Raw genomic sequence first — 112,782 nt, 5'->3', positions numbered from 1 at the left:
AAAGATCCAAGTGAAAGTGAAATTTATTTGGTTGAGGGTGATAGTGCGGGAGGTTCTGCAAAACAAGGTAGAGAAAGAACTTTCCAGGCGATTTTACCTTTAAGAGGTAAAATACTCAATGTTGAAAAAGCAAGACTTGATAAAATTTTAAAAAGTGAACAAATTCAAAATATGATCACAGCTTTTGGTTGTGGGATCGGTGATGAGTTTGATATAGAAAAACTAAGATATCATAAAATCATTATCATGACCGATGCTGATGTGGATGGTTCTCACATACAAACTTTACTTTTGACATTTTTCTTCCGCTTTATGAATGATCTTGTAACAAATGGACATATTTATTTAGCTCAACCACCTTTATACCGCTATAAAAAAGGCCAGAAAAAAGAAATTTATCTAAAAGATGAAAAAGCTTTAAATGATTATTTGATCGAAACAGGTATAGAAAGTTCTACTTATGAGGGCATAGGATTAAATGATTTAAAAGATTTTCTAAAAATCGTTGCAGCTTATAGAAGTGTTTTAAAAGAATTAGAAAAAAGATTTAATGTAATTTCAGTGATTAGGTATTTGATAGAAAATCCTGATTTAATAAAAGCTTCTAATGAAGAATTATTTAAAGTCATAAAAGAATTTTTAGAAAAACAAAATCACAATATCTTAAATTCATACATCAATGAAAATGAAATTCGTGTATATGTACAAACTGAAAATGGTTTAGAAGAGCTTATCATCAATGATGATTTATTTGCTAATCCTTTATATGAAGAGGCAAATTATATTTATCAAAAAATCAAAGATAGAGATTTAAAATTTGATAAAGACATTTTAGAAATTTTAGATGAAGTTGAAAAAAATGCTAAAAAAGGTGCTTATATACAACGCTATAAAGGTCTTGGTGAGATGAATCCTGAACAACTTTGGGAAACAACTATGGATCCAAGTAATCGTCGTTTATTAAAAATTACCATAGAAGATGCTCAAAGAGCAAATGATACTTTCAACCTTTTCATGGGTGATGATGTAGAACCACGCCGTGAGTACATACAAGCTCATGCTAAAGATGTTAAACATTTAGATGTTTGATTTTTAAAATGAAAACTTTTTTACAAAATGTCCCAAAAGTAGAATTACACTTACACATTGAAGGCTCATTAGAGCCTAAAATGATGTTTGAATTAGCTAAAAGAAATAACATTGTTTTAAAATATAAAAGCGAAGATGAGATAAAAAAAGCTTATGATTTTTCAAATTTACAAGATTTTTTAGATATATATTATCAAGGTGCAAATGTCTTACAAACCAAGCAAGATTTTTATGATTTAACCTTTGCTTATATGAAAAAGTGTAAAGAACAAAATGTAGTTCATACTGAAATTTTCTTTGATCCTCAAACTCATACTACTAGAAATATACCTTTAAAAGATGTTATAGAAGGAATTTGGCAGGCTTTACAAAAAGCAAAAGAAGAATTTGGAATTTCAAGTTTTTTAATTGCTTGTATTTTAAGGCATTTAAGTGAGAATGAGGGTTTAAAAACTTTAGATGAGCTTTGTTTATATAAAGATAAAATCAAAGCCATAGGACTTGATAGTTCTGAACTTAATAATCCTCCTTTTAAATTTAAAAATTTATTTCAAAAAGCTAAAGAAGAAGGTTTTTTGTTAGTTATGCATGCGGGTGAAGAAGGAAGTAGTGAGTATATCAAACAAGCTTTAGAGCTTGGTGTAAGTAGAATAGATCATGGAATAAGATGTGAAGAAGATTTAGAGCTTGTAAAACAATTATCAAAAAGTCAAATTCCACTAACAATGTGTCCTTTATCAAATATAAAATTAAAAGTTTTTCAAAATATGCAAGAACATAATATTTTAAAACTTTTAAGACAAAATCTTTGTGTTTGTGTAAATTCAGATGATCCAGCGTATTTTGGTGGATATATCTTAGAAAATTTTATAGCCTTAGATGAAACTTTTAAGTTTAGTAAAGATGAGGTTAAAAAACTTTGTATTAATGCTGTAAATGCTTCTTTTTTACAAGAAAATGGAAAAGAAAATTTAAGAAAGCTAATTTTTAATTTTCAAGAATGATTTTTTTAATTAGCGGAGAAAGTCATACAGGTAAGACCTTGCTTGCTCAAAAACTTCTTGAAAAATTTTCTTATCCTTATTTGAGTTTAGATCATCTAAAAATGGGTTTGATTAAAGGAATGAAAGATTTTCCTTTTAAAGTAGATGAGGATGAAAAAATAGCTGAGTTTTTATTTCCTATTGTAGATGGTATAATTCAAACTTGTATAGAAAATAAACAAAATTTAATCATTGAGGGAATTTATCTTACTTCTAAAAGAGTTCAAAAATTTAAAAATAATTCTTTAATAAAGATATTTTATATTATTTTTTCAAAAGAATATATCCTACAAAATTATAAATTAATATATCAAAAAGAAAATATTATAGAAACTCGTTTAACCAGTGAAAAAGAAAATATAAATATTTTAATATCAAATCATCAGTATTTAAAATCACAATGTGAAAATTTTAATTTACCTTTTTTAGAAATCAAAAAAGACTATGAAATTGAAATTCAAAAAGCTTTTGAATTTTTTGTATAATTTTAATTTTAAATAGGAGAAATTGTATGAGATATGGTGAAAAAGAAATCAAAGAATTTAGTGTAGAAAATATGGAAGTTTGGCCAAATGATGCTAAAAATGATTATGTGATTAAAATCACTTTGCCTGAATTTATGTGTTGTTGTCCACGTAGTGGATATCCTGATTTTGCTACAATTTACTTAGAATACATTCCAAATAAATTAGTAGTAGAACTTAAAGCAATCAAACTTTATATTAATACCTTTATGTATAGAAATGTTTCACATGAAGCAAGTATTAATGAAATTTACAATACTTTAAAAGATAAACTTGATCCAAAATGGATAAAAGTAGTAGGTGATTTTAACCCTCGTGGTAATGTGCATACTGTGATTGAATGCAGATCTGATTTAGTAGTACCACAAAATTAAATTTTTATTAAAATTAAAAAGATATATTTAATCTTATTTTAAGGAGCAAAATATGAGATTAAAATTATTTAGTCTAGTTGCAAGTGTTGCTTTGGTTTCAAATTTAGCTTTAGCAGATGAAAATTCAGGTTTACTTTTAGGTATTGATGCGGGATGGTTTCATACTAAGGTAAAATCTGATCTTGATAATACTAAAAATAACAAAAAATTTAATGGTGATTTAGAAGGTGATGTTCCTGTTTTTGGTTTAAGAGTTGGTTATCGTTTTAGTGAAAATCATAGAATTTATGGTGCTTATAATTATTCAAGCGAATTTAGTGATGTAATCAATACACCAAGATTAAAAATTGATGGAGAATTTACCACACATAAGTTTTTACTTGGTTATGATTTTACTCCAAAAATTTTTGAAAAAACAAGAGCAGTTTTAGGTGTATATGGTGGTTATGCAAGAACGGATATGACTTTAAAAACAAACTTTTTATCTTTATCTCAAGACTTTGATGGTTATACTTATGGAGCAAAAATCGGTGCTTTATATGAGTTAAATCAAGCAAACGAAATTGAGTTTGGTTTTAAAGCTGAACAAAGTCATTATAATACAAGAAATTTTAGTACTGCTAATTCATCAAACTTTTACGATCCTAAACAAACAAATTATGGTTTATATCTAGGATATACTTATAAATTTTAAGGAGAATATATGCCAAAAGATGCAAATGGAACTGAGCTTAATGCAGGTGATAGTGTAAGTGTTGTGAAAGATTTAAAGGTTAAAGGTGCAAGCACTACTTTAAAGCGTGGCACGACTATAAAAAATATTAAACTTACAAACAAAGACACCGAAATTGAAGCTAAAGTAGATAAATTTGGTGTGATTGTTTTAAAAACTGAATTTCTTAAAAAAATATAGTAAAAATTCCCAATCAATCTTGGGAATTTTCTTCTTGATAAACACAATGTTTAAAAATAAATTGATGTTCCTCAGGCAAATTTTCAAATAAAGCATTTGCGAGTTGTCTTATCTCCCAAAGGGCTGATTTTGAGCTTCTTAGAGTAATAAAATTTTGCAAACTTCTTGCATTAATCGTTAAAGTTAATTCTGTTTTATAGCTTTCTGGTAAGCAGTATTTTGCTATGTCTAAACTAATGCTATTTTGCAAAATCAAACGCAAATTTTCTAAAGCTTTAATACTTGCATTATCTACTACTTCATTTCCAGTTAATACCAAGTATTTTTTAGCATTTTCAAAGTCATTTTCTTTAAATTCACTTTCATTTCTTAGTTCTTTTAAAGTATATCTTGTGCTTTTTACACTAGGACTAGTATGGCGGTGTCTTGCAACTTCTTGTAAGCATGCTCTTGAAATACCTTGTATATAAAAAGTATAGTTTAAATGCTCTAAGGTTGAAGCATGTTTGAATTTATTTCCCACACGATCTATTAATTCTTTATCTTTTTCGCCACCACAATCGCCTTTGTCAAAACTTTGCCAACATGTTCTTGTCGCATGAGAGCATACAGAAAGTGGAGTATGGTTTAATAATGTGATTTTCATCGAAAAATTCCTTCAAAAATAATTGAATTTTACACAAATGTTTATAAAAATAAAATTTTTTATTCGTTATAATTTCAAAAAAAAGAAATTAAGGTTATTTTATGAAATTAAAACAAACTAAGTATATTTTTGTAACCGGTGGTGTTTTAAGCTCATTAGGAAAAGGTATAGCAGCAGCTTCTATAGCTACGATTTTAAAAAATTCAGGTTTAAAAGTAAGTATTTTAAAAGCAGATCCTTATATCAACGTAGATCCTGGTACTATGAGTCCTTTAGAGCATGGAGAAGTATTTGTTACAGATGATGGAGCTGAGACAGATTTAGACTTAGGACATTATGAGAGATTTTTAAATGAGAGCTTATCTCAAGATAATAACTTCACAACAGGTAGAGTTTATCAAAGTGTTATAGAAAAAGAAAGAAGAGGAGATTACTTAGGAAAAACCATACAAGTAATCCCTCATATAGTTGATGAGATAAAAGATCGCATTAAAAAAGCCGGAGTTGATAAAGATATTTTAATCGTTGAAATAGGTGGCACAGTAGGAGATATAGAAGGCTTACCATTTTTAGAAGCTATTAGAGCTTTAAAGCTTGAAGTGGGTAAATATAACGCTATTAATATTCACTTAACTTTAGTGCCATTTATCAAAGCAGCAGGAGAACTTAAAACAAAACCAACTCAACATAGCGTGGGAGAATTACGCCGTATAGGTATAAGCCCTGATATGATCATTTGTAGAAGTGAAAAATCTTTAGATAGAGAGTTAAAAGACAAAATAGCAATTTCATGTGGGGTTGAAAAAAACTGTGTTATAGAAAGTGTGGACGCAGCTAGTATTTATCAAATTCCACTAAATTTCTTAAAACAAGATATTTTAAATTCTATTGCAAGTTTATTAGATCTTCAAAATTTAAAGCCAAATATGAATGAATGGGATTCTTTAGTAAAAAGAGTCATCGCTCCAAGTAATGAACTTAGCATTGCTTTTGTAGGAAAATATGTAGATTTAAAAGAAAGCTATAAAAGTTTAACAGAAGCCATTATTCATGCAGGTGCAGCACTTGATGCGAGAGTAAATTTAAAATGGATCGATAGTGAAAAATTAGAAAATGCAAATATCGAAGAAAGTTTTAAAGATGTAAGTGGGATTTTAGTAGCAGGTGGTTTTGGTTACCGCGGGGTAGAAGGAAAAATCAAAGCCATACAATATGCAAGAGAAAATAAAATTCCATTTTTAGGAATTTGTTTGGGTATGCAACTTTCTTTAGTGGAATTTGCACGCAATGTTTTAAAACTAGAAGATGCAAATTCTCATGAGTTTAATCCAAATTGTAAAAATCCTATCATCTTTTTGATTGATGAATTTATTGACGCAAGTGGGGAAAAGCAAATTAGAACAAGTAAAACTCCACTTGGTGGAACTATGCGTCTTGGGGCTTATGAGTGTCATATCAAGCCAAATACACTTTTAAGTAAGGTTTATGATAATCAAAAAAGCGTAAAAGAACGCCACCGCCACCGTTATGAAGCCAATCCAAAATACAAAGAAATGTTTGAGAAAAATGGGCTTATTATAAGTGGGGAAAATGAAGGTTTAGTTGAGGCTGTGGAACTTAAAGATCATCCATTTTTCTTAGCAGTGCAGTTTCACCCTGAATTTACTTCACGCTTAGTTAGGGTTAATCCGGCTATTTTTTCTTTTATCAAGGCATCTTTAACAAATCATGCTAAATAAAGCCAAAATAAAAGAAATTTTACACCAGCGTTTTATCAATGATACACATGTAAAGCTTTGTGATTTACCTATGCCATCTTGTTTAAAAGATGTCTATAAGGGTGCTTTACGTATTAAAGAAGCGATTGAAAAAAATCAAAAGCTTGCTATTGTTGGAGATTATGATGTAGATGGGGTGATTTCTTGTGTGATTTTATCTGAATTTTTTGATGATATCGGATATGACTATGTGGTAAAAATTCCAAATCGTTTTAAAGATGGATATGGTCTAAATGAAGAAATCATCAATGAACTTAATGGGGTAGATTTAATCATCACTGTAGATAATGGTATAGCAGCTTTTGATGCAGCAGAGCTTTGTTTGCAAAAAGGAATTGATTTAATCATTACCGATCATCATATGCCTCCAGCTACTTTACCAAAAGCTTATGCGATTATTAATCCTAAACAACAAGATTGTGAATTTCCTGATATTGAAATTTGTGGTGCTCAAGTGGCTTGGTATTTAGTTGCTGCTATAAAAGAAGTATGTAAAATTAATTATAATATGTGTAAATTTATAGAGCTTTTATCTATCGCAATTATCGCAGATATGATGGAGCTTAGAGATTTAAATAGAGCCTTAGTCAGAAAAGGCATAGAATGTATTAATGATTCAAAACGAGTTGCATTTAAAGCTATCAAGCAGTATTTTGGTAAGGATAAATTTGAGCTTGATAATATTAGTTTTTTAATTGCACCTTTAATTAATAGTGCAGGAAGAATGGATGATGCGATTATTTCTTATAAATTTTTACATTCTAAAAATATTGATGAGGTTATGGGTTATTTAGAACAAATCATTACTTATAATAATAGCCGTAAAGATGAAGAACGTGAGCTTTTTAAGCAGTGTTTAGAACAAGTTGATGAAAATGATCCTGTGATTATTGTCAATGGCCAAAATTGGCATGAGGGTGTTTTGGGTATAGTTGCAAGTCGTTTAGCAAAGCATTTTAACAAGCCTGCCTTTGTTTTTTCAGAATGTGAGCAAAAGGCTAAAGCTAGCGTTAGAAGCGTGGGTAGGATAGATATTTTAAATGTTATAGAACAAGCTAAAGAATTTGTTTTAAGCTATGGCGGGCATAAAGGTGCAGCTGGAGTTTTAGTAGAGCTTGAAAAATTTGGTGTTTTTAAAAGCAGGCTTTATGAAATTTGTCAAAATATCCCTAAAGATGACTTTTATAATGCTGATGAGGTTTTAGGTAGTATTGATCCAAATGAAGTTGATTTTGAACTTTTAGAGATATTAGAATTTTTTGAGCCTTTTGGGCATAAAAATCCAAGGCCATATTTTAAATTTGATAAGCTTTTTGTAAAAAATAAAAGAAAGCTAGGTAAAGATGAAAATCATATGAAGCTTATTTTAACTCAAGGAAATAAAACTCTAGAAGCTTTATTTTTTAATTTTGACTATGAGCCAGAGCTTGGAGAAAGCATTGATCTTATAGCTAGTGTTTCTAAAAATAATTTTAGAGGATTAATCACCCCACAACTTACTATAAAAGAAATTCTTAGATAATTCATTAACTTAGCTACATAGTTTTTATTTATAAATTTGCTATAGTATAAGTAATATAAAGGAGTAAAATGTTAAAAAATTTTTTATTATTAGTAGTATTTTTTAATTTTACTTTTGCTTTTGATACAAAAATTTTTATAGGCGATACTTATATACCTGAAGATTTTTATAAGTACGATAAAGACTTTAAAACTGCAGCTAGAAAGTACAATATACCGACGGCTTTACTCAAAGCCATAGCTTTAACAGAAAATGCAGCTTATAAGCATAATATCACTAGCAAAAATAAAAATCAAACAAGAGATTATGGCTTAATGCAAATCAATAGCATTCATTTAAAACGCTATGGGATTAGTGAGAGTGAGATTGTAAAAGCTAGTGTAAATATTGACATAGCAGCGAGATTACTTCATGAGATTATACAAAAACATGGCTTTAGTTGGAATGCTATTGGAAGGTATCATTCAGCAAATGATAAATATAAAAATATTTGGCTTGATAAAGTGATGAAAAATTTAGTTGCTATAGTTTTAAAAGATAGTAAAGATCTTTTTATAATGGAAAAATTCAGAGCTTTTAAACTTGCTTCTCTTTTGATAAATGTGGATAAAAAACAATATAGAATTTTATTAGCAAGTAATAATTAAAACAAGAAATTATAAATTTTCTTGTTTTAAAGCTTCTGCTTGGTAATAAGCGATTAATGGCTCGATGATCTCATCAAAAAGACCACCTTCCAAAATCGCATCAAGTCTATATAAAGTAAGATTTATTCTATGATCGCTAATTCTATTTTGAGGGAAATTATAAGTGCGTATGCGTTCGCTTCTATCACCGCTTCCAACTTGAGATTTTCTTGCCTGGCTTTCTTTTGCTAAGCGTTCTTGTTCTTGCATTTCAAAAAGTCTTGCTTTTAAGACTTTCATAGCACTTTCTTTGTTTTTATGCTGGCTTTTGCCATCTTGATTTACCACAACTATACCTGTTGGAATATGAGTAATTCTTACAGCACTATCTGTGGTATTAACACTTTGTCCACCATGACCGCTACTACGCATTACATCGATTTTTAAATCATTTGGATTGATTTGAATTTCAACATCATCAACTTCTGGCATAATAGCCACTGTAATAGCTGAAGTATGAACTCTACCTTGAGATTCTGTTTCAGGTACTCTTTGAACTCTGTGCGTTCCACCTTCGTATTTTAGCCTTGAATAAGCTCCATTTCCTTTGATGAGAATGATAATTTCTTTAAATCCCCCTACACTACCCTCGCTAGAACTTACGATTTCGTATTTGTAATCACGATTTTCAGCATAGCGTATGTAGGCTTTTACTAAGTCTCCAACAAATAAAGAAGCTTCATCTCCTCCTGTTCCAGCACGAATTTCTAAAAATATATTTTTATCATCGTTTGGATCTTTAGGCAATAAAAGAATTTTTAATTCTTCTTCAAGTTGTGGCTTTAAGACTTCGAGATTTTTAAGCTCTTCTTTTGCAAGCTCCCCTAGTTCTGCATCAGATAAAAGAATTTTATTTTCTTCGATTTCATCTAAAGTTTTAAGGTATTCTTTTGCTTTTTCTACTATGGGTTCTAAATTCTTTTGCTCTTTAGATAGAGCTGTCATTTTAGAAATATCATTAGAGATATTAACATCGCTAAGAAGAGTATTTAGCTCATCAAAGCGTGTTAAAAAAGGTTTGAGTTTATCAGCTAACATTAAAAATTATGCTAATTTATTTACCAATAATGCTAATCTACTCACACGGCGTGATGCAGTTTGTTTTTTCAAAAATCCACGGCTTACCATAGCGTGAATGCTTTTATTAGCTACTTTTAGTGCATTTTGTGCAGCTTCTTTGTCATTGTTTGCTGCTGCTTCGCGAACCGCTTTTGTAATGTTTTTTAATCTTGTTCTATAAAATCTATTTCTTTCAGTTCTTTTGATAGTTTGTCTTGCTCTTTTTTCAGCAGATTTATGGTTTGCCATAATTTTCCTTTTTTATATAAATTAAATTGCTAATTATACAAGATTAAAATTAAAATTTAATTAATTTAAGTAATTTTAAAGTATCAATTAATCATATTCATGGCTTTTACTATGCAAGATTTTTGATCTTGACATTGATTTTCTAATTTTTCCGCAAGAGTTTCTTCATGTGTGACTGCAATAAAAACAATAATTACACTAAAAAGAGTAGTTAGAATTTTCATTAATTTTTCCTTTTTTAAATATTTTGAAAAATTATAAAAATTCTTTGTGGAAATAATGTGAATTTAATATTTTATATTATTTGTCTTTAAAAAATCGCGCAGTTTTTCGTACTCGCCATTTTCCAAATAACGATATTTTCCTGCTTTTAACATACCAAGATCTAATGCTCCAAAAGCTACTCTTTTAAGATCCATCACTTCTAAATCAAAATGCCCAAAAAAGCGTCTTAGTTCTCTATTTTTACCTTCATTAATGATTACTTTTAGCTTTGTATAGCCACCACTTGAGCCAAAAATTTCAAAGCCTAAAAATGGAGCAAAACTCATTGAGGTTATTTTGGTTTTAGCATGAGCTCCTTTTTTTTCATTTTGAATTTCTAAGCCATTTTGCATTGCTTCGATGACATTTTTATCTATATTACCTTTTACTTTTAGGTAATATTCTCTTTCTAAATCACTATGCATAAGCGCATCTGCTATCACAGGTGAATCAGTTAACAAAAGCAATCCCTCGCTTGCAAAGTCAAGCCTTCCCACGCTAAGCCAAGTGCTAAATTGTTTTGGCAGGGTATGATAGATGGTTTTTCTACCTCTATCATCTTTTTTACTAACTATTTCACCTTTTTGTTTATGATAAATGATGACTGAAAATTGTGTTTTTTTATGGAGTTTTTTACCATTGATAAAAACTTTATCTTCAGCATTTACACTATCACTTAGTAAGGCTGTTTTTTTATTGATTTTTACTAAGCCTTGCTTGATTAGCTCATCAGCCTCACGGCGAGAGTATTTGCTATTATGTGAGATGAATTTATTAATTCTCATAATTTTTCTTTACATCACAAAAATAGTTGGTACTATGGTTGGATATTTTTTGATTTTTCTAAAAATATGTTTTCTTAGTACTTGTCTAATTTGAGCTTCTAAAACTTTTGGATTATCTAAAATTTCATCTTTTACATTTGGGAAAAATTGACTTAAAACATCACTCATTTCTTTTGAGAATGCTCCGTCTTGTTTATCAGCTACCAAGCCATAACTAAATACTCTTGGTTTATTAATCAGTGTTTTACTTGCTTTATCAAGCTGGGCGATGATGACAACTATACCGCTATCTGCTAGTTTTTGTCTATCAATTACCACATCATCTGCGATTTGTTTGTTGATTTGATTATCTACAAAGACTTTTCCTGTTTTAACTGTTTTAACGCGTTTGATGTATTTTTGACAAAGCTCTACTTGATCCCCATCGCTCATTAAGTAGATGTTTCTTTCAGGTATACCACATTTTAGAGCAGTTTCTTTGTGTTTATTGATATGATTATACTCTCCATGCACTGGTAAGAAAAATTTAGGTTTTACCAAAGTTAGCATGAGTTTTTGCTCTTCTATACTAGCATGTCCGCTTACATGGATTTCGCTAAATTCTTGATAGGCTACTTTGGCCCCTGCTTTTAAAAGAAAATCAAGCACAGCAGAAACATTTGCTTCATTGCCTGGTATTGCTTTAGCTGAAATGATAACTTGATCGCTAGGTTTGATTTTGATAAATTTATGCTCATCTGTAGCCATTCTATATAAAGCACTCATGGTCTCACCTTGACTTCCTGTGGTAACAATTAGCACTTCGTTGTCTTTGTATTTGCTTACTTCATCAGCGTCAATGAAAATTTTTCTATCAAGTTTGATATAGCCAAGTTCCATAGTGGTATAGAGATTTCTTTCCATAGAACGCCCTATAACGCACACTTTTCTACCGTATTTTAAACCATAACTAATAGCTTGATATACACGGTGGATATTAGAGCTAAAGGTGCTCATGATTACTCTGCCTTTAGTTTTGGCAAAAATTTGATCAAAAGTAGGTCCTACGGAGCTTTCACTTTTTGTATAACCCTCTTTATATGAATTTGTGCTATCACTTAAAAGACAAAGCACGCCTTCTTCACCATATTGAGCTAAACGACTTAAATCCGTTGGATAGCCATCAATTGGTGTTTGATCTATTTTAAAATCGCCAGTGTGTATGATGGTTCCTGCTTTAGTTTTAATAGCCAAAGCACAAGCGTCGATGATAGAGTGGGTTATGTGAATCCATTCTAAGTTAAATTCACCTATTTCATAAATTTGTCTTTTTGTTATAGGTCTAAACCATTTACGCTCAGCTTTTAAACCATGTTCTTCAAATTTATTTGAAATCATACCTAGTGCTAAAGGTGTTGCGTAGATAGGAAATTGAAATTCTTTGAAAAAATACGGCACAGCACCAATGTGATCTTCATGGGCATGAGTGATGATGATAGCGCGAATTTTATTTTTAATTTTTCTTACATAGTCAAAATCAGGTATGATAATATCTACTCCATGCATGGTTCCATCTGGAAAACTCATACCTATATCAACGATAATCGCATCGTTGTTGGTTTCAAAGACAGTGATATTTCCACCGATTTCTCCAAGTCCACCCAAAGGTGTAATACGAATTTTATGTTCGCTTGAGTTGTTGTGTTTTAAAGGGTGAAGTCTTAGCTCGTGCATGATTTTATTAGCTTCTATGCTTTTAGCAAGTTCTATTTGCCATTCTTCATTACCACTTAATTTAGAAGGTAAATTTCTATTTTTTTTCTTTTTCTTTTTTTCTTCGCTAGCTTCAGTTTGAGTATTTTCTACTTTTGTTCCGTTTTTATTTTCGCTATTTTGATCTTGATTTTGTGAATCTTTTTTTCTTTTGTTTCTAAATTTATTAAATCTCTTAGTTTTGTTTTGCTCTTGAGTTTTGTTTTCTTCGCTCATAGTCATCCTTTAAATAGTCATAAATTTTAAGGTATGAATCAACGCTAATTTCATGAGCTCTTGAGGTAGAAGAGAGATTTAGTGCTTCAAATGCTTTTAAAATTTTTTCTTTTTTATTTTTAAAATTAGATAAGAGTTGTTTTCTAGGATTTTGAAAACAAGCTCTAAGAAATTCTTTAAAAGCTTCTATATTTTCACATTTTTGCTGATAATGAGTAGTTTTTATTAACTTCATTACAGCTGAAGTAACTTTTGGTGGAGGATTAAAGCTTTGTGGTTGTATATCAAAAAGCATTTGTCTTTGGCATATCAATGCACAAAGCACCCCTAAAGCCGAAAAATTACTTTCTTTTTCATTTGCACAAAATTTCTGTGCCACTTCTTTTTGCACCATTACTATAAGCCCAAGACAATTTTGATCTTCTAGGGCTTTTAAAATCAAATTTGTAGCAATATAATATGGTAAATTTGCTACCAAAAAGTACTCTTTATCGCTTAAACTTCCTTGATCAAAAGCATCACTTGCATTTTGATGGATAAGCTCAAAATTTCCACCTTCAATCTCATTTTGAAATTTTTTATTTAAAATAGGAATCAAATCTTTATCAATCTCATAAGCTCTAATATGAGCTTGTGGGATTTTCAAAAGTTCTTGCGTTAAATCACCTAAGCCAGGCCCAATCTCAACTATATTTTTAGTATCTTTGGGTATGGCTTGGATGATTTTATCTACCACGCTTTTATCACATAAAAAATTTTGCCCAAAATGTTTTTTTGCTTTTATCATAAATTTATTTTATCTAAAAAATATTAATTATAGCATTATTTTAAGCGCTAATTAGATAAAATTTGAATTATTTTTTTATAAAGGTTAATTTTTGAAAAATCTTATAGTATGTGCAGGAGGAAATGAGGATTTTAAATTTGCACAAAGTATTGGCATAGGTTTGGTTAATTCTGCTTTTTCTTTAGGTAAAATTTTAAGTCAAGTAAAAGTAGATAGAGTGATTTTTATAGGTACATGTGGAATTTACCAAGAAGGAAAAATTTTAGATATTTATGAAAGTTCTAACGCAGCGAATTTAGAATACGCAGATTTATTTGATAGTTTTTATACGCCTATAGCAAATGAGATTAGATTAAATGTTTCACATGAAACTATGATTAATTCTTCAAATTATATTTGTAAAGATGAAAATATCGCCCAAGAATTTTTTAAAAGGGGTGTACATATAGAAAATATGGAAGCATACGCAGTGCTTTCTTGTGCAAAAATGCAAGAGATAGAAGGAATTTGTTATTTATGTGCGACAAATTTTTGTAATGAATTTGCACATGAGGATTTTTTAAAAAACCATCAAAATGCAAAAGAATTATTAAAAGATTTTTTGTTAGATAAAAAACTTATATAGGAAAAAAATTGAGTGAATTAAAAAATATATTAGATTTTACTAAAGAAGAATTAGAAAATTTAGTCCAACCAAAATTTAGAGCAAAGCAAATTTTTGAATGGGTATATAAAAAATATGCAGATGATTTTTTACAAATGTCGTCTTTGCCAAAAGATTTTAGAGTGTACTTGCAAGAAAATTTTCATTTTTCACCTCTAAAATGTGTGAAAGATGAAAAAAGCAAAGATGGTAGTATAAAATATCTTTTTGAGCTTTTAGATGGTAAAAAAATAGAAGCTGTTTTGCTACCAATGAAAGAAGAACTTGTAGATGAAAATGGAAAAATCATCAAACATGCAAGATATACTATTTGTGTTTCCTCTCAAGTGGGATGTAAAAGTGGGTGTAGTTTTTGTCTTACTGCTAAAGGTGGTTTGAAAAGAAATTTGACTGCAGGAGAAATAGTAGGACAAATTTTATGGATTAAAAAACACAACAACATACCTTATGAAAGAAGGGTTAATATAGTCTATATGGGTATGGGAGAGCCTTTGGATAATCTTAAAAATGTTTCTAAGGCAGTTAAAATTTTAGCCGATAATGATGCCTTAGCGATAAGCCCTAGAAGACAAACTATAAGTACAAGTGGTTTGGCAAAGCAAATTAAAGAGCTTGGAGAAATGAATTTAGGTGTACTTTTGGCTATTTCACTTCATGCTGTAAATGATGAGCTTAGAAGTGAATTAATGCCTATTAATAAAGCTTATAATATAGCAAGCATTATGGAAGCGGTGAGAAATTTTCCTATAGATCAGCGTAAAAGAGTGATGTTTGAATACCTTTTAATTGATGGGATAAATGATAAAATAGAACATGCAAAAGAACTAGTCAAGCTCTTAAATGGTATAAAAGCTAAAGTGAATTTAATACTTTTTAATCCACACGAAGGAAGTTTATATAAAAGACCAAGTGTTGAAAATGCGGTTAAATTTCAAGATTATTTAAGTGCAAAAGGTGTTACTTGTACGATAAGAGAAAGTAAAGGACTTGATATTTCAGCTGCATGCGGACAGCTTAAAGAAAGGCAGAGTAAACAATGACTTTTTTAGATATAGCTCAGCTTATTTTTATAAGTATAGTAGTGATCATAGGACTTGGTGGAATTATTTATGTATTAAAAAATGAAGATAAATGATTGATATATCATATTGTTTACTATAATTTTATCTATATCATTATGAATAGGTTATCTTTAATGATATAGAGAATTTTAAACTATAATTTCTTTCAAAAATTCACCTTTTATATCTTTTTGAGATTGTATCAAAAATTTTTGATTTTTATATGTAAATTCTAAGCTAAAAGAGTGTAAAAGCAGTCTTTTAGCACCTGTGATGTGAGCTCTTTCGATATCGCTCATTTTTCCATCTAATATTTGCTCTATTTGTGTTTTTTCTAAACTATATAAAGGTTCACCTAAAATTTTATGTTTCACATGAAACAAATGTAGTCTTATTTGATGTTGTCTGCCTGTTAGAGGTTTAGCTAAAACTAAACTAGCATCTAAATTTTCAAAATATTCTAAAGTGTAAAATTGTGTTAAAGCTTCTTTGCCATTTTCACAAATATGCATCCTAGTTTTGACTGCATCATAGTCTTTAGCTAAATCCATGCTTTTATCTACTATAAACTCTTTTTTAGTTTTTCCTTTTACTAGCGCAAGATAGCTTTTTTGAACTAATCTTTTTTCAAACATGGTTTTTAACTCAATTTGTGCATTTTTATGTTTAGCTATGAGTAAAAGTCCGCTTGTTTCTTTATCTAATCTATGAGCCACGCAAGCTTTTTCACCCCATAAATGCCAAATTTCATCACAAAGACTATAAGCACAATTGCGTCCATTAGGATGAGTTAGCACCCCACTTGGTTTTTCTACGATGGCAAAATCACCATTTTCAAAAACTATTTCCAATCCTTTAGGGTTATTTTCATATACGATTAATTCCACTAAGCCATCTAAAAATTTGTTTTTTTCTTCTACCAAATTTCCATTACAAAATAGTCTTTTTTTATCAATGAGTTTTTGTGCTTCACGCATAGAGATTTTTAACTCATCCATAAGTAGTCTAAATGCCTTTTTTTCATTATTTGATAGTTTCTTTTTTATATATGCCATTTAATAACTTTCTTAGGTAATTTATAATAAAATTCAAGCTATTTTTTCATAAAAAATTATATAAAAAAAGGTCTTGAAAATGGTTGAAAGATATAGTAGAGAAATCATGGCTAAAAAATGGGACATGCAAGCAAAATATGACGCATGGTTAAAAGTAGAATTAGCTGCTGTGAAAGCATGGAATAAACTTGGTCTTATTAAAGATGATGATTGTGAAAAAATTATAAAAAATGCAAAATTTGATATAGCAAGAATAGATGAGATAGAAAAAACTACCAAACATGATGTTATCGCTTTTTTAACTAGTGTAAGTGAAAGTTTAGGCGAGGAAAGTCGTTTTGTGCATTATGCGATGACAAGTTCAGATTGTATTGATACTGCAGTTGCTTTGCAGATTAAAGATAGTTTAGAACTAATCTTGCAAGATTTAGATCAAGTTTTAGCAGCGATTAAAACAAGAGCGTATGAGCATAAAAACACCTTAATGGTAGGAAGAAGTCATGGAATTCATGGAGAGCCTATAACTTTTGGCTTAGTTTTGGCTATTTGGTATGATTCGCTAGTTCATGCAAAAGATTTAATCATTCATGCAAAAGAAGTGATTAGCTATGGAAAAATTAGCGGTGCCATGGGAAATTTTGCTCATGCTCCGCTTGAATTTGAAGAAGAAGTTTGTAAAAATTTAGATCTTAAGCCAGCGCCAGTTTCAAACCAAGTTATACAAAGAGATCGTTACGCACAGGTTATCTCGGCTTTAGCTATTTTAGCTTCAAGTTGTGAGCAAATCGCTGTTGCTATCCGCCATTTTCAAAGAACAGAAGTATATGAAGCTGAAGAATATTTTTCTCAAGGACAAAAAGGAAGCTCAGCTATGCCTCATAAAAGAAATCCTGTTTTGAGTGAAAATATCACCGGTCTTTGCAGGATGATAAGAGCTTATGTAACACCTGCTTTAGAAAATGTAGCATTGTGGCACGAAAGAGATATATCACATTCTAGTGTAGAAAGATTTATATTACCTGATGCTTTTATCACGACTGATTTTATGCTTTCAAGATTATGCGGTGTGATAGAAAAGCTTTTGGTGTATCCAGAAAATATGATGAAAAATTTAAATTTAACCGGAGGGCTTGTATTTTCTCAAAGAGTGTTGCTTGAACTTCCTTTTAAAGGTATAAGTAGAGAAGAAGCTTACAAGATTGTTCAAAGAAATGCTATGAAAGTTTGGGCTGATTTACAAAATGGCAAGCCTGCGTTAAATGAAAAAGGTGAGAGTTTGTTTTTGCTAGCTTTATTAGCTGATGAGGATTTGAAAAAGTCTTTAAGTGAAGCAGATATTAGAAATTGCTTTGACTATAACTACTACACAAAAAATGTAGACAAAATATTTGCAAGAACTTTTAAATAATAAACTAGGGGTTGTGAGTGAAAGTATTAAAAAGAAATGGTAGAACTGAAGAATTAGATGTTTCTAAGATTAAAAAATATACCACCGATGCGGTGGCAAATTTAGAAAATGTTAGCCAAAGTGAGCTTGAAGTAGATGCAAAAATTCAATTTCGTGATGGCATAACAACAGAAGAAATCCAACAAACTCTTATAAAAACAGCAGTAGATAAAATAGATATTGATAGACCTAATTGGACCTTTGTTGCTGCAAGATTATTTTTATATGATTTGTATAAAAAAGTAAGTGGTTATAGTGGTTATAAACATTTAAGAGAATACCTTGAAAAAGGTGAAAAAGAAGGTAGGATTTTAATTGGTTTAAAAGAAAAATATGATTTAGATGATCTTAATGCTTATATCAAGCCAGAGCGCGATTTACAATTTACTTATCTTGGTATAAAAACTTTGTATGATAGATATTTGATTAAAGATTCTAAAGGCATGCCTATAGAATTACCACAGCAAATGTTTATGGCTATTGCGATGTTTTTAGCGCAAAATGAGTTAGATTCTCAAACTTGGGCTAAGAAATTTTATGATTTAATCTCAACTTTTGAAGTAATGCTTGCAACCCCAACCCTTTCAAATGCAAGAACCACAAGACATCAATTAAGTTCATGTTATATAGGAAGCACACCTGATAATATAGAAGGGATTTTTGATTCTTATCAAGAAATGGCACTTTTATCTAAATTTGGTGGTGGTATAGGCTGGGATTGGTCTAAGGTGCGTGCTATGGGTGGAAGTATAGATGGGCATAAAAATGCAGCAGGTGGGATCATACCATTTTTAAAAATCACCAATGATATAGCAGTAGCTGTTGATCAACTTGGTACTAGAAAAGGTGCAATTGCTGTATATATTGAACCTTGGCATATGGATATTAATGACTTTTTAGATTTGCGTAAAAACTCAGGCGAAGAAAGAAGAAGAGCGCATGAGCTTTTCCCTGCTTTGTGGATTAATGATTTGTTCATGAAAAGAGTAAGAGCAAATGACAAATGGACGCTTTTTGATCCTGCTGATACAGCAAGTTTGTGTGATTTATACGGTGAAGAATTTGAGAAAAAATATGAAGAATTTGAAAAAGATGAAAGCATAGTCAAAGAAATTGTTGATGCTAAAGAGCTTTGGAAAAAAATACTTTTATCTTATTTTGAAAGTGGCTTGCCGTTTTTATGTTTTAAAGATAGTGCAAATAGAACAAATCCAAATTCCCATGCAGGAATTATAAGAAGTTCAAATTTATGTACAGAAATTTTTCAAAATACAGAACCAAATTATTATCAAATCAAAATCGTATTTGATGATAAAACAGAACTTCATTTAGATGAGGATGAAGAGCTTACAATAGATGGAGGATATAAAAAGCTTGCTAAAAAAGTTTCTACTTTAGATAGTATTAATGGTAAAAAAGTCTATATAGTAGAAAAATACAAAAACGAAGGAAAAACTGCAGTTTGTAATCTTGCAAGTATAAATTTAAGTAAAATCAACACCAAAGAAGACATCCAAAGAGTAGTGCCAACGGCAATAAGAATGCTTGATAATGTGATTGATTTAAATTTTTATCCTCATGTAAAGGTTAAAAATACCAACTTAAAATCACGCGCTATAGGACTTGGTGTGATGGGTGAAGCACAAATGCTAGCTGAAGCTCAAATTTATTGGGGTTCTAATGAACATTTTGAAAAAATTGATCGCATTATGGAAATGATTAGCTATGAGGCTATTTTAGCTAGCTCAAATTTAGCTTTAGAAAAAGGAAGTTATCCTGACTTTGAAGGATCAAACTGGAGTAAAGGTATAGTGCCAATTGATGTAGCAAACGAAAATGCCAAAAAGCTTACCGCAAGTGAAGGTTTATTTGATCAAAGTGAGTGTGATTGGGAAAAATTAAGAGAAAAACTAAAAAGAGATGGTATAAGAAATGGTTATTTAATGGCTATAGCACCAACTTCTTCTATTTCTATTTTAGTAGGTACAACTCAAACAATTGAGCCTGTATATAAAAGAAAATGGTTTGAGCAAAACTTAAGCGGTATGATACCAACCGTGGTGCCAAATCTAAGTGCTAATACTTGGCAGTATTATACTCCTGCTTATGAGCTTGATCAAAAAATCTTAGTAAAAGCAGCAGCGATTCGTGGTAAATGGATTGATCAAGGTCAGTCTTTAAATATCTTTGTTTCTTTAGATAAAGCAAGCGGTGGATATTTAAATGAAATTTATCAACTTGCTTGGGAATTAGGTGTTAAATCAACTTATTATCTAAGAAGCGAAAGCCCTGATAGTCAAAAAGTAAATGATGATGTGGTTGATAGAACTATAGAATGTGAAGGTTGTCAATAAAAATGGAGAAACAAAATGCATACAAAAAACTCACTACCGGAGCTTACGCTTAGGGGTATAATACTAGGAAGTATTTTAACGATTATTTTTACTGCCTCAAATGTATATTTGGGGCTTAAAGTTGGTCTTACTTTTTCTACTTCTATTCCTGCTGTTGTGATTGCAATGGCCGTTTTAAAAATCTTTAAAGACTCTAATATTTTAGAAAATAATATGGTTCAAACTCAAGTTTCAGCCGCAGGTACGCTTTCGGCTGTGATTTTTGTTATACCAGGTCTTTTTATGTGTGGATATTGGTTTGAATTTCCACTTTGGCTTACTTTTATGCTCTGTCTTTGTGGGGGTGGATTGGGCGTGCTTTTTACCATACCTTTGCGTAGAGCTATGGTGGTAGAGAGTAAATTAGCTTATCCTGAAGGAAGAGCTGCTGCTGAAATTTTAAAAGTAGCTAATAAAGATCAAGCCGATAAAAAAGGAAAAGTAGGCTTAAAAGAAATCACACTTGGCGTGGCTTTTGCTTCTGTGATAAGTCTTTTTTCAAGTGGTTTTAAACTACTTTCAAGTGGAAGTAGTTTTGCGTTCATCTGGCAAAAAATGACTTTTGGCTTTTCTATGGGTTATTCAGTGGCGCTTTTGGGTGCTGGATACTTAGTGGGTATAGCTGGGGGTGTTGCATTGCTTGCGGGTATGGTACTTGCTTGGATGGTTTTTGTTCCATATTTTTCTGCTAAAGAAAGTTTTGACGCGAGTTTAAGTGCACTTGATATAGCTAATCAAATTTGGGCTCAAAAAGTACGTTTAATAGGCACAGGAGCTATTGCCATAGCAGCATTATGGACTTTAATAGAACTTGCAAAACCTGTATATGATGGCATGAAAAATATGCTTAAAAAAACCTCGTTAAATCTTTCACAAGATCCTAAAGATATGGATTTATCTTTAAAAGCTATGCTAGGTTTATTTGTACTTATGTGTATAGGTTTGTTTGTCTCATTTTACGCTTTTGTGGCTGATTCAAATTTAGCAAGTGGCTATCAAATTCTTTTTGCCTTAGTAGGAACTTTAGTAGCTATTTTCATAGGCTTTTTTGTAGCTTCTGCTTGTGGATATATGGCAGGTTTGGTGGGTTCATCATCTTCTCCTATTTCGGGTATAGGGCTTATTGGGATTATGATTTCTTCTTTGATTATTTTACTTTTGGGTTATCAAGTAGATTTATTTAGCGATCCTTTAATGTCTAAATTTGCCATCGCTTTTGCTATTTTTACTACTAGTGTTATTTTAGCAACTGCTGCTATTTCTAACGATAATTTACAAGATTTAAAAACTGGCTATTTAGTGGGCGCAACTCCTTGGAAGCAGCAAGTTTCTTTGATTATAGGTTGTGTGTTTGGAGCTTTGGCTATTGCTCCTGTGTTAAATTTATTATACCAAGCTTATGGTTTTGTGGGTGCAATGCCAAGAGAAGGAATGGATGAGGCAAATGCACTTGCTGCACCACAAGCAAATTTGATGAGTACTATAGCACAAGGCATTTTTAACGCTAATATCGATTGGAGTTATATTATAGCGGGAGCTTTTGTGGGCGTTGGTATAATTATCGTCGATCGTTTATTAAGAAAGAAAAACATGTCTTTGCCGCCTTTAGCTGTGGGTATAGGTATATATTTACCACCTGCTGTTAATATGCCTTTGTTTATAGGTGGATTATTAGCGTATTTAATCAAAAAGCGTTTAGAGCAAAGATATGCTAAAAATGCACATAAAAAAGAACTCATTCAAGAGCATGAGCAAAAAGGAACCTTATTTGCCTCAGGTTTGATAGTAGGTGAGAGTTTATTTGGAGTGCTAATAGCTGGTTTAACTGTGCTTTCTATTAGTAGAGGTGGGGCTGAAGATCCACTTGCTATTGCAACTTCATTTAAAGACGATGGGATTATAGGTTTTGTAGTTTTTGTAGCGATTATGCTAATTTTTGCAAGAAGAGTACTTAAAAAATGAATTTAGATTATTATTATGCTTTGATTTTAGGGATTATCGAAGGTTTGACAGAATTTTTACCTGTTTCATCTACAGGGCATATGATCTTGGGTGCTGAAATTTTGGGTTTAAATATAGATGATTTTTGGAGAAGTTTTTTTATCATTATTCAACTTGGTTCTATACTAGCGGTAATTTTTATTTTCAAAGATAAACTAACTCAAAAACTTGATATTTGGTTAAAACTTGCTGTGGGCTTTTTGCCCGCAGGTGGAGTGGGTTTTATAGCATATAAATTTTTAAAAGAGATATTTAATGGCTATACCGTGGCTTCTATGTTAATCATTGGTGGGATTGTTTTTATCATCATAGAGCTTAAACATAGAAAAAAAGACTATGATATACATTCTTTAGACGAGGTAAGTTATAAACAAGCTTTTTTGATAGGTTTGACCCAAGCTCTTGCTATCATACCAGGTACTTCAAGAAGTGGAGCAAGTATTATAGGTGGCTTATTGCTTGGACTTGATCGTAAAGTGGCTTCTGAATTTTCATTTTTACTTGCAATTCCTACCATGATTATAGCAACAGCTTATAGCATTTATAAAGAACCACAGGTTTTAAGTAATATGAATAATTTCATTCCTTTAGCCATAGGTTTTGTAACAGCTTTTATAGTGGCTTTTGTGGTAATTAAAATATTTTTAAAATTAATCAGCAAGATAAACTTTATACCTTTTGGAATTTATAGGATAATTTTAGGTTTTATATTTTTATACCTTTTTATGAGTGGTGCTTTAGATATATCAAGAACGGGTGTTTGAAATATAAAAATATCCTTTATTTAAAAAAAGTTTAAGTTTTTCATAGCTAAAATTAGTCTTATATTTTAATTTAAGCTCACAAGGTTAGTGAGTGTTAAGGGTAGAAATGACAAAAGATATAATTGCATATGCAAATAATGAAACTTTGGTAGATACTCAAAGTTTTAACAATGATACAAATTTAACTCCGATTTATTTTGATAACTCTAAAGAAAGTTTAGAAGTTATCCGCCACTCTTGTGCGCATTTAATGGCTCAAGCGATTAAAAGTCTATATCCAGAGGCTAAATTTTTCGTAGGGCCTGTGATAGAAGATGGGTTTTATTATGATTTTAGGGTTGATAGTAAGATTTCAGAAGAAGACTTAAGCAAAATCGAAAAGAAAATGAAAGAACTAGCAGAAGCAAAGCTAGACATCATAAAATACGAACTTTCAAAGACTGAGGTTAAAGAAAAATTTGCTAATGATGATTTAAAACAAGAAGTTTTACTAAGAATTCCTGATGGAAAAGTAAGTATTTATAAGCAAGGCGAATTTGAAGATTTATGCCGCGGGCCTCATGCGCCAAATACTAGATATTTAAGATTTTTCAAGCTTACTCGTGTAGCGGGAGCGTATTTGGGTGGCGATGAAAAAAGAGAAATGCTCACAAGAATTTATGGTACTGCTTTTGCAGATAAAGAAAGTTTAAATGAATACTTAAAAATCATTGAAGAAGCTAAAAAAAGAGATCATAGAAAACTTGGTAATGAAATGAAGCTTTTTGCCTTTGATGATGAAATAGGCGGTGGGCTTCCTATATGGCTTAGTAATGGTGCAAAATTAAGAAGCAAATTAGAGCATTTGCTATATAAAGCACATAGATTAAGAGGCTATGAGCCCGTACGTGGGCCTGAACTTTTAAAAGCTGATGCGTGGAAAATTAGTGGGCATTATGCAAACTATAAAGAAAATATGTATTTTACGCAAATTGATGAGCAAGAATATGGCATTAAGCCGATGAATTGTGTGGGGCATATTAAAATTTATCAAAGTGATGTTAGAAGCTATCGTGATTTACCTTTGAAATTTTTTGAATACGGCGTGGTGCACCGCCATGAAAAAAGTGGAGTTTTACACGGGCTTTTTAGGGTAAGAGAATTTACTCAAGATGATGCACATATTTTTTGTATGCCAAGTCAGATAAAAGAACAAGTTTTAGAAATTTTAAGCTTTGTTGATACTTTGATGAAGGCTTTTGAGTTTGATTATGAAATGGAAATTTCAACACGCCCAGCAAAAGCAATAGGCGATGATGAAATTTGGGATATAGCTACAAAGGCTTTAAAAGAAGCTTTAGATGAGCAAGGTTTAAAATATGGCATTGATGAGGGTGGTGGAGCTTTCTATGGTCCAAAAATCGATATTAAAATTACCGATGCGCTAAAAAGAAAATGGCAGTGTGGTACTATACAAGTAGATTTTAACTTACCAAGCCGTTTTAAACTCGAATACACAGATGCAGATAATGAGAAAAAACAACCTGTAATGCTTCACCGTGCTATTTTGGGTTCTTTTGAAAGATTTATAGGAATTTTAGTAGAGCATTGTGCGGGTGAGTTGCCATTTTTTATAGCACCAACTCAAGTAGCTATAGTGCCTATTTCACAAAATCATCATGATTATGCAAAAGAAATAGCAAGAAAACTTTTAGAACTTGGCATTGATAGTGAAGTGTATAATAAAAATGAAAGCTTAAATAAAAAAATCCGCACCGCTGAAAAAGCACATGTGCCTATGATACTTGTTTTAGGTGATGAAGAAGTAGCAAACAAAAGTGTGGCTTTAAGAGATAGAAGAGCAAAAGAACAAAAAACAATGACTTTAGATGAATTTATAACCCTAACAAAGGAGAAATTAAGTGAGGTACGCTTTTGAGTAAAGAAAAAGAAGTATTGCTAAATGAAGAAATTCAAGCAGATGAGATCAGATGTATAGGTGATGATGGCAAGGTTTATGGCATTATTAGTAGTGATGAAGCGCTAGATATAGCAAATAGACTAGGGCTTGATTTGGTGATGATAGCCCCCGAAGCCAAACCACCTGTATGTAAGATAATGGATTATGGAAAATTCCGTTATCAACAAGAAAAGAAACAAAAAGAAGCAAAGAAAAAACAAAAAGTTATTGATATAAAAGAAATCAAACTTTCTGTGAAAATCGCTCAAAATGACATTAATTATAAGGTCAAACATGCAAGTGAGTTTTTAGAGCAAGGTAAGCATGTTAAATTTAGAGTGTTTTTAAAAGGTCGTGAGATGGGCTCTCCTGAAGCAGGAGTGGCGTTGCTTGAAAAAATTTGGCAAATGGTTGAAGATATAGCAGATAGAGACAAAGAGCCTTTACTCGAAGGACGCTATGTAAATATGCTAGTAACTCCTAAAAAGAAAAAATAATCACAAGCCTTTCTAAGGCTTGTATTTTAAACTTATGCTAGAAGAAAATCCACAATTTTTAAAAGAACAAATCATAACTTATCTTGGCAATAAAAGATCCTTGCTTGAGTTTTTAAATCAAGGCTTTAAATTCGCACAAAATGAGCTTAAAAAAGACAAATTTAGTTTTTGTGATGTATTCAGTGGCTCTGGGGTAGTTTCACGTTTTGTGAGGCCTTATGCGAGTTTTATTATGGCAAATGATTTGGAAGATTATTCTAAAATCATCAATGAGTGTTATTTAAGCAATCAAAATGCACAATTTTTACAAGAATTACAAAAATATTACGCTTTTTTAACTTCTGATTTAAAACTCAAAAAAGGCTTTATAAGCAAGCTTTATGCACCAAATGATGATGAGTATATCCAAAAGAATGAAAGAGTTTTTTACACGCTTAAAAATGCGATGTATTTAGACTCTATGCGAGAAAAAATTTCAAGCTTGCCAAGTAATATACAAAAATACTTCATCGCACCACTTATTTATGAAGCAAGTGTGCATGCAAACACAAGTGGGGTTTTTAAAGGTTTTTATAAAGATAAAAATGGCATTGGTAAATTTGGAGGAAATGGGGCAAATGCGCTTAGTCGTATAAAAGGCGATATAGCTTTAAAAATGCCTATTTTTTCAAATTTTACTTGTGAATATGAGGTTTTTCAAAAAGATGCAAATATTTTAGCTAAAGAGCTTGATAGCTTTGATGTGGCGTATTTAGATCCACCTTATAATCAGCATCCTTATGGATCAAATTATTTTATGTTAAATTTAATCGCTAATTATAAAAAGCCAAAGGAAATTTCAAAGGTTTCTGGCATACCAAAAGACTGGAACCGCAGTGCTTTTAACAAAGAAAAAAAAGCCGAAGATGCTTTGTTTGATTTGATAAATGATTTAAAAGCCAAGATTGTATTGCTTTCTTATAATTGTGAGGGTTTTGTAAAAAAAGAAAATTTCACAAAAAGACTTCAAAGTCTTGGAGAATGCTTTGTGCTTGAGCAAAAATATAATGCCTTTAGAGCTAGTAGAAACCTTTCTAAGCGCTCTATGCATATACAAGAACAACTTTATGTATTAAAAAAGAAGAATTAGAATTTAATTTTTCTAAAGCATAGTTGTAGTAAAATGATAGCTTTCTTTTATGAAAAAATTGATCCAAAGGATACACATGCCAAAAATGAAAAGCGTTAAAAGTGCTGTTAAACGCTTCAAAGTAGGTAAAAATAAAATCAAAAGAGGTGCTGCTTATAGAAGCCACATTTTGACCAAAAAACCTGCTAAAAGAATGCGTGATCTTCGCACTTCTAAGTATGTTCACTCAACCAATGTTAAAGCGGTTGAAAAAATGTTAGGAATTTAAGCGAGCTTAAATTTTAGTTTTTGACGAAAGTCATTCAAACTCCCCTTATTTAAAGGGCAAGATTCGTTTAACGAACGCCAATTTGTGAAAGGATAAATATGGCAAGAGTAAAAACTGGTGTTGTAAGACGCCGCAGACATAAAAAAGTTTTAAAACTTGCGCGTGGTTTTTATAGTGGTCGCCGCAAACACTTTAGAAAAGCTAAAGAACAATTAGAAAGAAGTTTGGTTTATGCGTATCGTGATAGACGCCGCAAAAAACGTGATTTCCGTCGTCTTTGGATAGTACGTATCAATGCAGCTTGCAGACTAAATGATATTAGTTATTCAAGATTTATAAATGGTCTTAAAAAAGCAGGCATTGAGCTTGATAGAAAAATCTTAGCTGATTTAGCGATGAACGACGCAGCTGCTTTTGCTAAAATAGCAGATGCTGCTAAAAAAGCACTTTAATCTTACTGCAAGGCTTTTTATAAGCCTTGTTTTTCTCTTTACTTTCTTTTTAAATCCTCTTTTTGCAAAAGATATTTTACTTTTTAAAGTTTATGATGAAAAAGCATTTAAAGATGTAAATTTAAGCTACTATCTCATGAGCGAAAAGCTCGATGGCGTAAGAGGACTTTGGAGTGGTAAGTCTATGCAAACAAGAGCAGGAAATGCTATAAAACTCCCTTCATTTTTCACAATAAACTTTCCTAAATTTGAGTTAGATGGAGAACTTTGGATAAAAAGAGCTTCTTTTGAAGAAATTTCGTCTTTAATACGCCAAGAAAATCCTGATGAAAAGCTTTGGCAAAAAGTAAGTTTTAATGTCTTTGATGTGCCAAATGCTTGCGAGGAATTTAAACTTGATCCTTGTACTTTAGAAGCAAGATTAGAAGTTTTAAAAAAGTATTTAGCTAAAAATCCAAATGATTTTATAAAAATCATCCCACAAATTCGCATTAAAGATAAAAATCATTTAAAGTAATTTTACCAAGATATCATTTCGCATAAAGGTGAGGGCGTGATCATAAGATTAAACAACGCACCTTATGAAAAGAAAAGATCAAACAATGCTTTTAAACTAAAACCTTTTGATGATACAGAATGTGTTGTAAAAAAGCATTTAGAAGGTAAAGGAAAATTTGAAGGTAAAATGGGATCTTTGCTTTGTGAAGCAGTGATTGAGAGTAAAAAAGTAAGTTTTAAGATAGTCTCGGGCTTTAAAGAAAGTGATCGCTTAAACCCTCCGCCAGTTGGTGTCATCATCACTTTTAAATACAATGGCTTAACCAAAAATGGCAAGCCAAAATTTGCTAGTTTTTTAAGAGTACATGAAAGTAGTACTTTGCGATAAGCCCGCAAAGTATGTTAAATTTTCTTTATAAAAACTCTAAAACAAAGATAAAACACAAAAGCTATACAAGCGCTAGCTATGATACAAGCTCCACTTGCAAGGTTATAATAAAAACTCACAAAAAGCCCTGTCACACAAAAACTTATGCTCAAAAGTGTAGAGATAATCATCATTTGCCCAAGCTTTTTAGAAAAGCTCTCAGCGATAAATGCAGGTATGCTAAGCAAAGCTATCACAAGTATAAGTCCTACTACTTTGATACTTATAACGATACAAAAAGCCATCATTGCGATTAAAAGATAGTGAAAAAGATTGGTTTTAATCCCTCTTAAGCTTGCAAATTCTTTATCAAAGCTTAGAATTTCAAATTGACGATAAAAAAGCAATACTAAAATGATAAAAATCACATCAATCACTGCAAATAAAACTATATCTTGCGTAGGTACAGACAAAATACTACCAAATAAATACCCCATTAAATCACCATTATAACCAGGGGTTAAGTCTATGAGTATGATACCAACAGCCATTCCAAAAGCCCATATAACACCGACTATATTGTCACTTCTAAAAGGATATTTTTGTACTAAAAACGCTACAAGCAAGGCTAAAAAAAGAGTAAATAAACTCGTGCTAACAAGTACTGGCAAACCAAAATAAAATGCTATACCTATACCCCCAAAAGCCCCATGCGTAATGCCTCCTGCCATAGAACTTAAGCGGTTGATCATGATCAAAGTTCCCATAATCCCACAAGCAATGCTAGTTAAAAATGCAGCCAAAAAAGCATTTTGTATAAAAGAGCTAGATAAAAGTTCAAGCATGGTTTTTTCCTTCACAGCAACACTGCTCCAAGCTAAGCTCCACATCACAAAAATGCGTGTGATTTTGGCTTAAATGCGCTAGTAAATGTGCCTTTTTTTCAGGGGTGTTTTCATGTAAGAATAATTCTTTGTTTAAATATGCGATTTTATTTGCATAAGCTAAGCTTACATTTAAATCATGGCATATTACTATCACGCCAACCCCACTTTCGTGTAATTTTTTCAAAAGCTCAAAAATCTGCACCGAGCCTTTGGTATCTATACTTGCAGTAGGCTCATCAAGGATCAAAAGCTTGCATTCACTTGCTAGAGCTCTTGCAATGTAAACTCTTTGTCTTTGACCTCCGCTTAGTTCGTTGATTTTTTTATCCCAAAAATTTTTCATACCTACTTTTTCTAAGGCTAGCAAGGCTTGCTCTTGATCTTTTTTGGTATAAAAACCAAAGAATTTTTTATCCACTCTTCCCATCATCACCACTTCTAGCACGCGCACTGGAAAGTTTGGATTAGCTAAAGTATTTTGTGGGACATAACCTATATCTTTTAAACTTAAGTTTTCAAAGTTTATGTTTTTATGGCTATTTAGTAAGCCTAGTATGAGTTTTAAAAGTGTAGATTTACCCCCGCCATTTGGCCCTACTATGGCTAAAAAGTCTTTGCTTTCATAGTTTAGGTTGATATTTTTTAAAACCTCATCTTGGTTATATGAAAAGTTTAAATTTTTAATATTGATTTTTATCATTGTAAAACGCTTGCTATATTTTTTGCATCTTTTAAAAGCTCGTTTTTATAATCACTTGGCAAATGATCAAGTTCTATGATTTTAAGATTATAATTACTCGCCATAGCTTTAATGGTGTTGTTATTAGCTCCTTTTGGCACGAAAATAGCTTTGATTTGCTCTTTTTGTATGAGTTTTGCAAGCTTGGCTAAGTCTTTTGGCTTAGGTTCTTTGCCTTCTATTTCAATAGGAATTTGACTTAGATGATATCTTTTTGCAAAATACCCCCAAGATGGATGATAGACTAAAAAGTGCTTGTTTTTTGCATTTTTAAATAAAGCTTGTATTTGTAAATTTAATGCATCCATTTCTTTTAAGAAATTTTCTAAATTTTGCTCATAAAATGCTTTATTTTGCGGGTATTGTTCTATAAGTGCTAAAGTGATATTTTTAGCATGAGTTTTTGCTAAAAGTGGATCAAGCCATGTGTGAGGGTCATCTCCATGATGATGGTGTCCTTCATGTGCATGCTCTTGCAAAGGTATAAAATCAATACCATTTTGAGTAGAGATGATTTTGGTATTTTTGAGATTATCTTTAAGTTTTAAAATCCAAATTTTTTCAAATTCTAAATTTGCTGTGAAGTAAATATCGCTTTTTTCAAGTTTTAAAATACCACTTGGTTTAAATTCGAAAGTATGCTCATTTGCATTAGGTGGTATGACTATATTAATATCTAAAGTATCTTTGGCAATTTGCTTTACAAAGTAAGCTTGTGGAGCTATACTAACACTTACCAAATCTTTGGCATATATACTTAAAAATGAAATCAAACACAAAAACAATACACGCATAATTTTCCTTTCTAAAAACAAAAAAATATTATACTATATTAGAAAAAATAAGGAGTGAAGATGAATTTATGGAATAAAAAAGCAAAAAGCTACGCAAGGTATAATCCTAGTTTAAACGAAATTCAAAAAGCTACTTTCTCAAGACTTGGATCTTTACAAGATAAAAGCGTGGTAGATATAGGCTGTGGGAGTGGTGTTTGGACTTTGCATTTAGCACAAAAAGCAAAAAGTGTTTTGGGTGTAGACAGCTCTAGTGCTATGCTTGAAATTTTACAAGAAGATGCAAAAACTCATGCCATATCAAATATAAAAACTTTAAATTTAGACTTTGAAAACTTTTATAAAAACAATAACACAAAATTTGACTTAGCCTTTTTAAGTATGTCGCCTGCTTTGCAAAATGAAAAAGACTATCAAGCTTTTTTAAGCTTAGCTTCTAAAAAGGTGTATTTAGGCTGGGCAAGTAGGCGTAAAAGTAGCTTTTTAGACCCTATATTTGAGCATTTTAACACGCATTTTAAAGGTTTTTGCGAAGAGGATTTGCAAGGTTTTTTAAATGCACAAAATATCCCTTATGAGTATGAAATTTTTAATGAAACTAGAGTGGTAAAAAGAGATAAGGAAAGTGCGATAGAAAATGCTTTGTGGCATTTGAGTATGAATGGTGTTAATGCAAACAAACAAGAGTTAGAAAGCTTTGTAAAAGATGAGGTAGAAGAGATTATAGAAGCTAAGATAAAACTTCTGATTATTAATTAAATTTCAAGGTTAAATAACCTTGAAATTTAAAGTTTTTCCTGCCATAAATGGCACTACATCACCGTATTTTTGCGCTACTTGCCATTCTTGTTTTTCTAAAGTGATGATTTTATCTTTTTCAAATTTAAGATTATGAATTTTACAAGCATTATCTGAAATAAATTTTTGTAAATTTGCTTCATTTGAGTGTTTTTCAAAAAGTTCAGCCAATACAGGTAAAATCACTGGCGCACTAAATACACCAGCTGCGCACCCACAGCATTCTTTAGTGTGTAATGGATGAGGTGCGCTATCGCTTCCAAACATAGCCTTTTCATAGCCGCTAAAAGCAAGCTCACATAAAGCGTCTTTGTCTTCATAGCGTTTTGCAATAGGTTTGCAAAATAAATGTGGATCCATCTTGCCACCCACTACATCATCAAGCGTTATTATCAAATGGTGTAAAGTGATGGTTGCGTATAAATTTTCATAATCTTTTAGTAAATCACACAAAATTTTAGTGGTAATATGCTCCATTACGATTTTTAATTTTGGAAAGTTTTTTGCCAGTTTTTCATAAATTTTAGCAAAATTTGCTTCTCTATCCATTACAAAATCATTTGTTTCTCCATGCACTAGCAAAGGTATGTTTAATTCACTCATAGCATTTAGTGTAGGTTTTAACTTTTCTATATCAAAGCTTGAAATTCCATTATCTGAGTTGGTAGTGATACCTGCAGGATAAAGCTTGATAGCAAAAAGCTCATCTTTAGCTTTTTCTAAAAATTTCTCATCATAGTCTTTAAAAAATAAAGTCATTAAAGGCGTAAAATCTTCATTTTTACATGCTTTTAAAATGCGTTCTTTGTAAGCTTTTAATGCGTTTGTTTCAGTAAGCGGAGCGATTAAATTTGGCATGATAACCCCTGCTTTAAAGTCTTTTGCACTAAATGGAGCTACAAGTTCAAGCATGCTTTCATCGCGTAAATGTAAATGCATATCCAAAGGGTTTTTAAGTGTCATTTTATCTCCTATTTGAGTTTATATAAGCCGTTTTTGAGTTTTTCAAGCAAAGCTTTTTCTTCTAAAAATTTAAAAGTAGAAATGATGGTAGGTTTGCTGATGTTTAGTTGTTTAGAAAGCTCTTCTATGTTTGCAAAGACAAAACCATCATCATCAGCATGAAGGGCTAAAAATTCTAAAATTTCAAAGCGTTTTTTACCAAAGATTTTTATGCATAGTGTTTTTACTTTATCATCCATTCTCTAACCAAATCAAAAAGAATAAAACTCCAAGTAATTATAGCTAAAACCACGCTAAAAAACACCCCAGCACTCGCACAATCTTTTGCTTTTTTAGCTAAGATGTGAAATTCGCTCGTGCAAAGATCTACACAAGCTTCTATGGCAGAATTTAGTGCTTCTACGATTAAAATTAGTACCAAAACAAATACAAGCACAAAATGCTCTAAAAAACTCACAGGTAAAAATAAGCTTGCAAAAATCAAAGGTAAAATAATGGCAAATTCTATCCTAAAAGCCATTTCATCTTGGAGTAAAAATTTAATTCCACTAAAGGCATAGCTTGCATTTTTAAATAAAGAATATTTCGGCTTCATTAAGGATTTTCCTTTAAATTTTTGCTAAATATATCATAATTTGCCTCATATTCTTTGCTATTTGCACCAAAATACCCCAGTAAGCTTGAAAAAAGATTATCTTGAGAAAGTTTATAGTCTTTTTTGCTTTGTAAATCTTGGCTTAATTTGTTATCTTTACTCCAAAATATCATCGGTATGTGTTTTTGATCTTTTGGTGCTATTAAATAAGGCATACCATGAAGATAAATTCCATTTTCACCTAAACTCTCCCCATGATCTGATAAATAAAGTAAAGAAGCTTCTTTGGTAGGATTTTGCTTAAGCATATCTATAAGGCTTTTTATAATAAAGTCTGTATAAAGTAAAGTATTATCATAGGTGTTGATGATTTGTTCGTGTGAGCAGGTATTTAGCTCGTTTGTATCACATGTTGGCATAAATTTTTTAAATGCATTTGGATAACGTTTGTAGTAAGTTGGCCCATGTGAGCCTTGTAAATGTACAACGATGATTTTATTTGAATTTGTATTTTCAAGTTCTTGTTTTACAAGTTCAAGTAAGCTCTCATCATAGTCTTTTGCAATGAGTTTGTGTTTTATACGATCGCAATTTCCTTTACAGCCCCCTGAGTTATTACCAAACCAAACACCTTGTATTCCAACCTTTTGCAAGATATCTAAAACATTTTCTTCGTATAATCCATCTTCAAAATTTACTCTTTTGTGTCTTGAAAACATACAAGGTAAACTTCTTGCAGTAGCAGTCCCACATGAGCTTATATTGTTAAAATACACTAAATTTGGTTCATTTTTGGTATAAAAATTCGTATCATTTGTGCTATATCCACCTAAAGAATAATTACTCGCTCTAGCAGTTTCACCTATGACTAAAATCATAAGCTTAGTTGTATTGGTGTCTTTTAAACTTGCATCATTTGAAATGATAGTTAGTTCTTTTTTACCTGCTAGCTTTTTCTTTGTAAATTCTATGCTTGAGTATATTGGGTAAAATGGCAAATTATACATTCTAACGATATTGTGTGATCTTAAAAAAGGCAAAAGTGTTTTTGAGCTAAGAGCTACTAAAGCAAAGCAAAACACCAAAGAAGTCAAAAATAATACACTTTTTTTGAAAAAATATCTTTGATAATCAATCTCAGTAAAAATCACAAGCAAACTAGGAAAAATCACAAAGGCTAAAATATACAAAGCAAAGGAAAAATTAAAATAAGAAAAAAACTCTCTATTGTCTGTTTCAACGACATTTTGTATCATATGATCATCGATTAAAACCCCATAATTACTAACAAAATAACTACAAATAGCACAAGTGCTAAGTAAAAATATGCTTAAAATTTTGGTGATATAGGGAAAATATGCCAAAGATAAAACACTCAAAACCAAGAAAAAATAAATTCCAAAAAACACACTAAAAAGCATAGTGTTTTGATCTATCTTTTCATATACAAACTCAAACAACGGGAAATTAAACGCCATGATAAAAATCGTATTAAGCAGGGTAAATTTTGTCCATGAAAGTTTTAGGTGCATTTTTTTCCTTTGGAATAAAATAAAAACTTAGTCTATTTGAATAAAATTAATAAATCACATATAAAATAGCAACAAAAGAAGATTGGTAAAGGTATTTTATGAAATTATTATCATGGAATGTAAATGGCCTAAGGGCAATTTGTGATAAAAACGCACTGGATTGGATTGAAAAAGAAGAAATCGATTTTATAGGTTTTCAAGAAATCAAAGCACACGAGGATAAATTTCCAAAAAGAATTTATGAATATCCTTTTAAACATATGTATTCAAATAGTGCTAAAAGAGCAGGGTATTCTGGTGTAATGAGTTTGTGTAATTTTGATAGTGAAGTCAAAAAATGTGAATTTTTTGATGATGATGAGGGTAGGGTTTTAGAACATAGCTTTAAAAATGTAGTTTTGTTTAATATTTACTTTCCAAATGGTCAAAAAGATGAAGAGCGTTTAAACTTTAAAATGAAATTTTATAATGATTTTTTAGTGTATTTAGATAAGCTTTTAAAAGAAGGAAAAGAAATTATAATATGTGGAGATGTAAATACTGCTCACCGTGAGATAGATTTAACTCATCCAAAAGCTAATGAAAAGACTTCAGGCTTTTTGCCGATTGAGCGTGCTTGGATAGATGATTTATTAAAATTAGGCTTTATAGATACTTTTAGACATATAAATGGCGATGTTAAAGAAAAGTATTCGTGGTGGAGCTATAGAATGAAGGCAAGAGAAAGAAATGTGGGCTGGAGGATTGATTATTTTTTCATTTCTAATGGCTTAAAAGATAAGCTCAAAAATGCCTTTATAAGAGATGATATTTTTGGTTCAGATCATGCTCCTGTAGGGATAGAAATAGATATTTAAGGCATTTTTTGATGTCTTAAATAATTATTAAGTAAAAATTGCTATAATTTTGTCTCCAAACTGTAAATTGGCCCATTCGTCTAGCGGTTAGGACATCGCCCTTTCACGGCGGTAACACGAGTTCGAGTCTCGTATGGGTCACCACTCTATATTTTTCTCCACAGTATTATTTTTTATTAAAATTCATCTATTTATTTATAATTATTTATTATTTTGTAAATATATATTTATATTAAGTTAATTTTAAATTAATAATTATTAATATTCCAAATCTTTTGTTTAATTTCATTAAATTTATATTGACTTCACACTTGTTTTTTAAAATATACAAAAAGGAGGGACAAAATGTATAAAGTTAAAAACAAAAATGAGTTGATGAATTTGGTGCACAATGAAAGAATTTCTCTAAGAGATATTGATGTTTCTTTGATAGAAGATTTTTCATTCGTTTTTTATTGTTCTACTAGAAAAGATTTTTTGGGTATTGAGTGTTGGGATGTATCTAAGGCTAAAGATATGTCTTATATGTTTTATTGTTGTGAAAGTTTTAATGCAGACTTATCACGCTGGGATGTTTCAAATGTCGAAAATATGGCAAGTATGTTTTTTAACTGCAAAAATTTCAACAAAGACTTATCAAAGTGGAATACACAAAATTTAAAAGATATGTCTTATATGTTTTTTAATTGTGTTAAATTTAATCATTCTTTATTGCACTGGAAAACCTCTAATGTAATCAGAATGGCACATTGTTTTGAAAACTGCCATGCGTATGAGCATAATGTGGCAAGCTGGGATGTACAAAATGTAATTACCATGGCCTATCTTTTCCATAATTGTAAAAATTTTCACCACGAGCTAGATGAGTGGAATATCCAAAGAGATTGTAATACTGATAAAATGTTTGGAAATCGTGGTATTGATAAACTTTATGCTGTAAAAGGCGTGGAGTTAAAATAATCAAATTCACACATTTTTTGTGTGAATTTTTCTTTTATTTCTTTAAGTTTTTCATCAAGTTTTTGTACTAAACTTATCTTTTAAAAGTGCTATTTTATAGTGCTTAGAGATTATTTTTTAGGAAAATTTCCATGAGAATAAAATTTATTATAAAAAGAGATGAAAGCCAAGTTGCATTTGATATTTTTAAAATCAAAAATGCCATTTTTAAAGCCAATATAAATTCCACAGATGAAAAATTAAATAATGATTTTTTAGATAAACTTTGCGATGAGGTTGTAGCTTTACTGGATGAAAAACACATACAAGTAGAACAAATTCAAGATAAAGTTGAAGAAGTTTTAATCAAAAATGCCTTAGTCAATACTGCAAAATCTTATATTTTATACCGTCAAAAAAGAGCACAAATTCGCAATGGTAGCCATGATTTGCTAAGTTTGTATGATGATTTAACTTTTAAAGATTCTAAAGAAGCTGACTTAAAAAGAGAAAATGCAAATATTAATTCAGATAGCGCTATGGGTATGATGTTAAAATATGGCTCAGAAGGCGCAAAATACTATGTAGATGAGTGTATTTTGCCAAAACATATCGCAAATGCACACAAAAACGGCGATATACACATACACGATAAAGACTTTTATATGCTAACACAAACTTGCTGTCAAATAGACTTATTAAAGCTTTTTGAAAATGGTTTTAGCACAGGACATGGAAGCTTGCGTGAGCCAAATGATATCAGATCTTATGCTTCTTTAGCTTGCATTGCCTTGCAGGCTAATCAAAATGAAATGCATGGAGGCCAGTCTATACCCAATTTTGATTTTGCTATGGCAAAAGGCGTGGCAAAGACTTTTCAAAAAGAGTATAAAAAGGCTATAAATGCTTTTTTTGAAATAAAATTAGAACAAAGTTTAGATGAGCAATGCTTTAAAAATGCTAATTTTCAAGCTTTTAGCGAAACAGAATGCTTCAAAGAGCTTTTAAGGCTTGATTTAAATAGTGATGAGAATTTTTTAAAGCAAGCAAATGCTTATGCTTATAAAAGAGCATTAAAGCAAACCCAAGATGCGACTTTTCAAGCTATGGAGGCTTTAGTGCATAATCTTAATACTATGAACTCAAGAGCAGGAGCTCAAGTGCCTTTTAGCACGCTAAATTATGGCACCGATATATCTTTTGAAGGGCAAATGGTGATAGAAAATTTACTAAAAGCCACGATGAAAGGCTTAGGAAATGGCGAAACACCGATTTTCCCTGTGCAAATTTTTAAAGTAAAAGAGGGTGTTAATTATAATGAAAAAGACCCAAACTATAAGCTTTTTAAACTTGCTATAGAATGTGCTTCTAAAAGACTTTTTCCAAATTTTAGCTTTTTAGATGCAAGTTTTAACGCAAAATACTATAAAAAGGGCGATTATAATAGTGAAGTGGCTTATATGGGTTGTAGAACTAGGGTTATGGCAAATGTTTATGATGAGAGCAAAGAAATCACAAGTGGCAGAGGAAATTTAAGCTTTACAAGTATAAACCTTGTGCGTTTAGCTATAGAAGCTAAAGGAAATTTAGAGCTTTTTTACTCACTTTTAAAAGAAAAATTAGAGCTTGTGTACGAGCAATTACTTCATAGATATAAAATTCAAAGTCTAAAAAAGGTTAAGAATTTCCCATTTTTAATGGGCGAGGGAATTTGGATAGATTCAGATTCTTTAAAAGAAAATGATAGCGTAGAAAAAATCATAGCACATGGGACTTTGGCTATAGGTTATATAGGACTTTGTGAGAGTTTAATAGCTTTGATAGGTTCTCATCATGGACAAAGCCAAGAAGCAAGAGAACTTGGCTTACAAATAGTGCGTTTTATGCGTGAATTTGTCGATGAAAAAGCACTCAAAGATAAGCTTAATTTTTCACTCATAGCTACCCCAGCTGAGGGTTTAAGTGGAAGATTTTTAAAACTAGATCAAAAAAAATACGGCATTTTAAAAGGCATAACCGATAAAGATTTTTATACCAATTCTTTTCATATTCCTGTAGATTTTCCTATTAGCATATATGAAAAAATTCAAATAGAAGCCCCATATCATGAGCTAAATAATGGCGGGCATATTACTTATGTAGAATTAAATGGCGATGTGAGTAAGAATTTAGAAAGTTTTGAACGCATTATAAAATGTATGAAAGAAAACAATATAGGCTATGGCTCGATTAATTTCCCACTAGATAGGGATCCAGTGTGTGGTTATAGTGGTGTGATAGATGAGTTTTGTCCAAAGTGCCATAGAAAAGAAGATGATATTAAATTCGAACGCATAAGAAGAATCACAGGCTATTTAGTAGGAACGCTTGATCGTTTTAATGACGCTAAAAAAGCTGAAGTTCATGCAAGAATTAAACACGATTTTTCTTAGATTAGCTGGTGTTATAAAAGAATCCATAGTCGATGGCTATGGTTTGCGTTATGTGATTTTTACTCAAGGTTGCCCCCATCATTGCAAAGGCTGTCATAACCCACAAACGCACGATTTTAACAAAGGATATTTGCAAGATTTAGCGAGTTTATATGATGAGATTTGTAAAAATCCTTTGCTTCAAGGTGTTACTTTTAGTGGTGGAGAGCCTTTTATGCAAGCAAAAAATTTAAGCATTCTAGCAAAACACATTAAGGCTTTAGGGCTTGATCTTACCATATATACAGGCTTTACTTATGAAGAGTTGTTGCAAGAAAAATCAAAAAAAGAATTACTTATCTTAGCCGATGTTTTGATAGATGGGAAGTTTATTTTAGAGCAAAAAGACTTATCTTTAAAATTTAAAGGTAGTAAAAATCAACGCATTATCGATGTAGCAAAAAGCTTAGAGCAAGGCAAAGTAATACTTTTTGAAAAATAAAGACTCATTTAGTCTTTTTTAATTTAACTATGTTAGAATATCCATAAATTTAAAAAAGGAGAACAATATGTTTGAATTAAGAAAACTACCTTATGAAGCAGACGCTTTTGGAGACTTTTTAAGTGCAGAAACTTTTGCATTTCATCATGGCAAACACCACCAAACTTATGTAAACAACCTAAACAATCTTATCAAAGATACTGAATTTGTAGGAAAAGATTTAGTTTATATCATACAAAATTCAAATGGTGGAGTTTTTAACAACGCTGCTCAAGTGTATAATCATGACTTTTATTTTGATTGCATTAAGCCAAAAACATGCTGTGGCTGTGGCTGTTCTTTGAGTGATGAGTTTAAAGCAGCAGTTGAAAAAGACTTTGGCTCTATGGAAAATTTAAAAGAAGAATTTATCAAAGGAGCTACAGGGGTATTTGGTTCTGGTTGGTTTTGGTTAGTTTATAACACTCAAAATCAAAAATTAGAACTAGTAGCTACAAGCAATGCTGCTACACCTATCACTGAAGGTAAAGTTCCGCTTTTAGTAGTTGATGTATGGGAGCATGCTTACTATGTAGATCACCGCAATGCGCGCCCTGCGTATTTAGAAAAATTCTACGCGCACATTAACTGGGAATTTGTAGCAAAAGCTTATGAATGGGCTATTAAAGAAGGTATGAACTCAGTAAGCTTCTATGCAAACGAACTTCACCCTGTAAAATAATCAAGTTTTTTTAAGAAAAACCCCGTAAAATAGACTAAATACAAAAATTAGGAGGTTTTATGGAGGTTTTTCTTTCTGTCGTGGCTACTTTATTTTGTGTATTTTTAGTAGCCTATTTTATTCTTAAAAAATACAACCCTATCTTTACTTTTTTTCTCTCGGGTATTATTATCTTAATCATCATTTCTTTAGCAACTGGTGAGTCTGTGCTAAAACAAAGCTTGGGAAATCCTGTTTTTGATGTCTTTGGTTTTGTAACTCAAACTTTTAAGACAAATTTAGCTGGTGTGGGGCTTATTATAATGTCTGTTGCAGGTTTTGCGGCTTATATGAAGCATATTAATGCTTCGGCAAAGTTAGCTTTTGTAGCAAATAAACCACTAGGCAAGATTAAAAATAAATACCTAGTTTTAAGTGGAACTTTTGTAGTGGGTATGGCTTTAAAAATAGTTATTTCAAGTTACACAGGATTGTTACTTTTGTTGCTTGCTTCGATTTATCCTGTTTTAATCGCCATTGGAATTCGTCCTATCACTGCTGTATCGGTTTTATCATTAATTGCACTTGATTATGGTCCTAAAGATGGAAATTCTATAAATTTAGCAGATATGGTAGGCATTGAAAATGTTGTTGCTATGTTTTTTGAATACCAAATTTATCCTGTTATAGCTTATGTTGTTGTGATAGCTTTGCTTATTCCGTTTTATTATAGTTATATGGATAAAAAAGACTTAGCAAAAGGCGTTGTGGATAATATCGAACACATGGAAATAAAAAACCCAAATTGTCCTTTATTTTATATTTTCTTGCCTTGGCTTCCTATAGTGTTTTTATTTGGTGCTTATTTTGCAAATTTATATGGATATAAAGTGAAGCTAGATGTGGTGAGCGCCAATTTTTTAAGTATAAGTTTGGTTTTTATTTTAGAGTATGTTAGATATAAAGATGCAAAAAAACTTGCAGATGATTTGATGGTGATACTAAAAGCTATGGCAGAAATTTTTGTAAGTGTTGTTTGTATTATCATTGCAGCTTCTATTTTTGCAGAAGGTATTAAAGCATTAAAGGGTATAGAACATTTAGCCTTAGCAGTTTCTTCTATGGGAGCTTCTGCTGTGTTGCTTACTATTATAGTTTTAAGCTTTATTGTGTATTTTGCAAGTGTGATTATGGGTAGTGGGATTGCTGCTTTTAATGCTTTTGGAAGACTTGCTCCAGATATTGCTCAAAAACTAGGGATTAATCCTATCTCACTAGCTTTGCCACTTGAGATTGCTTCTTGTTTAGGGCGTGCTGCCTCGCCGATATCGGGTGGAATTTTAGCCTTAGCAGGCTTTGCAAAATTAGATCCTATAGCTATTGTTAAAAGATCTACTCCTATGTTGCTTGTAGGAATGGCTTTAAATATCCTAATAGCTTGGTATTTTGCATAAATTTAGAGTGATAGCTTTTAAGCTATCACTCTAAAACAACCCTTTCATTTAATACAACTTCGCCTATTACATAAGCGTCCGAGCTTTCTAAAACTTTTCCTACATTAGATGGATCTACCACCATAACTAAACCCACACCCATATTAAAGCTTCTATACATTTCAGCCTCTTCTACACTTTGGCCTATTTGGTAAAAAATTTCAGGAGTTTTTAGATGATGTTTTCTGATGATTGCACCTATTCCTCTTGGGAAAACTCTAGGTAAATTTTCCACCAATCCACCACCTGTTATATGAGCTAGTGCATTGATGAATGGTTTTAATTTTAAAAAGTCTTTTACGTAAATTCTTGTAGGTTCAAGTAAAATATCGATTAAATTTTTACCCTCTATTTTATCATCAAACTTAAGCTTTTGTGCTTCAAATAATACTTTTCTAGCTAAAGAATATCCATTAGAATGAAGCCCGCTACTAGGTAGAGCTAGTAAAATATCTCCATTTTTTACAAAATTTCTTCTATCGATTTCATCTTTTTCGGCCATACCCACTGAAAAACCTGCTAAGTCAAAATCATTGCTATGATACATTCCAGGCATTTCGGCAGTTTCTCCGCCTATTAAGGCACAATTTGCTTTTTTACAACCATTAGCAATCCCTGCTACGACTTTTTTAGCTACTTCTACATCTAATTTTGCAGTTGCATAATAGTCTAAAAAAAACAAAGGCGTAGCAAAATTACAAATTAAATCATTCACGCACATTGCTACTAAGTCCTCACCTATAGTGTCAAATTTTTGACTATCAATAGCAAGGCGCAACTTCGTGCCCACTCCATCAGTTGCTGCTAGTATAACAGGATTTTTAAAACCACTTGGCATAGCAAAAGCACCCGAAAAAGAGCCTATGCCACCTAAAACATTTTCATTAAAAGTTTCTTTTACTAAAGGCTTGATTGCTTCTACAAAAGCATTGCCATTGTCTATACTTACGCCCGCATCTTCATAGCTTATATTCATTTATCTTCCTTTAAGAATTTAAAAGGTATTTTAACTAAAAATGTTTTAAGGCTAAATTATGCAAAATGCTTATTTTGTAACTTCAAGTATAGCGGGTGGAAAGTCAAGCTTTATAAAAATAGTTCAAAATTTGGGTTTTGATACTTTAAGCGCAGATGTGATAGCTCATGAGCTTTTAAATGAAAATGCAAATTCCATAGCTAAGCTTTTTGATAATGATGATTTAATCATAGCAGGAAAAATAGATAGAAAAAAACTTGGAACTATTGTATTTAACGACTTAAATGCTAAAAAAAAGCTAGAAGATTTTTTACATCCTAAAATCAAAGAAGTTATTTTACAAAAAGCTCAAATTTTAGATAAAAAAAACAAGGCTTTTTTTATAGAACTGCCTTTATTTTTTGAAAATAATCACTATCAAAATTTAGGAAAAAGTATATTAATTTATGCTCCAAAAGAACTTTTGCTTCAAAGATTAATGCAAAGAGATAATTTAGATAAAAACGAAGCCTTAAAAAGAATTAATTTACAACTTGATATAGAAGAAAAACTAAAAAAAGCAGATTTTGTGATAAAAAATACCTCAGGTTATGAAAATTTTGAGAAAAATGTGCTAAATTTTTTAAAACACACTTTAAAGGTTGAAAAATGAAATTTTACAAGTACTGTGCTAGCGGGAATGATTTTGTGGTGTTTGCAGATAGTGAAAAAAAAGATCGTAGCGAATTGGCTAAAATTCTTTGTAATCGTTATGAAGGCATAGGTGCTGATGGGCTTATAGTAGTTGTGCCTCATGATAGATATGATTTTGAATGGGAATTTTATAATTGTGATGGGAGTAAGGCAAGTATGTGCGGTAATGGCTCACGCGCAGCAGCTCATTTTGCTCATCATTATTTAAAAAAGTCTCAATATTTAAATTTCTTAACCGGCGCAGGACTTATAAAATCTTTTGTTGATGATGATATAGTTGAAATCAAACTTAGCGGGGTAAAGGATATTAAAGAAGCTTTTGAGTATAAAGGTAGAATTTGGCAAGGCTGTAATACTGGTGTTCCGCATATAGTAACCTTTGTTGATGATTTAAACAAATTTGATGTAAATTTATGCAAAGAAGTGCGTAAAAGATACAATGCAAATGTTAACTTTGCCAAAGTAGAAGATGATGAATTTATAAGAGTTAGAACTTATGAACGTGGAGTAGAAGATGAGACTTTAGCTTGTGGTACGGGTATGGGGGCTTGTTTTTATCTAGCGTATTTAAATCAAGAGGTAAAAGATGATATTTTGGTAAAGCCAAAAAGTAATGAAAGTTTGTATTTTAGATTAGAAGAGGATCAAATATTTTTTAGAGGAAAGGTAAAGTGCTGTTTTGAAGCTGATTATAATTTTACTTAGTAGTGTTTTATTTTTAAAAGCTGAATTTATAGCAGGTTTTGATGAGCAATATTATGCTTTAAGTATAAAAGAAAAGCGTGAGGTTTTTATCAAAAAAATTAATGCTTTATTGGATGTTTCTTTTAAAGAGATAGAAAAGGAAAAAGAATTTATAGAATTTTTCTTTAAAGAAGCTATAAAGAATAATTTTAGAAAGCTAAATACTAATGCTGTGCAAAAACTATGGTCTTTGAAGGAAAAATACCGTGTTAAAAATTTATACGATCACAAAGAATATCAAATGCGTATCCAAAAGGTGCCAAAGTCTTTAGCCATAGCTCAAGCTATTATTGAAAGTGCAACTGGTACAAGTCGTTTTGCTAAAGAGGCAAATAATTTATTTGGAGAATGGACTTGGGGTGAAAAAGGTTTAGTGCCAAAGGAAAGAGGCGAGGGTAAAACTCACAAAATTCGTATATTTGATAGCTTGCAAGAAAGTGTGGATTCGTACTTGCTTAATTTAAATCGCCACGATGCTTATAAGGAATTTAGAGCTTGGCGGTGGGATGCTATAAATCAAAATGAAAAACTTGATGGTAAAGAAGCGGCAAGCCACTTAGAAAAATATTCAGAGATTAAAAGTAATTACACTAAGCTTATTTTATCTATCATCGAGCAATATAAGCTTGATGAGTTAGATTAATTACCCAAAGCCCACTCATCAAAAGGTAAAATCATCACGCGCACCCCTTCAACGAAAAACTCATCTCTTTGTGAAAGCGTGATGATATAAATAGTCGAAAGTGCAAGTTGATTTTTACTAAGGATTTTTTTGACTTTTAAGCTAAGTAAATCTTTATCTTTAAAGGGTGAGCATAAAAATGCATTTTTAAGACTTGGTAAGTAAAAATCAAAATGCTTAGTATAAAAAATTTCTTGTTTAAATTTAAACAACTCACTTAAAATTAAATTTTCAAACAAAGCGCTAAAGTCTTTTTGTATGCTTAGAGAATTTTTTAGTGAAAAGTCCCAAAAATATACTTTTTTTAAATTCTTTTCAAGATTTTTTACAAAATACAAAGTGTAGTTTGATTCTAGTTTTTCTATGCTTTTATATAAGGTATCTTTGGAAATTTTTATACTGTTTTTTAGAGTTTTTAATAACTCATTAACGCTAAATTCACTCCCAAGTTCTAAGGCAATTTGTTTGAGTATAGTAAGCTCTAATGGGGTATAAAAGCTTTTTAAGTATGATGAGTTTGTGTTAAAGTTGTGATTTAAAATCACATTGCGTCCTGTGTGTAAAAAATAACTTACCATGGTTTTGGTATCAGCATATTTTTTGTTTAGGCTTAAAAATTCTTCAAAGTCTAAATAATCTAAATGAAGTTCTTCAAACTGATCTAAGCAAAAATTACTATCACAAACGCTTATTATGATTTGTAAATTAAGGTGTTTTAAACTAGCAAAGTCAAAATCATGAGTAAAGTTACAAAGTGCTAAAAATTTAATCTGTGGATTATAAGTTAAAAACGAATTTAAATTTATTAAAGCACTTGCTTGAAATTTTAAATCATCACAATCAATAAAGAGTATATTTTCTGCTTTATATAAAGACAAAAAATTTAAAATCAAATTTTTCTTACCACTTGCAAAACCACCTTTTATGATGATGTTTTTATGGGTTTGGATTTGAATTTTTCTTTCATCAAATTTTTGAAATTTTGGGTAATTATCGTAAAAAAATTGTAGTGATTTCATAGATTTCTTTATACTAAATGGTGGAGCATAGCGGGTTCGAACCGCTGACCCCAACGCTGCCAGCGTTGTGCTCTCCCAGCTGAGCTAATGCCCCTTTAGATTTTGAAATCATACTATATTTTTTCTTAGATTTTCTTAATGCATAAAAAATCTGATAAATTTTATAAAATTTAATTTTTATCCTTTTTAAAAGGAAAATAATTAAAAAAAATGCATAAATTTCTTGACATAGCAAAGTATGTTTTTATATAATCTCAACATCATTTTATATGGTGGTTAGATTCTTATGGGTCTAACGAGTTCTTTACAAAGGAAAAAATATGGAAAGAATCAGGCTTAAGCTAAAAGCTTATGACCACAGAGTTCTAGATCGCACAGTTGCAGCAATTGTAGAAGCTGTTAAAAGAACAGGTGCTGACATCAGAGGTCCAGTGCCAATGCCTACAAAAATCAAAAGATACACAGTTTTGAAATCTCCACACATCAATAAAGATTCACGCGAACAATTTGAGATGAGAATTCATGCTCGTATGCTTGATATTGTAGCAGCTACTCCAGATACAGTAGATTCACTCACTAAGCTTGACTTGGCTCCAGAGGTCAATGTTGAAGTAAGAGCTATGGGTAAATAAGGATAGAATATGGAATACATTGTAGAAAAAATTGGTATGAGTAGAACAATCAGCACACCAAGCATTCCTGTAACCTTACTTAAACTTGTTCAAACTAAAGTATGTGAAGTAGAAAATGGAAAAGCTTTGGTTGCTTATGTAAAAGGCAAAGCAAATAATAAATGCATTGCAGGTCAGCAAAAAAAATACAATCTTTCAGCTGAATATAATAGATTTGCTTCTTTAGAAGTAGCAAACACAGAAGCAGGTGATATTGATCTTAATCCTTTAAAAGAAGCTTCTATTTTAAAAGTAAGCTTTAATTCTAAAGGTAGAGGTTATAGTGGGGTTGTTAAAAGACACGGATTTGCCGGAGGTCCTGCAAGTCACGGTTCAAGATTCCACAGACGTCACGGATCAATCGGTAACCGCGAATGGCCAGGTCGTGTTCAACCAGGTATGAAAATGGCAGGTCATTATGGTAATGTAAAAGTTACTGTTAAAAATGAAGTAGTTTCATTTGATGAAGAAAATGGCATCTTAGTAGTAAAAGGTGCAGTACCAGGATTTAATGGTGCTATGGGTAAAATAAGGATTGCAAAATGAGTAAAGTAACTGTTTTAAATGATAAATTTGAAAAAGCTAGTGAACTCGATCTTCCAGCAAAATATGCAGAAGTTAATCCTCACAACCTTTATTTATATGTAAAATCTTATCTTGCTAGCCTTAGAGCAAACACAGCTCATACTAAAGGTAGAAGCGATGTAAGCGGTGGTGGTAAAAAACCATGGAGACAAAAAGGTCGTGGTGGTGCAAGAGCAGGTTCAACAAGAACGAATGTTTGGGTTGGTGGTGCTGTGGCATTTGGTCCTACAAACAATCGTAACTATTTCCAAAAAGTTAATAAAAAACAAAAACGCTTAGCGCTTGAAAGAGCATTGGCTGATAAAGCACAAAACAATGCATTATTCTCAGTAGATAGTTTAAGCATTGAAAGCGGTAAAACAAAAGATGCAAATGCAGTTATTAAAAAGCTTGGTTTAAAAGATGCTTTAATTGTAAAAGATTTACTAGATGAAAAAACACTTCTTGCTTTTAGAAACTTAGCAAATTGCTATGTAGTTGATATTAGCGAAGTAAATGCTTATTTAGTATCTGTATTTAATGCTGTTATCATTGAAAAAGCAGCGCTTGAATCTATCGTAAAAGAGGGTTAAAATGGCAGATATTACTGATATAAAAACAATACTTTACACTGAAAAAAGCTTAAACCTTCAAGAGCAAGGTGTTGTAGTTATTCAAACTTCTCCAAAAATGACTAAAAATGGTCTAAAAGAAGTTTTAAGAGAATATTTTGGTGTAACTCCAGTAAGAATTAATTCTTTAAAAATGGATGGAAAAGTAAAGCGTTTTAGAGGTCGTGAAGGTCAAAGAAATAGCTTTAAAAAATTCTATGTTAAGCTACCAGAAGGTGTGAGCTTAGAAAGTTCGGAGGCATAAGATGGCAATTAAAACTTATAAACCATATACTCCAAGTAGAAGATATATCACAGGTGTAAGCTCTGATGATATCACAGCAAAAGCTAGTGTGCGTTCATTACTTGTAAAACTTCCAGCTCATGCAGGTCGTAACAATAATGGTAGAATCACAAGCCGTCATAAAGAAGCAGGTGCTAAAAAACTTTACAGAATTATAGATTTTAAAAGAAGAAAATTTGGTATTGAAGGTAAAGTTGAAGCAATCGAGTACGATCCATACAGAAATTGTCGTATTGCATTAATCTCTTATAGAGATGGTGAAAAAAGATACATCTTACAACCAAAAGGTTTAAGTGTTGGTGATGTTGTTTGTGCTGCTGAAAGCGGACTTGACATTAAACCAGGTAATGCAATGAAATTAAGAAATATCCCAGTGGGTACTATCGTACACAATATCGAGTTAAAACCAGGCAAAGGCGGTCAAATGATCCGTTCAGCAGGTGCTTATGCTCAATTAATGGGTAAAGAAGAAAAATACGTTATCTTAAGACTTGCAAGTGGTGAAATGAGACAAGTTTTAGCTGAATGTATGGCAAGTATCGGTGAAGTTGGTAATGAAGAATGGTCAAATGTGACTATCGGTAAAGCTGGTAGAAATCGCCATAGAGGTATTCGTCCTCAAACAAGAGGTTCTGCGATGAACCCAGTTGATCACCCGCACGGTGGGGGTGAAGGTAAGAAAAATTCAGGCCGTCATCCAGTTACTCCATGGGGTAAACCAACTAAAGGTGCTAAAACTCGCCGTAAAAAAGCTAGCGATAAGCTAATAATTTCAAGAAGAAAAGGAAAGTAAGATGGCTAGGTCACTAAAAAAAGGTCCTTTTGTTGATGACCATGTAATGAAAAAAGTCATCGCTGCTAAAAAAGCTAACGATGGTAAGCCAATTAAAACTTGGTCAAGACGCAGCACTATTATACCTGATATGATAGGTTTAACTTTTAATGTTCATAATGGAAAAAGCTTTATCCCAGTATATGTTACTGAAAATCATATCGGTTACAAATTAGGTGAATTTGCACCTACTAGAACATTCAAGGGTCACAAAGGCTCTGTTCAGAAAAAAATAGGTAAGTAAGGGAGATTTATGAGTAGAGCGTTAATTAAATTCATAAGATTATCTCCAACTAAAGCGAGATTGATTGCTAGAGAAGTTCAAGGTATGAATGCAGAGCTTGCATTAGCTAGTTTGAAATTTATGCCAAATAAAGGTGCTAAATTTATAGCAAATGCTATTTCAAGTGCTGTAGCAAATGGCGGATTTGAAGCAAATGAAGTTGTTGTTTCAAGTTGTCGTGTTGATGCTGGTGCGGTTTTAAAAAGATTTAGACCAAGAGCTAGAGGAAGTGCTAGTCGTATTAGAAAGCCAACTTCACACATTTTGGTAGAAGTTAGTAAAGTAGAAGCAAGTGCTGAAAAAACTACAAAAGCTAAAAAAGCATCAGTGAAAAAGGAAAGCTAATATGGGACAAAAAGTAAATCCGATTGGTTTAAGACTAGGAATTAATAGAAATTGGGAATCAAGATGGTTTCCTACAAAAGCTAATTTAGCAGAAAATATTGGTGAAGATTATAAAATCAGAACTTTCTTAAAAAGAAAACTTTATTATGCAGGAATTAGCCAAATTCTTGTAGAAAGAACAGCGAAAAAATTAAGAGTAACTGTTGTAGCTGCAAGACCAGGGATTATTATTGGTAAAAAAGGTAGTGATGTTGATATTTTAAGAAAAGAACTTCAAGATTTAATCAAAAAAGAAGTTAATATCAATATCAAAGAAGAAAGAAAAGCAGGTGCTTCAGCTCAGCTTGCAGCTGAAAGTGTTGCTACTCAACTTGAAAAAAGAATTGCTTTTAGAAGAGCAATGAAAAAAGTAATTCAAGGAGCGCAAAAAGCAGGTGCTAAAGGGATTAAAGTTTCAGTTTCAGGCCGTTTAGGTGGTGCTGAAATGGCAAGAACTGAATGGTACTTAGAAGGTCGTGTTCCACTTCACACTTTAAGAGCAAAAATCGATTATGGTTTTGCAGAAGCACATACTACTTATGGAAACATAGGTATTAAAGTATGGATCTTCAAGGGTGAAGTTTTACAAAAGGGTGTTCAACCTGAAAAAACCGAAGAAAACGCTCCAGCTAAAAAAACTAGAAGAGCAAGAAGAGGTAAATAATCATGTTAATGCCAAAAAGAACAAAATATCGTAAAATGATGAAAGGGCGTAACAGAGGTTATGCCAACAGAGGGACTGAATTTACTTTTGGTGATTTTGCCCTAAAAGCAACTGAAGCTGGCCGTATTAATTCACGTCAAATCGAAGCAGCTCGTATTGCTTTAACTCGTTTTGTAAAAAGACAAGGTAAAACTTGGATTAGAGTTTTCCCAGATAAACCTCTAACTAAAAAACCTTTAGAAACTCGTATGGGTAAAGGTAAAGGTGCAGTTGAGGAATGGGTAATGAACATTAAACCAGGTCGTATCATTTATGAAATGGCAGGGGTTAATGAAGAAATGGCAAGACAAGCTTTAACTTTAGCGATGCACAAATTGCCATTTAAAACTAAGTTTGTTACAAGAGAGAGCCAAAATGAAATATACTGAGATTAAAGATAAAACAGCAGGTGAGCTTGCAACAATGCTAAAAGAAAAAAAGGTGCTTTTATTTACTTTAAGACAAAAGCTAAAAACAATGCAGCTAACTAATCCTAAAGAGATTAGCGAAGTTAAAAAAGACATCGCTAGAATCAATACTGCAATTAGCGCTTTAAAATAAGGATAGAAAATGGCATTTAAAAGAGAAATTCAAGGCGTTGTTGTTCAAATTGCTGGAGATAAAACAGCAACAATTTTGGTTGAAAGAAAAGTGGTTCACCCAAAATACAGAAAAATCGTAAAACGCTTTAAAAAATATTTAATTCATGATGAAAGAAATGAACTTAAAGTGGGAAATACTGTAGTTGCTATTGAATGTAGACCACTTTCTAAGAGAAAATCATTTCGCTTAAAAACTATAGTATCAGCAGGAGTTGAGTAATGATTCAAAGTTTTACTAGGCTTGCAGTTGCTGATAATAGCGGTGCAAAAGAATTAATGTGTATTAAGGTTTTAGGTGGTAGTAAAAGAAGATACGCTACTGTTGGTGATGTAATCGTTGCATCTGTAAAAAAAGCTCTACCAAATGGTAAAGTTAAAAAAGGTCAAGTAGTAAAAGCAGTTATCGTTAGAACTAAAAAAGAAATTCATAGAGATAATGGTTCTTTAATTCGTTTTGATGAAAATGCAGCAGTTATTCTTGATGCTAAAAGAGAGCCTATCGGAACGCGTATTTTTGGACCAGTAGGTCGTGAAGTAAGATATGGTGGCTTTATGAAAATTGTTTCACTAGCACCGGAGGTGTTGTAATGAAATTAAAAATTAAAAAGAATGATATGGTAAAAGTTATCGCAGGCGATGACAAAGGCAAAACAGGTAAAGTTTTAGCAGTATTTCCTAAAACAAATAAAGTAATTGTTGAGGGTTGCAAAATCGCTAAAAAAGCTGTTAAGCCAAGTGATAAAAATCCAAACGGCGGTTTTATCAATAAAGAAATGCCAATGGATATTTCAAATGTAGCAAAGGCAGGAGAATAAGATGATGAGATTAAAAGAAAAATATACTCAAAATATCAAACCTGCTTTAGTAAAAGAATTTGATATCAAAAATCCTATGCTTATTCCTTTTATTGAAAAAGTTGTAATCAGCGTAGGTGCTGGGGAATTAGCAAAAGATCAAAAAGTATTACAAAATGTTGCAGATACTATTTCATTGATTGCTGGACAAAAAGCAGTTATCACAAAAGCTAAAAAATCAGTTGCTGGTTTTAAAGTGAGAGAAGGCTTCCCAGTAGGTGTAATGGTAACATTAAGAAAAGACAATATGTATGCTTTCTTAGATAAGCTTATTACTATAGCTCTTCCTCGTGTTAAAGACTTTAGAGGTCTTCCAAGAGATGGTTTTGATGGAAGAGGAAATTATAACTTTGGTTTAGATGAGCAGTTAATGTTCCCAGAAGTTGAATATGATAAAATCTTAAGAACTCATGGTATGAACATTTCTATCGTTACAACAGCAAAATCAGATAAAGAGGCACAAAAATTATTAGAATTATTTGGCGTGCCATTTGCAAAAGGAAAGTAATATGGCTAAAAAATCAATGATTGCAAAAGCTGCCCGCAAACCTAAATTTAGCGTTAGAGGGTATACTAGATGCCAAATTTGTGGAAGACCACATTCAGTTTATAGAGATTTTGGAATTTGTAGAGTTTGCTTAAGAAAAATGGCAAATGAAGGTTTAATTCCTGGTCTTAAAAAAGCAAGTTGGTAAGAGGAAAGAACCATGATAAATGATTTAATTTCAGATTCACTAACAAGAATTAGAAATGCAGGGATGAGAAGATTAGAAACTACTCAACTTTTGCATTCTAAAGTTATCGAAGCTTTACTTGGAATTTTCCAAGCTAAAGGTTATATTGAAAGCTTTAATGTTATTGAAGAGGATAAAAAGAAATTCATCAATGTAGTTTTAAAATACGATGAAAAAGGTAAAAGCGCAATTAACGAAGTTAAGCGTATTTCTAAACCTGGTCGTCGTGTTTATAAAGGCAAAGATGAGATCAAAAGATTTAAAAACGGTTATGGTACTATCGTAGTAAGCACTTCAAAAGGTGTTTTAGCTAACGACGAAGCTTACAAAGCAGGCGTTGGCGGCGAAGTTTTATGTACTATTTGGTAAGAGTTTCTACTTTTTATGGTATTCGGTATCCATTCTTATAAAGTAGTCATATCGTAGACAAGTAAAAAGGAAAAATGAATGTCTCGTATAGGTAAACAACCAGTTGCTATTCCAAGTGGAGTAGAAGTAAAATTAGAAGGTAACTTGCTAAAATTCAAAAAAGGAAATTTAGCAAAAGAGCTTGATACAAAAGCAAATGTTAATGTTGAGATTAAAGAAGGACAAATTCTTTTCTCTCCTAAAGGTGAAGATAGACAAAGTAGAGCTTATTGGGGAACTTATAGAGCTTTAGCTCAAAACATCATCATCGGCTTAACTGATGGTTTTAGCAAAACTTTAGAAATCAACGGTGTTGGTTATAAAGCTGCGTTAAAAGGTAAAGTTCTTGAACTTGCTTTAGGTTTTTCTCATCCTATCAACTATGCTATTCCAGAAGGCATAGAAATTACTGTTGATAAAAACAATGTTATTATCAAAGGTAGTGATAAACAAGTGGTAGGTCAAGTTGCTGCTCAAATTCGTGAATTTAGACCACCTGAGCCTTACAAAGGAAAAGGTGTTAAATATTCAGATGAGCGTATTATCCGCAAAGCTGGTAAGACATCTAAGAAGTAAGGATAGAATATGAGAGCAAATGTATTAAAAAGAAAAATATCTTTAAGAATTAAAAGAAAAAAAAGAATTAGAGCAAAAATTTCAGGAACACAAGCTCTTCCAAGAGTTTCTGTTTTCAAATCAAACAGAACTTTATATATCCAAGCTATCGATGATGTTAAAGCAGTAACTTTAGCAGCAGTAGATGGAAGAAAAATTGGTGTTAAAGCAAATAAAGAAGGCGCTAAAAAAATAGCAGCTGAATTTGCAAAAGTTTTAAAAGCTAAAAACATAGAAGAAGCAGTGTTTGATAGAAATGGTTATTTATACCATGGTGTGATTGCAGCTTTAGCTGAAGCACTAAGAGAAAACGGAATCAAACTATAACCCAAAAGGAAGATCGATGGAAAAATATAATAGAGAAGAATTTGAAGAAGTAATCGTCGATATCGGCAGGGTTACTAAGGTTGTTAAAGGTGGTAGAAGATTTAGATTTACTGCTTTAGTTATCGTTGGAAATAGAAAAGGTTTAGTTGGTGTGGGCTATGGAAAAGCTAAAGAAGTTCCAGATGCTATAAGAAAAGCAGTTGATGATGCTTTTAAAAACATTGTTGAAGTTAAAACAAAAGGTTCAACTATCCCTCATGATGTAGAAGTAAAATACAACGCAAGTAGAATTTTACTTAAACCAGCAAGCGAAGGTACAGGGGTTATTGCAGGTGGTTCAACACGTCCTATCGTGGAACTTGCAGGTATTAAAGACATTTTAACTAAGTCTTTAGGTTCAAATAATTCAGCAAATGTTGTGCGTGCTACTATCAAAGCACTTACAATGCTTAAAGGATAATCAATGAATTTAACAAAAGCACCAGGTTCAACACATAAAACCAAAAGAATAGGCCGTGGTCAAGGTAGTGGTATGGGTAAAACTTCTACTAAAGGTGGAAAAGGCCAAACTGCCAGAAAAGGTTATAATGAAAAAAGAGGTTTTGAAGGGGGTCAACAACCACTTCAAAGACGTTTACCAAAGGTAGGCTTTACTTCTAAATTTGAAAAACCTTATGTGATTAATGTTGAAAAAATCACAGCAATCAAAGAGCTTAGCGAAATTACATTTGAAACAATCAATAGCATTCATAAGCTTTCAAAAAATGTAAATAAAGTTAAGCTTATTGGAGCAAGCGCTAAAGATCTTGCTAGTAAAATTAAAGACGAGAAGATTACTTTTAGCGGACAAAAATAATGAATAAAACATTGACAAATAAAATTCTCATAACATTGGCTTTTTTATTCGCTTATAGAATATTAGCTTATGTTCCAGTTCCGGGGGTTAATGTCAGTGTTATCAAGGAATTTTTTGATTCTAATGCATCTAATGCATTAGGCTTGTTTAATATGTTTAGTGGGGGTGCTGCTGAAAGACTTAGCATCATCTCTCTAGGCATTATGCCTTATATTACTGCTTCGATTATTATGGAGCTTTTAGCGGCAACTTTTCCTAATATAGGAAAAATGAAAAAAGAACGCGATGGTATGCAAAAATATATGCAAATTATCCGTTATGCTACTATAGCTATCACTTTGATACAAAGTATAGGCGTTTCTATAGGCTTACAAAGTCTTCATGGAAAAGCAGGTCAATCAGCCATTATGATTGATATGAATACTTTTATCGCACTTTCTGCTGTTTCTATGCTTGCAGGTACCATGCTTTTGATGTGGATAGGTGAGCAAATCACTCAACGCGGTATAGGAAATGGTATTTCTTTAATTATCTTTGGTGGTATTGTTTCTACAATTCCAGGTGCAATTAGTGGAACAGTAAATTTGGTAAATACAGGTGAGATGAATTTCTTGACTATCATTGCCATTTTAGTTGTAATTTTACTTACTATTTGGGCTATTATAGTAGTAGAACTTGGAGAAAGAAGAATTCCTATTTCTTACTCAAGAAAAGTAATCATGCAAAATCAAAACAAACGTATTATGAATTATATACCTATTAAGATCAACTTAAGTGGTGTTATTCCTCCTATTTTTGCAAGTGCGATTTTGATGTTTCCAAGTACTATTTTACAAACAAGTACAAATGAATATGTGTTAAAAATTTATGACTTTTTAAATCCAAATGGATTTTTCTTTCATATTTTAACATTCTTACTTGTTATTTTCTTTGCGTATTTTTATGCATCAATTGTATTTAATGCAAAAGATATAGCTGAAAATCTTAAAAGACAAGGTGGTTTCATACCAGGTATTAGACCAGGTGAAGGAACTGCGAATTATCTTAATGAAGTAGCGTCAAGACTTACCTTGTCAGGTTCTATTTATTTAGGGCTTGTAGCTACACTACCATGGCTTATTGTGAAGTTGTTTGGTGTGCCTTTTTATTTTGGTGGAACTTCTGTTTTGATTGTAGTTCAAGTAGCACTTGATACAATGAGAAAAATCGAAGCCCAAATTTATATGAATAAATACCAAACTTTAAGTGCAGTAGGCTTATAAGAAAGTAGATTTTCTACTTTCTTCCTTTTTAAAGGATTTTGATGAGACTAGGCGTTTTTGATAGCGGTGTAGGTGGGCTTAGTGTTTTAAAATCTTTACTTCAAGCAAAACTTTTTAAAGAATATATTTACTATGGGGATACTGCAAGAGTGCCTTATGGGGTTAAAGATAAAGAAACCATCATTAAATTTTCCCTAGAAGCTTTAGAATTTTTCAAAGAAAAAAAAGTCGATATGCTTATTATTGCGTGTAATACAGTTAGTGCGCATGCTTTAGAAATTCTAAAAGCAAATGCACCATTTCCGGTTCTTGGAGTTATAGAAGCAGGAGTTTTAGCGGTTAAAAACTCTTTAGAAGATAAAAACTCTAATATATTAGTCATTGCAACACAAGCTACCGTGGATTCTCACGCTTATAAACAAGCTTTAATCAAAGAAGGTTTTTTAAAAGTGGAAGAAAAAGCAACTGGGCTTTTTGTACCTATGGTTGAAGAAGGGATTTTTCAAGGAGATTTTTTAAAAGCTGCTTTTGAGTATTATTTTAATAAGCTCAAATTTCACCCTAATGCTTTAATCTTAGCATGCACACATTTTCCCTTAATCGCTCATTCTTTGGAAGAGTATTTTGGTAAAAACACAAAACTTATTCATTCAGGTGAAGCTATAGCTTTGCAATTACAGCAAGAATTTAACTTAACATCAATCCAAGAAGAAGCTAATATTGAATTTTATGCTTCAAGTGATGTAGAAAAACTAAAAAAAATTGCAAATTTATGGCTTTAAATTAATGGTTGTTTACTAAAGTATTTTTTATATTTATAATTTATTTTTATTTAAACATAGTTGCATTATAATCTTTATCATTTCTAATGAAAGGACTAACATGAAAAAAATGTTAATGTGTGCAGCTATGGCACTAAGTTTAGGAGCAGGAATTTTGGAAGCAAAACCAAAAGTTGCGATTTTAGCTACAGGTGGAACCATCGCTGGTTCGATTGATAGTTCAGTAGCTACTACAGGTTATACAGCTGGAGTTTTGGGGGTTGATGCTTTGATTAAGGCAGTACCTCAAATTCAAGATTTGGCAGTAATTAGCGGAGATCAAATTGCTAATATTGATAGCAAAGATATGACAAATGAAATTTGGCTAAAACTTGCTAAAGAAGTTAATAGACTTTTAAAATCTGATGTAGATGGAGTTGTAATTACTCATGGTACTGATACTATGGAAGAAACTGCATATTTCCTAAATTTAACCGTAAAAAGCGACAAGCCTGTTGTTTTGGTTGGTGCAATGCGCCCATCAACTGCAATTAGTGCAGATGGTCCTAAAAATCTTTACAACGCTGTAGCATTAGCAGCAAATCCTCAAGCAAAAAATAAAGGCGTAATGGTGGCTATGAATGATAGAATTCAAAGTGCTAGAGGCGTTATGAAAACTCATAGTTTAAATGTAAATGCATTTAGCTCACCAGATATGGGTGATATGGGTTATATAGTAGATGGAAAAGCATTTTTCTATAATACTAATACAAAATTACACACCAAAAAATCTCCATTTGATGTTAGCAAACTAAAAGAACTGCCAAAAGTAGATATTCTTTATAGTTATGCAAATGATGGTAGTGGTGTTGCAGCAAAAGCTTTGTTTGAAAATGGAACCAAAGGTATAGTTGTAGCTGGAACAGGTGCTGGTAGTATTCATGATTATCAAAAAGATGTGTTAAAAGAATTGCTTAAAAAAGGTCTTAATGTAGCGGTAAGCTCACGCGTAGTAGCTGGTAGAGTTGCAGTAAGTGATGCTGATGCAAAACTTGGTTTCATTGATACAGGTGATATGAGTCCTCAAAAAGCTAGAGTATTATTAATGCTTGCTCTAACTAAAACAAGCGATCCTAAGAAAATCCAAGAATATTTCTTAAAATACTAAAACCTTTAACACCCAAATGCTAAAATAACATTTGGGTGGATTTTTCAATAAAAATCTTACTTAATTAATCACAAGGATATTAAATGAAACAATATGAAAGTTATAAATGCCAAAAATGTGGCAATGAAGTAGAAGTACAAAATGTAGGTGGTGGAAAGCTTAGTTGCTGTGGTCAAGAAATGGAGTGTATTACTAAAGATTTAACGGCTGTAAATTTAATGAAAGCTTTTGCTGGCGAATCTATGGCAAGAAATAAATATGATTTATTTGCAGATATTGCTCAAGAAGAAGGTTGGCATGCTATTGCAAAACATTTTAGAGAAGCTGCAGAAAATGAAAAATGGCACGCAAGAGCTGAATTTAAAGCTTATCATGAATTAGTAGATGGTAAAGCTTTAGAAGAAACTGCTAAAAATTTAATCTGCGCAGCAGAGGGTGAAAACTATGAGCATACTACTATGTATCCAAATTTTGCAAAAATCGCAGAAGATGAGGGTAAAAGAAATATAGCAAGATTATTTACAGCTATAGGTAAAGTAGAAATTGAACATGAAAGAGAATATTTAGCGCTTAAAAAAATGCTTGAAGAAGAAGATTTCTTTAACTCAGAAGTAGAAGAGTTATGGGTTTGTGAAGTTTGTGGGCATATACACCGTGGTAAAAAAGCACCAAATGCCTGTCCTTTATGCAAAGCTCCAAAAGAATACTTCAAACGCGAATTTTTAGGATAATTTTAAAAACCTTGATAAAAATGATAAAATATTTTATTTTTATCAAGGTTTAATATGCAAATTCTAACTCATCCTTTCAAACCTTTTTTTGATGAAAACTCAAAAGTTTTAATACTAGGTTCTTTCCCATCTATTAAATCAAGAGAAGAAAATTTTTATTATCAACATAGCAAAAATCGTTTTTGGCGTATTTTTGAAATATTATTTGAGTGTGAGTTAAAAACAGTACAAGTTCAAAAAGATTTTTTAAAAGCAAATCATATAGCACTTTGGGATGTTATAGCAAGTTGCAAGATAAAAAATTCAGATGATAAAACTATTTCTTATGCTAAAGCAAATGATATAAATATGATTTTAGATAAGGCAAATATAGAAAAAATTTGTGTATTAGGTAAAGTTGCAAGTAAATATTTTGCTAAATTTTATCCTGAGCAAGAATTTTTTGAACTCCCTTCAAGCTCTCCTGCTAATATGAATTATTCTTTAGAAAATTTAGTAGAAAAATATAGCATTATAAAGGAAAGATAATGGCTTTAGTTGGAGTAGATGAGGCTGGACGTGGGGCTTTGGCTGGAGATATGCACATAGGAGCTTGCAAGCTTTTAAAAAATATTGATGGTTTGGCTGATTCTAAAAAATTAAGCGCAAAAAAAAGAAAAGAATTATATGAGCAAATTCTTTCTAGTTCAAATTTTTTAATCCTTGCTTTTTCGCCTTTGCAGATTGATACTTTGGGGCTTAGTCAGTGTTTGCAACTAGCTTTAAAAATCATAAAAAAACACTTTAATCAAGATGAGATTTTATATGATGGAAATTTAAATTATGGGGTTTTAGGTATAAAAACCATGATTAAAGCTGATATGAAAGTACAAGAAGTTTCGGCAGCTAGTATATTAGCCAAGGTAAGTCGTGATCAAAAAATGTGTTATTTTTCTAAATTATATAATCATTATGATTTTGATAAACACAAAGGTTATGGTACAAAAGCTCATATAGAAAAAATTAAAGCATTTGGTTATTCGCCCTTGCACCGCAAAAGCTTTATGCTAAAGTGTTTTGAGAAAAGCTTATTTGATTAAAATGTGTGGTTTTTACACTTTTTTATTTTAAATTTTCATTTTCTTTGAAAAAAATAGAAAAATTAACATTTGAAATATTATTATTAAGATAAAAAAATATATTCAAAAAATATTTTTTTGATAATTAATTATTAAAATTTACAATATCAATTAAAAATACAATGTATTTTAAGAAAAATTAATTTTTTTCTATTATAGTAATATAAAAATATTTCAAGGGGTATTATGTCTTTACTTTTAAGCGAGCTAAAGATTGGAAATTTTTATGTAAAAAATCGCATTGTAATGCCCCCTATGGATATGTATGAAACACAAGTTTTAGATGGTAAGATTAATCAATTTCACCTGATACATTATGGAGCCAGAGCTTTGGGTGGTGTTGGGCTTATCATAGTTCAAGCTTGTGCGATTAATGAAAATGCAAAAATAGCTGATAATGATATTGGTCTTTGGGGAGATTTTCAAATTCAAGGACATAAAGAGCTTGTTGAGCTTTGTCATCATTTTGGTGCTAAAATTGCCATTCAGCTAAATCACAGTGGCCGTAAAAATTCGTGTAAAGAAGCCATATCAAAAGCCCCAAGCAATATAGCTTTTAGTGAAAAATTTTCCAAACTTCATGTTTTAAGCAAAGATGAAATTTTACAAATTGAGCAAGAATTTATTCAAAGTGCTAAAAGAGCTAAAGAAGCAGGTTATGACGCAGTAGAGCTTCATAGTGCTCATGGATATTTGCTTAGCTCGTTTTTATCGCCTTTATCAAATCAAAGAGGTGATGAATATGGGGGTAGCTTTGAAAATAGAATACGTCTTTTGTGTGATATCATTAAGCGCATAAAAAAAGAAGTTGATATTGCTTTATTTGTAAGAATTTCAGCCACGGAATGGCAAGAAGGTGGTTGGAATTTAGAAGATAGTAAAAAACTTGCCTTGATTTTAGAAAAATTAGGTATTGATATGTTAGATGTTTCAGCAGGAGGAAATATCAATAAACCTTCTTTAGTGCCAAACATAGCACCACTTTATCAAGCTCCTTATGCTAAGGCCTTAAAAGAAGTTGTTAAAATTCCTATATCTTGTGTAGGTCTTATAAATAGTGCTAGTGAAGGTGAGGCTTTGCTTTTGGGTGGGGTGTGTGATTTGGTTTGTTATGGTAGAAAATTACTAAGAAATCCAAATTTTGCAAATGAAGCCGCAGTTGCTTTAAATGAAAGAGAAAAAATTATGCCAAATTACTCCAGAGCGTATTTGTAAAATAATACAAAAAGTTTTTTAGGTAAAAGCTTTTTTTATTATTTTTTACAAGGAGAAAATGTGGATAATCTTAAGTGGAATTCTTTTGATACGCGTTGGATGCTTTCTCTTTTTGGGACTGCAGTTGGTGCGGGGATTTTATTTTTACCTATTAAGGCAGGTGTTGGTGGTTTTTGGCCAGTTGTTGTGATGGCTTTGATTATTTTTCCAATGGTGTATTTAAGCCATAGAGCCTTAAGTCGTTTTGTATGCCAAGCAAATGGTAATGATAAAGACATTACTCATGCGGCTGAAGAGTATTTTGGTAGAAAAGTAAGTATTTTTATTTCTGTGCTTTATTTCTTTGCAATTTTCCCAATTTGTTTAGCGTATTGTGTAGGTATAACTAATACTTTTGAGAGTTTTATTTATAATCAATTCTTGCCACTTTTAGATCCAAATGGTTCTTTTGCAAGTGTAATTAGTGCTATGTATCAAACAAGTGTTAATGAGCAAGGAAAAACTATAGCTAATTTACTTCCTTTTTATAGAGCGCTTTTTGCTTTTGTTTTGGTAAGTATTTTTATGCTTATTATGCTTTTTAGTGAAGAATTAATCACTAAAGTATGCGAATGGCTTGTGTATCCTTTATGTGCTATTTTATTTTTATTTTCTTTATATCTTATTCCACAATGGTCATTTGAAAGTTTTAGTGCTATTCCTGGTACGAAAGAATTTATCACTATAGTGTGGCTAACTTTACCAGTTTTAGTGTTTTCGTTTAATCACTCACCGGCTATTTCTACTTTTTCTCTAAGTGTAAAAAGAGAATATCCTGAAAATTCGGTACAAAAAGCAAATCAAATTTTGCTTAGAACCTCTGTAATGTTGCTTGCTTTTGTTATGTTTTTTGTGGTATCTTGTGTGCTTTCTTTGACTCCAGCTGAACTTGCTGAAGCTAGAGCGCAAAACATACCTGTGCTTTCTTATTTTGCTAATAAGCTTGATAATCCATTTATTTCTTATGGTGGTCCATTAATCGCATTTTTAGCAATTTCTAGTTCATTCTTTGGTCATTATTTTGGTGCTAGAGAAGGTGCTTATGGTATAGTTAGAAAATGCTGCAAATTAGCAGGTAATGAAAACCCTGATTTGAAAAAAATCGCAGTTTATTCTACTTTAGTAATGTATATTGTTATGTTAATTACTGCTTATGTAAATCCAAGCATTTTAGGTTTTATTGAAAGCTTAGGTGGTCCAATTATTGCTGCAATCTTATTCTTAATGCCTATGATTGCAATTTATACTGTATCTAAAATGAAAAAATTCCAAAATAAAGCTTTAGATGCATTTGTATTTATCACAGGTATTTTGACAATCATCACTGTAATCTATACTTTTTAAGGTGTTAATGAATGAGTAGTAATTTAAGTATATTTAAAGTTGGTGTTGGTCCTTCATCTTCTCATACCTTAGGACCAATGCTAGCGGGTAATATGTTTTGTGAAAAGATTAAAGATAAAATCACACAAATTACAAAAATTCAAATCAGACTTTATGGCTCTTTATCACTTACTGGTAAAGGCCATTTAAGTGATAAGGCTATTATATGGGGTTTGAGTGGCTTAAGAGCAAAAGAACTCAACGCTGCTTTGCAAGATCGTGTGTTTAATAAAATTTTACAAGATAAAATTTTGGTTTTAAATGCTCAAAAAGAATTAAATTTTGATTATGATAAAGATTTGATTTTTGAAAAAGACTTTTTACCTTTACATGAAAATGGGTTAAAAGTAAGCGCTTATGATGAAAATGGAGAAATCATTGCTGAAGAAATTTATTATTCAGTGGGTGGTGGTTTTGTTATGAGTGAAGCTGAGCTTCAAAAACACAAAGACGGAGCTTGCGAGCAAAAACATACTAAATTAGAACTTGATGTTAACAATGCAAGTGATGCTTTAAAAATTTGTGAAGAAAGATCATGGGATCTAGCAAAACTTTCTTATGAATACGAGCTTCAATTTCATACTAAAGAAGAAATTAGAGCTTATTGTTTAGAAATTTGGGAAGTAATGCAAGAAGTTTATTATAATGGTATTCATCCAAGTTCAGATTTTCTTCCAGGAAATTTACATTTAAAACGCCGTGCAAAAGGGCTTAATGAGCGTTTGGCTATGACAAGCGATCCTTTGGGGATTATTGATTTTATTTCTTTATATGCTATTGCTATTGCAGAGGAAAATGCAAGTGGAGCTAGAGTAGTAACTGCTCCAACTAATGGAGCTTGCGCTGTTGTACCTGCTGTAATGCTTTATCTTAAAAACCATACGGTTGGTTTTAATGATGAAAAGGCTATTAATTTTTTGCTAACTGCTATGTTAATAGGTTCTTTTTATAAGAAAAATGCAAGCATAAGTGGTGCTGAAGCTGGCTGTCAAGCTGAAATTGGTAGTGCAAGTTCTATGGCAGCAGGAGCTATGGCTACTGTGATGGGTTTTGATGCAAAGATAGCTTGTAATGCTGCTGAAATTGCGATGGAACACCATTTAGGATTAACTTGTGATCCAGTAAGTGGTTTAGTGCAAATTCCTTGCATAGAAAGAAATGCCTTTGGAGCGATTAAAGCTATTTCAGCTGCTAGAATGGCAATGAGTAGAAAATCAACTCCAAAAGTAAGTCTTGATGAGGTTATAAAAACTATGTATGAAACCGGCAAGGATATGAACTCAAAATACAAAGAAACCTCCTTAGGTGGTTTAGCTACCAATCTTACAAGTGTATGTTAAAACCTTAAGTTTTAGAACTTAAGGTTTTTTCCTTAAAGCTTTTAAAAGCGCATAAATGCTAAATTTTTAAAAATTTTAAGGAAAATGTAAATGATAGAAATCAAAAAACCAGCAGAGATAGAAAAACTACGCAAGGCAAATGAGCTTGTAGCTAGAACGCTTGATTATCTAGAGGGTATTATAGTTCCAGGTATGAGTTTAAAAGAAATTGATATTAAAGCGGAAGAATTTATACTTGATCATGGTGCAAAACCATCTTTTAAAGGTTTGTATGGTTTTCCAGGCAGTATTTGTATCTCGCTTAATCAAGCTTGCATTCATGGTGTGGGCGATGAGCGTGTTTTAAAAGAAGGTGATATTTTAGGTCTTGATGTAGGTACTTGCATAGATGGATACTATGGGGATGCAGCAAGGACTATACCTATAGGTAAAATTTCAGCTACTGATGAAGCATTAATTGCTTGTGCTAAAGATGCTTTGTATTATGCTATAGATATTATCAAAGAGGGTATGCGCTTTAAAGAGCTTTCTTATGAACTTGGTGAGTTTATTATTAAAAGAGGTTTTGTGCCTTTGAAGGGTTATTGTGGTCATGGTATAGGTAAAAAACCCCATGGTGAGCCTGAAATTCCAAATTATTTAGAACCAGGCGCTAGTGCAAAAAGCGGACCTAAAATCAAAAATGGTATGGTATTTTGCATAGAGCCTATGGTGTGTCAAAAAGATGGCACGCCGGTACATTTAAAAGGCAATTGGGAAGCAGGAAGCAAAGATGGTTTAAATGCGGCTCATTATGAGCATTGTGTTGCCATAATAAATGGCAAGGCAGATATTTTATCTAAGTAAGAAAGTTTAATCTTTCTTACTCGAATGTTTTTAGTTTTTCTGAAAGTTTAGAAGCATTTTCTAAAACATCTTGTGAAATTTGTGTTAAATCAAGGGAGTAGTTTTTAACACAATTTGCAAGTTCGGTTACTTTTTCTATATTTTGTTCTAGCTCATTCATTTTAGCTTTTGATTCATCGCTTTTTTCTTCCATGATTTTAGTAGAATAAATACTTGTTTTTAATTTTTCTATAGAAGTTCCAACCTCACCTTGTAAGATATTAGCTTTGTTAGAGGTATCATTCATGGATTGATGAATTCCATCCATCAAACTTTTGTTGTCATTGATTTGTTGCACTATAGTTCTTACGGTGGTTTCTATAGCAACTAAAGATTTTGTGGTTTTATCTGCTAGATTTCTAACTTCATCAGCAACCACAGCAAAGCCACGTCCATGCTCGCCTGCACGTGCTGCTTCAATAGCTGCATTTAGCGCAAGTAGGTTGGTTTGGTCGGCTATGTCTTTTATGGTTGTAGTAACTTCTACTATGCTATCAGCACTTTGTACTAACATATCCATAGCACTTAAAACACTTTGTTCTTTTTCACCACTTAACAATATAAGCTCTACTAATTCTTTAAGTGTAAGCTCAACTTTAGCCATTACTTCTTGCATGCCATGCATATCACTTATAGTGTTTTTAGCTAAATTTTGTGTTAAGTCTATATGGCTTTCTAAGATAGAACTTATTTCATGGACATTAGAAATTTGCTCATGTTGTAAAAGTGAGCTTTGCTGTAAAACTTCAGCATTTTGAGAAAGCTTTTGTGAGCTTTTGTGACTTGAATTTGCAGTTTGTATAGCTTCTAAAACCGAATTTTGCACTATTTGTATAAAAGAGTTTATATAGCCAGCACTTGTAGCCAATTCACTTTTTTTATCAATATCTAATCTTGCGCTTAAATTCGCATGCTCACCAGCTAAGTTTGCACTTAGTTTTTCAAGTAAAGATATAGGTATGATTACTTTTTTTAATGTTAAAAGTATGAAGAAAATCAATACAGCTAAGGTGAATAAGAAAATTCCTATAGCGGTGTAAAGATTGTATTTGTTGTTAAGATTAATTTCTTGAGCAATGAAATTTTTATGAGATATGATTTCTTTTTGTAATTCTTGATCAAGAAAACTTTGAGAATTATCTTTTAAAATTTTAATCTGACTTAGTATCATTTTACAATGTGTGCTAAAAAGTTCAAATAATTCTTGTGGAAGCTGTGGATCGTTTGTGTTTAAATTTGCTACTAAACTTTGGAGACGATTTTGTGCTAAAGGCTCTAGTATATCCATAGTTCCTATGATGCTTAATATATCCCCGATAGATTCTATTTGTCTAGCTTCTTGAGTAGTAAGTGCTAGCTTGTTTGTTTGTTTAATGATTTCTTGTTGAATTTCATAAAGATAAAGTTTTGAATTTATAGCAATAGAATTAGCTGATTTAAAATGCTGTAATTGGGCATTTTTTTTCTCAAAAATCGTTTGTATTTTTTTCGTGTCTATTTTATTGGCTTTTAAAATTGCTAAAGTATTTTCAAAATCTTGTATTAAAGCAACACTAGTGTCATAATTTTGCAAATTGAGTTTGTTTTTAAAAATCTCATCTATTTTGGTATCTAGAATTTCTAATTTTTGAAAAGAACCCATGATGAGTGAATTTCTCTTTGTGGTGTTGTAGGTATTAAAGATAAATAAGGTCAAAATTAAAAGTAGTACCAAAACCACTATGGATAAAGTTATGAATTGTTTTAAAAAAGAAAAAGATTTTTTATTTGAGTGGGTCATGGTATTCTCCTGTTAAAGAATTTAAAAAAGCAACTATATCATCAACCACATCTTGTTCTAAAAATTTACCAAGTTGATAATAAGCCATAAATTGCACGCAAGCATCAAGTGTTGGCATGGAGCCATCATGAAAATAAGGAGCAGTTTTAGCTATATTTCTAAGGCTTGGTACTTTTACTACAAATTGATCATGAGGATCTTGGGTGATCTCATAGCGCCCTTTCCAGTTTGTTCCATTATCATAAGGTACAAATACTCCCATTTTTTGATACATATTGCCACCTATATTTTGACCTTGATGGCATGCTATACAACCATTTGACAAAAAAGCATCATAACCTCTTTTTGCTTGCTCGCTTATTGCATTTTTATCACCTTTTAAGTAGCGATCAAAAGGAGAATTTGGAGTGAGTAAGGTTTTTTGAAACTCAGCTAAAGCGTGTGTTATATTTTCAAAGCTAATTCCTCCATAAAGTTTTTTAAATTCTTTTTCATAAATTGGGTTAGCTTTTACAATTTGTACTACTTCACTTTCATCTTTTAAGCCCATTTCTTTGGGATTTAATAAAGGATGTTTGGCTTGATCTTGCAAGTCTTTTGCATTGCCTCTCCAAAATTGAGATAGATTAAAAATAGCATTGAAATTTGTAGGTGTATGAAATGGCTCATCTATTATGCCATTAATACCCGTTGAAAAAGTTTTATTATCTACTCCAAATTTTGTAATATCATGACAAGTGTTACAAGATACTTTTTTATCTTTTGATAAACTTGTATCCATGTAAAGTTTTTTACCTAAAATAGCTTTTTCTTTATCATAAGGAACACTTTCAGGCAAAGGGGTAATCATTTCAAGTGCTAAAAGTGGTAGTAAAGAAAATATTAAAATAATAAAAGTTTTCATAATCATTTTCCTTATTTTTATAAATTTTTAATTAATAATTTTTCTTAATTATAGCACTAAAATCTTAATCTTTTATAAGTAAATATAGTGGTTAGAAGTGTTATAAGTGATAAAAATAAAATATAAATAAAAATTCCATAAACAAAAGGATTCTCAGGTCTTATAGCTAAAGAATGCAACATAAATACAAGCTGAGGTGTAAAACCACCCGCTATAGCATAAGCTATATTATAAGAAAAAGAAATTCCACTAAAGCGAATACTTGGTTTAAAAATTTTACACATTAAAATAGGCGCTAAGGCATTAATGCCGCCAAAAAAACATGCAATAAAATAAAAATATATACTTAAATGTAGAATTTGAGCATAGAAAAAATAAAAATAAAAAAAGCAAGAAAGACTAAAACCTATTGTAAAAATCAAACTAGTGATTAAAAAGCCAAATTTATCTACCCAAATTCCAGCAAGCAAAGTTCCACAAGATAAAATTATTATCGCAATCATTTGTATTAAAATAGCATCTGTTTTATCAAGAACTAAAACCTCAGGTATAAAATTTGGCATAAGTAAAATGAGTATGATCACGCAAGCTGTAAGCATCCATGTTAAAAGCATAGAGGCGACGATGTCTAAAAAAATATTTTTTTCTTTAAAAAGTGTCTTTAGCGGAAATTTTTCTAAATTATTTTCTTGATGCATTTTTTGAAAAATCGGTGTTTCTTCTAGAAATTTTCTAAGATATATAGAAATAATGCCAAAAAATCCACCAATAGCAAAAGGAATACGCCAAGCATAATCATAAATTGATTCTTGCTCAAAACAATGATTAATTACCAATGCAACAGCACATCCTAAAAGAATTCCAAAAGCCATAGAAGCATTAATAGCGCTAACACAAAAACCATCTTTCCCATCAGGCGCATGTTCTTTTACAAATACCCAAGCACCAGGTAGTTCTCCACCTATGGCTACACCTTGAGCTATTCTAACAAGTAATAAAAATACCGGAGCTAGATAACCTATGCTTTCAAAAGTAGGTATAAAAGCTAAAGAAAAAGTTGGAAGCACCATGAGTAATATGCTTAGCATAAACATTTTTTTACGGCCAAATTTATCACCAAAATGCGCCATAACTATACCACCAAGTGGCCTAGCTAAATATCCTGCTGCAAAGGTTCCATAAGTATTTAAAAGTTTCCAAAAATCACTCATATCGCTTGGAAAAAAATTTCTTGAAATATAATTAGCAAAAAAGACAAAAATCACAAAATCATAAAATTCTAAAGCTCCTCCCAAAGAAGATAAGGAAAGTGTTTTATAATCTTTTCTTTTTAAACTTTTTAGCATTTAAATACTTTCTTATATAGTGTTTTGATAATTATAATAAAAAATGCCGTAGTTTGTAAAAAAATATTAAAAATTTAAAAAGAAAAATTGTGATAAAATAATAGTTTTGTATTTTGTAGAAAGGAGAAAAGCATTGGCAAAAGATGATATTATCGAAATTGATGGTAATGTAATCGAAGCTTTACCTAATGCAACTTTTAAAGTTGAATTAGATAATAAACATGTGATACTTTGTCATATTGCAGGTAAGATGCGCATGCATTATATTAGGATTATGCCTGGCGATAGAGTTAAAGTGGAACTAACACCTTATAGCCTTGATAAGGGTCGTATTACATTTAGATACAAATAAGTCTAAGTTGTTTAAAAGCAAAAGTAAAGTATAATTAGCACTTTTGCAGAAATTGCAATAAAACTGTATGAAGAAGTATTTTCAAAATCACCACTTATTTTGAAAATAGTTGGTTGCTCTAAAAACCTGGTGCAGTTGTAAAAAAAGTGGAATTTACAATAACAGGAGTAAAGCATGAAAGTTAGACCATCTGTTAAAAAGATGTGTGACAAATGCAAAGTAGTTCGTCGTAAAGGCGTAGTTCGCATTATTTGCGAAAATCCAAAACACAAACAAAGACAAGGATAATTTATGGCTCGTATTGCAGGTGTGGATTTACCAAAGAAAAAAAGAATTGAATATGGTTTGACTTATATTTATGGTATAGGTTTGCATACTTCAAGAAAAATCTTAGATAAAACAGGAATTTCTTATGATAAAAGAGTTCATGAACTAAGTGAAGATGAAGCAGCGGCTATCCGTAAAGAAATTCAAGAAAACTATATGGTTGAGGGTGATCTTAGAAAACAAGTTGCTATGGATATCAAAGCATTAATGGATCTAGGAAGCTTTAGAGGCTTAAGACATAGAAAAGGCTTACCGGTTCGTGGTCAAAAAACAAAAACAAATGCCAGAACTAGAAAAGGTAAGAGAAAAACCGTTGGTGCAAAATCATAAGGATAGAAAATGGCAAAAAGAAAAGTAGTTAAGAAAAAAGTAGTTAAAAAAAATATAGCTAAAGGTATAGTTTATATCAGTGCAACATTTAATAATACTATGGTTACTGTAACTGATGAAATGGGAAATGCTATCGCTTGGAGTAGTGCAGGTGGTTTAGGATTTAAAGGTTCTAAAAAATCAACTCCTTACGCAGCACAACAAGCAGTAGAAGATGCTTTAAATAAAGCAAAAGAACATGGTATTAAAGAAGTAGGTATTAAAGTACAAGGACCAGGAAGTGGTCGTGAGACAGCGGTTAAGAGTGTAGGTGCTATGGAAGGTATTAAAGTAACTTTCTTAAAAGATATTACCCCATTAGCTCATAATGGTTGTAGACCACCAAAACGTCGTCGTGTCTAAGAATAAGATATAAGATTTAGGAGAATTATAATGGCAAGATATAGAGGACCAGTAGAGAAATTAGAAAGACGACTTGGCGTAAGCTTGGCAATGAAAGGCGAAAGAAGATTAGCAGGTAAAAGTGCTTTAGATAAACGCCCTTACGCACCAGGTCAGCATGGACAAAGAAAAGCTAAAATCAGCGAATACGGACTTCAATTAAGAGAAAAACAAAAAGCTAAATTTATGTATGGAGTTAGCGAAAAACAATTTAGAAGATTATTTAGCGAAGCTGCTAGAAAAGATGGCAACACCGGTGCGCTTTTAATCCAGCTTTTAGAACAAAGACTTGATAATGTTGTTTATAGAATGGGTTTTGCTACAACACGCCGTTTTGCTAGACAACTTGTAACTCATGGACATATTTTAGTAAATGGTAAAAGAGTAGATATTCCTAGTTATAGAGTAGAAGCAGGTCAAAAAATCGAAGTGATTGAAAAAAGCAAAAACAATCCTCAAATTTCAAGAGCGATCGAACTTACTGCTCAAACTGGTATAGTTGCTTGGGTTGATGTAGAAAAAGATAAAAGATTTGGAATTTTTACAAGAAAACCTGAAAGAGAAGAAGTTATCATTCCAGTTGAGGAAAGATATATCGTTGAGTTGTACTCTAAATAATAAAGGTTTTTGATATGAGACATATTACAACTTCTGCTTATACACCGACAGAGTTTAGTATTGAAAATATCAGTGATACAGTAGCAAAAGTAAGTGCATGGCCTTTTGAAATTGGCTATGCTATTACTTTGGCGCATCCTTTGCGTCGTTTGCTTTATTCAAGCACAGTAGGTTTTGCTCCAACAGGAGTTAAAATCAAAGGCGTAGCACATGAATTTGATAGTATGCGTGGTATGCTTGAAGATGTAGCATTGTTTATTATCAATCTAAAAAAATTAAGATTTAAACTAAAAACAGATTCTGAAAAAGAAGTTATAACTTTTAGTTTTAAAGGACCAAAAGAAATTTGCGGAAAAGACTTAGATAACGATGTTGTTGAGGTTGTGAACGCAGATAGCTATCTTGCAACGATCAATGAAGATGCAGATTTAGAATTTACCTTAATCATTGAAAAAGGTATAGGTTATGTACCTTCTGAAGAAGTGCAAAATTTCTTAGATCCTGAATTTATAGCACTTGATGCATTCTTTACTCCAGTAAAACATGCAGTTTATGATATAGAAAAAGTGCTTTTTGAAGATAACCCAGATTATGAAAAAGTTGTTTTTACAATCACAACTGATGGTCAAATTTCACCAAGTGATGCTTTTAAAAATGCTTTAGAAGCAATGTATAAACAATTATCAGTGTTTGATAAAATCACTAATGCTCAAAGCGTTGTAAGAAGCCAAACACAAAATAATGAAGTAGAGCATGTAAAATTACTTCAAAATATAACTGAGTTAAATTTAAGCGCAAGAAGCTTTAATTGCCTAGAAAAAGCAAATGTGGTTTATATCGGTGAGCTTGCTTTAATGAGTGTAGGCGAACTTGCAGATTTAAAAAATCTAGGTAAAAAATCTTTAGATGAGATTAAAAGTGTGATGGAGTCTATAGGTTTTCCTATAGGAAATTCAAAACTCAGTGATAGTGCAAAAGAAACGCTAAAAAGAAAAATTACAGAATTAAAAGCACAAAATGAAGGATAATCAATGAGACATAGACATGGATATAGAAAGTTAGGTCGCACTTCTACTCACCGTGCAGCCTTATTAAAAAACCTTACCATTGCTATTATTAAAGCAGGTAAAATAGAAACAACATTACCTAAAGCAAAAGAATTAAGAGGTTATGTTGAAAGATTAATTACTCGTGCAAGAAAAGGTGATTTCAATGCTCATAGAGCAGTTTTTGCTAGCTTGCAAGATAAAGAAGCTACAAATAAACTTGTAACAGAAATCGCACCTAAATTTGCAGATAGAAACGGTGGTTATACAAGAATTATCAAAACAAGAATCCGCCGTGGCGATGCTGCAGAAATGGCTTTCATCGAATTCGTAGCTTAATTTTTAGCCTTTTTAAAGGCTAAAAACTTCTTATTTTTATTTATTTACTTACTATTTTTTGTATTTTTATCCATTTTTTGCTACTATTAATCTTTTTAACTACAAAAAAGGAAAAAAATGCAAGAAAATTCAAGATTACGCATAGCTATACAAAAATCAGGTCGTTTAAGTAAAGATTCTATGGCCTTGCTTGAATCTATAGGCGTAAAACTTCGCATACACGATCAAAGCTTGATTGCTTTTTCTACAAATTTACCTATTGATTTACTTAGAGTAAGAGATGATGATATACCAGGATTAATTTTTGATGGAGTGGTAGATCTTGGTATAGTTGGAGAAAATGTTTTAGAAGAAAATGAACTAGAAAGAAAATCAAAAAACGAAAATGCAGATTTTATAATGCTTAAAAAACTTGATTTTGGTGGGTGCCGTTTGTCTTTAGCATTGCCAGAAAATAGTGAATATAAAGGTATAGAAAGTTTTAAAAATTTACGCATAGCAACTTCTTATCCACAGCTTTTAAAGCGTTTTATGGAAGAAAATAACATTCCTTATAAAACTTGTATGCTAACAGGCTCAGTTGAAGTAGCACCAAGTGCAAATTTAGCTGATGGAATTTGTGATTTAGTTTCAAGTGGTGCTACTTTAAAAGCAAATGGGCTTAAAGAAGTTATGGTGATTTATAGATCAAAAGCTTGCATAATCCAAAGAAAAGAAAGTTTAGCTTCGCATAAACAAGAATTAATCGATAAATTACTCATTAGGATTAATGGGGTTATGCAAGCAAGAGAGTCAAAATACATCATGTTGCATGCTCCTATTGAAAAGCTAGAAAAAATTACAGCTTTATTACCAGGTGTTGAAAAACCTACGATTTTACCTTTAGAAAATGATAAAGCTAGAGTGGCATTGCATATGGTAAGTCAAGAAAATTTATTTTGGGAAACTATGGAAGCTTTGAAAAAAGAAGGTGCAAGTGCGATTTTAGTTTTACCTATTGAAAAAATGCTCTCTTAAAGGATAAAAATGCAAATACTTGATTTTGAAAAATTAAACCAAAGCGAACAAGAATTAGCACTCAAGCGTCCTGCTATAAGTGCTAATGCACAGGTTAAAACCATAGTAGAACAAATCATTGAAGATGTCAAAATAAATGGCGATGAAGCTTTAAAACAAATGGCTGTAAAATTTGATAAAGTAGAGTTAAATTCCATTAAACTAAGCGATGAAGAGCTTAGTAATTTAGCAGAGCAAATTGATGATGAGTTAAAACAAGCTATTAAAATAGCTTATGAAAATATCTATAAATTCCACAAAGCTCAAGAAAGTAAAACCATAGAAGTTCAAACATTTGAAGGGGTAACTTGTAAGCTGCTAACAAGAGCTATTGAAAAAGTAGGGCTTTATATACCAGGAGGCTTAGCACCACTTTTTTCAACCGCACTCATGCTAGCTATCCCAGCTAAAATTGCAAAATGTAAATTTATAGCCTTAGCTTCCCCAGCACCACTTCATCCTGCCATTGCTTTTGTGGCAAAACTTTGCAAAGTTGATGCAGTGTATCAAATAGGCGGAGCAGGAGCCATAGCAGCACTTGCTTATGGAACGCAAAGTGTGCAAAAGGTAGATAAAATTTTTGGTCCTGGAAATGCTTTTGTAACTGAAGCTAAAAAGCAAGTTAATAATCATGGAGTAGCTATTGATATGCAAGCAGGACCTTCAGAGGTGTTAGTTTTAGCAGATGAGTTTGCTAACGCTAAATTTATAGCTTCAGATTTACTCTCACAAGCTGAGCATGGAGCAGATTCTCAAGCGATTTTAGTTTGTACAAGTGAAAAACTAGCCAAAGAAGTAGATAGTGAAGTTGCTTTACAGCTTGAAAAACTCTCGCGTAAAGAAATTGCTTCCAAATCTTTAGCACACTCTAAAATCATTCTTGCAAAAGATATAAAACATGCTATAAGTATTTCAAATGACTATGCACCCGAACATTTGATCATTCATACACAAAATCCATCTAGCTTGCTTGATGATATTATGCATGCAGGTTCAGTATTTTTAGGTGAGTATTCTCCAGAATCCATGGGAGATTATGCAAGTGGAACAAATCATGTATTACCAACTTATGGTTTTACTAAGTCTTATTCTTCATTAGGGCTTGCTGATTTTATGAAAAGAATGACCGTACAAGAACTTAGTAAAGAAGGCTTTAAAAAGCTTGGGCCTGTGGTAGAAATTTTGTCAGCAGCTGAAGGGCTTGATGGGCATAAAAATGCCGTGAGTTTAAGATTAGAAAGTCTAAAATGAGCGCAAAAATTTTATTTATCGATAGAGATGGAACGCTCATTGATGAACCAAAAGATGATTTTCAAATTGATTCTTTAGAAAAACTTGAGTTTGAAAAAGGTGCCATCAATGCACTTTTAAAGTTAAAAAATTTTGGTTTTAAATTTGTTATGGTGAGTAATCAAGATGGCCTAGGCACAAATTCTTTTCCTAAGGAAAATTTTGACAAAGCTCATGAAAAAATGCTAAATGTTTTTCAAAGTTGTGGTATAGAATTTGAAGATATTTTTATATGCCCACATTTTGAGCATGAAAATTGTGCCTGTAGGAAGCCAAAAACTGCTATGCTTGAAAACTATATCAAAAACAAACTTTATAATAAAAATAAAAGTTTTGTTATAGGCGATAGAGACAGCGATATGCTTTTGGCACAAAATCTTGGAATTCAAGGTTTAAAATATGATAAAAACGATTTTAACTGGGAGCAAATCGCTGATTTTATCTTGCAAAATTACCGCAGTGCCTGCATAGAGCGTAATACCAAAGAAACTCAAATTCAAGTTAAAATAGCTTTTAATGAAAAAGCAAAAGCTGATATAAAAACAAATATCGCATTTTTTGATCATATGTTAGAGCAAATTGCTACGCATGCAAATATATCTTTGGAGATAAAATGCAAAGGGGATTTAGAAGTTGATGAACACCATAGCGTAGAAGATGTCGCACTTGCTTTGGGTGAGGCTATCAAAAGCGCACTTGATCAAAAAATAGGCATTGCAAGATATGGCTTTGTTTTGCCTATGGATGAGTGCTTGGCAAGTTGTGCGATTGACTTTTGTAATAGACCGCATTTAGTTTATAAGGCTAAGTTTAAAAAAGAAAAGCTTGGAGAATTAAGCACAGAAATGATAGAGCATTTTTTCTACTCACTAAGCTATGCTATGGGTGCGAGTTTGCATTTAAAAGTTAAAGGCAAAAACGATCATCACAAAGCCGAAGGACTTTTTAAAGCCTTTGCAAGAGCTTTAAAAATGGCTATAAAAATAGAAAATGAAAACCTAGCAAGCTCTAAAGGAGTGATATGAAACTAGCTATTATAGATACAGGTTGTGCGAATTTAGCTTCTCTTGCTTTTGCAATTGAGCGTTTAGGACAAAAAAGTATCATCACGCATGATTTAAAAGAACTTTCACAAGCAGATAAGCTTTTGCTTCCTGGGGTTGGCACAGCAGCTAAAGCAATGGCTAATCTAAAAGCACTTAATTTAGAAAATTTTATCCAAACTACTACAAAACCACTTTTAGGAATTTGTCTTGGTATGCAAATTTTGGGTAAATTTTCAGAAGAATTACACCAAAAAACACTTGGCATTATGCCTTTTGATACGCAAAAATTCCAAGAAAAAGCAAATTTTACTTTCCCGCATATGGGGTGGAATCAAGTCTTTAGCTCACATGAGCTTTTTAAAGGCTTGGATGGAGCTTATTTTTATTTTGTGCATAGTTATTGTGTGGGCTTAAATGAATACACCATCGCAGAGTGTGAGTACTCTACTAAATTTAGTGCAAGTTTAAATAAAGATAATTTTTATGGCGTGCAGTTTCACCCTGAAAGAAGTGGCGAAGCAGGTGAAGTATTATTAAAAAATTTCATAAATATGTAGGTAAAAATGCAAACTCAAATCATTCCAGCATTAGACTTAATAGATGGTAAAGTAGTAAGGCTTTATAAAGGTGATTATGCTAAAAAGCAAGAATACAGCTTTGATCCTTTAGCTAAATTTCAAGAGTATGAGGCTCAAGACATTGCTTGGCTTCATTTGGTGGATTTAAGCGGTGCAAAAGATCCTAGTAAAAGACAACTAAAACTCATAGAAAACCTAGCTTCTAAAATCAAAGTAAATCTTCAAGTAGGCGGAGGAATTCGCACTAAAGATGAGATTAAAGCTTTGTTTGATAGCGGTGTTAAACGCGTAGTTATAGGCTCTTTAGCGGTTAAAAACAAAGCCTTTACACAAGAGCTTTTAAATGAATTTGGTGTAGAAAGTATAGTCTTAGCACTTGATAGTATTTGCGTTAAAGATGAGTTTTTTGTGGCCATTGATGCATGGAGTAAAACAAGCGATGATAAATTATTTGAGCTTTTAAATTTTTACAAAAATGTAAAGCATATTTTATGCACAGATATTTCTAAAGATGGCACGATGAGTGGGGCAAATATCACTTTATATAAAACTTTGCATGAGAAATTCCCACATTTACAAACCCAAGCAAGCGGAGGTGTGGCAAGCTTAGAAGATTTTAAAAAGTTAAATAGCATAGTAAGTGGTATCATCGTAGGCAAAGCCTTGCTTGATAAAGAATTTAGCATAAAGGAGGCTAAAGAATGCTTGCAAAACGCATAATCGCATGTTTAGATGTAAAAGATGGTAGAGTAGTTAAAGGGGTGCAGTTTAAAAACCATGAAGATATGGGCGATATCATCGAGCTTGCTAAATTTTACTCACAAAATGGCATTGATGAGCTAGTATTTTATGATATAACCGCTTCAGCTAAGAATGAGCGCATTGATAGAACTTGGGTAAGCAAAGTAGCACAAAATATCTCTATACCATTTTGTGTTGCAGGGGGTATAAAAAGCGAAGATGACGCAAAAGAGCTTTTAGCAAATGGTGCTGATAAAATTTCTATTAATTCCCCTGCTTTAAATGATCCTGATTTAATCTCACGTCTTGCAAAAAGCTTTGGAGTGCAATGCGTAGTCGTAGGCATAGATACTTTTAAAGATGAAAACAACGAACTTTTAGTCTATAAATACACTGGAGATGAGAGTAAATCTCATCATAGCGGTAGAAAAACACTAGAGTGGGTAAAGCAAGTATGCGAGCTAGGAGCGGGTGAAATCGTGCTAAATATGATGAATCAAGATGGTATGAGAAAGGGCTATGATCTTGATCAACTTGCTAAAGTTAGACAGATTTGCCCTGTGCCTTTAGTAGCAAGCGGTGGTGCAGGAGCCAAAGAGCATTTTTTAGATGCTTTTAAACTTGGTGTTGATGGAGCTTTAGCAGCTTCAGTATTTCATAAAAAACTTATAGATATTAAAGAATTAAAACTATTTTTAAAAGATCAAGGCATACAAATTCGTATTTAAAGGAAAAGCTATGAAGATAAATGAAGAAGAATTCATAAAAAGCATTAACTGGCAAAAGGTTAATAACCTTGTTCCTGTGATCATTCAAGATTATCATTCTTGTGAAGTTTTAATGCAAGGCTTTATGAATGAACAAGCTCTAAGAGAGAGTTTTAAGCATAAAAAAGTGGTATTTTACTCACGCACTAAAGAGTGTTTGTGGATGAAAGGTGAGCAAAGTGGGAATTTTTTGCATATTATAGATATGGGGCTTGATTGCGATAGAGATTGTATCTTGATTTTAGTTAAACCTAGCGGGGCTACTTGTCATACAGGTGATACTTCTTGCTTTGAAACACTTTCTAAAAAGGCTGATTTTGTATTTTTATCGCGTCTTGAAAGGCTGATTAATTCTCGTAAAAGCACCTGCACAAGTTCTTCTTACACAGCTGAACTTTTTTCAAAAGGCACTAAACGCATAGCACAAAAAGTAGGCGAAGAAGGCGTTGAAACGGCTTTAGCTGCTACTGTTAAAGACAAAGATGAGTTGATAAATGAAGCAGCTGATTTGCTTTATCATTTAGATGTTTTATTAGCTGATGCGGATTTGAGTTTAAATGATGTGATTGCTAAATTAAAAGAAAGAAATAAAAGTTAAGCGTGATTTCTCACGCTTAATTAAGCAATATTTTTGAAAAGATTCACTGACTATATCGAGTAATTTTAAAAAAACTTTACACATTAAAATCTAATTTTTGATTTATTTTCTACTTTTTAATTTCATTTTTTTGTATTTTTGGAACACTTATTGCTTTATATCTGCATAAGCAATAGAAGATTGTGAGATATTCACAAAGCAATATTTTTTAAAGGATTTAATTATGATGAGATCTCTTTGGGCTGGGGTTTCTGGACTCCAAGCACACCAATACGCAATGGATGTAGAAGGTAACAACATAGCCAATGTTAATACATTTGGTTTTAAATATTCTCGTGCGGATTTCTCAACGCTTATGAGTCAAACTTCTAAGATAGCTACAGCTCCAGATGGTAACCTAGGTGGTAAAAATCCTATGCAAGTAGGACTTGGTGCAGGTGTAAATTCTACTACTAGAATTCACTCTCAAGGTAATATCCAAACCACAGATAAAAACACCGATATGGCTATCAATGGTGATGGATTTTTCATCGTTTCAAATGATGGTGGTACTACTCAGTATTATACCCGTGCAGGGGACTTTAAAACAGATGCAGTAGGAAATTTCGTAGATAATAACGGCTATACCGTTCAAGGTTGGAATTATAATCAAGAAACGGGGCAAATTGACTCTTCAACTTCAGTAGGCGATATAGTGATCCCACCTGGTATGAGTATGCCTGCTAGACCAAGTACTTCAGTAAGCCTTACAGCAAATTTAGATAGTGGTAATACTCTAGGTGCTAATGCTTCTGCTAAGCGTCCTATCTATGCATTAGATTCTACTCATGGTAGAAGAGAGGACACTGGAACGGCTGTAGATGAAAATGATACTGGTCATACTGAGTTTTATACTACTTCAAAAAGTGGAGCCCAAGTAACAGAAAAAGGTGTAGATATGGGCGTGGTATTTAATGCTCAAGGCGAGGGCTTAAACCTAAGAGACGGGCAAGGCATATGGGTTAGTTATGCTGATGCTAAGCATCAAAGTAATATAAAAATGGATGGGAATTTACCTACAGATAGATCTCAATTTACTCCAAATACAAATTATACTTTTTGGGGATTTAAAGATGGGGAACAAACATATCCAGCTACATTAGATATTACAATAAATGGTGTAAATATAAAAGCAGAAGGTGTGGGACAAGAAACTTTCATCAATGCTATTAATGCTAAGACAGCTGAAACTGGAGTAGTGGCTTCTATAGTAGATGGTAAAATTACATTTACAAATGATAATAGTACAGGAACTACAGCTAAATCCAAAAATTTAAATATTACTATAAACCCTGATGGTACTACAGCTGGTGCTCAGGTTACTACAAGAGCAGACAATGTATCTTCTGGAGGGGATATAGCAGGGCTTTTAGTTGGAAGAGGTACAGCTGATAGGGCGTGGCTTGGAACTGAAAATGGACAGCCTGACGGTCAAGTTAAAACGAATATTCAAGTTATAACAGCACATGAATATATTTATAGTTCTAGTAGTGTAGATATAGGTGCAAATCCAAATCCTAATGCAGCTACAGAAGCCGAAGCTAATATGCCTCAACCTACTGGTCAGAGAACTTTTCATACAACTGAAGATTTAAGAGAGCTTTTGCAAAGAGATGCTAGATGGGCTGTTGATTATGATGGTAACGGAAGTATAGAGAATTATGTGAATGGAGGAGTTGGTGTTGCTTCAGATGCTAATGCAGGTGTTCAAGTAGTAGTGGAAAGTGATGGTAGATTTAAAATAACAAATCCTGCCGATCCAAATGCTAAGGATATGACTTTTAAAGTTACAGGTTATTCTAATGAAGCTAATAAAATTTCTACTAATGATAAATTCACAGCGATGTTTAGCGCCTTAGATGGAAATTTCAATGCAGGTAATAATGAAAAATACTCTCAAGACATGTATTTATCAGCTCATACTGCTAGTATAGAAATTTTTGACTCATTAGGAACTAGACATGAGCTAACCGTGCAATTTACCAAACAAGCTAAAACAGCAGATGGCGGGGCTGAATGGTCTATCATCATCTCAGTACCTGAGCCTGCAGAGATAAATTTTAGTGGTGATGGAGCTCCAGGAAACATAGTAGTAGGAAATTTAAGATTTGGCAATGATGGCTCTTTACAAAGCTATACGCCAAATGTATTAAACTTTACCGGAAATAACGGCTCAAAACCTGATCAAGTGATCAAACTTGACTTTGGTACAACAGGTGGTTTTGATGGTTTAACAAGCTATGATAAAGACTCAGCTACCACTAAACAAGAAACTGATGGTTACACAGGGGGTAACTTAAAGCCAGATGCATTAAGAACTGATGAGAATGGTTATATCTATGGAGAATTTACAAATGGTAAAACTCTAGCTCTAGCTAAGGTTGCTCTAGCTACTTTCCCAAATAATATGGGTCTTGAAGAAATGGGTAATAATCTTTTCAAAGCGACAGCAAACTCAGGAACACCTACTATAGGTCATGCTGGTGAAGGTGGTAGAGGGGGCTTAAAAGGCTCAGCTATAGAAATGTCAAACGTGGATTTAAGTCGTGCATTAACTGAGCTTATCGTAATTCAAAGGGGTTATCAAGCAAACTCAAAAACGATTACCACAAGTGATCAGCTTTTAAATACTTTGCTTCAATTAAAACAATAATTCTAACCCAAGGTTTTAAAACCTTGGGATCAAGCTTTACAAGGTTATCAAGGTAGCCTTGTAATACTTGATGACCTTGAAGCCTTCAATCTATTGCTAACTCACTTCTTTCTTGCCTTAAGGAGTGAGTAGCATGATTTGCATATCGACAAGTTAAAATAAAAATTTATAAACTTAATTATCTGCTATAGTTTTAATCATTGCAAATTTAAAATATTTTGTTTTGCTATCATGATCAAAAACGCTAAAATTATCAAGAAAAATATAAATATTATTTGTTGATGTAAAGTTTTTTGAAAAAGGTTCGATATAGTCAGTGAATCTTTTCAAAAATATTGCTTAATTAAGCGTGAGAAATCACGCTTAACTTCTTTTTGATTTTACTTAACTTTCTTTTATTAATCAAACTCAGATAAGAAATCAAAGATAAAAACGCGCAAGTTCCTAAAATAAGCGATAAAAATATAGGTGTATTGGCATTTAAAAGACTTACTAAAAATGCCATTATTCCCGCCATAGCAAATTGCGCTGCCCCTAAGAGTGCTGAAGCACTGCCTGCATTTTGTTTTGATCTTGCCATAGCTAAAGTGGTGGTATTTGGCAGGATAAAACCCAAACTTGCTATGATTAAACACAAAGGAATTTCAAAAGCCCAAAAACCTAGATCAAAAGTTGCCCCTAAAATGAGTAAAAAGGTTAAAAAAGTAATCATCATAAGTGCTCTTGGTAAAACATAATAAGGCGAGAGTTTAAGAACTATCCTTGCGTTTATATTAGCACATACAACAAAACTTAAAGCATGGGCTCCAAAAAGGGCTGCGTATTGTTGAGGGCTGAGTTCAAAAACACGCGTAAAAACAAAAGATGAGCCGGTTAAATAAGCAAAAAATCCTGCAAATATTAAATTCCCGCAAAGCAAATACACCACAAAACGACGATCTTTTAAGATTTTTTTGTAACTTTTTGCAACTTCTTTGTGATTAAATTTTTTACCTTGGGTGTTGAGGTTGCTTTCTTTTAAGGAAAAAATAACAAGCATAAATAAAATAAAACCTAAGATAAATAATGTCAAAAATATACTACGCCAAGAAAAAAACTCAAGCAAAATCCCACCAAAAGTAGGAGAGAGCATAGGCGCCAAAGAAGTAAAAACCATCATCAAAGCATAAACCCCTGCTGCTTCTTTAAGCTCAAAAACATCATTTACTATAGCTCTTGCTACAACTACGCCCACACAACCTCCCAAAGCTTCAAAAAAACGCAAAGCTATAAAAGCATGAATGGAATCAACTAAAACACAAGCAATACTTGAAGAAATAAAAAGAAAAAGTCCTATATATAAAGGTTTTTTTCTGCCATATACATCACTTAATGGCCCATAAAAAAGCTGACCCAAAGAAAAGGCTATAAAAAAACTTGCAAGAGAAAGTTGAGTGTAAAAAGAATTTGTTTGAAAGCTTTTTTCTACCTCATTTAAAGCAGGTAAATACATATCAGTTGAAAGTGGTGCTATGGCAGATAAAAAGCCTAGTATGAAAATGAGTTTGAGTTTTTCAAAACCTTTTATTTGAGTGCGTTTTTGCATACAAAATCCTAAAATATTTTTACCATTGTATAGCAAAAAGTCTAAAATAAACAATAATTTACATTTTTTAAAGGCAAATAAGATAAAATTAAATTAAAAAACAATCAAGGAAAAGTTATGAATATGCCTTTTAGTGATGAGGAATTAATCGAACCTGTAAAAGCAAGTTTGGCTAAAACTATGCATATTTTAGAAAATGATGGTGGAGGACTTGATTTTTTAGGGGTTAAAAATGGCGTGGTTTATGTGAAATTAACCGGAGCTTGTCATGGCTGTCCTTCAAGTGGAACGACTTTGAAATATGGTTTAGAAAAACAGCTTAAAATCGACATACACCCAGATATAACTATAGTAAATTTAGCAGGCGGGGAAAGCGAATTTGCAAAATTATAAAAAAATAGCCATAGAATGCTTTTATAAAAAAGATTTTAAAAACGCTAAGATGTATTTTTCTCTTGCTTATGAAAAGCGTAAAAATAAAAGACTTTTAACTTTTATCAACATTTGCGATTTAGCTTTAAAAAGTCCTGAAGAAGCTTTTGTGTTTTTTGAGTTTTTTATGCAAAATTATAAAAATACTAAAGTAGATAAAGATATTGAAAAACTCATTAGTCTTAGTCAAAGTGTGCAGTTTGAAGAAGAAAGTGAAGACTTTGAAGGTTTGAGCTATCAAGATTTTTTACTTAGCGAAGCAAAAGTTGGGTTTAAACAAGCCTTAGAAAATGTTATAATATCAAATAAACTTATCTTCAATGATAAAGAAGATTTTGTGGATTTTTTAGAAAAGCTTTTAGAGCATGGTTATAAAGATATGCTTGTAGCTTATATGGAAGATGTTTCAGTGCATTTTTATTCTAATTATAGATTTATCAAGCTTAGTGAGAAAATCAAGGAATTAAATTATGATAGTAAAGATTGAAAATACTTTCATTTGTGATAATTCTAATGAATGCGAAAAAGATTGTTTTTTCTTAAAAACTGCTCAAAATGAAAAATTTATTCATCAGGCTTTAGAAAAACAAGCAAAAATTATAAATATAACTGAGTGTAAGAGACTTTTAAATATAGATGAAAATATAAAAATCATAGGCATAACAGGCACAAATGGCAAGACAACTACTGCGGGGGCTATTTACTCTATCTTGCTTGATTTAGGTTATAAATGTGCCTTGATGGGAACTAGGGGTAGTTTTATAAATGATAAAAATATCACTCCAAAAGGCTTAACTACTGCTCCTATTTTGCAAACCTTAGAGCTTTTATCTTTAGCAAGTAAGGAAAAATGTGAATTTTTAATTATGGAAGTAAGCTCACATGCTTTGGTACAAAACCGTATCGAAGGGCTTGAGTTTAAGGCTAAAATTTTTACGAATATCACTCAAGATCATTTAGATTTTCATGGAAACTTTCAAAACTATCAAGCAGCAAAAGAAAGTTTTTTTACTGATGAGTGTATGAAATTTATCAATAAAGACGCAAAAGCTATAAATTTTAATGTTAAAGGTGCTTTTACTTATGGAGTAGAAAATCCAAGTTATTATCATATCAAAGCTTATGCTTTAAAAAATGGCATTGAAGCTGTGGTAAATTTTGGCAAAGAAACTTTTATGATTGATTCTTCTTTGGTAGGGCTTTTTAATCTTTATAATCTTTTGGCTGCAAGTGCTTGTGTGAATGAACTTGTCAAGCCAAATTTAAAAGAACTTGAAAAGGCCATTAGTAATTTTGGTGGCATTGAGGGTAGAATGCAAGTAGTTGCAAAAGATGTGATTGTGGATTTTGCTCATACGCCCGATGGTATAGAAAAAGTTTTAGATGCTTTAAAATATCGTGATTTGATTGTGGTTTTTGGAGCGGGGGGAGATAGGGATAAAACTAAGCGTCCATTAATGGCTAAAATCGCCAAACATTATGCTAAAAAACTCATCATCACAAGTGATAATCCACGCTCAGAAGAGCCTATGGATATCATTAATGATATTTTAAGTGGTATAGAAAAAGATGAGAGTGTTTTTATAGAATGCGATAGAAAAGAAGCGATAAAAAAAGCATTAGAGCTTAAAGCGAAAAATGATTTTGTAGTGATTTTGGGTAAGGGTGATGAGACTTATCAAGAGATTAAAGGAGTAAAATATCCTTTTAATGATAAAGAAGTAGTATTAGAGATATTAAAAGAAGGAAAATAAATGTTTGAAAATATGGATTTTTCTAAAATGGGTGAGCTTTTAACTAAGGCTCAAGAAAAAGCAAATGAATTAGAGCAAGAAGCTTTAAAAAAAGAATTTAGTGCAAAAAGTGGTGGTGGTTTAGTAAAAGTTAGTGCTAATGGAAAAGGTGAAATCATCGATATAAATATTGATGATTCTTTGCTTGAAGACAAAGAATCTATGCAAATTTTATTAATCGCAGCGATAAATGATGTAATGAAAATGGTAGAACAAAATAAAAAATCAATGGCTAGTAATTTATTTAGCGGAATGGGAATGCTATGAGAATTTTACTTTGTATTTTGGGTATAACTTGTGTACTTTTTGCTGTGCCAAGACCGACTTTTAATGATTTTTTGGGTTGTTATGAAAAGAATAAAGCTAGTATGTTAATTTATGAGGGTTTGCCTGCTTTTGCTTTAAATGAAAACACCCTAGCAGTAGTTAAAACTAAAAATGCAAAATTAAACAGCTATACTAAATATGATCCTTTTTTAAATTTATATTTAGTAAAAACTGATTTTAGTTTAATCCCAGCACCTATGGGAAATGAAGAAGAATTAACGCGCAATAGCTGGGTGGGAATTTTAGATAATAATCAAAGCTATATAGGGCATTTGAAGTATTTTGGACAAAGTTTAACAGAGCGTGATCAACTTGATTTTACTTCTAAAATCGGAGAGCTTAACTCACCATGTTGTAAAATGCTTGGTATAAGCTTAGAAGATGGCAAACTTATAGGTAATCGCTATTTAAAACACTTTGCAAAATATCCTGATGTTTATTGGGGTGATATAGGTGTGGATTTTGATATGCGTGATGGCAAAATTTATGTTAAAAATGTACGTAAAAATGGGCAATTTTTACTTAATGATGAGCTTGTGAGTGTAGATGGACAAGTTTATGATGATATAAGAAAATTAAATGAGAAAATTTTATTTGCTGATCGTGGTGCAACTTTGTATTTTAATATGCTAAGGGATAATAAAGATGTAAATATTTCTACGACAGTTTTTGATAAAGATTTGGGTATATTTGCTAAACCTAAAAAAGTAGTTCAAGCTAAGCCAACTTCTTTTTATAGCAATCTAGGATTGCGCGTAGATATGAAAATGAATGTTACAGAGGTAACTCCAAATTCTAAAGCGCAAATGGCTGGATTTTTAAAAGGGGATAAAATTTTAAGAATTAATAATCAAAAAATCAATAATTTCAATGAGCTTCAAGCCATATTAACTCAAGCTAATACTTTTGATGTTTTAGTTTCAAGACAAGCAAGTAATATCCCTTCAGCGAAAAATAATGATTTTGAGCATTTTAATAAAGGATATTTTGACTTTTTTATAAGGCTAAATAAGTGATTTTAGAAAAATTCAAACAGCATTTAGAGCAAAATTTTCCAAAAACTCAAAGCTTTCATCCGTTTTTCAATGAGGCTTTAAAATGGATGTTAGAAGCTGGCGGGAAGCATTTTAGAGCTCAACTTCTTTTGAGTATAGTGAATGCTAAAAATCCTGCTTTGTTTGAAAAGGCTTTAAATGCGGCTTTGGCTTTGGAATTTATCCATACTTACTCTTTAATACATGATGATTTACCTGCTATGGATAATGCTTCTTTGCGCAGAGGAAAACAAACTTTACATAAAAAATATGATGAAACTACAGCTATTTTAGTAGGTGATGCTTTAAATACCGAAGCTTTTTTACTACTTTCAAGACTTGATTTAAAAGAAAATATTAGATTAAAACTCATAGAAACTCTAGCTTTTAATGCAGGGCTTAATGGTATGATTATCGGTCAGGCGATTGATTGTTATTTTGAAGATACACCTTTAAATTTAGAACAAGTTGAGTTTTTGCACATTCATAAAACTGCAAGATTAATCGCAGCGGCTTTAAAAATGGGCTGTGAAATTTGTGAGTTAGATGAAAAAGAATGCGAGCAAATTTATGAAATAGGGCTTTTGATAGGATTAGTTTTTCAAATCAAAGATGATATTATCGATGCGACTTTAGATACCCAGGAAGCAGGAAAGCCAACTCATAATGATTTGCATAAAAATTCTTTTGTAAAACTTTTGGGTTTAGAAGGTGCTAAAAAGGCAAAAGATGATAAAATTTCTTTATGCGAAGAAAAAATGAAAAATTTAGACTCTAAGCTTGCTAATGAGCTTCAAATTTTGATTGATAAATATTTAAAAGGTTAAACAATGTTACAAAAACAAGCCAACACTATAAGATTTTTATGTGCGGATATGATACAAAAGGCAAATTCAGGCCATCCAGGTGCACCTATGGGTCTAGCAGATATTATGAGTGTTTTAAGTACTCATTTAGTACATAATCCAAAAGATCCTACATGGTTAAACCGTGATAGATTAGTCTTTTCAGGTGGTCATGCTAGCGCTTTGCTTTATAGCTTTTTGCATTTGAGTGGCTATGATGTAAGTTTAGAGGATTTAAAAAATTTCCGTCAATTACATTCTAAAACCCCGGGTCATCCTGAAATTTTCACTCCGGGTGTTGAAATCGCCACAGGGCCTTTAGGACAAGGCATTGCAAATGCGGTTGGTTTTGCTATGGCGGCTAAAAAGGCGAGTTTACTTTTGGGTGAGGATATTATCAATCACAAAGTATATTGTTTGTGTGGTGATGGGGATTTGCAAGAAGGAATTTCTTATGAAGCTTGTTCTTTAGCAGGACTTCATAAACTTGATAATTTAATCATCATTTATGATAGTAATAATATTTCAATCGAAGGTGATGTGGCTATTGCCTTTAATGAAAATGTAAAAGAGCGTTTTAGAGCGCAAAATTTTGAAGTGCTTGAGATAGATGGGCATGATTTTGAGCAAATTGATTTGGCATTAAAAACAGCTAAAGAAAGTAAAAAGCCTTGTTTAATTATCGCTCATACTACCATAGCCAAAGGGGCTTTGGAGCTTGAAGGAAGTCATCATTCTCACGGAGTGCCTTTGGGTGAAGAGCTTATTAAAAAGGCAAAAGAGGCTTTAGGTTTTGATCCACAAAAAACTTTTGAAATCCCAGAAGAAGTTAAAATTTGCTTTAATGCTGCAATAGAGCTTGGAGATTTAGCACAAGCTAAGTGGAATCAAAAAGTACAAAATTTAAATGCAGAAAAACAAGCATTGCTAAAAGAGCTTTTAGAGCCTGATTTTTCAAAAATACAATTTCCTGATTTTAAAGGAAAAGATCTAGCCACTAGAGATAGCAATGGTATGATTTTAAATGCTATTGCTAAAGCTTTACCAGGGTTTTTAGGTGGTAGTGCAGATTTAGGTCCTTCAAATAAAACCGAGCTTAAAGATATGGGGGATTTTCCAAATGGAAAAAATATCCACTATGGTATAAGAGAGCATGCAATGGCTGCTATATCAAATGCTTTTGCTAGATATGGTTTGTTTTTGCCTTATTGTGCTACATTTTTTATATTTAGCGAGTATTTAAAACCTGCTGCAAGAATAGCAGCTTTGATGAGGGCTAAACACTTTTTCATTTTTACTCATGATAGTATAGGGGTTGGCGAAGATGGCCCAACGCACCAACCTATAGAGCAACTTAGCACTTTTAGAGCTATGCCAAATTCATTGACATTTAGAGTAGCTGATGGGGTTGAAAATGTCAAAGCATGGCAGATTGCACTTAAAACTAATATGCCAAGCGTTTTTGTTTTATCACGCCAAAAATTAAATGCTTTAAGTGAGCCTGTTTTTGGAGATGTGGAAAATGGGGCTTATTTATTAGAAGAAAATGCAAATGTGCAATTTACACTTTTAGCAAGCGGTAGTGAGGTATCATTGTGTTTAAAAGTAGCTAAGATTTTAAAAGAAAAAGGTGTGATTGTTAATGTAGTTTCTATGCCTTGTTATGAATTATTCATCGCTCAAGAAAAATCTTATAAAGAAAGAATTTTACAAGGTAAGGTTATAGGTGTTGAAGCTGCAAATTCAAATGAGCTTTATAGAATTTGTGATGAGCTTTATGGCATAGAAAGTTTTGGTGAGAGTGGTAAAGATAAAGATGTATTTGAGCATTTTGGATTTAGTGAGGAAAAATTAAGCTCATATGTTTTAAGTTTATGTAATGAAAAATAAAATCATCAAAGACATTAAAAACCAAGAATGTGTTTTTAGTGTTTTTGGTATATGGGATAAAACTAGCGTAGGAAAATTAGAAAAATTAGATTTTCCTACTCAAAAAAATATTATTTTTGATTTTGCAAATTTAGATTTTATAGATACTGCTGGGATTAGGTATTTTCTAGCTTTAGAAAATGAACTTAAGCAAAAAGGTTTTGAGTTTAGTAGAGTAAATCTTAAAAGTGAGCATGCTAAGCTTTTTGAACTTTGTCAAAAACACTATAAAAGTTTTCATAATTCTCATGAAAATAAAAAAACAATCAAAGATTTTTTTGAAAATTTAGGAAAAAAGGTTGTTGAATCTTTTGCGCTTTTAGTACAGTTTTTAAATTTTATAGGGCTTATCATTTATACTTGTTTTAAAACACTTTTAAACCCTAAAAAACTTCGTTTTAGGGCATTTTTATATCATGTAGAAAATAGTGCTATTAATGCTTTGCCTATTATTATGCTAACCTCATTACTTGTGGGTGTGGTGCTTGCTTATCAAGCTGCGTATCAACTTGCACAATTTGGAGCTAATATTTATATTGTTGATTTAATGGGAATTTCTGCTACTAGAGAACTTGCGCCATTAATTAGCGCTATTGTTATAGCTGGTAGGAGTGCAAGTTCTTATACAGCTCAAATTGGAGTGATGAAACTTACTGATGAAATTGATGCGATGAAAACTATGGGTTTTAAAGAAAGTGAGTTTATCATTTTACCTAGAGTTTTAGCCTTAGCACTTGCCATGCCTTTAGTGGTAATAGTGGCGGATATTTTAAGTATTATAGGTGGAATTGTAGTTGCTTGGTTTAGTTTAGAAATTAGTGCGAGTGAGTTTATGAGTCGCTTTAAAGAAGCAGTGGAGTTAAAACATATCATCATAGGACTTATAAAAGCGCCCATTTTTGGATTTTTGATTGCTTCTATTGCTTGTTTTAGAGGATTTTTTGTGCAAAAAACCACCGAAAGCATAGGTGTTTATACGACAAAAAGTGTTGTGAACGCTATTTTTTGGGTGATAGCTTTTGATGCGATTTTTTCTGTATTTTTAACAAAGGCTGGATTTTGATTATAAAGGCAAAAAATATCAGCACTTATTTTGGAAGCAAATGTGTGCATGAAGATATTAGTTTTGAAGTACAAGATAATGAAATTTTTGGCATTTTAGGTGGTAGTGGTAGTGGCAAATCTGTACTTTTAAGACAAATGTTAATGCTTGAGCATTTTGATAAGGGCGAGTATGAAATTTTAGGCAAGAGATTAAAAAATATAAGCGATGAAGATGCTTTATTTTTGCAAAAACAATGGGGTGTTGTTTTTCAATATGGAGCATTATTTAGCTTTTTTAATATACTTGAAAACATTAGTATACCTTTAGTTGAATATACAAAACTTAGCAAAAACGATATCATAGAAATAGCCATGATGAAGCTTAAAATGGTAGGGCTTGATGAGAGTGTAGCTAAGCTTTATCCAAGTGAATTAAGTGGGGGTATGAAAAAAAGAGTGGCTATAGCTAGAGCTTTGGCACTTGATTCTAAATTGCTTTTTTTAGATGAGCCAACTTCAGGGCTTGATCCTTATAGTTCAAGAGAATTTGATGAGTTGCTTTTGAGTTTAAAACAAAGCTTTAAATTATGTGTGGTTTTAATTACTCACGATAAAGAAAGTATGAAAAATGTATTAAATCGCTTTTTGATTATAGAGAATAAAAAAGTTGGTTTTTTGGGAAATGTTGAGACTTTACAAGAGCAAAATCCAAGACTTTATGAGAGGTTTATGCAATAATGGAAAATAAAGCAAATTATATTTTGATTGGAATTTTTGTTAGTATATTATTTTTTATTAGCTTGTTTTTTATAGTGTGGTATGGGAATTTAAAAGATGAAAAATCTTTTAAATATTATGAGATTTATATGGAAGAATCAGTTGCAGGGCTTAGCGTCAAAGCTCCGGTTAAATTTTTAGGAGTGGATGTTGGAAGTGTTGAAAATATCAGCATAGATAGTTCAAGTAATCAACTAAGAGTGAAAATTTTAGTTAAGCTTGATTCTAATTTAGCGGTTAAAACAGATACTTATGCAAGCTTACAAATTCAAGGTATAACAGGGTTTAAATTCATTCAGCTTGCAGGTGGAAGTGAGGAAGCTAGTGTTTTAAAAGCAGATGGTGATGTATATCCTATTATAAAATCAAAAGAAAGTTTTTTTGCAAGCATTGATAAACAAACTTCAAATTTATTAGAATTAATTACCAGTTCAAAAGTAAAATTAGAAAGTCTTTTAAGTGATAAAAATTTAAAAAACATAGAGCGTATTTTACAAAATACATCTGAGTTTTCTGCGTATTTAAATACTAAAACACCAGTGTTTTTGGAAAATTTAAATAAAACAAGCTCTAAACTTGGTAAAAGTTCAGATGATTTTTCAAATTTTTTAAATAATGCTAATGGCCAACTTAATGAGCTTAATAAAAGTAGAATGCTTTTAAATGAAAATTTAGATATTTTAAGAGTTTTGTTTTTAGATTTTACACAATTATTAAAAAATTTAAAGCAAAATCCTTCAGATGTGATTTATAAAGATAAAGCCATTCAATATGCTCCAGGAGAATAAAATGAAATTTTTATATATTAGTTTAGTAGCTATTTTTTTTAGTGCTTGTTCTTTGATTAGTCCAAGTCAAACTTTGCCTGCAAATAAATATTTTAGTATTAATTTAGAAAAGCTAGAGCAAAGTCAAAATAAAAAAAACGCAACTATTATAGTTTCTTTACCTAAGGGCTTATCTTATACTAATGAAATTTTTTATAAAAAAAATCATGTTGTTAATGCTTATGCTTATCATTTTTGGAAAGAAAATCCTGCTTTGATGATTAAAACTTTTTTGGAATTTCATTTGCAAGATTTAGGAGTATTTAAAGCGGTTTTAAACCAAGATAGTCTAGCTAGTGCTGATTATGTTTTAGAAAGTAAAGTAGATATATTAGAGCAAGATTTTAGTGATGAGGTGCATTCTAAAATAAAATTAGGCATTAATTTAAATTTGGTGCAAATAAACACTAAAAAACTTATAGCAAGTAAGTATTTTTACTATGAAAAAGAATTAAATGATAATAATCCCCAAAATTTAATCCAAAATTATGATGAGGTTTTTTTGCTTTTTGCTAAAGATTTTAGAGTTTGGATAGATCAAAATTTGGAATAAAAAATGCTTTCCTTGATTATAGCAATAACAAGGAAGGTGTATTATGAGAGATGAATTAGAAATCTTACAAAAGCATTTAGGACAAGTAGGTTCAAGTATAGATGGTGCGAATTTAAAACACCAAACACAAAAGTTTAGTGAAGATATTACTGATGCAAATGATTTTGTCGGTGCTTTGCAAATTTTAGATTCTTCGTTGAAAAAAATTTCAAAACTTTTAGAAGATAAAAATTATGAAGATGTACAAGATAAAGTATTAATTGCAAGTGAAAGTTTAAAGATAGTGGATAATTGCTCATTTTTAGGCAATGCTTTATTTGATAATAATTATAATGTAAATGTAGGCTCAAAGGCTTTTGCTTTTGAAATTTATAACCCTTTAAAAATTTTAGAAACTAGTGATTATGAGGGTATGAAAGCTTATATAATAGATAAAAGAGAAGAAATAGCTTCTATGCTTAGCGAGCTTGCAGTGGCTATTGCTACTTATAGTCCTAGTCAAAGTTTTGGTGGATCAAGCCATGATTTTATGAATGATTTTGATTTTACTAAGCTTTTTAAATAATACTAAAGGCTAAAAAGCCTTTAGTATGTGTTTTATTTAATTACCCCACAAGCCATTCTAGCGCCACCACCGCCAAGTACTGCAGGATGATCGCTATGATTATCTCCTCCAAAATGTATCATTAAAGAGTGATTTTTAAGCTCATTAAGTGTTTTGATTTTTGGTGCTAATACAGGATTAGTTGCTTTACCGTCTTTTTCTACATAAAGTGGTGGTAAATCACCTCTGTGGCCTTTATCATCCCATGGACTTGAGTGTGCGTCAGTTTTTTCAGGATCCCAGTGACCACCAGCTTTCATACCTAAACCTTTATCAGTTGCTCCACAATCAGCGTTTGCATGAACATGAAAACCATGAATTCCACTTTCTAAGCCTTGAAGATTTGGGTAAAACGCTACCCCATAAGGAGTTTGTACTGCTACTACTTCACCTGCATTTTTGTTGGCATTTTTATCAAGAATTTCCATTTTGATAACTAAATGATCTTTTTGTGCTTTTGGATCAAAATTTTCCAAATTTGCCCCAATTAAAAAACTTGATGCTAGTAAAGATCCTAGAATTATTTTTCTCATTTTCTCTCCTTTTGTTAAAAATTATTTTATTGTAGCATATATTATTAATGAAAAATTATTTTTTGTTATTTTTTATAAAATACAATAATCAAAAAACTTATAAAAAAGGTTTTAATGTTAGTTTTTCCAAAAGATTTTGAAAAAGTGAGTCAAAAAGTTTTACATAATTCTTTATTTTCTTTGTGTCATTATCAAAAACAATCACCAAGTAATATAAACCAAGAAGTGGTGTTTAAAGACTATGCTTTGGTTTTTATATTAGAAGGTTCTAAAAGTATTTATACTATTGATAATCATTTTAAAGCAAACAAAGATGAAATTATTTTTTTCACAAAAAATTCTTTTTCTATTAGAGATTATTTAAATGAAGCAAATATATATAAATCTGTTATTTTATGCTTTAAAGAAAGTATTTTAATAGAACTTGTTTTTAAATATCAAGATTTAATTTCTACATTAAACTCTTTAGAATATTCCAAGAGCTTATTTAGTTTAAAATCAGATTTAATAACTAAAAGTATTTTTCAATCTTTTTTACCTTGCATAGGCGCTTCTAAAAACGGTGAATTTTTACTAAGATTAAAATTTGAAGAATTATTTTTGTCTTTATTGTATAGTGAAGACAATGCAGAATTTTTCGCTTTTTTAAAAGCTATTTTAAACGGTTTTAAATTAGAACTTTATCAGATGTTTGCATATTGTCAAAATGATTTTGAAAATGTAGCTTCTATGGCTAAATTTAGTAAAATGGATATAGCAAGCTTTAGTCGTAATTTCAAGCAAAGTTTCGGGATAAGTCCTAAAGAATGGCTTGACAATAAACGTTTTGAGAAGGCTAAATTTCTATTAGAATTTTCCACTAAAAATATTACTCAAATTTGTCATGAGCTTGGATTTAATTCTCCTGCCTGGTTTATAGCAAGATATAAAAAAAGATATGGTATTACTCCAAAACAAGAACAAAAATCAAAAAACTTATATTTTTTATCTTAAAAATGATAGATTTTATTTTAAATTTTTACTAGAATTTTTGAATAAAATTTAAGAAAGGTAACAATATGAAAAAAAGTATCTTAACTTTAGCTTTGTTTGCATTTTGTAGCGCAAATGCTTTAGAGGTGCAAGAATTTAAAGGTTTTGCGCATCCTGAAAGTGTGTATGTAGATGAAAGTGCTGTTTATGTATCTAATGTAGGAAAGGAATTGGCTCCATTAAATAAAGATAATGATGGCTTTATCTCAAAATTAGATAAAAATGGAAAAGTTATAGAACTAGAATTTATCAAAAATCTTAATGCTCCAAAAGGTATGTCTAAAATAGCTGATGTTTTGTATGTTGTTGATATTGATATTTTATATGGCTTTGATGCAAAAAGCAAAAAAGAGATTTTAAAACTTCCTATAAAAAGTGCAGTATTTTTAAATGATATAGCAGTTTTGGATAATAATACATTGCTAGTGAGTGATACAGGCACAGGATATATCCATAAAGTATTTTTAAAAGACAAAAAATATGAAAACTTTATCCATTTAGATTCAAAATATGGTGGTCCAAATGGATTGTTGGTAGAAAAAAACACTTTATTTGTTGCAGGTTATGATCCAAGCGATAAAACAGGTGGAAAAATCATTAGTATTGATTTAAATACAAAAAAAATTAAAGAATTAAGTAACAAAATAGAACAATTTGACGGTATAGTGTTTGATAAAGATAAAAATCTTTTAGTATCAAGCTGGGGTAAAAATCTTCAAGGATATATTTATATTCTAAAAGACAACAAAGAGATAAAGCTAGATCTAAACCCTATAAAAGGCCCTGCAGATATGTTTTTTGATGGTGAGTATTTATGGGTACCAAAAATGGCAGAGAATGCCTTGATTAAAGTAAAATTATAAAAACTTTTAAGCCAAAAGGCTTAAAAGTCAAATAATTCTCCAAGCCAACTTTCTTTTTTCTTGTATTTATAACCATTGTTATGATGATAGTTTGCTTGTTGGTTATAGTTTTGTTGATGAGATTGTTGTGGTGCGCTTTGAGATGTACTTCTTTCTATGATTTTATCAAGTTCACCACGATCAAGCCAAACACCACGGCATTGTGGACAATAATCAATCTCAACTCCATTTCTTTCACTCATTAATAAAGCTGTATTTGCACAAACCGGGCAATTCATATTTATCCTTTTATAAAAATTTTCCTAAAGTATATAGGTTTAAAGTAAATTATGAGTTTAAATCCCAATCAATAGGACTTTTGCCAAGTTTTAATAAAATTTCATTGCTTTTTGAAAAATGTTTGCAACCTAAAAAAGCATTCCTTGCTAAAGGTGATGGATGTGCTGCTTCTAGGATAAAGTGTTTTTGAGGGTTGATTAAAATTTTTTTATTTTTAGCATAATTTCCCCAAAGCAAAAACACTAATCCCTCTTTTTCATCACTAAGTTTTGATATAACTGCATCGGTAAATTTTTGCCAGCCAAAATGCGCGTGCGAAGCAGGTTTGTTTGCTTCTACACTTAAGATAGAGTTTAAAAGTAAAATTCCTTGTTTAGCCCATTTGCTAAGATCTCCATGCCTTGCTATAGGAATGTTTAAATCATCTTGTAATTCTTTGTAGATATTAAGCAAAGATGGAGGAATTCTAACTCCCATTGGTACGCTAAAGCTTAAACCCATAGCTTGATTTGGGTTGTGATAAGGATCTTGTCCTAAAAGTATGATTTTTAAATCCTGTAAAGGAGCTAGGTTAAATGCATTAAAGATTAAATTTGCTGGCGGATATATAGTTTTTCCTTCGCTTAAGGCATTGATATAGTGAGTTTTTATCTCTAAAAAATAAGGTTTTAAAAACTCATCTTTTAAAAATTCTTTCCAAGTTTGTTCTATTTTTATTTTTTCTAAACAAATATCCATTTTTATCCTTACCAAGAAAGTATAAACTCACTTCCCTTATTTTCTTTACTTAAAACTTTAATGTTGATATTGTTTTTATCAGCTATTTGCTTGACTAAGTTTAAACCTATGCCAAAACCACCTTGATCTTGATTAAAGCGTTTGTAGCGTGTAAAAATTTGAGCTATTTCTTTAGTACTCATACCTTGACCCTCATCTTTAATGCTAAGTGTTTTTTCTTTTAAGTAAATATAGATTTTTTTATGAGCATTAGTGTATTTTATGGCATTGCTTAAAAGGTTATCGATTAAAATTTGTATTTCTTCTTTATTAGCATAAAAGTTTTGCTCTAAAAGATTTTTTTCAATGATGAGATTTTTTTGCGTGATTAAAGTTTCAAAGTATTCTAATCTTTGCTCTAAAAGCTCTTTTAAATTGATATCTTCTTTGAAATTTTCTTTTTGCAAGAAAAAATTCAAAGCTATGAGATTTTGATAGATGTGGTTTAAATTTTTACTTGCTAGTTTGATATGATTTAGTTTTTTTATATTATTTGGATTTAAATTTGTATCATCAAATTTTTTAATACTAGCTAAAATCACACTTAAAGGCGTATTAATTTCGTGCGTAGTGTCTTTGATGAAATCATTAAGTGCTTTAAATTGCTCTTTGATATTTTTAAAGACAAGTAAGATGAGTATATAAGCAACCACAGCAAGTAATAAAATGCATATAAGAGTATAAAAAATGGTTTTTAGTTTTAATTTCCAAAGTTCATGGGAAAAATCATTGATATCTAGATTATTATAATTATCTTTGCGGTATTGTTCTTTTTTAAAGCCAAGATCATCAGTTTCTATAATGATATGAATATTTTTATGTCTTATGAAATGAGAATGGTGTTTTGGTTTTTTTAGATTACTTGTGTTTATATAGGTGTTGAGATTTCTAATCCTTGAAAAATCTATAAATAATCTTTTGTTTTCATTGTAAATAAAATCATTTTTTTTAAGTTGTGTTAATATTTTTAAAGCATCAAAAGTTAAATTGCTAAAAATAACTTGGTTATTTGCGATAATGGCAAATTGAGTGTTGAGTCTTTTGGATATATAGGAAAAATCTTCTTGATTTAAATATTTTCTATCGTGTCTTGCTTCGATGATATTTTGCAAAATATAATTATAGTGAGTGTATGAATGTGTTATTTGATTTAATCGTATGTAGTTTGCTTCTTTTTGATAAAAAGTGATAAAAAAAATCGTTAGAAATACGCCACTTGTGATGATATAAAGGGCTAGAATTTTAAAAATAGTATTATTAAAATTTTCACTTTTCATTTTCTAGCCTTATGGCATAGCCTATGTTTCTTTGATTGATAATAATGTCTTTGCCAAGAATTTTTCTTAAATTTTTTACATAAACTCTAAGGCTCATAATTGCTGGTTCTTCATCCAAACTCCAAATTTCATCAAAAATGGTTTCTATGCTTACAAAATGTGGACGTTTTTTTAAAAGTAAGCTTAAGAGCTCTTTTTCTTTGTTGGTAAGATTGATGATTGTTTTATCATGATAAAGAGTTTTATTAAGCGGATCAAAAGAAATATTTTTTGAGAAGTTAAGCAAAATCAGATCTTCTTTTTGGTGGCTAAAATTTCTTTTAATGATATTTTTGACACGGATAATTAATTCATCTATGTCAAAAGGTTTTTTAATATAATCATCACAACCTGCTAAAAATCCTTGTTTTACATCATCAAGCATAGATAAAGAAGTTAAAAATATAGCAGGAGTATTTTTACCACTTTCTCTTAATTCTTTTAAAACTTCAAAACCATTGCCTTTTGGGACTTTAACATCAAAAATCCAAAGATCAAAATTTTCTTCATAAGCTTTTTCTAGTGTCTCTTGTGCATCATATACACAAGAGACTTTAAAACCTTCATCGCTTAAGGCTTCATTTATAATTTCATTTAAACTTAAATCATCTTCTAAGAGCAGAATTTTTGCTGCCATTTTATCTCATCGGGCAATTTGCATGGTGTGATCTTAAACCATGATGATTTTTATGGGAATGGGCGTTATTGTAATGGTGCAAATTTAACTCTCTTATTTCTTTGCCACTCATTTCATCGGTTAGTTTTTGCATATCTTCTTGAACGATAGCTCTTCTTTGGTTTCTTTCTTGAGCAGAAAGTTTAGAGATGTTTTCGTGTAAATTAGCTCTAAATTGTTGATGAAAATCTTTTGCATCTTTGTATTTCATCTCGTTCATTCTTTTTTTCATCTCAATAATCAAATCAGCTTGATCTTGTGCTTTTACGCTTTTTGCAAGATTTAAAATCTCATCATTACTTTTTTTAGAAAAATCGGCTCCTAGAGCAAATGAAGCAGCCAAAGAACCTACGATAAATAAACTTACAATTTTTTTCATTGTTTCTCCTTTAAATTAATGATGAGAAATTATAAAAGTTCAAAATAAAGCCAAAATGAAATTTATTGACAAATAAAAAGTACATTAGCTTTTAAGTTTTGTTTTTCACTTTTAATAATAGGCAATACAACACTATCTGCACTAGCTGCTAAACTTGGGGAGTTGTATTTAATATTGCAACTATCAAAATGAATATTTTTTATCATGCAAGTTTTTGCTAGAGTTTTAGAATAATATTGAGCCTTTTCAAAAGCTTTTTTAAATGTAAGATCATATAAATCTTCTTTGTTTTCTTCTAAAATAGCTTCATCAAAACCAGCTTGTAAGGCTTTGGTGTTAAAAGAAATTAAAGCATTAGTAGCGCTAATGCCTTCTATATCTTTTATAAGATTTTCATAGTCTTTATTTTTATTTTGTGGGATTTGACAAGTGAAATTAGAATACAATCTATACCCATTAAGTGTTTTTACTCCTTGATAATAATTATAACTTGGCTCTAAAGTATAACTTCCACCTTTACAATAGTCTTCTTTGGCAATACGATCTGAAATTTCTTTGAAAGTTTTAGCAATATGATTTTTTTCATCACTAGAGATGATAGTTTTTTTACTAAGTTCTTCGCTCGCACTAAAATTTAAAACAGCATTGAAAACATTTGGCATGATTTCATTTGATACTTCTATATTTCTTGAAAATTCTACATTTTGTTTATTATGATTTTTTAAACCTAAAAATTCAGTATTAAAAACTACTCCTAGTACAAACAATACTAAACAAAGTAATCCTAATCCTAAACCTTTTAAAAAACTTTTCATTTTTACTCCTTTTTAAAAATATTTTTTTAATTTTAACATAAAGCTTTTAAGAATAGATTGTATAATTTTTAAAAACAAAGAAAGTTTTAATGCGAAAAATTCATGAAAGTATTTTAAAATGGTATAACGAGAATGGTAGAAAAAACCTTCCTTGGCGTATTTTGCATAAAGAATATAGAAAATATGGTAGCGAGGATGATTTAAAAAAGCTAAAAAATATTGACAATGCTTATGCTGTTTATATTAGTGAGATTATGTTGCAACAAACTCAAGTAAAGAGTGTTTTGCAAAATTATTATTTTCAGTTTTTAGCTAAATTTCCTTCTTTAGAAGCGCTTTCTATGGCAAGTGAAGATGAGGTTTTAAAAGCTTGGCAAGGACTTGGGTATTATACTAGAGCTAGGAATATACATAAATGTGCAAAAATTTGTGTGCAAGAATTTAATGCAAAATTACCATTTGATATTAAAGAGCTTCAAAAACTTCCTGGTATTGGAGAATATACAGCTGGTGCTATAGCTTGTTTTGGTTTTTTACAAGCTAAAGCTTTTGTGGATGCAAATATTAAAAGAGTTTTGAGTAGATTTTATAGTTTGCAAAATCCAAACTCTAAACTTTTAACGCAAAAAGCAAAAGAGTTTTTAAACTATGATAATGCATTTGATCATAATCAAGCTTTGTTGGATATAGGGGCTTTGATTTGTTTACCTAAAAATGCAAAATGCAAGCTTTGTCCTATAGAGAGTTTTTGTAGTGGAAAAAATGAATATGAAAAATTTCATGTATCTAAAAAAACTCAATATGAAAATATTATTTTAAATATATTCATAGTGCAAAAAAATGAGCAGTTTTTGCTTATCAAAAGCAAAGAAAAGCTATATTTTAATATGTATAATTTTTTAGAATATAATAAAGAAAAAAATGCAAAATTCATAGGTGAATTTAAACACTCTTACACCAAATATAAAATTAATGCCAAGGTGTATTTTTTAAAAGATGATGATTTTGAAGATTTCAAGGCAAAAGCATTTTCTTATAAAGAATTAGAACATCTTGCACTTTCAAAACTTGCCCTAAAGGCGTTTGAACTTTTTAAAAAGAGTGATTATGCATTTTGAGAAAATTTATATAGAATTAAGTGATATTTGTGGATTAAAATGTGATTTTTGTCCTAGCCAAAAAGCGCAAAGAAAACAAATGAGCCTTGAAAATTTTGAAAAAATTTGCAAAAGTGTGCATAGTCATGCCAAGCTTTTTACTTTTCATGTGCTTGGAGATCCTTTAAGGGTTTTAAATTTAAAAGAGTATTTAAAAATAGCTTTTAAATTTAATATGCAAATAGAACTTACTACAAGTGGGTTTTATTTTGATGATGAGAAAATAAAACTTGTTTTAGATTCTAAAAACATACGACAAATCAATATTTCTTTGGGTGCTTTTTTATCTCAAAGTAGAATGAGTTTAAAAGAATACTTTGAGCCTGTTTTAAAACTTATTTTTTTGCACTTGGAAAATAAAAACAATTCTTTTATCAATTTAAGACTTTGGAATTTAGATAAAAATTTCAACCCACCTTTAGAAAATGAGAAAATTTATGATTTTTTAGAGCAAAATTTTAAAGTAAAAATTCAAAAGCAAAAAGCTAAAAATCGCCTAGAAAGGCATGTTATATTACACCAAGCTAGGCTTTTTAAATGGCCTTCTTTGAAAGATGGGGTTATTAGAGAGAATGGATATTGTCATGCTTTAAATGGGCAAATTGCTATTTTAAGTGATGGGACTTTAGTGCCTTGTTGTTTGGATACTAAAGGGGATATAAAACTTGGAAATTGCTTTGAAGAAGATTTTAATGAGCTTTTAAATTCCTCTTTATATATAGAACTAAAAGAAGGTTTTAAACAAGGAATTTTAAAAGCCGAACTTTGCAAAAGGTGTGTGTTTTTAGAGGCTAAAAACCTAAATTAATTTCATCTTCATCATTGATTTGATGATTTGTATCCAAGTCTTGTTTTGTTTCTTCTTGATTGTCTTTAGAATGTTTAAAAATATCTTCAGTAATTTTTGTAGCAATACCTCTAAGAGCTTTTTGTCTGCTTGAACTACTTGTAGAGCTCATTTTAAACTCTAAAGTATTAGAAGATTTGCTTTCATTTGTAGCAAATTCTATTAAGCGATAATCAATGATAATATCATAAGATTGAGTGTTGTTTTCATTTTGTATTTGTTTTATTTTTGGATTTAAAATGAGTAAAAAATCAGCTTCTAAAGTCTTATAAAGCTTTACAAGTTCTTCATCGCTTGAATTTTTGGAAAGCAAAAATTTTTCCTGATTATAAAGATCAAGATTTGTTTTGTCTAAGATTTTAAATTTTTTATTCTGAAGTAAAACACTTAAAAGTTCTTGTTCAAATTTGGCTGAAAGTCCAGTTTTGATTCTATTAATGATGATTAGAGAGCTTTTGTTTTTAAGACTTTTGTCGCTATAAAGTTTTTTATAGATTAAAACTTTTGCATGAAATTCACTTTGATTTGTTTGAGTTAGAGACTTTATATCATAACTATTAAAAACACCATTACTAACAAAGTCAAGTTCTTCATCATAGCCTATATTAAAATTTCCATTAAAATTAAATTCAAATTTTTTTAATTTGACTTGTTTTAAACCTTCTGTTTTCCCCAAAGCGTCATTAATAGCGTTTTTAATCGCTTCGCTTCTTGTATTTCCAAAGCCTTCTCCAAGGCTTTCTTTGTTTAAAACAGCCTGTGCTTGATAAGTACAAACAAGACTTAAAAAAAATATAAGTAGCTTTTTTATCATAACTATTCTCTTTTTGTTTTTAAATAATAAAATAAATATTTTATTTTTATTTTAACATTATAAAGTTTAATCATATCTTGACTATAAATTTTATACTCAAGATTAAATATCCAGAAAGTCTATAAAATTTTTATTATAAATTTAAAAAAATAAGTTATAATTCTTAATTTTAGAGAGGTGTCCGAGCGGTCGAAGGAGCACGCCTGGAACGCGTGTGTGGGGCAACTCACCGAGGGTTCGAATCCCTTCCTCTCTGCCACTATGCGCTTTTGTTATACTGACTTCCTATGTAATCTTGTGATGCATTTTGTGTGTATGATTTTATAGCTTTGGAATTTGAATTTGTTTTTTCCTCATTCTCATTTTCGCTTTTTTCATTTTGTGCTTTTAGCTCTTCTGCCTTTATTTTAGCTTGTTCGACGCGTGCGTCATTTTGCATTTGCATAGCATTAGCCGCTACTTTGTAATCTTGTGGACTAGGATCAGCTGGTGCCATAGCTGCAGTAATTACTTGCATGGCATTTGCTATAGTTTCTTCAGGAGTATTGCCTTTTTGCATTCTTATAGGCACTTCTCCTTCGACTGCATACATTTTATTATCAGGACCTCTTGTATAGCCAAAGCTTGCAGCACCGGCCAAAGCTCCACCAGCTGCTTGGTGGGCTGCTTCGTGAGCTCTTACTTCTCTGTCGATTTTTTCAAGTTCTCGTACTTGTTTTACCTCTTCAGCGTTTAAGTCTTTGCCGTTGACTTTTTGAGTTTTTTCTTCTTTTTCTTGATCGTTTTTATCTTCTTTTGTTTGCTGTGGATTTTCTTTTTCAGAAATGTTTTCTTTGATTTCTTCTTTGTCTTTGTTTTGATAAGGATTTTGTGTATAAAAAGCATTGCTATAACTTGAGCTTATTTGCATAAAAATCCTTTCTAATATAATTTCATATTTTTATCACAAAAAAGTTGAAAAATTTATAAAATAAATGTTTTATAAAATGTTAAGCAAAATAAAGTATAATTTTAACTTCTTTTTATGTCAGGGTAGCTCAGCTGGCTAGAGCGCTGGTCTCATAAGCCGGAGGTCGGGAGTTCAAGTCTCCCCCTTGACACCATCTAGCTTTCAAAAAACATTTTCCAATGATTTTTTAGTATTTTGATGATATTTTTGCAAATTGCTTTCTTTTTGCTTTCTTCTATTTGAAGTTTATCTAAAAAAGTTTCTTCAAGAGTATTAATAAGTCGTGTACATTCTTTTACATCAAATGTTTTTGATTCATTTAAAGATGACAATGCTTTTAATAATAAATCTTTATATTCCATAAGAGTTTTAACTTCTACCTCTGAAAGTTGAGCTAATAGAGATAGAAATTGCATAAAATTGTAAAATGGCAATTTTATATTCCTTGTACAGTAAATTCAAAATTTCGTTCTCCGCCAAAACAAGAGAAGTTGATTTTACCTTCATCATAGTGTCCTGCAGAGTCACTATTAACAAAGGTAATGAAATTAAATCCTATACCTCCGCTTGATACCCTAGACATATATTTTTTTAATTCATACGAAGTTATCCTGCAATCTGGAGAATTTTTTATGTCTTTATCTTTAAATTTTAAAGAAAATTGTGAAAAAAGAGACATAGGATTGTATCCTACTCTCCACTCTTTTCTATCTAAATCAACTTCTGGGAACAGTACTTTAACGTCATCAGATTTAAATTTTTTTAATTCGCTTGTACTTTCTCTATATTCACATTCAAGTTCTATTCTAAAATATCTAAGATGTGGGTCATCAACATATAGATTTATGGTTGTTTCTCCATTGGTGTATAATCTGCTAAGATCTTTTTCACTTTTAACTCCATCTGGCAGTATAACTTTAATAAATCCTGGCTTTAAATGAGTTATTGTTACCGGAAAATGTTTCACATAATAAACTTCATATGGATATAATAAACCATAAGGAAACATAATTTTTGGCAAGAAAAATTTTTCCCATTTATAGGAAATTTTTTGATCTATTTTTTTTCCTAATGTCGAAGCACTTATTATTATTTCATTTTCAAACGGAGCCTTAGAAGTAATAGTTGCTTTAGCTTCACCCTGAGAATTGAATTTGCTATCTTTATTGATTATTATCCCATCTCCTTGGATGTTCCATGTGATTTCAGAATTTAAACGTCCACCAGTAATTTTTATTTCAGATTGTTCATCGAGTTTATTGTAAAACCATGTTCGGTTTGATTGTATTTGTAAATTGTATTGATAAAGTTTAATTTTATCTAAATTAAGTTCCTCTTTAACGCTACCTTGTTTGATATAACTAAACTTAATAGTAAGTTCTTTAACACTATAATCACTAATACCTTCAAACTCTAAAGTAGCTTCACCCTTATCATTAACATTAAAGCTTTCTTTTTTAGCTTTTACTCCTTTACTTCCACTGATATTATCAATAGTGGAATTTGGCAATAAACCACTTACTTTAATATTAAAATCATCTATATAATCTATTGTTTTTTCTTGAGCTTTAAAGCTTGGATAAGTTACACTAGGTGTATATGTTTTTACATCATAAGTAATAGTTTTACTTAGGTTTTGACCTAGGGTGTTAACATTAATTGTAGGATTAGCTTTAAATGGAGCTTTAGAAGTAATAGTTGCTCTAGCTTCACCACTAGCATTAAATGTTGCTTCTTGATTACTTAAAGTAGCGTCCCCACTTAAACTCCATTCTATTTTTTCATTAGGTTTACCACCTTTTAAAGTTACATCAACATGATCAAGTTTTGGATCTTTTAAAGCTTTGATGTTTTCACTTTCATAAGCATGGATTTTATCTTTACTAAAATTAATGCTTGGAGTATATTGGTGGAGTTTAATCTCTCCACTTACTTCTTGAGTGCTAGCTGCGCTTTGATTATAAGTAGCAATGATTTGTAATCTTTTAATATTAAAATCTTTTACTCCTTCAAATACTACCTTACTCTCACCTTTATCATCAGCTGTACTTTCTTTGTCATTGCTAATTCTTAAAGTTTTATTGCTTTGTATATCTTTAGTCTTCCATAAAACTTTTGTTTTTGGCATTAAACCTTTAAGTTTTACTTCAAAGTCGCTTTTATAATCAATCATTCCTTTTTCAAAGTCTTGATGAGTCACAGGGTCTTTTCCGATAGGAAGTTCCATAGTAGCCGAATAGTTTTTAATTTCTAAAACTTTACTTTTTTCTTTTACTAATGCATCACTCATATTCTTAGCAATGATTTTTACTTTTTCATTTCCACTAAGTCCTATGATTTCTACATTGCTCTCACCCTTTTCATCAGCTATTAAATTAAGCTCTTTAGTAGTTTTATCTTTATCAATAAATAAAGCATTATCTCCTTGTATGCTCCATTTAACCTTAGTAGTTTTAGCTTGTAAGTTTTTATAACTTGCATGAGCTTTTTCTTTATTACCTATAGTAGTTTTATCTAAGATAATATCATTATCTCCATAAATTGCTATTTGAACAAATGCTTTTAAAGTAACTCCTAATACATTAGCAATGATTGTTGCTTTTTCTTTATCTTTCATATTTGCATCAGGCTTATAGATAATGTTTGAATTTCCATCTTTATCTGTTTTATCTGAATTTGGAGTTTTTTCTAAGCTTCCTTTGCCAATTAATTTCCAATTTATATCTAAATCACTTGCCAAATCACTTCCTGCAAATGTGATTAGAGATTTTTCATATCTTTGTATATTAGAAGGTTTGGCAAATATCCTAAAGTCTTCTTTTGGAGCTATAATAGTAATAGGGAAACTTTCTTGAGCATTCCCTGCTTTAGCAATTAAATTGGTTTGATGGACTCCATAAGCATGGATTATTTTTACAAAAACCTTTCCACTATCATTAGTAATATAATGATTTCCATTCTTTAAGATTACACTTTTTTGTTCAGGAGTTACACTCATAGCAACATTTTTAACTGCTTGGTTAAAACCATTTTTTAGCATAATACAATGAGTATTATCTCCCAAATTTCCACAATAAGAAATATGATAAGCATTATTAATGGCTTTATATTCAAGCACCATAGAATAATCTCTATCTATAAAATGAGTTCTAGAGCCTTCAATGGTGTTGTTTATACCTGCTAAGTTTGTATCAAAAGCATGTTTGAGGGCATCTTTATCTAAAGGTATGTTAAAATTCATAGCTATATTTGTACCCTGTTTATCACTTTCATTACTTCTTTTATGGCTTAGTGAAAAAGTTAATGCTGGACAAGGTGAATAAGTAATACCTCCTTCATACACCAAAGGATTTTTTTCTAAATCTTCATAATTGCTTACATTGCCAAATGGAGCTACTTTTTCTCCATACCATTTACTCATATTAGCAAAAATAGCTACATTGCTCATAGAAGGAAAAGCATATTTAACACCTATATCCCAACCATTAGCAGGGCGTTCTAATATATAATCTTTATCAAAATCATAACTATTAATCCAATCACTTAATTTTTGATAAATATTAGCATGGAAAGCTAATGTATCTAACATACTTTCAAAGCCCAAAGACATTCTTTTATGCTCTCTACTAAAATCATGATCATAAACTAAGTTTAATCCTAGCATGATATTTCCTGAATTATTTAATGCTAATGCATTAGGATAATATCTTATACCACCACCAAAGTGACCTATGATTCTATTATTATCATATCCACCTATACCGCTTTGTAAAAAATAAGATATTTTTGGGTTATCTTCACTCATAATAGGTAAAAGAACTTTAGCATTACCACTTAAACCACCTCTGTCATTATAGTTTAAATTAAACTCGCTACTAATGGAGTGATTAAGAGCATGTAAATATTCTTGGATTAAAGTATTAGCTTGTAAGCTTAAATAATTACCTGCTAAATCTCTTATAAGTTCATCTCTTTCTTTATTGTCTTTGGCATTATATACATTACCTATGATTTGAATAGTATTAATAACCTTATTGGATAATTCTTCATCTTCTTTACTAAGATTAGAATCTTTCTTTGGTTTTTCTTCTAATAGCTTTTTGACTCTTGGGTCAATACTATTATTATACTCTTTAAGTATTTGCTTTTGATCATGGTTTACATGATTAACCGCAAGAACCTGATTATTATCTATAATGATTTTATCTTGATTTTTTAAAATCATTATTTGAGAAAAAAGAAAAGTGTGAATAAGTAAAACAAGTAAAAATGTTTTTTTCATATCCCCCCCCCCATAACCTACATTTAATTTTTATCTGTGATGAGAATATGATAACACAAAAAATACAAAAGTGATAAAAAAGTTATAAAAAGATTAAAAAATAGCCAAAAAACTATCAAATATAATAATTATTTATAAACTATAATCAAAATTACTTTTATTTTTTATTAAAAAAATACATATAGATTTATTATTATTTACATAAAACAAAAAATTACTTTTATTTACTTTTTTAAGACAATGTACTAATAGACTTTTATAGCTTTTATATTTATACTTTATTATATTGTTTAATGTATTTGTAGATATGAAAAAATAGTATTTATATAAAGATTATAAATTGCACTTATTATATTTGGTATATAAAGTATAAATACTAAGCTTATATATAGTAATAAATAAAGAGTATAAATATCTTATTATATTCTTTAAATAATTATAATATAGTGTTTTTATATAAATTTGATAATAGTTGTTATAATCTTAAAATAACTTATTAAAAAAATATATTTAATTATAGTTTATGTGTTTTTATAAATTAGGTAATAGGTAAAATAATATATGGAATGTTTAATGGAAGATGAAAGGTGGTTTAAGTGTAAATTTAAAGCTTAAAAATAAGCTTTAAATTTATTAATATTCATATTGATTTAGTTCTTCTTGGGTGCCAAGTAGCATTAGTATATCATTCAAATAAGCAGTAGTTTCTAAATTTGGCATAATACTCCAAGTATCATGCTGTTTGTGTGCAATGACTTTTAAGTTTTGACCAATAGATTGCAAAGTTTTTCCTGCTAAGTTTTCATCCACTAAAAGTTTTGCTACTTTGATAGTATTGGCTGAAAGATCTATGATCTCAAAATTTGGATTAGTTATAAGAATTTTAGCTAAACGCTTTGCTGATTCTTTTTCAGGATAGATGACTTTATTAACCCCAAGTTTTGAAAGAATTTGCCCGTGTGTAGAAGAGTTTGCCTTGGCAATGATGTTTTTTACTCCAATTTCTTTTAAAGCCATGAAAGTGAGTATGCTTGATTCTAAATTTTCACCTATGCTAAGTATGACAACATCTGCATTTGCATAGCCTGCTTCCTTTAAGGCTATAGTATGAGTAGAATCTAAAATATAAGCAAAATCTGCATGATCTTGCAATTCCTTAACCGCTTCTTCATCAATATCAGAAACAATAACTCTTTTACCTTGATCAATAAGTTCTTTTGCTAAAACTGAACCAAACCTTCCAAGTCCTATAATACCATAAGTTTCTTTTTTCATAATATTATCTTTCCTTTTGGATAATTCAAATATTTTTCTTTTTCTTTAAAAAATATACTAAATAAAAATGCAAGCACACCCACTCTACCACTAAGCATTAACAATATGATAAGTAATTTACTTTCAGAGTTAAAAAGTGCACTAAGCGATAAAGTCCCACCATCTCCTACTGAAACTCCTACTGTAGCAAACGCTGAACTTGTTTCAAAAAGCAAGGGTAAAAAGCTTTTATCATCTTCAATTAAGGATAAAATTAATACACAAGTGATGATATATACAATAGAACTTACCGCTATAATAAAAGCTTTATTGATAGTTTCTGTGGGAATTTCAAAGTTGAAAATTCTTGCATTACTATCTTTGATACTCCAATAAGCATAGATTAGCAATACAGCAATTGTAGTTACCTTAATACCCCCAGCTGTTCCACCAGGTGCACCACCTACAATCATAAATAAAGATCCAAAAAATAAACTTGCATCTTTAAAGGTGCTAAGATCAAGAGTATTAAACCCTGCTGTTCGGTAATTTACCGCTGTAAAATATGCACTCATAATTTTATCAAAAAGTGAAAATTCTCCTATGCTTTTTGGATTATGGTATTCAAATAAAAAGACTACCAAGCTTGCAAAAACAATCAATATAACAGTAGAAATTAAAACAAGTTTTGTATGCAAACTTAAGCTTGCAAAACGTTTTTTAGAAAAAAAGTATAATTCTAATAATACAAAATACCCTAAACCTCCAATGATAATTAAAGATGTGATAACAAAATTAATCCAAAAATCATCTCTATAAGGCATTAAACCACTTTCAAATATACTAAATCCTGCATTATTAAAAGCAGAAATAGAGTGAAAAACACTAGCCCATAGAGCTTCGCTTAAATTCATATCAAGCTTAAATCTTAAAAATAACAATAGAGCACCTAAAAGCTCAATAGCAAATACAAAAAACAAAACCTTTTTTAAAAATCCTACAAGGCCATCAGCTTCAGGATAGATCAAGGATTCTCTTAAAAGATTTTTTTCTCCAAAACTCATCTTTTTGCGCACTAAAATATATAAAGCCATAGCTATACTCATATAACCTAAGCCACCTATTTGAATAAGCAATAAGATAACAAGTTGCCCATAAAAGCTAAAATCTAATGAAGTGTTTAATACAATAAGTCCTGTCATGCTTACAGCTGAGGCACTAGTAAAAAATGCATCTAGAAAAGATATGGGCTTAGTGTGCATAATAGGAAGCATTAAAATAAAGGTACCAAAAAGTGCAACTAGGATATAACCTATAAATAAAATTCTTATATTTTTTCTATCTAAGGATAATTTTGTCATTTTGATTCTTTAAAATTAAAAAAACATTCTACTTAAAATTGGTTAATAAGTAAAAAGAGAACTTTCCACTTTAAACGTGGAAAGTTGAAGTATTAAAGCATTCCTACTGCTAAGAAGCCTAGAGCAACAGCTATAGCTATAGCTAATACACCAGGGATAAAGAATGCGTGGTTGAATATGAATTTTCCAATTCTTGTTGTACCTGTATCATCCATTTGAACTGCACCTAATAAAGTAGGGTAAGTTGGTAGAACGAAAAGCGCTGAAACAGCAGCAAAACAAGCAACTAGCATATAAGAATCTGCAGGATTTGTAGCTGAAATTCCTAATGCAGCGATGATAACTGGAACAATAGCTTTTGCAGTAGCTGCTTGAGAGTATAAAAGCATACTGGCAAAGAAGAATGCAACTGCAAGCATAGCTGGAGTTTGTTTAACCCATTCACCTGCTACTTCTTTAATACCTGCTTCATGACCCGCAACGAAAGTATTTCCAAGCCAAGCAACACCAAATACACATACACAAGCTGTCATACCTGATTTAAATACACTTGTATCTAAAATTTTTGCAGGTTCAACTTTGCATAAGAATGTAATTAAAGTTGCAGCTGTTAATAAGAAACTCATAATTGCAGCATCTCTTGGAATAACTACTGGATCAATCCATTTGATATTATTAGAAATTGCTGTAGCATAAAGAACAACCGCTAATACTGTGAATAAGAAAATAGCAACTGAAAGTTTTGCACCTGGTTTGTCTTCGCTTTGTAAAACATCAGAAGCACTTTTTACAAGACCAGCTTTTAAGCGTTCTTGATATACAGGGTCTTTACTAAGATCCATTGGGGTGATTAAGCTTACAATGAAAGCTGTAATCATACAAGCAGCAAAAGTAGTTACAATCCAAATACCAATTAATGCAGGATAATTCCAACCAAGTGGCTCTAATACACCAGTCATATAAACAACAGCAGCACTAACTGGAGAAGCTGTAATACCAATTTGTGAAGCAACAACCATTAATGAAAGTGGAGCTGATGGTTTGATGTTTTGTGATTTTGCAACATCAATAACAACAGGCATTAATGAAAATACCGCATTACCAGTACCTGCTAAAATAGTAAGCAACCAACCGCAAGCTGGTGCAAGGTAATTGATAAATCTTGGATGTTTACGTAAAATTCTTTCGGTAACTTTTACCATATAATCCAAACCACCTGCTTGTTGCATAGCAGAAATCGCAGCAATTGCTGCAGCAATGATTAAGATAACATCCCAAGGAATATTACCTGGCTTCATACCTAAAACAAGACCTAAAATAACAACACCCAAACCTCCGGCATAGCCTATTGCTATGCCACCAAGGCGGATACCTATGAATATTGCCCCAAGAAAGACAACAAGTTGTAAAATAATCATAATATCCATGATTAAACTCCTAAGTTAATTAAGCTTTTCTTTTTTCTGTCATGTGAGGATTTAACATATTTTCTGGTGTTAAAATTCTTTCAATTTCTTCTTTTGGAAGATATCCTCTTTCAAGACAAATATCGCCAACTGCTTTACCAGTTTCTAAAGCCTCTTTAGCAATACTTGCAGATTTTTCATATCCTAAAACAGGATTAAATGCTGTAACAATACCGATTGAGTTAAGTACAGATTGTTTGCATGCTTCAGGATTTGCTGTTAAGCCTCTTACAGCTTTTTCAGCTAGAGATTTCATTGCATTTTCAAGTAATACTATAGAGTTAAATAATCCATAAGCAATACCTGGTTCAAATGCATTAAGTTCAAATTCTCCTCTTTCAGAGCAAAGCATAATAGTAACATCATTTCCTATAACTTCATAGCAAGCTTCACCTACTGCTTCACAAATTACTGGATTTACTTTACCTGGCATGATAGAGCTACCTGGTTGCATTTTTGGTAGATTAATTTCACCTAAACCACATCTTGGACCCGAATTCATTAATCTTAAGTCGTTTGCAATTTTAGATAATCTTACTGCTGCAGTTTTTAATGTGCCACTTACATGTACAAAGTCAGCTGTATCTTGAGTAGCAGCGATAAAATCTTCAGCTGGTTTAAATTCAACACCAGTGATTTCTTTTAATTTTTTCTCAACCACAAATTTGTAATCAGGGTGGCAGTTAATTCCTGTACCAATAGCTGTTGCACCAAGATTTAAATAACTCATTGACTCACGAGCTGCTGTGATTTTTTCAATATCACTTTTAATATAGCTAGCAAAAGCGTTGAAAGTATTTCCTAAAGTAGTAGGAACCGCATCTTCAAGCTCTGTTCTACCCATTTTAATGATATCTTTGTATTCTTTAGCTTTAGCTTCTAATTCAGTTTTTAAAAGTTCCATAGCTTTTAAAAGATCAGTAAGTTTTGCATAGGTAGCTACTTTGATTGAACTTGGATAAGTATCATTTGTAGATTGACCTAAGTTTGTATGATCATTAGGATGAAGATATTGGTACTCACCTTTTTTGTGTCCCATACTTTCAAGAGCGATATTAGTGATAACTTCGTTGGTGTTCATGTTTGTACTAGTACCAGCACCACCTTGGATCATATCTACTACGAATTGATCTAAAAATTCACCAGCAATCAATCTATCGCAAGCTTTAGCAATAGCATCAGCTTTGTCAGCATCAAGAACTCCAACTTCTTTGTTAGCAAGAGCAGCTGCTTTTTTAACTTGAGCGAAAGCTTTTACAAAATAAGGATAATCTTGTAATCTTCTGCCACTCATATGGAAGTTTTCTAGTGCTCTAAAAGTTTGCACTCCATAATAAACCTCGTCAGCAATTTCCAACTCGCCAATAAAGTCGTGTTCTTTTCTTGTTCCCATGATGTACTCCTTGTGGGTTTTATTTAAGTTTTGTTTATAAACTTAATGAGTATTATATAACAATTTTTTATAAAAGTTTCATAAATTTTTCTGAATTTATCAAAAATCAATAAAAATATATAAAATAAATTAGAATATTGATATTCATTTTATAAATATAGTGCTTTTTTGGTAGGTATTTGATGTTTGTAGCGTTTATTATTGCTTTTCTTGTTTATTTTTTAAAAATTTATATTTACTTTTTGTATAATTTTAAAATTCCACAAAAGACAAAAAGATTATAAAATTGATAGATTAAATTTGAAGAAATTAAATTTGAAAGTCTTACTAAGCTAATTAGTTTACTAATCAACCCACCTTTATATCAAACTAAACCCATTAAGGGTTTAGTC

At 31.2% G+C, this 112,782-nt stretch carries 128 protein-coding genes, 4 tRNA genes and 2 pseudogenes (1 of these 134 only partly in view); 96 read left to right on the top strand and 38 right to left on the bottom strand.

Translation table 11 applies throughout. From position 1 onward, the window contains the following. The 6 genes in view from gyrB to CAMP5118_RS01470 are tightly spaced (at most 52 nt apart) and all read left to right on the top strand, a layout consistent with a single transcriptional unit that may run on beyond the window. Positions 1-1,089: the end of a DNA topoisomerase (ATP-hydrolyzing) subunit B gene (gene gyrB / locus CAMP5118_RS01495; protein WP_263679304.1), read on the top strand. Its footprint begins 1,230 nt before the window's first position; only the last 1,089 of its 2,319 coding nucleotides appear in the window; its start codon lies off the left edge, out of view; it ends in the stop codon at positions 1,087-1,089. Between the two features lie 8 nt (positions 1,090-1,097). Next, entirely contained in the window at positions 1,098-2,093 is a 996-nt protein-coding gene (locus CAMP5118_RS01490) for an adenosine deaminase (protein ID WP_337216432.1), read from the top strand. Further along, on the top strand, positions 2,090-2,617 hold the full coding sequence (locus tag CAMP5118_RS01485) for a hypothetical protein (protein ID WP_337216431.1): 528 nt from the start codon (positions 2,090-2,092) through the stop codon (positions 2,615-2,617). The genes CAMP5118_RS01490 and CAMP5118_RS01485 overlap by 4 nt, the downstream gene beginning before the upstream one ends. 26 nt (positions 2,618-2,643) lie before the next feature. Continuing rightward, positions 2,644-3,030: a preQ(1) synthase gene (gene queF, locus CAMP5118_RS01480; protein WP_263663678.1), complete on the top strand. Its 387-nt coding sequence runs from the start codon at positions 2,644-2,646 to the stop codon at positions 3,028-3,030. Between the two features lie 52 nt (positions 3,031-3,082). Further along, the gene (locus CAMP5118_RS01475) at positions 3,083-3,724 is read left to right on the top strand and encodes an outer membrane beta-barrel protein (RefSeq protein WP_337216430.1); all 642 of its coding nucleotides are present in this window, start codon (positions 3,083-3,085) and stop codon (positions 3,722-3,724) included. A gap of 9 nt (positions 3,725-3,733) precedes the next feature. Next, entirely contained in the window at positions 3,734-3,943 is a 210-nt protein-coding gene (locus CAMP5118_RS01470) for an alkylphosphonate utilization protein (RefSeq protein ID WP_039617052.1), read from the top strand. Positions 3,944-3,956: 13 nt separating this feature from the next. Here the strand turns inward: CAMP5118_RS01470 and thyX are convergent, their stop codons facing one another. Next, positions 3,957-4,589: an FAD-dependent thymidylate synthase gene (gene thyX, locus CAMP5118_RS01465; protein WP_337216429.1), complete on the bottom strand. Its 633-nt coding sequence runs from the start codon at positions 4,587-4,589 to the stop codon at positions 3,957-3,959. A gap of 101 nt (positions 4,590-4,690) precedes the next feature. Between thyX and CAMP5118_RS01460 the strand changes: the two genes are divergently transcribed. The 3 genes from CAMP5118_RS01460 (at position 4,691) to CAMP5118_RS01450 (ending at position 8,536) form a co-directional block, all read left to right on the top strand. Next, positions 4,691-6,328 (top strand): CTP synthase, encoded by a 1,638-nt coding sequence (locus tag CAMP5118_RS01460; RefSeq protein ID WP_087699096.1) that lies wholly within the window; start codon positions 4,691-4,693, stop codon positions 6,326-6,328. After that, on the top strand, positions 6,318-7,889 hold the full coding sequence (recJ, locus tag CAMP5118_RS01455) for a single-stranded-DNA-specific exonuclease RecJ (protein WP_337216428.1): 1,572 nt from the start codon (positions 6,318-6,320) through the stop codon (positions 7,887-7,889). The genes CAMP5118_RS01460 and recJ overlap by 11 nt, the downstream gene beginning before the upstream one ends. A 68-nt stretch (positions 7,890-7,957) precedes the next feature. Next, positions 7,958-8,536: a lytic transglycosylase domain-containing protein gene (locus tag CAMP5118_RS01450; RefSeq protein ID WP_263679297.1), complete on the top strand. Its 579-nt coding sequence runs from the start codon at positions 7,958-7,960 to the stop codon at positions 8,534-8,536. Between the two features lie 9 nt (positions 8,537-8,545). On the opposite strand, the gene prfA is transcribed toward CAMP5118_RS01450, so the two are convergent. The 6 genes from prfA to rsmA all read right to left on the bottom strand — a co-directional run bounded on the left by prfA (position 8,546) and on the right by rsmA (position 13,687). Then, complete coding sequence (gene prfA, locus CAMP5118_RS01445; RefSeq protein ID WP_263663683.1) at positions 8,546-9,613, bottom strand: peptide chain release factor 1; 1,068 nt, start codon at positions 9,611-9,613, stop codon at positions 8,546-8,548. Positions 9,614-9,619: 6 nt separating this feature from the next. Further along, complete coding sequence (gene rpsT / locus CAMP5118_RS01440) at positions 9,620-9,883, bottom strand: 30S ribosomal protein S20 (RefSeq protein WP_039617063.1); 264 nt, start codon at positions 9,881-9,883, stop codon at positions 9,620-9,622. A gap of 83 nt (positions 9,884-9,966) precedes the next feature. Then, positions 9,967-10,107: a hypothetical protein gene (locus CAMP5118_RS01435; RefSeq protein ID WP_337216427.1), complete on the bottom strand. Its 141-nt coding sequence runs from the start codon at positions 10,105-10,107 to the stop codon at positions 9,967-9,969. Positions 10,108-10,170: 63 nt separating this feature from the next. Further along, positions 10,171-10,932, bottom strand: a complete 762-nt coding sequence (locus CAMP5118_RS01430) for a pseudouridine synthase (RefSeq protein WP_263679295.1) — start codon at positions 10,930-10,932, stop codon at positions 10,171-10,173. Between the two features lie 9 nt (positions 10,933-10,941). Then, a complete protein-coding gene (locus tag CAMP5118_RS01425) occupies positions 10,942-12,900 on the bottom strand; it encodes a ribonuclease J (protein WP_412175502.1) in 1,959 nt (652 codons plus the stop codon). After that, positions 12,860-13,687 carry a 16S rRNA (adenine(1518)-N(6)/adenine(1519)-N(6))-dimethyltransferase RsmA gene (rsmA, locus tag CAMP5118_RS01420; protein ID WP_263679292.1) on the bottom strand — a complete coding sequence of 276 codons (828 nt, stop codon included), beginning with the start codon at positions 13,685-13,687 and terminating at the stop codon, positions 12,860-12,862. The genes CAMP5118_RS01425 and rsmA overlap by 41 nt, the downstream gene beginning before the upstream one ends. A gap of 91 nt (positions 13,688-13,778) precedes the next feature. Between rsmA and CAMP5118_RS01415 the strand changes: the two genes are divergently transcribed. From CAMP5118_RS01415 to CAMP5118_RS01405, 3 genes are read left to right on the top strand one after another with little or no spacing between them, the layout of a single operon-like run. Beyond that, positions 13,779-14,312, top strand: a complete 534-nt coding sequence (locus CAMP5118_RS01415; protein ID WP_263679291.1) for a purine-nucleoside phosphorylase — start codon at positions 13,779-13,781, stop codon at positions 14,310-14,312. Between the two features lie 8 nt (positions 14,313-14,320). After that, positions 14,321-15,391: a 23S rRNA (adenine(2503)-C(2))-methyltransferase RlmN gene (rlmN, locus tag CAMP5118_RS01410; protein WP_263682834.1), complete on the top strand. Its 1,071-nt coding sequence runs from the start codon at positions 14,321-14,323 to the stop codon at positions 15,389-15,391. Further along, positions 15,388-15,486, top strand: coding sequence for a hypothetical protein (locus CAMP5118_RS01405; RefSeq protein ID WP_087685297.1), 99 nt, complete (start codon positions 15,388-15,390; stop codon positions 15,484-15,486). Before rlmN ends, CAMP5118_RS01405 begins: the two co-directional genes overlap by 4 nt. A gap of 75 nt (positions 15,487-15,561) precedes the next feature. Here the strand turns inward: CAMP5118_RS01405 and CAMP5118_RS01400 are convergent, their stop codons facing one another. Beyond that, positions 15,562-16,467: an RluA family pseudouridine synthase gene (locus tag CAMP5118_RS01400; protein WP_337216426.1), complete on the bottom strand. Its 906-nt coding sequence runs from the start codon at positions 16,465-16,467 to the stop codon at positions 15,562-15,564. Positions 16,468-16,546: 79 nt separating this feature from the next. On the opposite strand from CAMP5118_RS01400, the gene purB reads away from it, so the two are divergent. The 10 genes and pseudogenes from purB (at position 16,547) to CAMP5118_RS01350 (ending at position 28,243) form a co-directional block, all read left to right on the top strand. Next, positions 16,547-17,875, top strand: a complete 1,329-nt coding sequence (gene purB / locus CAMP5118_RS01395; protein WP_263679287.1) for an adenylosuccinate lyase — start codon at positions 16,547-16,549, stop codon at positions 17,873-17,875. A gap of 17 nt (positions 17,876-17,892) precedes the next feature. After that, positions 17,893-20,268 carry a ribonucleoside-diphosphate reductase subunit alpha gene (locus CAMP5118_RS01390; RefSeq protein ID WP_263663691.1) on the top strand — a complete coding sequence of 792 codons (2,376 nt, stop codon included), beginning with the start codon at positions 17,893-17,895 and terminating at the stop codon, positions 20,266-20,268. A gap of 15 nt (positions 20,269-20,283) precedes the next feature. Further along, positions 20,284-22,269, top strand: coding sequence for an OPT family oligopeptide transporter (locus CAMP5118_RS01385; protein ID WP_337216425.1), 1,986 nt, complete (start codon positions 20,284-20,286; stop codon positions 22,267-22,269). Then, entirely contained in the window at positions 22,266-23,072 is an 807-nt protein-coding gene (locus CAMP5118_RS01380) for an undecaprenyl-diphosphate phosphatase (RefSeq protein WP_337216424.1), read from the top strand. Before CAMP5118_RS01385 ends, CAMP5118_RS01380 begins: the two co-directional genes overlap by 4 nt. A 106-nt stretch (positions 23,073-23,178) precedes the next feature. Beyond that, complete coding sequence (thrS, locus tag CAMP5118_RS01375; protein ID WP_337216423.1) at positions 23,179-24,990, top strand: threonine--tRNA ligase; 1,812 nt, start codon at positions 23,179-23,181, stop codon at positions 24,988-24,990. Next, positions 24,987-25,508, top strand: a complete 522-nt coding sequence (gene infC / locus CAMP5118_RS01370) for a translation initiation factor IF-3 (protein WP_039617082.1) — start codon at positions 24,987-24,989, stop codon at positions 25,506-25,508. The genes thrS and infC overlap by 4 nt, the downstream gene beginning before the upstream one ends. A gap of 34 nt (positions 25,509-25,542) precedes the next feature. Continuing rightward, positions 25,543-26,637 (top strand): DNA adenine methylase, encoded by a 1,095-nt coding sequence (locus tag CAMP5118_RS01365; RefSeq protein ID WP_337216422.1) that lies wholly within the window; start codon positions 25,543-25,545, stop codon positions 26,635-26,637. A gap of 76 nt (positions 26,638-26,713) precedes the next feature. Beyond that, positions 26,714-26,905: a 50S ribosomal protein L35 gene (gene rpmI / locus CAMP5118_RS01360; protein ID WP_039617094.1), complete on the top strand. Its 192-nt coding sequence runs from the start codon at positions 26,714-26,716 to the stop codon at positions 26,903-26,905. Between the two features lie 98 nt (positions 26,906-27,003). Beyond that, the gene (rplT, locus tag CAMP5118_RS01355) at positions 27,004-27,357 is read left to right on the top strand and encodes a 50S ribosomal protein L20 (protein ID WP_039617097.1); all 354 of its coding nucleotides are present in this window, start codon (positions 27,004-27,006) and stop codon (positions 27,355-27,357) included. Beyond that, positions 27,335-28,243: pseudogene (locus tag CAMP5118_RS01350) on the top strand (DNA ligase). The gene rplT and the pseudogene CAMP5118_RS01350 overlap by 23 nt, the downstream one beginning before the upstream one ends. A gap of 14 nt (positions 28,244-28,257) precedes the next feature. Here the strand turns inward: CAMP5118_RS01350 and CAMP5118_RS01345 are convergent. Genes CAMP5118_RS01345 through CAMP5118_RS01335 form a run of 3 tightly spaced genes read right to left on the bottom strand, consistent with a single transcriptional unit; the run spans position 28,258 to position 30,642 of the window. Further along, positions 28,258-29,067, bottom strand: coding sequence for a metal ABC transporter permease (locus CAMP5118_RS01345; RefSeq protein ID WP_337216421.1), 810 nt, complete (start codon positions 29,065-29,067; stop codon positions 28,258-28,260). Then, positions 29,060-29,809 (bottom strand): metal ABC transporter ATP-binding protein, encoded by a 750-nt coding sequence (locus CAMP5118_RS01340; protein ID WP_263682865.1) that lies wholly within the window; start codon positions 29,807-29,809, stop codon positions 29,060-29,062. Before CAMP5118_RS01340 ends, CAMP5118_RS01345 begins: the two co-directional genes overlap by 8 nt. Then, complete coding sequence (locus CAMP5118_RS01335; RefSeq protein WP_337216420.1) at positions 29,806-30,642, bottom strand: metal ABC transporter solute-binding protein, Zn/Mn family; 837 nt, start codon at positions 30,640-30,642, stop codon at positions 29,806-29,808. Before CAMP5118_RS01335 ends, CAMP5118_RS01340 begins: the two co-directional genes overlap by 4 nt. Positions 30,643-30,702: 60 nt before the next feature. Here CAMP5118_RS01335 and CAMP5118_RS01330 point away from each other — a divergent pair, with 60 nt between their 5' ends. Continuing rightward, positions 30,703-31,401: a class I SAM-dependent methyltransferase gene (locus CAMP5118_RS01330; protein WP_337216419.1), complete on the top strand. Its 699-nt coding sequence runs from the start codon at positions 30,703-30,705 to the stop codon at positions 31,399-31,401. A 9-nt stretch (positions 31,402-31,410) separates the two neighbouring features. On the opposite strand, the gene pyrC is transcribed toward CAMP5118_RS01330, so the two are convergent. The 4 genes from pyrC to CAMP5118_RS01310 are packed head-to-tail and all read right to left on the bottom strand — an operon-like array spanning position 31,411 to position 34,530. Continuing rightward, a complete protein-coding gene (gene pyrC, locus CAMP5118_RS01325) occupies positions 31,411-32,403 on the bottom strand; it encodes a dihydroorotase (RefSeq protein WP_337216418.1) in 993 nt (330 codons plus the stop codon). An 8-nt stretch (positions 32,404-32,411) separates the two neighbouring features. Further along, entirely contained in the window at positions 32,412-32,642 is a 231-nt protein-coding gene (locus tag CAMP5118_RS01320; protein ID WP_120760630.1) for a helix-turn-helix domain-containing protein, read from the bottom strand. After that, positions 32,627-32,998 (bottom strand): diacylglycerol kinase, encoded by a 372-nt coding sequence (locus tag CAMP5118_RS01315; protein WP_087699066.1) that lies wholly within the window; start codon positions 32,996-32,998, stop codon positions 32,627-32,629. The genes CAMP5118_RS01320 and CAMP5118_RS01315 overlap by 16 nt, the downstream gene beginning before the upstream one ends. Further along, positions 32,998-34,530, bottom strand: coding sequence for a phosphoethanolamine transferase (locus tag CAMP5118_RS01310; protein ID WP_337216417.1), 1,533 nt, complete (start codon positions 34,528-34,530; stop codon positions 32,998-33,000). Before CAMP5118_RS01310 ends, CAMP5118_RS01315 begins: the two co-directional genes overlap by 1 nt. Before the next feature lie 98 nt (positions 34,531-34,628). Here CAMP5118_RS01310 and CAMP5118_RS01305 point away from each other — a divergent pair, with 98 nt between their 5' ends. The 7 genes from CAMP5118_RS01305 to dcuC all read left to right on the top strand — a co-directional run bounded on the left by CAMP5118_RS01305 (position 34,629) and on the right by dcuC (position 41,393). Next, a complete protein-coding gene (locus tag CAMP5118_RS01305; protein ID WP_337216416.1) occupies positions 34,629-35,387 on the top strand; it encodes an exodeoxyribonuclease III in 759 nt (252 codons plus the stop codon). Between the two features lie 69 nt (positions 35,388-35,456). Then, a tRNA-Glu gene (locus tag CAMP5118_RS01300) sits at positions 35,457-35,531 on the top strand. Between the two features lie 201 nt (positions 35,532-35,732). Beyond that, a complete protein-coding gene (locus tag CAMP5118_RS01295; protein ID WP_337216415.1) occupies positions 35,733-36,347 on the top strand; it encodes a BspA family leucine-rich repeat surface protein in 615 nt (204 codons plus the stop codon). Between the two features lie 131 nt (positions 36,348-36,478). Beyond that, the gene (locus CAMP5118_RS01290; RefSeq protein WP_337216414.1) at positions 36,479-38,758 is read left to right on the top strand and encodes an anaerobic ribonucleoside triphosphate reductase; all 2,280 of its coding nucleotides are present in this window, start codon (positions 36,479-36,481) and stop codon (positions 38,756-38,758) included. Then, positions 38,730-39,239 (top strand): anaerobic ribonucleoside-triphosphate reductase activating protein, encoded by a 510-nt coding sequence (gene nrdG, locus CAMP5118_RS01285; RefSeq protein ID WP_337216413.1) that lies wholly within the window; start codon positions 38,730-38,732, stop codon positions 39,237-39,239. The genes CAMP5118_RS01290 and nrdG overlap by 29 nt, the downstream gene beginning before the upstream one ends. A 67-nt stretch (positions 39,240-39,306) precedes the next feature. Further along, positions 39,307-39,960: a superoxide dismutase [Fe] gene (gene sodB, locus CAMP5118_RS01280; RefSeq protein WP_337216412.1), complete on the top strand. Its 654-nt coding sequence runs from the start codon at positions 39,307-39,309 to the stop codon at positions 39,958-39,960. A 59-nt stretch (positions 39,961-40,019) separates the two neighbouring features. Then, positions 40,020-41,393, top strand: coding sequence for a C4-dicarboxylate transporter DcuC (dcuC, locus tag CAMP5118_RS01275; RefSeq protein ID WP_337216411.1), 1,374 nt, complete (start codon positions 40,020-40,022; stop codon positions 41,391-41,393). Between the two features lie 25 nt (positions 41,394-41,418). Here dcuC and purM read toward each other — a convergent pair whose 3' ends face one another. Next, positions 41,419-42,408 carry a phosphoribosylformylglycinamidine cyclo-ligase gene (gene purM / locus CAMP5118_RS01270; protein ID WP_337216410.1) on the bottom strand — a complete coding sequence of 330 codons (990 nt, stop codon included), beginning with the start codon at positions 42,406-42,408 and terminating at the stop codon, positions 41,419-41,421. A gap of 58 nt (positions 42,409-42,466) precedes the next feature. Here purM and coaE point away from each other — a divergent pair, with 58 nt between their 5' ends. The 3 genes from coaE to CAMP5118_RS01255 are packed head-to-tail and all read left to right on the top strand — an operon-like array spanning position 42,467 to position 44,488. Further along, on the top strand, positions 42,467-43,060 hold the full coding sequence (coaE, locus tag CAMP5118_RS01265; RefSeq protein ID WP_263679253.1) for a dephospho-CoA kinase: 594 nt from the start codon (positions 42,467-42,469) through the stop codon (positions 43,058-43,060). Further along, positions 43,057-43,806, top strand: coding sequence for a diaminopimelate epimerase (gene dapF / locus CAMP5118_RS01260; RefSeq protein WP_337216409.1), 750 nt, complete (start codon positions 43,057-43,059; stop codon positions 43,804-43,806). Before coaE ends, dapF begins: the two co-directional genes overlap by 4 nt. Then, positions 43,781-44,488, top strand: coding sequence for a glucosaminidase domain-containing protein (locus CAMP5118_RS01255; RefSeq protein WP_263679250.1), 708 nt, complete (start codon positions 43,781-43,783; stop codon positions 44,486-44,488). Before dapF ends, CAMP5118_RS01255 begins: the two co-directional genes overlap by 26 nt. Here CAMP5118_RS01255 and CAMP5118_RS01250 read toward each other — a convergent pair. Further along, positions 44,485-45,546 carry an ATP-binding protein gene (locus CAMP5118_RS01250; RefSeq protein ID WP_263679248.1) on the bottom strand — a complete coding sequence of 354 codons (1,062 nt, stop codon included), beginning with the start codon at positions 45,544-45,546 and terminating at the stop codon, positions 44,485-44,487. The two genes, CAMP5118_RS01255 and CAMP5118_RS01250, sit on opposite strands and share 4 nt — an antisense overlap. A gap of 18 nt (positions 45,547-45,564) precedes the next feature. Then, a tRNA-Ala gene (locus tag CAMP5118_RS01245) sits at positions 45,565-45,640 on the bottom strand. A 226-nt stretch (positions 45,641-45,866) separates the two neighbouring features. Between CAMP5118_RS01245 and rpsJ the strand changes: the two genes are divergently transcribed. From rpsJ to map, 30 genes are all read left to right on the top strand, one after another. Further along, on the top strand, positions 45,867-46,178 hold the full coding sequence (gene rpsJ, locus CAMP5118_RS01240; protein WP_012660810.1) for a 30S ribosomal protein S10: 312 nt from the start codon (positions 45,867-45,869) through the stop codon (positions 46,176-46,178). A 9-nt stretch (positions 46,179-46,187) separates the two neighbouring features. Further along, entirely contained in the window at positions 46,188-46,763 is a 576-nt protein-coding gene (gene rplC, locus CAMP5118_RS01235) for a 50S ribosomal protein L3 (protein WP_012660811.1), read from the top strand. Beyond that, positions 46,760-47,374, top strand: coding sequence for a 50S ribosomal protein L4 (gene rplD / locus CAMP5118_RS01230; RefSeq protein WP_039617137.1), 615 nt, complete (start codon positions 46,760-46,762; stop codon positions 47,372-47,374). Before rplC ends, rplD begins: the two co-directional genes overlap by 4 nt. A gap of 1 nt (position 47,375) precedes the next feature. Further along, positions 47,376-47,657, top strand: a complete 282-nt coding sequence (locus CAMP5118_RS01225; RefSeq protein WP_039617139.1) for a 50S ribosomal protein L23 — start codon at positions 47,376-47,378, stop codon at positions 47,655-47,657. Between the two features lies 1 nt (position 47,658). After that, positions 47,659-48,489 carry a 50S ribosomal protein L2 gene (rplB, locus tag CAMP5118_RS01220; protein WP_039617141.1) on the top strand — a complete coding sequence of 277 codons (831 nt, stop codon included), beginning with the start codon at positions 47,659-47,661 and terminating at the stop codon, positions 48,487-48,489. Between the two features lies 1 nt (position 48,490). Then, complete coding sequence (rpsS, locus tag CAMP5118_RS01215; protein ID WP_039617142.1) at positions 48,491-48,772, top strand: 30S ribosomal protein S19; 282 nt, start codon at positions 48,491-48,493, stop codon at positions 48,770-48,772. 9 nt (positions 48,773-48,781) lie between these two features. Next, the gene (gene rplV, locus CAMP5118_RS01210) at positions 48,782-49,156 is read left to right on the top strand and encodes a 50S ribosomal protein L22 (RefSeq protein WP_039617143.1); all 375 of its coding nucleotides are present in this window, start codon (positions 48,782-48,784) and stop codon (positions 49,154-49,156) included. Between the two features lies 1 nt (position 49,157). After that, positions 49,158-49,859, top strand: a complete 702-nt coding sequence (gene rpsC, locus CAMP5118_RS01205; protein WP_039617145.1) for a 30S ribosomal protein S3 — start codon at positions 49,158-49,160, stop codon at positions 49,857-49,859. 2 nt (positions 49,860-49,861) lie between these two features. Beyond that, a complete protein-coding gene (gene rplP, locus CAMP5118_RS01200; protein WP_012660818.1) occupies positions 49,862-50,287 on the top strand; it encodes a 50S ribosomal protein L16 in 426 nt (141 codons plus the stop codon). Further along, on the top strand, positions 50,274-50,459 hold the full coding sequence (gene rpmC / locus CAMP5118_RS01195; RefSeq protein WP_012660819.1) for a 50S ribosomal protein L29: 186 nt from the start codon (positions 50,274-50,276) through the stop codon (positions 50,457-50,459). The genes rplP and rpmC overlap by 14 nt, the downstream gene beginning before the upstream one ends. Positions 50,460-50,468: 9 nt before the next feature. After that, positions 50,469-50,720, top strand: a complete 252-nt coding sequence (gene rpsQ, locus CAMP5118_RS01190; protein ID WP_039617148.1) for a 30S ribosomal protein S17 — start codon at positions 50,469-50,471, stop codon at positions 50,718-50,720. Beyond that, on the top strand, positions 50,720-51,088 hold the full coding sequence (gene rplN / locus CAMP5118_RS01185) for a 50S ribosomal protein L14 (protein WP_012660821.1): 369 nt from the start codon (positions 50,720-50,722) through the stop codon (positions 51,086-51,088). Before rpsQ ends, rplN begins: the two co-directional genes overlap by 1 nt. Beyond that, positions 51,088-51,315, top strand: coding sequence for a 50S ribosomal protein L24 (rplX, locus tag CAMP5118_RS01180; RefSeq protein WP_012660822.1), 228 nt, complete (start codon positions 51,088-51,090; stop codon positions 51,313-51,315). Before rplN ends, rplX begins: the two co-directional genes overlap by 1 nt. Before the next feature lies 1 nt (position 51,316). Then, positions 51,317-51,862, top strand: a complete 546-nt coding sequence (rplE, locus tag CAMP5118_RS01175) for a 50S ribosomal protein L5 (protein ID WP_012660823.1) — start codon at positions 51,317-51,319, stop codon at positions 51,860-51,862. 1 nt (position 51,863) lies between these two features. After that, positions 51,864-52,049: a type Z 30S ribosomal protein S14 gene (locus CAMP5118_RS01170; protein WP_012660824.1), complete on the top strand. Its 186-nt coding sequence runs from the start codon at positions 51,864-51,866 to the stop codon at positions 52,047-52,049. Between the two features lie 12 nt (positions 52,050-52,061). Then, positions 52,062-52,457, top strand: a complete 396-nt coding sequence (rpsH, locus tag CAMP5118_RS01165) for a 30S ribosomal protein S8 (RefSeq protein ID WP_337216408.1) — start codon at positions 52,062-52,064, stop codon at positions 52,455-52,457. 78 nt (positions 52,458-52,535) lie between these two features. After that, positions 52,536-53,072 carry a 50S ribosomal protein L6 gene (gene rplF / locus CAMP5118_RS01160; protein ID WP_039617154.1) on the top strand — a complete coding sequence of 179 codons (537 nt, stop codon included), beginning with the start codon at positions 52,536-52,538 and terminating at the stop codon, positions 53,070-53,072. A gap of 9 nt (positions 53,073-53,081) precedes the next feature. After that, complete coding sequence (gene rplR, locus CAMP5118_RS01155) at positions 53,082-53,438, top strand: 50S ribosomal protein L18 (RefSeq protein ID WP_039617157.1); 357 nt, start codon at positions 53,082-53,084, stop codon at positions 53,436-53,438. Between the two features lie 16 nt (positions 53,439-53,454). Next, entirely contained in the window at positions 53,455-53,898 is a 444-nt protein-coding gene (gene rpsE, locus CAMP5118_RS01150) for a 30S ribosomal protein S5 (protein ID WP_039617161.1), read from the top strand. A gap of 3 nt (positions 53,899-53,901) precedes the next feature. After that, complete coding sequence (gene rplO, locus CAMP5118_RS01145; RefSeq protein ID WP_039617163.1) at positions 53,902-54,294, top strand: 50S ribosomal protein L15; 393 nt, start codon at positions 53,902-53,904, stop codon at positions 54,292-54,294. Further along, positions 54,294-55,556: a preprotein translocase subunit SecY gene (gene secY / locus CAMP5118_RS01140; protein ID WP_039667833.1), complete on the top strand. Its 1,263-nt coding sequence runs from the start codon at positions 54,294-54,296 to the stop codon at positions 55,554-55,556. The genes rplO and secY overlap by 1 nt, the downstream gene beginning before the upstream one ends. 41 nt (positions 55,557-55,597) lie before the next feature. Then, positions 55,598-56,338, top strand: a complete 741-nt coding sequence (gene murI, locus CAMP5118_RS01135) for a glutamate racemase (protein WP_263663720.1) — start codon at positions 55,598-55,600, stop codon at positions 56,336-56,338. 115 nt (positions 56,339-56,453) lie between these two features. Further along, positions 56,454-57,485, top strand: coding sequence for a type II asparaginase (locus CAMP5118_RS01130; RefSeq protein ID WP_256374651.1), 1,032 nt, complete (start codon positions 56,454-56,456; stop codon positions 57,483-57,485). Positions 57,486-57,568: 83 nt separating this feature from the next. After that, positions 57,569-58,216: a ferritin family protein gene (locus tag CAMP5118_RS01125; protein WP_012660833.1), complete on the top strand. Its 648-nt coding sequence runs from the start codon at positions 57,569-57,571 to the stop codon at positions 58,214-58,216. Positions 58,217-58,270: 54 nt separating this feature from the next. Next, positions 58,271-58,744, top strand: a complete 474-nt coding sequence (locus tag CAMP5118_RS01120; RefSeq protein WP_263675048.1) for a DNA-deoxyinosine glycosylase — start codon at positions 58,271-58,273, stop codon at positions 58,742-58,744. Continuing rightward, a complete protein-coding gene (locus tag CAMP5118_RS01115) occupies positions 58,744-59,295 on the top strand; it encodes a ribonuclease HII (protein WP_337216407.1) in 552 nt (183 codons plus the stop codon). Before CAMP5118_RS01120 ends, CAMP5118_RS01115 begins: the two co-directional genes overlap by 1 nt. A 225-nt stretch (positions 59,296-59,520) precedes the next feature. Further along, entirely contained in the window at positions 59,521-60,549 is a 1,029-nt protein-coding gene (locus tag CAMP5118_RS01110) for an oxidoreductase (protein WP_337216406.1), read from the top strand. 99 nt (positions 60,550-60,648) lie between these two features. Then, positions 60,649-61,932 carry an aromatic amino acid transport family protein gene (locus CAMP5118_RS01105; RefSeq protein WP_412175506.1) on the top strand — a complete coding sequence of 428 codons (1,284 nt, stop codon included), beginning with the start codon at positions 60,649-60,651 and terminating at the stop codon, positions 61,930-61,932. Between the two features lie 11 nt (positions 61,933-61,943). Further along, on the top strand, positions 61,944-63,311 hold the full coding sequence (locus CAMP5118_RS01100; protein WP_066007744.1) for an L-serine ammonia-lyase: 1,368 nt from the start codon (positions 61,944-61,946) through the stop codon (positions 63,309-63,311). Between the two features lie 90 nt (positions 63,312-63,401). Beyond that, on the top strand, positions 63,402-64,157 hold the full coding sequence (gene map / locus CAMP5118_RS01095; RefSeq protein WP_337216405.1) for a type I methionyl aminopeptidase: 756 nt from the start codon (positions 63,402-63,404) through the stop codon (positions 64,155-64,157). A 16-nt stretch (positions 64,158-64,173) separates the two neighbouring features. Here map and CAMP5118_RS08060 read toward each other — a convergent pair whose 3' ends face one another. From CAMP5118_RS08060 to CAMP5118_RS01080, 4 genes and pseudogenes are all read right to left on the bottom strand, one after another. Then, positions 64,174-64,800 carry a methyl-accepting chemotaxis protein gene (locus CAMP5118_RS08060; protein WP_442863220.1) on the bottom strand — a complete coding sequence of 209 codons (627 nt, stop codon included), beginning with the start codon at positions 64,798-64,800 and terminating at the stop codon, positions 64,174-64,176. A gap of 504 nt (positions 64,801-65,304) precedes the next feature. Further along, positions 65,305-65,976, bottom strand: a pseudogene (locus CAMP5118_RS08055) (DAHL domain-containing protein); the annotation flags it as partial. Continuing rightward, complete coding sequence (locus CAMP5118_RS01085; protein WP_412175312.1) at positions 65,960-66,883, bottom strand: cytochrome-c peroxidase; 924 nt, start codon at positions 66,881-66,883, stop codon at positions 65,960-65,962. The gene CAMP5118_RS01085 and the pseudogene CAMP5118_RS08055, both read right to left, overlap by 17 nt. 53 nt (positions 66,884-66,936) lie before the next feature. After that, positions 66,937-68,226, bottom strand: a complete 1,290-nt coding sequence (locus tag CAMP5118_RS01080) for an MFS transporter (protein WP_337216403.1) — start codon at positions 68,224-68,226, stop codon at positions 66,937-66,939. A gap of 133 nt (positions 68,227-68,359) precedes the next feature. Between CAMP5118_RS01080 and infA the strand changes: the two genes are divergently transcribed. The 15 genes from infA to flgE all read left to right on the top strand — a co-directional run bounded on the left by infA (position 68,360) and on the right by flgE (position 80,447). Then, positions 68,360-68,578: a translation initiation factor IF-1 gene (gene infA, locus CAMP5118_RS01075; protein ID WP_012660842.1), complete on the top strand. Its 219-nt coding sequence runs from the start codon at positions 68,360-68,362 to the stop codon at positions 68,576-68,578. A gap of 174 nt (positions 68,579-68,752) precedes the next feature. Continuing rightward, positions 68,753-68,866, top strand: a complete 114-nt coding sequence (rpmJ, locus tag CAMP5118_RS01070; RefSeq protein ID WP_002781429.1) for a 50S ribosomal protein L36 — start codon at positions 68,753-68,755, stop codon at positions 68,864-68,866. A gap of 3 nt (positions 68,867-68,869) precedes the next feature. After that, positions 68,870-69,235, top strand: a complete 366-nt coding sequence (gene rpsM / locus CAMP5118_RS01065; protein ID WP_012660843.1) for a 30S ribosomal protein S13 — start codon at positions 68,870-68,872, stop codon at positions 69,233-69,235. A 9-nt stretch (positions 69,236-69,244) separates the two neighbouring features. Beyond that, the gene (gene rpsK, locus CAMP5118_RS01060) at positions 69,245-69,637 is read left to right on the top strand and encodes a 30S ribosomal protein S11 (RefSeq protein WP_012660844.1); all 393 of its coding nucleotides are present in this window, start codon (positions 69,245-69,247) and stop codon (positions 69,635-69,637) included. A gap of 30 nt (positions 69,638-69,667) precedes the next feature. Beyond that, a complete protein-coding gene (gene rpsD / locus CAMP5118_RS01055; RefSeq protein ID WP_039617184.1) occupies positions 69,668-70,294 on the top strand; it encodes a 30S ribosomal protein S4 in 627 nt (208 codons plus the stop codon). A gap of 14 nt (positions 70,295-70,308) precedes the next feature. Further along, the gene (locus tag CAMP5118_RS01050; RefSeq protein ID WP_263663730.1) at positions 70,309-71,322 is read left to right on the top strand and encodes a DNA-directed RNA polymerase subunit alpha; all 1,014 of its coding nucleotides are present in this window, start codon (positions 70,309-70,311) and stop codon (positions 71,320-71,322) included. A 3-nt stretch (positions 71,323-71,325) separates the two neighbouring features. After that, positions 71,326-71,679: a 50S ribosomal protein L17 gene (gene rplQ / locus CAMP5118_RS01045; protein ID WP_012660847.1), complete on the top strand. Its 354-nt coding sequence runs from the start codon at positions 71,326-71,328 to the stop codon at positions 71,677-71,679. Between the two features lie 117 nt (positions 71,680-71,796). Continuing rightward, a complete protein-coding gene (gene hisG / locus CAMP5118_RS01040; protein ID WP_337216402.1) occupies positions 71,797-72,696 on the top strand; it encodes an ATP phosphoribosyltransferase in 900 nt (299 codons plus the stop codon). Between the two features lie 9 nt (positions 72,697-72,705). Then, positions 72,706-73,986, top strand: a complete 1,281-nt coding sequence (hisD, locus tag CAMP5118_RS01035; RefSeq protein ID WP_337216401.1) for a histidinol dehydrogenase — start codon at positions 72,706-72,708, stop codon at positions 73,984-73,986. Beyond that, positions 73,983-75,050 (top strand): bifunctional histidinol-phosphatase/imidazoleglycerol-phosphate dehydratase HisB, encoded by a 1,068-nt coding sequence (gene hisB, locus CAMP5118_RS01030; RefSeq protein ID WP_337216400.1) that lies wholly within the window; start codon positions 73,983-73,985, stop codon positions 75,048-75,050. The genes hisD and hisB overlap by 4 nt, the downstream gene beginning before the upstream one ends. Next, positions 75,047-75,628, top strand: a complete 582-nt coding sequence (gene hisH / locus CAMP5118_RS01025) for an imidazole glycerol phosphate synthase subunit HisH (RefSeq protein ID WP_257941961.1) — start codon at positions 75,047-75,049, stop codon at positions 75,626-75,628. Before hisB ends, hisH begins: the two co-directional genes overlap by 4 nt. A 6-nt stretch (positions 75,629-75,634) precedes the next feature. Further along, a complete protein-coding gene (locus tag CAMP5118_RS01020; protein WP_337216399.1) occupies positions 75,635-76,369 on the top strand; it encodes a 1-(5-phosphoribosyl)-5-[(5-phosphoribosylamino)methylideneamino] imidazole-4-carboxamide isomerase in 735 nt (244 codons plus the stop codon). After that, positions 76,351-77,118 carry an imidazole glycerol phosphate synthase subunit HisF gene (gene hisF, locus CAMP5118_RS01015; protein ID WP_257941963.1) on the top strand — a complete coding sequence of 256 codons (768 nt, stop codon included), beginning with the start codon at positions 76,351-76,353 and terminating at the stop codon, positions 77,116-77,118. Before CAMP5118_RS01020 ends, hisF begins: the two co-directional genes overlap by 19 nt. A 10-nt stretch (positions 77,119-77,128) precedes the next feature. Then, a complete protein-coding gene (gene hisIE, locus CAMP5118_RS01010) occupies positions 77,129-77,755 on the top strand; it encodes a bifunctional phosphoribosyl-AMP cyclohydrolase/phosphoribosyl-ATP diphosphatase HisIE (protein WP_337216398.1) in 627 nt (208 codons plus the stop codon). Positions 77,756-77,978: 223 nt separating this feature from the next. Continuing rightward, complete coding sequence (flgE, locus tag CAMP5118_RS01005) at positions 77,979-80,447, top strand: flagellar hook protein FlgE (protein WP_337216397.1); 2,469 nt, start codon at positions 77,979-77,981, stop codon at positions 80,445-80,447. A 343-nt stretch (positions 80,448-80,790) separates the two neighbouring features. Here the strand turns inward: flgE and CAMP5118_RS01000 are convergent, their stop codons facing one another. Continuing rightward, on the bottom strand, positions 80,791-82,032 hold the full coding sequence (locus tag CAMP5118_RS01000) for a multidrug effflux MFS transporter (RefSeq protein WP_337216396.1): 1,242 nt from the start codon (positions 82,030-82,032) through the stop codon (positions 80,791-80,793). A 123-nt stretch (positions 82,033-82,155) separates the two neighbouring features. Here CAMP5118_RS01000 and CAMP5118_RS00995 point away from each other — a divergent pair, with 123 nt between their 5' ends. From CAMP5118_RS00995 to CAMP5118_RS00940, 12 genes are read left to right on the top strand one after another with little or no spacing between them, the layout of a single operon-like run. Then, positions 82,156-82,425, top strand: coding sequence for a NifU family protein (locus CAMP5118_RS00995; RefSeq protein ID WP_041570315.1), 270 nt, complete (start codon positions 82,156-82,158; stop codon positions 82,423-82,425). After that, on the top strand, positions 82,412-82,951 hold the full coding sequence (locus tag CAMP5118_RS00990) for a histidine kinase (RefSeq protein ID WP_337216395.1): 540 nt from the start codon (positions 82,412-82,414) through the stop codon (positions 82,949-82,951). Before CAMP5118_RS00995 ends, CAMP5118_RS00990 begins: the two co-directional genes overlap by 14 nt. After that, a complete protein-coding gene (locus tag CAMP5118_RS00985) occupies positions 82,935-84,218 on the top strand; it encodes a UDP-N-acetylmuramoyl-L-alanyl-D-glutamate--2,6-diaminopimelate ligase (RefSeq protein WP_337216394.1) in 1,284 nt (427 codons plus the stop codon). The genes CAMP5118_RS00990 and CAMP5118_RS00985 overlap by 17 nt, the downstream gene beginning before the upstream one ends. Continuing rightward, on the top strand, positions 84,219-84,524 hold the full coding sequence (locus CAMP5118_RS00980; RefSeq protein ID WP_039667857.1) for a YbaB/EbfC family nucleoid-associated protein: 306 nt from the start codon (positions 84,219-84,221) through the stop codon (positions 84,522-84,524). Then, positions 84,521-85,600 carry a DUF7488 domain-containing protein gene (locus CAMP5118_RS00975; RefSeq protein WP_337216393.1) on the top strand — a complete coding sequence of 360 codons (1,080 nt, stop codon included), beginning with the start codon at positions 84,521-84,523 and terminating at the stop codon, positions 85,598-85,600. Before CAMP5118_RS00980 ends, CAMP5118_RS00975 begins: the two co-directional genes overlap by 4 nt. Beyond that, positions 85,600-86,445: a polyprenyl synthetase family protein gene (locus tag CAMP5118_RS00970; protein ID WP_337216449.1), complete on the top strand. Its 846-nt coding sequence runs from the start codon at positions 85,600-85,602 to the stop codon at positions 86,443-86,445. The genes CAMP5118_RS00975 and CAMP5118_RS00970 overlap by 1 nt, the downstream gene beginning before the upstream one ends. A 3-nt stretch (positions 86,446-86,448) precedes the next feature. Further along, positions 86,449-88,353 carry a transketolase gene (gene tkt, locus CAMP5118_RS00965; protein WP_337216392.1) on the top strand — a complete coding sequence of 635 codons (1,905 nt, stop codon included), beginning with the start codon at positions 86,449-86,451 and terminating at the stop codon, positions 88,351-88,353. 1 nt (position 88,354) lies between these two features. Beyond that, complete coding sequence (locus CAMP5118_RS00960) at positions 88,355-89,455, top strand: MlaE family lipid ABC transporter permease subunit (protein ID WP_442863219.1); 1,101 nt, start codon at positions 88,355-88,357, stop codon at positions 89,453-89,455. Continuing rightward, complete coding sequence (locus CAMP5118_RS00955; RefSeq protein WP_337216390.1) at positions 89,452-90,174, top strand: ABC transporter ATP-binding protein; 723 nt, start codon at positions 89,452-89,454, stop codon at positions 90,172-90,174. The genes CAMP5118_RS00960 and CAMP5118_RS00955 overlap by 4 nt, the downstream gene beginning before the upstream one ends. Beyond that, a complete protein-coding gene (locus tag CAMP5118_RS00950) occupies positions 90,174-91,001 on the top strand; it encodes an MlaD family protein (protein ID WP_337216389.1) in 828 nt (275 codons plus the stop codon). The genes CAMP5118_RS00955 and CAMP5118_RS00950 overlap by 1 nt, the downstream gene beginning before the upstream one ends. A gap of 1 nt (position 91,002) precedes the next feature. After that, entirely contained in the window at positions 91,003-91,593 is a 591-nt protein-coding gene (locus tag CAMP5118_RS00945; protein ID WP_337216388.1) for an ABC-type transport auxiliary lipoprotein family protein, read from the top strand. 43 nt (positions 91,594-91,636) lie between these two features. Further along, positions 91,637-92,158: a flagellar FLiS export co-chaperone gene (locus tag CAMP5118_RS00940; protein WP_263676905.1), complete on the top strand. Its 522-nt coding sequence runs from the start codon at positions 91,637-91,639 to the stop codon at positions 92,156-92,158. 32 nt (positions 92,159-92,190) lie between these two features. On the opposite strand, the gene CAMP5118_RS00935 is transcribed toward CAMP5118_RS00940, so the two are convergent. Continuing rightward, positions 92,191-92,730: a superoxide dismutase family protein gene (locus CAMP5118_RS00935; RefSeq protein WP_337216387.1), complete on the bottom strand. Its 540-nt coding sequence runs from the start codon at positions 92,728-92,730 to the stop codon at positions 92,191-92,193. A 114-nt stretch (positions 92,731-92,844) separates the two neighbouring features. Between CAMP5118_RS00935 and CAMP5118_RS00930 the strand changes: the two genes are divergently transcribed. Together CAMP5118_RS00930 and CAMP5118_RS00925 are read left to right on the top strand one after the other, a co-directional pair. Beyond that, the gene (locus CAMP5118_RS00930; protein WP_337216386.1) at positions 92,845-93,723 is read left to right on the top strand and encodes a helix-turn-helix domain-containing protein; all 879 of its coding nucleotides are present in this window, start codon (positions 92,845-92,847) and stop codon (positions 93,721-93,723) included. Between the two features lie 65 nt (positions 93,724-93,788). After that, positions 93,789-94,625, top strand: a complete 837-nt coding sequence (locus tag CAMP5118_RS00925) for an ATP-binding protein (RefSeq protein ID WP_337216385.1) — start codon at positions 93,789-93,791, stop codon at positions 94,623-94,625. A 20-nt stretch (positions 94,626-94,645) separates the two neighbouring features. Here CAMP5118_RS00925 and CAMP5118_RS00920 read toward each other — a convergent pair whose 3' ends face one another. The 6 genes from CAMP5118_RS00920 to CAMP5118_RS00895 all read right to left on the bottom strand — a co-directional run bounded on the left by CAMP5118_RS00920 (position 94,646) and on the right by CAMP5118_RS00895 (position 98,867). Then, on the bottom strand, positions 94,646-94,903 hold the full coding sequence (locus CAMP5118_RS00920; RefSeq protein ID WP_337216384.1) for a TFIIB-type zinc ribbon-containing protein: 258 nt from the start codon (positions 94,901-94,903) through the stop codon (positions 94,646-94,648). Positions 94,904-94,952: 49 nt separating this feature from the next. Further along, entirely contained in the window at positions 94,953-95,642 is a 690-nt protein-coding gene (ung, locus tag CAMP5118_RS00915) for a uracil-DNA glycosylase (RefSeq protein ID WP_337216383.1), read from the bottom strand. An 8-nt stretch (positions 95,643-95,650) separates the two neighbouring features. Then, on the bottom strand, positions 95,651-96,958 hold the full coding sequence (locus CAMP5118_RS00910; RefSeq protein WP_337216382.1) for a sensor histidine kinase: 1,308 nt from the start codon (positions 96,956-96,958) through the stop codon (positions 95,651-95,653). Next, positions 96,948-97,634, bottom strand: coding sequence for a response regulator transcription factor (locus tag CAMP5118_RS00905; protein ID WP_337216381.1), 687 nt, complete (start codon positions 97,632-97,634; stop codon positions 96,948-96,950). Before CAMP5118_RS00905 ends, CAMP5118_RS00910 begins: the two co-directional genes overlap by 11 nt. A gap of 1 nt (position 97,635) precedes the next feature. Then, on the bottom strand, positions 97,636-98,052 hold the full coding sequence (locus tag CAMP5118_RS00900; protein WP_337216380.1) for a DUF1104 domain-containing protein: 417 nt from the start codon (positions 98,050-98,052) through the stop codon (positions 97,636-97,638). A 62-nt stretch (positions 98,053-98,114) separates the two neighbouring features. After that, complete coding sequence (locus CAMP5118_RS00895) at positions 98,115-98,867, bottom strand: SIMPL domain-containing protein (RefSeq protein ID WP_337216379.1); 753 nt, start codon at positions 98,865-98,867, stop codon at positions 98,115-98,117. Between the two features lie 89 nt (positions 98,868-98,956). Between CAMP5118_RS00895 and mutY the strand changes: the two genes are divergently transcribed. Then, positions 98,957-99,985 carry an A/G-specific adenine glycosylase gene (gene mutY, locus CAMP5118_RS00890; RefSeq protein WP_337216378.1) on the top strand — a complete coding sequence of 343 codons (1,029 nt, stop codon included), beginning with the start codon at positions 98,957-98,959 and terminating at the stop codon, positions 99,983-99,985. Further along, complete coding sequence (locus tag CAMP5118_RS00885; protein WP_337216377.1) at positions 99,975-100,832, top strand: radical SAM/SPASM domain-containing protein; 858 nt, start codon at positions 99,975-99,977, stop codon at positions 100,830-100,832. The genes mutY and CAMP5118_RS00885 overlap by 11 nt, the downstream gene beginning before the upstream one ends. Here CAMP5118_RS00885 and CAMP5118_RS00880 read toward each other — a convergent pair. Next, positions 100,816-101,685, bottom strand: a complete 870-nt coding sequence (locus CAMP5118_RS00880; RefSeq protein WP_337216376.1) for a hypothetical protein — start codon at positions 101,683-101,685, stop codon at positions 100,816-100,818. The genes CAMP5118_RS00885 and CAMP5118_RS00880 overlap by 17 nt on opposite strands. Before the next feature lie 171 nt (positions 101,686-101,856). Between CAMP5118_RS00880 and CAMP5118_RS00875 the strand changes: the two genes are divergently transcribed. Beyond that, a tRNA-Ser gene (locus CAMP5118_RS00875) sits at positions 101,857-101,944 on the top strand. Here the strand turns inward: CAMP5118_RS00875 and CAMP5118_RS00870 are convergent. Continuing rightward, on the bottom strand, positions 101,945-102,595 hold the full coding sequence (locus tag CAMP5118_RS00870) for a putative metalloprotease CJM1_0395 family protein (protein ID WP_337205909.1): 651 nt from the start codon (positions 102,593-102,595) through the stop codon (positions 101,945-101,947). A gap of 116 nt (positions 102,596-102,711) precedes the next feature. On the opposite strand from CAMP5118_RS00870, the gene CAMP5118_RS00865 reads away from it, so the two are divergent. Continuing rightward, positions 102,712-102,788, top strand: a tRNA-Met gene (locus CAMP5118_RS00865). A gap of 1 nt (position 102,789) precedes the next feature. Here the strand turns inward: CAMP5118_RS00865 and CAMP5118_RS00860 are convergent. The 6 genes from CAMP5118_RS00860 to CAMP5118_RS00835 all read right to left on the bottom strand — a co-directional run bounded on the left by CAMP5118_RS00860 (position 102,790) and on the right by CAMP5118_RS00835 (position 112,390). After that, a complete protein-coding gene (locus CAMP5118_RS00860) occupies positions 102,790-103,068 on the bottom strand; it encodes a hypothetical protein (protein ID WP_337216375.1) in 279 nt (92 codons plus the stop codon). Between the two features lie 2 nt (positions 103,069-103,070). Then, positions 103,071-106,916: an inverse autotransporter beta domain-containing protein gene (locus CAMP5118_RS00855; protein WP_337216374.1), complete on the bottom strand. Its 3,846-nt coding sequence runs from the start codon at positions 106,914-106,916 to the stop codon at positions 103,071-103,073. Positions 106,917-107,549: 633 nt separating this feature from the next. Continuing rightward, positions 107,550-108,191 (bottom strand): potassium channel family protein, encoded by a 642-nt coding sequence (locus CAMP5118_RS00850; RefSeq protein ID WP_263664328.1) that lies wholly within the window; start codon positions 108,189-108,191, stop codon positions 107,550-107,552. After that, the gene (locus CAMP5118_RS00845; protein WP_263679750.1) at positions 108,188-109,531 is read right to left on the bottom strand and encodes a TrkH family potassium uptake protein; all 1,344 of its coding nucleotides are present in this window, start codon (positions 109,529-109,531) and stop codon (positions 108,188-108,190) included. Before CAMP5118_RS00845 ends, CAMP5118_RS00850 begins: the two co-directional genes overlap by 4 nt. Positions 109,532-109,623: 92 nt before the next feature. Continuing rightward, on the bottom strand, positions 109,624-110,958 hold the full coding sequence (locus CAMP5118_RS00840; protein WP_263679748.1) for an anaerobic C4-dicarboxylate transporter: 1,335 nt from the start codon (positions 110,956-110,958) through the stop codon (positions 109,624-109,626). A gap of 19 nt (positions 110,959-110,977) precedes the next feature. Beyond that, a complete protein-coding gene (locus CAMP5118_RS00835; protein ID WP_337216373.1) occupies positions 110,978-112,390 on the bottom strand; it encodes an aspartate ammonia-lyase in 1,413 nt (470 codons plus the stop codon). Positions 112,391-112,782: the final 392 nt, after the last annotated feature.

This window comes from Campylobacter sp. LMG 7929 (genome assembly GCF_024723595.1).
GTDB lineage: Bacteria > Campylobacterota > Campylobacteria > Campylobacterales > Campylobacteraceae > Campylobacter_D.
The sequence above is the reverse complement of the archived record's forward strand: the minus strand, read 5'-3'. Positions and strand labels throughout refer to the sequence as shown.

Coding starts and splice junctions, on each gene's coding strand:
- CAMP5118_RS00840 (WP_263679748.1), bottom strand. CDS start 110,958: ATGGATATTATGATTATTTTACAACTTGTTGTCTTTCTTGGGGCAATA.
- rplC (WP_012660811.1), top strand. CDS start 46,188: ATGGAATACATTGTAGAAAAAATTGGTATGAGTAGAACAATCAGCACA.
- murI (WP_263663720.1), top strand. CDS start 55,598: ATGAGACTAGGCGTTTTTGATAGCGGTGTAGGTGGGCTTAGTGTTTTA.
- CAMP5118_RS01250 (WP_263679248.1), bottom strand. CDS start 45,546: ATGAAATCACTACAATTTTTTTACGATAATTACCCAAAATTTCAAAAA.
- CAMP5118_RS01485 (WP_337216431.1), top strand. CDS start 2,090: ATGATTTTTTTAATTAGCGGAGAAAGTCATACAGGTAAGACCTTGCTT.
- thyX (WP_337216429.1), bottom strand. CDS start 4,589: ATGAAAATCACATTATTAAACCATACTCCACTTTCTGTATGCTCTCAT.
- CAMP5118_RS01305 (WP_337216416.1), top strand. CDS start 34,629: ATGAAATTATTATCATGGAATGTAAATGGCCTAAGGGCAATTTGTGAT.
- hisH (WP_257941961.1), top strand. CDS start 75,047: ATGAAACTAGCTATTATAGATACAGGTTGTGCGAATTTAGCTTCTCTT.
- CAMP5118_RS00950 (WP_337216389.1), top strand. CDS start 90,174: ATGGAAAATAAAGCAAATTATATTTTGATTGGAATTTTTGTTAGTATA.
- CAMP5118_RS01385 (WP_337216425.1), top strand. CDS start 20,284: ATGCATACAAAAAACTCACTACCGGAGCTTACGCTTAGGGGTATAATA.
- queF (WP_263663678.1), top strand. CDS start 2,644: ATGAGATATGGTGAAAAAGAAATCAAAGAATTTAGTGTAGAAAATATG.
- mutY (WP_337216378.1), top strand. CDS start 98,957: ATGCGAAAAATTCATGAAAGTATTTTAAAATGGTATAACGAGAATGGT.
- prfA (WP_263663683.1), bottom strand. CDS start 9,613: ATGTTAGCTGATAAACTCAAACCTTTTTTAACACGCTTTGATGAGCTA.
- rpsC (WP_039617145.1), top strand. CDS start 49,158: ATGGGACAAAAAGTAAATCCGATTGGTTTAAGACTAGGAATTAATAGA.
- CAMP5118_RS01105 (WP_412175506.1), top strand. CDS start 60,649: ATGCTTTCTCTTTTTGGGACTGCAGTTGGTGCGGGGATTTTATTTTTA.
- rpsK (WP_012660844.1), top strand. CDS start 69,245: ATGGCAAAAAGAAAAGTAGTTAAGAAAAAAGTAGTTAAAAAAAATATA.
- CAMP5118_RS01450 (WP_263679297.1), top strand. CDS start 7,958: ATGTTAAAAAATTTTTTATTATTAGTAGTATTTTTTAATTTTACTTTT.
- CAMP5118_RS00850 (WP_263664328.1), bottom strand. CDS start 108,191: ATGAAAAAAGAAACTTATGGTATTATAGGACTTGGAAGGTTTGGTTCA.
- rpsQ (WP_039617148.1), top strand. CDS start 50,469: ATGGCATTTAAAAGAGAAATTCAAGGCGTTGTTGTTCAAATTGCTGGA.
- ung (WP_337216383.1), bottom strand. CDS start 95,642: ATGGATATTTGTTTAGAAAAAATAAAAATAGAACAAACTTGGAAAGAA.
- CAMP5118_RS01110 (WP_337216406.1), top strand. CDS start 59,521: ATGTCTTTACTTTTAAGCGAGCTAAAGATTGGAAATTTTTATGTAAAA.
- purB (WP_263679287.1), top strand. CDS start 16,547: ATGGTTGAAAGATATAGTAGAGAAATCATGGCTAAAAAATGGGACATG.
- CAMP5118_RS01380 (WP_337216424.1), top strand. CDS start 22,266: ATGAATTTAGATTATTATTATGCTTTGATTTTAGGGATTATCGAAGGT.
- CAMP5118_RS00880 (WP_337216376.1), bottom strand. CDS start 101,685: ATGATAAAAAAGCTACTTATATTTTTTTTAAGTCTTGTTTGTACTTAT.
- rplV (WP_039617143.1), top strand. CDS start 48,782: ATGAGTAGAGCGTTAATTAAATTCATAAGATTATCTCCAACTAAAGCG.
- CAMP5118_RS08060 (WP_442863220.1), bottom strand. CDS start 64,800: ATGGCTAAAGTTGAGCTTACACTTAAAGAATTAGTAGAGCTTATATTG.
- rsmA (WP_263679292.1), bottom strand. CDS start 13,687: ATGATAAAAGCAAAAAAACATTTTGGGCAAAATTTTTTATGTGATAAA.
- CAMP5118_RS00895 (WP_337216379.1), bottom strand. CDS start 98,867: ATGAAAAGTTTTTTAAAAGGTTTAGGATTAGGATTACTTTGTTTAGTA.
- CAMP5118_RS01020 (WP_337216399.1), top strand. CDS start 75,635: ATGCAAACTCAAATCATTCCAGCATTAGACTTAATAGATGGTAAAGTA.
- CAMP5118_RS00985 (WP_337216394.1), top strand. CDS start 82,935: ATGATAGTAAAGATTGAAAATACTTTCATTTGTGATAATTCTAATGAA.
- CAMP5118_RS01225 (WP_039617139.1), top strand. CDS start 47,376: ATGGCAGATATTACTGATATAAAAACAATACTTTACACTGAAAAAAGC.
- CAMP5118_RS00910 (WP_337216382.1), bottom strand. CDS start 96,958: ATGAAAAGTGAAAATTTTAATAATACTATTTTTAAAATTCTAGCCCTT.
- rpsE (WP_039617161.1), top strand. CDS start 53,455: ATGGAAAAATATAATAGAGAAGAATTTGAAGAAGTAATCGTCGATATC.
- hisF (WP_257941963.1), top strand. CDS start 76,351: ATGCTTGCAAAACGCATAATCGCATGTTTAGATGTAAAAGATGGTAGA.
- CAMP5118_RS01490 (WP_337216432.1), top strand. CDS start 1,098: ATGAAAACTTTTTTACAAAATGTCCCAAAAGTAGAATTACACTTACAC.
- CAMP5118_RS00885 (WP_337216377.1), top strand. CDS start 99,975: ATGCATTTTGAGAAAATTTATATAGAATTAAGTGATATTTGTGGATTA.
- CAMP5118_RS00945 (WP_337216388.1), top strand. CDS start 91,003: ATGAAATTTTTATATATTAGTTTAGTAGCTATTTTTTTTAGTGCTTGT.
- CAMP5118_RS01470 (WP_039617052.1), top strand. CDS start 3,734: ATGCCAAAAGATGCAAATGGAACTGAGCTTAATGCAGGTGATAGTGTA.
- rpsH (WP_337216408.1), top strand. CDS start 52,062: ATGATAAATGATTTAATTTCAGATTCACTAACAAGAATTAGAAATGCA.
- tkt (WP_337216392.1), top strand. CDS start 86,449: ATGTTACAAAAACAAGCCAACACTATAAGATTTTTATGTGCGGATATG.
- hisG (WP_337216402.1), top strand. CDS start 71,797: ATGCAAGAAAATTCAAGATTACGCATAGCTATACAAAAATCAGGTCGT.
- CAMP5118_RS01310 (WP_337216417.1), bottom strand. CDS start 34,530: ATGCACCTAAAACTTTCATGGACAAAATTTACCCTGCTTAATACGATT.
- purM (WP_337216410.1), bottom strand. CDS start 42,408: ATGAATATAAGCTATGAAGATGCGGGCGTAAGTATAGACAATGGCAAT.
- CAMP5118_RS00920 (WP_337216384.1), bottom strand. CDS start 94,903: ATGAATTGCCCGGTTTGTGCAAATACAGCTTTATTAATGAGTGAAAGA.
- CAMP5118_RS01430 (WP_263679295.1), bottom strand. CDS start 10,932: ATGAGAATTAATAAATTCATCTCACATAATAGCAAATACTCTCGCCGT.
- rpsM (WP_012660843.1), top strand. CDS start 68,870: ATGGCTCGTATTGCAGGTGTGGATTTACCAAAGAAAAAAAGAATTGAA.
- CAMP5118_RS01340 (WP_263682865.1), bottom strand. CDS start 29,809: ATGATAAAAATCAATATTAAAAATTTAAACTTTTCATATAACCAAGAT.
- CAMP5118_RS00835 (WP_337216373.1), bottom strand. CDS start 112,390: ATGGGAACAAGAAAAGAACACGACTTTATTGGCGAGTTGGAAATTGCT.
- thrS (WP_337216423.1), top strand. CDS start 23,179: ATGACAAAAGATATAATTGCATATGCAAATAATGAAACTTTGGTAGAT.
- CAMP5118_RS00925 (WP_337216385.1), top strand. CDS start 93,789: ATGAAAAAAAGTATCTTAACTTTAGCTTTGTTTGCATTTTGTAGCGCA.
- CAMP5118_RS00935 (WP_337216387.1), bottom strand. CDS start 92,730: ATGAGAAAAATAATTCTAGGATCTTTACTAGCATCAAGTTTTTTAATT.
- recJ (WP_337216428.1), top strand. CDS start 6,318: ATGCTAAATAAAGCCAAAATAAAAGAAATTTTACACCAGCGTTTTATC.
- rplF (WP_039617154.1), top strand. CDS start 52,536: ATGTCTCGTATAGGTAAACAACCAGTTGCTATTCCAAGTGGAGTAGAA.
- CAMP5118_RS01405 (WP_087685297.1), top strand. CDS start 15,388: ATGACTTTTTTAGATATAGCTCAGCTTATTTTTATAAGTATAGTAGTG.
- sodB (WP_337216412.1), top strand. CDS start 39,307: ATGTTTGAATTAAGAAAACTACCTTATGAAGCAGACGCTTTTGGAGAC.
- CAMP5118_RS01345 (WP_337216421.1), bottom strand. CDS start 29,067: ATGCTTGAACTTTTATCTAGCTCTTTTATACAAAATGCTTTTTTGGCT.
- CAMP5118_RS00900 (WP_337216380.1), bottom strand. CDS start 98,052: ATGAAAAAAATTGTAAGTTTATTTATCGTAGGTTCTTTGGCTGCTTCA.
- CAMP5118_RS00845 (WP_263679750.1), bottom strand. CDS start 109,531: ATGACAAAATTATCCTTAGATAGAAAAAATATAAGAATTTTATTTATA.
- CAMP5118_RS01330 (WP_337216419.1), top strand. CDS start 30,703: ATGAATTTATGGAATAAAAAAGCAAAAAGCTACGCAAGGTATAATCCT.
- CAMP5118_RS01130 (WP_256374651.1), top strand. CDS start 56,454: ATGTGTGCAGCTATGGCACTAAGTTTAGGAGCAGGAATTTTGGAAGCA.
- CAMP5118_RS01425 (WP_412175502.1), bottom strand. CDS start 12,900: ATGAGCGAAGAAAACAAAACTCAAGAGCAAAACAAAACTAAGAGATTT.
- coaE (WP_263679253.1), top strand. CDS start 42,467: ATGCAAAATGCTTATTTTGTAACTTCAAGTATAGCGGGTGGAAAGTCA.
- CAMP5118_RS01170 (WP_012660824.1), top strand. CDS start 51,864: ATGGCTAAAAAATCAATGATTGCAAAAGCTGCCCGCAAACCTAAATTT.
- rpsD (WP_039617184.1), top strand. CDS start 69,668: ATGGCAAGATATAGAGGACCAGTAGAGAAATTAGAAAGACGACTTGGC.
- pyrC (WP_337216418.1), bottom strand. CDS start 32,403: ATGACACTTAAAAACCCTTTGGATATGCATTTACATTTACGCGATGAA.
- CAMP5118_RS01115 (WP_337216407.1), top strand. CDS start 58,744: ATGGCTTTAGTTGGAGTAGATGAGGCTGGACGTGGGGCTTTGGCTGGA.
- rplN (WP_012660821.1), top strand. CDS start 50,720: ATGATTCAAAGTTTTACTAGGCTTGCAGTTGCTGATAATAGCGGTGCA.
- rplO (WP_039617163.1), top strand. CDS start 53,902: ATGAATTTAACAAAAGCACCAGGTTCAACACATAAAACCAAAAGAATA.
- dapF (WP_337216409.1), top strand. CDS start 43,057: ATGAAATTTTACAAGTACTGTGCTAGCGGGAATGATTTTGTGGTGTTT.
- CAMP5118_RS00870 (WP_337205909.1), bottom strand. CDS start 102,595: ATGCAAATAAGCTCAAGTTATAGCAATGCTTTTTATACACAAAATCCT.
- CAMP5118_RS01120 (WP_263675048.1), top strand. CDS start 58,271: ATGCAAATTCTAACTCATCCTTTCAAACCTTTTTTTGATGAAAACTCA.
- rplB (WP_039617141.1), top strand. CDS start 47,659: ATGGCAATTAAAACTTATAAACCATATACTCCAAGTAGAAGATATATC.
- CAMP5118_RS01125 (WP_012660833.1), top strand. CDS start 57,569: ATGAAACAATATGAAAGTTATAAATGCCAAAAATGTGGCAATGAAGTA.
- rplT (WP_039617097.1), top strand. CDS start 27,004: ATGGCAAGAGTAAAAACTGGTGTTGTAAGACGCCGCAGACATAAAAAA.
- map (WP_337216405.1), top strand. CDS start 63,402: ATGATAGAAATCAAAAAACCAGCAGAGATAGAAAAACTACGCAAGGCA.
- CAMP5118_RS00905 (WP_337216381.1), bottom strand. CDS start 97,634: ATGGCAGCAAAAATTCTGCTCTTAGAAGATGATTTAAGTTTAAATGAA.
- CAMP5118_RS01335 (WP_337216420.1), bottom strand. CDS start 30,642: ATGCGTGTATTGTTTTTGTGTTTGATTTCATTTTTAAGTATATATGCC.
- CAMP5118_RS01100 (WP_066007744.1), top strand. CDS start 61,944: ATGAGTAGTAATTTAAGTATATTTAAAGTTGGTGTTGGTCCTTCATCT.
- CAMP5118_RS01290 (WP_337216414.1), top strand. CDS start 36,479: ATGAGAATAAAATTTATTATAAAAAGAGATGAAAGCCAAGTTGCATTT.
- rpsT (WP_039617063.1), bottom strand. CDS start 9,883: ATGGCAAACCATAAATCTGCTGAAAAAAGAGCAAGACAAACTATCAAA.
- rplQ (WP_012660847.1), top strand. CDS start 71,326: ATGAGACATAGACATGGATATAGAAAGTTAGGTCGCACTTCTACTCAC.
- rplE (WP_012660823.1), top strand. CDS start 51,317: ATGATGAGATTAAAAGAAAAATATACTCAAAATATCAAACCTGCTTTA.
- CAMP5118_RS01295 (WP_337216415.1), top strand. CDS start 35,733: ATGTATAAAGTTAAAAACAAAAATGAGTTGATGAATTTGGTGCACAAT.
- rpmJ (WP_002781429.1), top strand. CDS start 68,753: ATGAAAGTTAGACCATCTGTTAAAAAGATGTGTGACAAATGCAAAGTA.
- CAMP5118_RS01315 (WP_087699066.1), bottom strand. CDS start 32,998: ATGAAGCCGAAATATTCTTTATTTAAAAATGCAAGCTATGCCTTTAGT.
- CAMP5118_RS00975 (WP_337216393.1), top strand. CDS start 84,521: ATGAGAATTTTACTTTGTATTTTGGGTATAACTTGTGTACTTTTTGCT.
- CAMP5118_RS00995 (WP_041570315.1), top strand. CDS start 82,156: ATGCCTTTTAGTGATGAGGAATTAATCGAACCTGTAAAAGCAAGTTTG.
- rplR (WP_039617157.1), top strand. CDS start 53,082: ATGAGAGCAAATGTATTAAAAAGAAAAATATCTTTAAGAATTAAAAGA.
- rpmI (WP_039617094.1), top strand. CDS start 26,714: ATGCCAAAAATGAAAAGCGTTAAAAGTGCTGTTAAACGCTTCAAAGTA.
- nrdG (WP_337216413.1), top strand. CDS start 38,730: ATGCAAGAATTAAACACGATTTTTCTTAGATTAGCTGGTGTTATAAAA.
- flgE (WP_337216397.1), top strand. CDS start 77,979: ATGATGAGATCTCTTTGGGCTGGGGTTTCTGGACTCCAAGCACACCAA.
- rplD (WP_039617137.1), top strand. CDS start 46,760: ATGAGTAAAGTAACTGTTTTAAATGATAAATTTGAAAAAGCTAGTGAA.
- hisIE (WP_337216398.1), top strand. CDS start 77,129: ATGAAGATAAATGAAGAAGAATTCATAAAAAGCATTAACTGGCAAAAG.
- rpsJ (WP_012660810.1), top strand. CDS start 45,867: ATGGAAAGAATCAGGCTTAAGCTAAAAGCTTATGACCACAGAGTTCTA.
- rpmC (WP_012660819.1), top strand. CDS start 50,274: ATGAAATATACTGAGATTAAAGATAAAACAGCAGGTGAGCTTGCAACA.
- hisB (WP_337216400.1), top strand. CDS start 73,983: ATGAGCGCAAAAATTTTATTTATCGATAGAGATGGAACGCTCATTGAT.
- CAMP5118_RS01320 (WP_120760630.1), bottom strand. CDS start 32,642: ATGGATGATAAAGTAAAAACACTATGCATAAAAATCTTTGGTAAAAAA.
- rplP (WP_012660818.1), top strand. CDS start 49,862: ATGTTAATGCCAAAAAGAACAAAATATCGTAAAATGATGAAAGGGCGT.
- CAMP5118_RS01400 (WP_337216426.1), bottom strand. CDS start 16,467: ATGGCATATATAAAAAAGAAACTATCAAATAATGAAAAAAAGGCATTT.
- CAMP5118_RS01000 (WP_337216396.1), bottom strand. CDS start 82,032: ATGCAAAAACGCACTCAAATAAAAGGTTTTGAAAAACTCAAACTCATT.
- CAMP5118_RS01365 (WP_337216422.1), top strand. CDS start 25,543: ATGCTAGAAGAAAATCCACAATTTTTAAAAGAACAAATCATAACTTAT.
- CAMP5118_RS00930 (WP_337216386.1), top strand. CDS start 92,845: ATGTTAGTTTTTCCAAAAGATTTTGAAAAAGTGAGTCAAAAAGTTTTA.
- CAMP5118_RS00940 (WP_263676905.1), top strand. CDS start 91,637: ATGAGAGATGAATTAGAAATCTTACAAAAGCATTTAGGACAAGTAGGT.
- CAMP5118_RS01475 (WP_337216430.1), top strand. CDS start 3,083: ATGAGATTAAAATTATTTAGTCTAGTTGCAAGTGTTGCTTTGGTTTCA.
- hisD (WP_337216401.1), top strand. CDS start 72,706: ATGCAAATACTTGATTTTGAAAAATTAAACCAAAGCGAACAAGAATTA.
- CAMP5118_RS01080 (WP_337216403.1), bottom strand. CDS start 68,226: ATGCTAAAAAGTTTAAAAAGAAAAGATTATAAAACACTTTCCTTATCT.
- CAMP5118_RS01460 (WP_087699096.1), top strand. CDS start 4,691: ATGAAATTAAAACAAACTAAGTATATTTTTGTAACCGGTGGTGTTTTA.
- rpsS (WP_039617142.1), top strand. CDS start 48,491: ATGGCTAGGTCACTAAAAAAAGGTCCTTTTGTTGATGACCATGTAATG.
- CAMP5118_RS01435 (WP_337216427.1), bottom strand. CDS start 10,107: ATGAAAATTCTAACTACTCTTTTTAGTGTAATTATTGTTTTTATTGCA.
- secY (WP_039667833.1), top strand. CDS start 54,294: ATGAATAAAACATTGACAAATAAAATTCTCATAACATTGGCTTTTTTA.
- dcuC (WP_337216411.1), top strand. CDS start 40,020: ATGGAGGTTTTTCTTTCTGTCGTGGCTACTTTATTTTGTGTATTTTTA.
- rplX (WP_012660822.1), top strand. CDS start 51,088: ATGAAATTAAAAATTAAAAAGAATGATATGGTAAAAGTTATCGCAGGC.
- CAMP5118_RS01050 (WP_263663730.1), top strand. CDS start 70,309: ATGAGACATATTACAACTTCTGCTTATACACCGACAGAGTTTAGTATT.
- CAMP5118_RS00855 (WP_337216374.1), bottom strand. CDS start 106,916: ATGAAAAAAACATTTTTACTTGTTTTACTTATTCACACTTTTCTTTTT.
- CAMP5118_RS00980 (WP_039667857.1), top strand. CDS start 84,219: ATGTTTGAAAATATGGATTTTTCTAAAATGGGTGAGCTTTTAACTAAG.